Source organism: Niabella yanshanensis (genome assembly GCF_034424215.1).
Lineage (GTDB): Bacteria > Bacteroidota > Bacteroidia > Chitinophagales > Chitinophagaceae > Niabella > Niabella yanshanensis.
Window position 1 is genome coordinate 980,414 of the sequence record NZ_CP139960.1, and the last position, 115,343, is coordinate 1,095,756.

Genomic DNA, 115,343 nt, shown 5'->3' on the forward strand with positions numbered 1-115,343 from the left:
GACTGGATTACATAGGAAGACTTTGCATTCGCTTCGAGGTTATGCCAAAGCTGTTCAGGAATTAACTGACCGGAGCCCTCGCTGTAGCTGCTCCGGAATTTCGACTGCGTCCACGATGTCAACCCTGTAAAAGCGAAGGTATGATCGTTTACTTTTGTCGTATAACTTAGAATATTATCCCAGGTAATAAAAGTCTTATCACTTGCCAAAACAGAAGCTAAGGCGCCTGCAAGTCCATCCTGAGCCCTGTCTATAGATGTAGCATCTTCAAAATCTGAGTTTCGGCGAAAGCTAAAGTTAGTTCCGAGATTAGAGCGCAGGGACAATCCTTTGAGCGGTTTTAGTTCAGCATATCCGTTGGCCAGAATATTAGTGGTTAAACGTTGGTGTTTAGCGGTGTATTCCGTTGCCTCATCGGCAAGAGGGTTTACCTTGGCACTGCGCCCTACGGGCCATAAAACAAGCTGCCCGTTTTCATCAAATACCTTTCCGAGCGGCTCATTGGTTGCGGCGCGCCATAGAACGTTTTCGGCTCTTTCATAACCGGCATAATGTGTAAGGTTCATCGAGGCACCGGCCTTAAAAACATTTGTAAAGCTGTGGTCAACCGCAGTTCTCAGATTATACTTACTTAACAGGTCGTCTTTAAGTGACCCTTTTTCTTTGTAATAACCCGCAGACAATAAAGCGGATGTTTTTTCTCCACCGCCGGATACGCTCACCTGATGATTTTGAACCATTCCATTATGAACTACCTGGTCCACCCAGTCTATCCACTCATTGTTTTGTATTGCCGTCCACTCTTCTGGAGTAAATAGTGTCTGATCATCATCAGGAGAAGACCACTGCCCGGTTGTTTTAGCTGCCTCCCTCCGTAATTTTATATAGTCTTCTCCCATTCGCATCTTGGGGTACTGAGCCCAGCCATTCACCCCTACGTAGCCGTTGTAAGATATCTTGGCTTTGCCGGATTTAGCTCTTTTGGTGGTTACGATAATTACCCCATTGGCTCCCTGCGAACCATAGATAGCAGTTGACGATGCATCTTTCATTACATCAATGGATTCAATCTCCTGGGGTGGAATGTCCGTAATGTTTCCGCCCTGTACTCCATCAATGATCACTAAAGGGTTGTTCGCAATTAAATTACCATATTCATCTTTGGCAGTGGATAAAGATCTTTTACCGCGGATATTCATAGTTACACCAGAGGTTGCTTTCCCCGAATTACGTACAATATCCAATCCCGGCACCTGGCCTTGCAATGCTTCCATAGCATTGTGTGCGGGTGAACGAACAATATCATCTGCTTTTACACTCGACACAGCGCCGGTAAGATCTTTTCTTTTCGCAGTACCATAACCAATCACTACCACCTCATCCATTTTATTTTCAGCGGGGTAAAGTGTTACCTGCGAATAATTGTTATCTTTTACTGAAACATCGATGGCGCTATAACCGACTATAGAAAAAGTTAATACAGCGTTTTCATCTTTTACCGTGATCTTATAGCTACCGTCTTCACCGCTTAATACACCGTTAGTAGTACCCTTTTCTGCAACACTCACTCCAGATAAAGGATTACCTGCCGGATCTGTTATTTTACCTTCAACCGATATACTCATCATTTCTCCCGGTTTACCGATGATAACCACCAACCCTTTATTTATTTTTTTATAAGAAAATGTAGTGGCTTTCAGCATGTTTTGCATCACGTAGTCCAGTGTGGCATTCCGGGCATATAAGTCCAGCTTTACATTGCTGTATTTCAGCTCAGGATTATAAACAAACCGGTACTTGTAATCTTTTTCTATTTTCTCTATGATCTGCGGTATGGAAAGGCTTTTCACATCCAGGTTGATCCTTTGTTGCGAAGCAGCATCAAAAGCTATAGCCTGGAATGAGGAAAGTAAGATAATAAAAACAACCAACTTCATTAATAACAAGTATTTTACAAGCGATCGGGACGGACAAGAAAGTCCCCTGCAAGCATATTTTTTCATATATTGCAAATGGTTTAAGATAAATAAATAGCTGGTTCCAACAGCTTTTTGTCTTTTTCAGGGCGAAAGATGGTTCCAACATTTTTCGCTCTTTATATTATATGTCGGATTTTTATTTGTTCATAATGGCTTTATTTTATTGAAGTGAGCAATGCGTTAGTTTAATAAATCACAACTTTATCTTTCTGGATCGTATAACTAAAATTCCCGATCATTTTTAAAGACTCCAGTACGTCTTCGAGAGAGTCATTCTCAAATTTACCCCGGTATAATACACCGGCATCCTGCTTATTTTTAAGCTCAATGGTTATGTTATACCATCTTTCCAAAACCGGAATAATATCAGTCAATTTCTCCTGTTCAAACACCAGGCGGTTATGCGTCCATTCCGTTTCAACAGACAAAGAGTCTATTTTGCGGGGGGCCAATTTCAACAGCTCTATTTCAGGCAAACCTCCTTCAGGCATTTTTTTCAGATGCGATTGAGCTGCAGTGTTACGCACAATCATTTTTTCGTTGGGAGCCAACAAAAGTGTTTTATTATTATCTTTTAGTAACACTTCTATTGAACCTCTTAACAAGGTTGTTTGTATATTTTTCTCATCATCATAAGCCCGCACATTAAATGCCGTTCCCAGTACCTTCACTTCGATATTATCCGTATGCACAATAAACGGCCTTTTCTTATCTTTCACCACATCGAAATAAGCCTCGCCTGTCAGATATACTTCTCTTCTATTAATGCCGAACTCCTTATCATAAGACAGTCTGGAATCGGCGTTGATCCATACTTTGGTTCCATCCGGCAACACCAGGTTGGTTTTAGAGCCCTTCTTTGTCACTACGATATTAGCAGCATGTCCTGCCGGCACTCCGGACTGCATCCAGTAAAAAAATGTACATCCCAGCACCAAAATAACTGAAGCTGCAACCGCTAAATAAACCCTAACGGGCCTGGATTTCGCTGCTAAAGGAACCGGTTCCGATGTCTTAATTCTTTCCCGGATTTTATCGAGGGCCTTATTAACAGAGCCGCCCCTGGTCTCCGATGGATAACTAAGGGAACTATTCAACACTTCGTTCATTCCCTCAACCAATAACCCGCTGTACTCACTATTCTTTGTAAGATCTGATAACTCAAGCTGCTCTTCCAGCGTTGTTTCACCGGATTGCTTTTTTATCAATAAGTATATAAGCCTTTCATTGTGCACGTGTAGAACCTTGAGTTATTAGTATAGACGCAAACGGGTAAGCAATACCCCCAAGAAAAAATAATATTTTTTTGAAAAAAATAAAAGAGATCAGGAAACGCTTCTTTTATAGCCTTTAAGAACACGATCCAGAATAGCCGATAGTTTTTTGACCGCAATGCTCATTTGATTTTCAACGGTTTTCACAGAAATTTCCAATAGTTGGGCTACCTCTGCGTATTTAAGTCCGTCTTCTTTGATCAGCTTAAAAATAAGCCGGCATCGGTCTGGCAATTCATTAATAGCCGTATTGATTTCCTGTAATGTTTCTTTATTGATGAGCTTCAACTCGTGATTACCCAGTTCATAGGCTAAGGTTTCTCCTACATCACCAAGGGCTGTATTCTTTTGCGATTCTTTATATCCCCTGCTCCTTGTATAGCTGATAGCAGCATGTTTGGCTGATATATATAGATAATGAGAAAGATTCTTTATGGTGGGCAGCGTCTTGCGATTTTGCCAAAGATTGAATAACACATCCCCGCATATTTCTTCTGCAACATAGCTATCTTTTAACAAAGAAGCCGTATACGAAAGCAATGCAGGGTAATATATCCTGAAAAGCTCCTCAAAAGCCTGTTCATCACTGTTATGGGCAATAGCGTGAACCAGATATGGCAATCGTTGATTATGCATTTGCTACAGCAAAGATAGCTATAGTAAAAGGGAAAATGATAACGTTTTCATAATTGGGCGCATAAAATTTTTCCGCACTACAATATTTTTTATCCCGGAAAAGATGCAAAGGGTGCCATGTAATGACAAAAAACTTACAGGCTCCTTATCAATTTTATCAATCATCGAAAAATAAAAAAGCCCGCATTGAACAATCAATACGGACTCAGTTGTCAGAGTAGAAATATGTTAATACCCGTTATTGCCGAAATTATCAGCATTATTGATCTGGTTTAAAAAACCAAACGGAATAGGACGGTTGTAATGTTTTTCTTTTATAAAGTTGACGAAGGCCGTTCTGTTATACTTCTGCAAACGGCTTTCAAAGGCTTTATTACGTTTCAGGATAGCCCAACGGTTATACTCTCCACAAAGCTCCCTTGCATATTCGTCAAACACATCGTCCATAGTGGCAACGCTTAATTGCATACCCGTACCAAAATTAAAATCAGCCGGGTTGCGGCAGGCACGCTGGCGTAGTTTATTTAAGTATGCAGCGGCGGCAGCTCCATCGCCGTTAATATGCATGGCCGCTTCGGCGGCAATCAAATAAACTTCGGCCATCCGCATGATCATAATATTACCAAGCTTCTGCTGGAAGTTACCTCCTAACCAGCCTCCATCGAAATTATGATTAAACTTCATCATAGCCGGAAACAGGTTGGCCAGACTGTTCGGCACCAATCCATTCCCTGACACTACGGCCTTATAGGTACTTCCCGTTGGATCTGAGGGGTCGAAAAGATCGTCAATGTTAACCGTTACATATCTACGTGCTTTTTTCTCTTCAGCCGTTAGCGGATCTTTACTCAGATAAACAAAGAACCTGTCTTCGTCAGCCTCCAGCGGATAAGGGTGTACGTTGGCGTTAGCCGGAACCGTTAATGCGGCGGTAGACCCGGAGTAATCACCTTTGTTCCATATTTTGGCTATATATTGCCATGTTGCATTCTGAGAAGCATTTTTAGCATCTACGTCGGCATAAGGATAGATTTTCTGTCCGATATGCGATGCATCAATACCATATTTTGTACAAATAGCCGCATTGAGTGTTATGGTTGCATCTGCATACTTAACATTAGCCGGCGCGGGCGTTCCGGACCCGCTTCCATTGCTGGCAATAGCCTGTACACCCGAGTAATTGGCATATGCGGTTACAAATGTGTTTTCCCAGCGCTTGTCATATTTTGCATTAAAGCAATTGATCAGGTACTTGGTTGGTCCTATAAACTGTTGGTTTAGCCGGCCATAATAGGCATTACTGGTATTGGAGTTGACACTTCTTCCCAGCAGGTTGTTGTTAGAAATACCCGATCCTACGGCATCATCCAGTTTGGGATAATAGTGCAGGTAGATATTAGGCTTTCCATTACCTGTAAAATAATCATAAGAAGCATTATACGGGTTAAGACCGTAAGCAGTAAATAGTACTTCCGTATTTATGCGGTTATTGGCGGCAGCAAATACTTTTGAAAAATCATCGTACATCGCAGCGCCATATGCTCCCATATTACTGATCAGGCTATCTGCGACTTCTTTAGCGCGTACCCAATAGGTTTTACCACCCTCGCTCAGGCCCTCTCCTGCACCCTGGGCATATACACGGGCCAACAACCCCAATGCAGATTTTTTTGTTACCCTTGCGGCGTTACCATCCAACGGTGTAACGCCCAGATTATTAAAGGCATCTCTCAGATCGGAAACAATCTGTGCATAAATTTCAGATACTTTATTGCGGGTGGGAGTAAGCGTACGCTCAGCACCGGATGAGGTTATCAATGGCAAATCTCCAAACTGAGTAACCAGCACAGAATAATAATAGCCTCTAAGCAGCTTGGTTTCGCCTACCAACACTTTTATATTAGCTTCATTAGCGTTGGCATCGGTAAGCTGACCGGAAAGATCGATTGTCTTATTACAGGCATAAATAGAGCTCCAAGCCAGGTCCCACACATTTTTTACAACACCGGAGCTTGATGTAAATTGTTCGTAAGCCAACAGATCCCTATACTGGTTATGATTGTTGTAGGGGAATGTCCACAGATCGGTACCCGCTTCGGACACGATACCATAAGGCATGCCAATTAATGAGCCCCACAGACCCGAGTAACAGTTCGACTGAAAACCTTTCCAGCCGGCGAAATTTTGTATGGTATCTTCTTCAGTTAAGGAAACAGGATTATATTCTTTCAGGCTACAGGAAATAACTGCCAGCAGTATTCCTGCCATATATAGCGTTCTCTTTATATTGATTTTCATATCTAATCTTTTTAAATTACCCGGTAATTAAAATGTAATATTCAGGCCCAGTACTACTTGCTTGGTTAATGGATACTCCAGGCTACCGTTCATTTCGGGATCGTATTCCTTTAAAAAATGACTTCTGGCAACAATCAGCGGATTAGTAACAGTCCCATAAAAGCGTAGCTTTTCAATGGAGGCTTTCCTGGAAATATTTACGGGGAGGGTATAACCAAGGGTGATATTTTTTATTTTAAGGAAGGAGCCATCAACATAATTAAGGCCTGTAAAACCCAGGAAACGGTTCGTTCCATAATCATAGTTCATTACCGGAAAATCGTTTGAAGGATTGGTGGGTGTCCAATAATTAAAAGAGGCCGGGAATGTCCTGGAAGGACTTGCATTGATGGCAAATGCATTAGGCTGGTACCAGCCCATCAGGTTGTAATTGATCATCTGTCCCCACCTCATATACATATAAATACCGAGGTCGAAATTCTTATATTTAAAGCTGTTCTGCAACCCAAGCGACCATTTGGGTACATTACTTCCCAAAACCTGAAAATCATTATTGCTATAGGTGTATTTAGAATTGGCTGCTGTGAGGGAAGGATCAAACTGTTGTGCATCCGCCAGGTTCGTATAATAATACTTTCTGACTGCATTACTACCGCTCCCTGTTTCTTTCATATATACACCCTCAGCCAACCGGGTCATTCCGGGAACATTTACTTTGAGTGTGCCGGGGATGGCTCCGAATACTGCCGCATCGGCTTCCTCTCCGATTTGCCATACCCCATCCAATTTATAATTCCAAAAGGTCTTAACGGGCTGCCCCAATACCAATGTGTGCACATCAAACGGAATAAAATTAGAAGTACCTCCTATCAGGTTAAGGACTTTTTCTTTATTGGTCGAAAAAGCAATAGCCGAAGTCCACTCAAAATTATTAGTAACAACGTTCTTGGTATTCAATGCCAGTTCAAAACCGGTATTCATAGTTTCACATAGATTGATGTTCCGTGCATAAGAAACCCCCGGAGTATAGGCACCATAGATGATCGGCATATTTACTTTGTAAATGACATCTTTGGTTTTGGTTCTGTAGTAATCGAAAGACAGATCTATACGGCCATTTAAAAAGCTGGCATCCATACCATAGTTGGTATTGTACGATTTTTCCCAACCCAAAACAGGATTGGCAATCAGGGCAGAATTCCGGAAGATAGGCGTAGTGATACCACCGAGAGAAGTATTGGCATTTTCTACCATTGCTACGGAACTGTATGGATCGATCTTAGCCGACCCTGTAATACCCCAACCAATACGAAATTTCAGGTTATCCAGCCAGTCCCGGGTAGCGTCCATAAACTTTTCGTCGGAAATCCTCCAACCCATAGATGCGGCAGGAAAGTTATCCCATTGGTGGTCTTTATCCAAAACTGAAGAACCGTCGCGGCGAACGGAAGCCGAGAACAGGTATTTGCCCAAATAGGAATAATTAATTCTTCCTAAGAGTCCAAATGTCCTTGACATGTTGTATGAAGAGGTAGCAATAGTATTAGTAGGATCATTTTTAATATTGTGCCACTTGAAGTTATTGGAATAAACATTATTCTGCGTGATGTTATTGCTGGAGTTCTGGTTATCATAATAAGAGCTCACTGCCGTTAATGTAAGATCATGATCACTGGCTATCTTTACATTATAGGTCAGTATATTTTCCCATTGATATCCTATGAAGCGATTTTGCTGTATCTGCGCCTTCGTAACGTTGGCATTATTATAAGTATAAGCAACAGAGCCCTTGCCATCAAACCGGTAGTTATTGGAATAGGCCAGTGTGGCTCCGGCACGCGATAAGATACTCAACCCCTTCAATGGTTTAATTTCTACATAGGGATTCAGGAACATCCTGAAATTATTATCCAGGTTTGAATATACTCCCGGCTGATAATCAAGCAACAGGTTATATACGTTATTGCCCAGATCGGGATTCAAAGTTCCGTCTGCCTTATAGGGTTGCGCCAGGGGATCGGTAGTGATCAGGTTTTCCAGCTTGTCCTGTGCTTTATTTCTTATAACATAGGACGATTGCAGGTTGGCACCTACATTGATCCACTTTCTTAGTTTATGATCGATACGCATGCTGGTAGTTAAGAGCTTGTAATCATCGCCTGAATACTGGCTCTGCTCATTGGTATAGTTCACCGACAAGTAAGCTTTTGTTTTTTCGTTACCACCTGAGATACCCACGCTGTAGTTTTGTGTAGCCGCATTTTTGCGAAGCAAAAGACCAGCCCAATCTGTAAATTGTCCTTCCCTGTAAGCATCATATCTGGATCCAAAAATAGCCGAATCATTTACCGGCGACTGCCAAAGCGCATTTGTAGTTTCCCATTTATTGGTGGCAGCATTCCACAGGTAACTATATGCGTCGCGTTTGGTTTGCAGGTAGCTGTCACCATGACGCATGGTTGGGGTGATCGACCAGCCATTATAACCATAGTAAGAATTCACATCGATATTTACCTTGCCGGCTTTCCCACTTTTGGTGGTAATTATGATTACACCATTGGATCCCGCGGAGCCATAAGCAGCGGTAGAGGAAGCGTCTTTCAATACCTCAATCGACTCAATATCGTAGGGATTAAGAGTGGCATAATCTCCTGGTAAGCCATTGATGATGAATAAGGGATTACCACTGGCATTAAAAGACCTCGTGCCACGTAGCTGTATATTTACTCCGGCTCCCGCCTGGCCTGAAGGGCGGGTAATATCCAACCCGGCTACCCTTCCCTGTAATGATTCCATTGGGTTGGGGCCAGGGCGAGCGGTGATCTCTTCGCTCTTCACCGATACTACTGCACCAGTCAAATCCCTCCGTTTAGTTGAACCATAGCCAATCACTACCACTTCATCCATTTTGGATTCGCTGGCCTTCAAAGTTATTTTGAGGTCGCTTGTACCATCTATAGCCACTTCCTGATCGATATAGCCAACGTTCGAAAAAACCAAAATATCGCCCGAATCCGCATCGATAGAGAACTGCCCGGCAGCATTGGTAACAGTTCCTATTTGCCGGCCTTTTACAGTTACGGATACATTTTCAAGAGGACCTCCATTTTGATCTGTAACAATTCCTTTTATTGTTTTCAGCGGGCTTTGCACCGGCTCTCCGGCAGCTGAAAGAACGACTTTATTATTATCAATCACTTTCCAGGCTACTTTTGTTCCCTGGAAAACTTTAGACAATACCGCATCCAGTGAAGCATTGACTGCGCTGATATATACCGGGCGGTTTAACTCTAGCTGATTGCTGCTGTAAAAAAAGGAATACGATGACTGTTTCTCTATTTGTTTAAAAATATTCAATACCGTAGTTTCCTGCGCCCTGATATTGATCACGGACTGGCCATAATTGGCCGCCGAAACATGGAGCGCGAGAACAAGCATGATGCACATTAATTTCATAACAAGCAGGGGTTCCCGGAGGCTATACCGCCCCGAAAGAGTAGATTTTTGCATACCTTTGAATTGGTTTTTTATTTAAAATGGCATTTAAGACGGCAAGTTTGTCTTAAAGCTGTTGAACGGGGAGAATGTTGGCGCATTCTCCTTTTTTTATTTGATTTTTTAACGCTTTTTCTTTTTCATCTGCAATCGTTTTTAAGAATTATTGAATAATCAGTTGGTTTTCTTTCAATTCATAATCGATAGGATTTGATAAATCGAGTATCTCCAGAATTTGCTGCAGGTCATCGTTTTTAAAAGCACCCGTATATCTGTTATTGCCTGACTTATCAGACTTAAAATGAACTGTAACACCAAACTCACGCTCTAATTCTTTAGCAATTTCCTGTAAAGGCTGATCTACAAATACCAATTTATTCTCCATCCAGGCCGTTTCTGCAATATCGTCCTTTAGTGGTTTTATCTTCGTTACTGAAATTTTGAAATCGCCTAAATGCGATCCCGACTGCTCTTCAAGAGCGGACACCGATACTTTCTGGGAGGGCTCGAGTGTTAATTTATTTTTAGGCTTATTGTTTAAATACATTTCAATCTTGCCTTGTAATAAAGTTGCTTCCCATGTAGCATCCGCATAATTCTTTACATTAAACCGGGTGCCCAATACCCTTATCGTGGCTTTTGATGTATGCACAATAAAAGGTTTTCGGGGGTTATGCGCCACATCAAAATAGGCTTCACCAGTAAGTATAACATCGCGCGCAGCCGTATTAAAATCCTGGCCATACTCCAGGTGACTATTGGCGTTCAGATATACCAAGGTGCCATCCGGCAGTGTTAATTTAGATTTTCCGCTTGTAACCGTGTCTTTCTGTGTTGCAGGCTTTTCAGATAAGCTTGCTTGTTCATCAGAAAAAAAATCAGCTTTAAAAAATGTAAAAAGTAATATTATCGACGCGGCAATAGCTGCCGGCTTTAAGAATACCCGTTTTGAGCGCTTCAACCGGGTTGCAGGTCCCTGTGAAACAAGCGGCGCCACCTGATGCTCCTGTTGGGCGTAGAGCATTTTTACATACTGGGTTGCAAATGCCTGGTCGGTTATATCTTTTGTTACCGATTCATCAATTCGCGGAAAATGACCCAGGACATCATCCAATTGTTTGAATTCAGGATACAGTTTCAGCAATTGTTCCAATTCCTGTAACTGCTCAAAATCGGCGCTTCCCGCCATTTTGAGGGCTATTAAACCATATATTTTGTCCTGTAATTCCTTCTTCATGATGAAGTGTCTATTCTTAAAGACAAGAATAAAAGCAATCACCGTGAATGAATCTAAAAATTATTTTTGAGTATTTTGGTATCTGTCTATGGCGGACTTGAGTTTTCTTAAAGCCAGCTTCATATGGGTTTCTATAGTGTTTTGAGAGATCTCCAACACTTCTTTTACCTGTGCATAGCTCAGGCCATATTCTTTAATAAGACGAAAAACCATCTGGCACTTTGGAGGTAATTGGTTGACAGCATCCGCGATTATTTGCTGAATCTCAGAACAACTGTACTCTGATTCTGTGAAATTATGTACAGCATCCTCTTCTCCTATCTGCCCGGTAAGCTGGCTGTTACGATGTGTTGCACTTTTTAAATAATTCAGGCAGGCATTTTTAGTGGCTTTAAAAAGATAGAGTTTGAGATCCTGCACCAGATCCATCTTTCCACGCATGATCCATAGCTTCAGCAAAACATCAGATACAATCTCATCTGCAACTTCCGTATTGCCCAGCAAATTAAAAGCAAACCGGCGCAGCAATGGATGAAAATAGTAAAACAGCTGCTTATAGGCAACTTCATCTGATTCCCGGCTGACGCTGGTTTTGAGCGATGCTATTTGTTGGCTATCTATCAATTTCTTTTCTTTCTGCTAATTATACAGACCTGGAAATCGTCGCTGAAAACAACTATTTGTTCGGGAATATCAATGGCAAACAAACAAAAATGAACTCAGCAAGGTCGTTAAAATACAGGCATTCAACATTGCCTGAAACGCATATCAGAAATTGAAAATAGATTTTTAATTTTTAGCAAACACGACGATAGTAATTTTTTACATTATTATAAGAAATAGTTCCATCAGGAGCAGCGCCCTGTTACTCATCTTATTATTTTTTCAACCACAAGATGGCGCCCTGTTTGGAAAGCGGTATGGTAACAGCTTTTCCTGCCGTAACTGTTTGGGCACCGGGGATTAATTTACCTGAAGCCGGGTCTAAAAAATCAGCTTTGTAATTACCTGTATAAGCTGAGAGATCAACTGTAACAGCTTGTTTATTATCAGACATTAGAATTACACCTTCCTTACCAACCAGTGCATAATCACCTGCTCTATCTGAAGGCTTCATTGTAGCAGCAGCTCTCAAAAATTCCTGATCGGTACCTTCAGGCAATGCAGGCATTGAGCCTCCGGCCATAAAAATAGCCCAGGCAAAGCGATCTGCTCCTTCTGAAGAGTACATTACTGCTTTACCCGGATACTTTAAACGATACTCTTTCACGGCTCTATACACCTGTTCAAAGGAAGTTCCTTTGGATTTCATCTGGCGGGCCCATTGACGCGGCGCCAGGTTCTTACCACCTTCCGGTGCGTAAGGCGTGCCATCTGACTGGTAGTACCAGTAACGTATATCTATCAAATCCACCACCGGTGCATATTTTGGGTTTTTCAAAATAGCATCCTGTACATCTTTAGTAGTGCTTAACCCAATAATTGGTTTTGCCTGGTTTTTCTTTTCCCAGCCTGCAATAGTTTGCAACCAAAACTCTACAAAATGCAGAGGTCCGGTAAACTCTTCGCTCGTTAGCTGAATAACATTGGGCGTATTCTTAAAATTATCCAGGCATTTTTCAATGTACAACTGATGTAGCTTTCTTCTTACCGGGTTGGAAACATCATAAAATTGCTCGGCATAAAAGATTCTTTTATCTCCTGCATAGTTAACGGGTTCGTTAAAACCTGTATTGTTGATATTATTGGCCGAGCGCCATGGAAAATCGGCGTAGTGCGCGCCGGCTTCTATAATGTTATGCTGAAAGTAATTCTGATGAATCAGTACTAACTTATTCAATGAAGCCAGCGAAGCAAAGCCCCGAAGTCTGTCCCAATACCAATCGTTGTATTTAGTGAGATCATATTTGCTCAAACCATCCCAGGCAGAATCCTTTCCACTTCGGGCAAACGGCAATTCGTAAAACGGCGGCCATACTTCACCGGTCATACGGCGTATACGTTCGTGATCATCGCGTCTCCTATCATACCAAAGGCCATAATTATGCTCCAGTGCAACAATATTCTTGTTTTTCATGGTTTGTATCACCTCATCCAACTCATCCGTAAGACCTGCTCCGACCCTGCCCGGGACAAACCTGGTAACGGATAACTTGTCCTTAGCTTGTTGCAGGGCTTTTCCCTCTACACCTCCTGTCCACCAGGGAACGCTTTGCCGTCTTCCAACTGCCACTTCCGGGCCCAGCATTAACCAGCCATTATTTAGTTTCAGCCCCGTAGCTGAAAGCGGTGGGTAAACGGACCAACCATCATGCGTTCTTGCCGTTGCCGTTTCTACACCTTTGGCATCTGTGCTGATAGGGTTTCGTTTTGCAGCCTGGCCAATCCATTCGTACATGGTTCGTTTGGGTTTTGAGGCTTCTGCGGTCAGGTCCTGTGCTACCGCAACCGTAGGACTACTGGACGCTTCTCCTCCAATGTCCAGTATTGCGGCTCTCCGGCTTACATCTTTACCCAATCGTTGAGCCAGCTGGAGGTAATAAAAACTTCTGGGATTAACGTGATTATTTGACTCTGCCCAAAACCCTTTTCCTGCAAATTCGCTCCAGGAGCCGTAGGACCAGTTTTGCGCAGTGGGCGGTTTATCGCATTCGATCAAAGAAGCCGTGCAGTTCCATAAAAAGCTATTGGCGCCTGACCAGCCGGCACCACGCCCGTCCTGTCCGCGATTGCCTAACCGGATGGCATTGCCATCTACCTCCATTACATCAAATAAGATACCCGAAGCCCAGCGTCCAATGGCGCCACTGAAACTGTAAGGCCTTTCGGAAACGCATTGAACAAAGGCATTGGGTCCTGTGGCAGCATGCCCCACACTGTAGTCATGATATCCATTAGCTGCAAAACAGCGCTGGAACAGGGTTTGCTGACCACGTGTGAAAAATGTGTACCGTCTTTGTCCGCCGATTTCTGATACCGGCTGGGTAGAGATACAGTCCTCAACCGTAATACGCCTTGCTGTTTCATTAATGAAAACTGCAGAGCCTGCAAAATGTTTAAAAGATAATTGTCGTACCCAGGCATCTTCTGCATTTGTAAAAGTAACCGCCATCCAGCGATGTTCCTCGTCTTTAGCATTGGTACGATCAAAGTCTGATACTAATGTCAGGTTTTCTATTCCAATATTATTAATGCGCCCGGGCCAACTGTACTTTATTAGGGTTGCTCCGCCATAATTCTGATCAAGCGATGTAGTTAACGGCGCATCGATAGTAATGGTGTTGCCCTCTATCGCCATTATGGTACGATCAAAATAGAGATCTACATCTCCGGGCTTCCAGCCTAGTGCAGAAACACCTCCCCCAAAATCATCCGTACCCAGTGCTGTTATCCATTCCTGTGTAGACGGTCTTTTGATCTGTACCCGATCGCCTACACGAAAATCTCCCGGATCCGCTATCCTGAAAGACAGCGCACCCACCGGTACATATTTCTGAGTAATTGCTTTTTCTACCTCTGTCGTTCTATCATCTTTTCCGAAAAAACGAACCAGCCCATCCCGGTCAACACCTTTGCCTGTAACTACAGTTTGCCCCTGTGCACCAAAGCCACGTAATACGATACCGGAGACAGTGATCTTTAATTGTCCGGCTACCTCGTAATTACCTTTTGAAAGCAGTACAGCACCCCGGAAGCCGTTTGGATCCGGCTGCATGGCAGCCACTTTATCAATCGCAGTTTGAATAGTAGCAGTAGCATCTCCTTTCACCAACGGCACTACCAATTTTACAGGCACCGTGGGTATATCTTCCGCCGATGCTTTATAACCGCAATAGGAGAAGTCGGGTACACGATCGCCCGTAGCTGTATCTGCGTTATAAACAACCCTTCCCCGCTCTACCACAACAGGCAGAACAGGCTTAGGTGGTTTTGGTTTTTGCGCGTGCACCGTACTACCCAGGAGTAGCGTGGTTGCGGCCACTATACTTTTAAAAAAACGGGTAGTTTTAGGAGCAGTATTTACTGCTGCTTTCCTTTCTATGAGATGATTAAGAATAGACTGGGACACTGCGACCTGGTTTACAATTATTAATATTTACTGATGCCTTTTGATGGCTTCACTATTGCAATATCTACTAAACTATTTAAATAATTTTCAATATTACTATATCCGTTCTTCGCAATCTTTACAGCATCGCCGCCATCTTTATGATTTAATTTATGCTTCTTTTCATAGTCATCCGGGATTCCGTCGTTATCGCTATCCACATAAGGAGTGCCTTTATATTCAGGGTATCCGCCTACCTGGGAAGGATGTGTAATGATCCCTTGTTTATAGGAATCTTCAGGCAATCTTCTTTTAATAAATCTACCGCGATAAGGTTGGGCATTAGGCGCTACATACACCTTTCCCGTTTTTACGGTTTCAACAATACGTTTGTCTACTGCATCCCGTACCGGTAACGTAGCGCCCACATTTTTTAACACATAATCGTAAGCGTCTTTTGTTGGAATTACAGTTACCGGCGCCAACTGAATAGGCTTGTCGGTACGAATGGAAGCCAGCAATTCTTTCACGTTTTTTGACTCGGGTTGCACACCACCATCCCAGTTATCTGCAGTTACTTTTGCATTCCCATCTATATAATTACCTGCCACATAGGCTTTACCAAAAGCATTTCTATTTGCAGTGTCGCGACCCGATTCCGGTTTTAAGATCCGATAGCTGATCGGTTCTCCTACAGGAGTAATAGGTCCTGGCTTATAATAATTATTAATAAAGTTATAAAACGAGCGATGATCGCCACCATCTGCAGTCCTGTTCCACCAGTTGAATACTACATTGTTTACAAAGTTGAAATCGCCGTACATGCCTACTGAAGGATTACGGCTGATATTATTGGCCCATAAATTACGGGCAAACATGTTATTCAATCCTCCTATTGTACTTCCAAAAGCGTGGTTATAAGTATCCAGTGCTTCAGAGAAAATAGAATTCTGGATAGTAACGTTTACCGTAGGAAGCTTGTCCGCCTTACCTTCTCTGTCATAAACGTGGCGGTACATACTCATATTCTCATCCAGGCCCCAGCTTGCTGACACGTGATCGATGATAATATTACCAACGCCGTTGCCTCCTAATCCATCGTCTCTGCGGGTTACTTCGGTAGCGCCCCTGCGAAAACGCATAAAGCGGATGATTACGTCATGCGTGTCTATTAGTACGGACTCTCCCGCCACACACACACCATCACCTGGCGCACTTTGTCCGGCAATGGTTATATAAGGCGCCCTTATACTAACCGGGCTTTTGAGCTGTATAATACCCGAAACATTAAATACGATGATCCGCGCTCCGCCTTGCTCGCAGGCCCAGCGAAAGCTACCGGGGCCGCTATCGTTGAGATTCGTTACGACCAGCACTTTACCGCCACGTCCCCCAAAGCTAAATTGACCACCGCCTTCCGCACCAGGAAAAGCAGGTATAGTTGCCTGTGGTAGATCAGAAGGTTTGGCGGCCCATGGAATATAAGGCTTTCCAGCCCTGGCTTCTGCTTCAACTACTTTCAGGGCTGCAGTCCAGCGTTCATTGGAAGCCTTTCTGTCAGCAGCAGATGCTACTTCAGCCGAGTCTTCTACAGACTTTGGAATAACAGGATATTGAGCAAAAGCTTGATTAGAAAACGTAAAAAAGGAAGCCAGTAATACCGGCAAGCAAAAGGATCGTTTCACAAAAATTATTTTTGTAGATTATTTAATGGAAAACAGCATTATCAAAAAACAGGCGCGAAACATTGGTCCGTTTCGCGCCTGTCCGTATTATTTTTTGGCAACAGCCGGTACCACGTTAGCCACGTTCACCAGGCTATTCAGATACTCTTCTATATGGGTATAGCCAGATCCTGATTTCGACAATTTAGAAGCATCCGTTGGGTCATTCGGATTTAAGGCTTTCTTTTTCTCATAATCATCCGGCATACCGTCATTATCACTGTCTTTATAAGGAGTACCTTTATATTCAGGATAACCGCCTACCTGGTTGATGTCTGTAATAATACCCTGCTTGTAAGAATCAATAGGTAAACGCCTGTGTTCAAATTGTGTCTCTGGTAATTTTACGCCGGGAATGGGTTTTACCACACCGGTACGCGCCTGCTCTACAATCCTGGCATCAACGGGGTCACGTTTGGGTAATGTAGCACCTGCATTGCTGAATACATAAGCTTTTGCCGCATCGGCACTCAAAACAGTTAGCTTAGGCATGATCAAGGGCTTGTTCTGTTTCATATAACCCAGGTGCTCGCCTACTCCATCTTCTTCCTCAATCTGTACACCACCGGCCCAATTATCCTTTGTTATTTTTGGATAGCCTTCCATCACATTTCCGTTCACGTAAGCTCTTCCGTACACTTTATAACTCAACTTGCTTCGACCGCTCTCCGGTTTTAAAATCCGATGACCTACATTGTTTTTAGGTGTTGCGGGTCCCGGTTTAAAATAGTTATTAATGATATTAAATTGCGCTCTGTAATCACCGCCATCGATAGAACGGTGCACCCAGTTATATACAACATTGTTTACAAAGTTGAAAACACCATTCCAACCCACTGAAGGATTACGACCGGCATTATTGGCCCAAAGGTTACGCATGAAGCTACAATTTTCGCCGCCCAGCGTACTGCCAAATGCATGGTTCCAGGTATCTAAAGCTTCCGCAAAAATTGAGTTCTGGATTGTGATATTCACTGTACCAAATTTATCTTCAATTTTACCAGTGCTATCATTGTACATGTGCCGGTACATACTCATATTTTCATCGAGCCCCCAGGTGGCCGACACGTGATCGATCATGATATTACCTACGGGATTACCACCAATCGCATCGTCTCTTCTGCCCACCCAGGTATCACCCCGGCGGAAACGCATATAACGTACTATTACATCATGTGTATTAATCCAAACCGTTTCACCTGCGATACAAACACCATCACCCGGAGCGGACTGCCCTGCAATGGTGATGTAAGGAGCCCTGATAATCAGCGGGGATTTTAATTTAATAATACCTGCCACATTAAACACTACTGTTCTGGCGCCTCCCTGCTCACAGGCCCACCGAAAACTACCTGGCCCGTCATCATTCAAGTTAGTCACTACGATCACTTTTCCGCCGCGGCCGCCTCTTACAAATTTACCACCGCCCTCAGCTCCGGGGAATGCAGGAATATCAGCGTAGGGCAACTCGTCGAAACGCGATGCCCAGGGAATATAAGGTCTTCCTTCTGTGGCTTCCTTCTTAATAACCGGGTAGGCTATCGCCCACATGGAATCGGAATGTGCTTCAGCAGCTTTCATAATAGCGGCCGAACGCTCCTGGTCGGCCTTTGGAATTTTCGGATACTGAGCCAGGGCAGCGGAAGTTGCACCGGCCATTAAGATACCTAACAGTACTTTTTTATTCATGTGTTTACTCTCTATTTTTTTAATGGTCACATGCCTGAATAATCATTACAAATGGTTTGATAACAACTCATGGGCATTTCACAATAATAAATCACTTATAATTCAATGATCACCTACACTATGACGATTCCCTGGCTCAATTCCTGCGCCATAAACCGATATTACGTGTAGTTGCGGCGAAGCATCGAAAAACGGAAATAATTGCATAGCAAACGTTTACCCAATAAAATTAGAACGTATGGCCGTCGCCTGCAATGCAATGATTCACTAAGCAACTGTAATATTTTACTGATACCGGAAAGATTTGGGAAAATCGTACAGCATCTAACTGCAACAAGACCCTTGCACCGTCTTCTTCAATAAAAAAGGTCATCACTGTAGTGCGATGACCTTTTAACAATATAAAAGTTAATTTTATTGTTGATAATCGAAGGTTCCCTGTCCTCCGGAATAATCCAACCAGCCAATATTCTGTTTTAACCATGGATTATTGCTTAACGGCGCAGCTGCCAGGCCGGACAAGTAATAATGAGGTCGGAACAAAATACTTACCGGGGTTCCATTTACTCTATCCCAGGCCTGATCGAGGGGAGTCATAACAAATCTACTCTGATATAATGCCTTCAGCTTCGCAATTTCTGTATTGAAATTCTCTGCATCCGGATCAATAAGAATATCCTTTTCAGCTGCAGGTATCGGATCTACTTTAGGTTCAGAGAATGTTTTAGACTGCCAGTAATAACCATTACGGCTGGTTCCATTAATGGGCTGTAAGCCTAGCTTCGACACCGAATTGCCGCTATTGGAGACGTTATCATATAACATCCAACGCTGTACATCCCAAAAGCGTTTTCCTTCATATGCTAATTCAATACGCCTTTCGTACAAACAAGCTTCGATAGCTTTGTATTTATCAGCCAGATTGCCGATACCATAATTATTAGCAGAAGGAATACCTACACGAGCTCTTATTTTAGATAAATAACTAATAGTGTTTTGTACATCACCTTTTGCAGCGTAGCACTCGGCAATATTTAAAAGCAACTCAGCATAGCGATATTCAAAAATGCTGGTATTGGAAAATGCATAGGTGCCACTTGCAGCAGCCGGGTTGGACATTTTATAAACAACAGCCGGACTGTTGGTTTGGTTATTTCCATAAGAAGTAGCGGTAGTAGCATCGGCACTTGCTTTCCATCTGTAGAACCAGGTATTTTTGTTGGCATCAGAACTCATGCCCCATTTCAGACCCGAGAATGCAAAAGTTCGATAAAAACGAGGTTCCCGGTTTTCAAAGAAAAATGTATCTACATAATTCACACCATTTACAGGGCGTTCACCATTGGCTAGAGGAAATAAATCCAACATTTCTTTTGGCGGTGCAATACCCCCGTTTCCACCGTAATCCGGAAGACGTACTGCATTCTCCCATCCATTATTGTAGCCAGCTGAAGAAACCTGTGTATTGCTAAAAAGGAACACCATAATCGCCTCTTTGTTGAATGTTCCTGTTTGTGCATACGTCATTCGTGCCCATTCTTTGGCAGTGCTTCCGTACAAGCCATAACCTCCTGCTGTTAGCTTTGTTTCGGCGTCAAGACCGGCCTGTAAAGCTACCTGCCATTTTTCACTACCTGAATTATCCCAGTCTTTATTAAATAAGGGACTGGCCGCCGTTAATAACACACGGCTTTTCATTGCCAACGCACCGGCTGCCGTCAACCTGCCATAATTGACTGCAGGATTCTCCCATTGCATCGGAAGTAAGGCAGCAGCGGAGTCCAGATCCTTTACAATTTGAGCAAATGATTCTGAAGAAGTAGCTCTGGGCAACTGGATACTTTCATCAGTGGTACTGCTATTTTGTACGGTTAGTACAATAGGCACACCCCCATAAACTCTGACAAGGTCGAAATATTGTAACGCTCTCAAAAAATACATCTGACCTTTGGCTCTCTGACGGAAGGTTGCCGATAGATTGGCGGTTTCGGGCTGATCCATCTTGGTCAAAATTTCGTTGGTAAATCGGAGTCGTGTATATGGATTATTGTTTACGCTTGAATTGGTTGTACCATAATAGCCATCTGCGTCTGTAGGTAACTGCAAGGTTTTTGTAGGGTCAATGAAGTTAACTACAGTTCCTGCTATTTCCTCCGTCATTCTTGACCGGTTATCGTTGTAACTACCCACCAATTGTTTAAGAGGACTGTTGTAGGCTACAAAATAATAATTATAAACCCTGTCAATATACCATCCGGCCAGCGTTTCGTTTGAAAAAACCTGCTCCTCACCATATTGATTATAAGGTTTCATCTCTTCCAGGAATTTTTGGCTACAGCTGGCCAAAACCAAAATCGAAAGTGATGCAAACAGGTATAATATTTTATTTTTCATAATAATAAATATTCTTTTTGTTTGAAATTTTTAAAACCCAACACTCAGACCCAGAGCCCAGGTACGTAATGTGGGATAAGAGACTCTCGGATCATCGTACATATTGCGATACTTTTTAGGATAAGGATTGTAAAAGTCCCACAGGTTCTGACCTGACAGATAAATCCTCGCATTTTCCAGATTAATGGACTGCACCCAACTTTTAGGCAGCGTATATCCAACACTCAAACTTCTTACGAACATTCTGAAAGTAGGCATCAAAAAGAAATCAGAACGAGTTCCGCCAAATGAATCAAAGTAAGCAAGATTAGGGGACTTCCCGTTAGGATTGCTCTCAGCATCATACATATCGGTCAGATATACCGGATGAGACCACATAGCGTTGTTACTGGAAGTTCCTTGTTTAATATAATCAAGATAGTTAGCACCACCCCAGGAAGTAGCTATTTGAGTCAGCAGGGATATTCCCTTCCAACCCATACTTATATTGGTTGTAAGGCCGTAAGTTCTATTCGATTTTTTTAGTTTCACATAATCTTCGTCAGCCATGATGCGTCCATTTTGTCCGCCGATAGTTTTACCAGCTACATCTAAATTACCCGCAACATCTTCATAAACCAGCATACCTTTTCTCAGGCCGGACTTCTCGGTAATACCCAAAAAGTTAGGCGCTGCGCCCTCAATACCCGAATTGCTAGCAAGGTTGGTAAGATAGTTCCAGTAGTTATCAATGTCAGCATCAGTACGTAACATACCGTCTCCACTTGAGGTTTCTTTCCAGGTGGTGAAGCCGTATACCGGAAAAATGCCATAGTTTCCTTCGGCTCTGCGAGTGGAAGCTATTGAGGGATAATTAAACGGCAGGTCGAAATATTTGACTGTTTTATAATTATTCATTCCGCCATTCACTCCTATAGAGTAGCTAAAGTCTCCAATATTATCCTTCCAATTAATCGACAACTCTGATCCCCACGAATTAACTCCGGCAAAGTTTTGCTCCGCGAAAGCTCCTCCCACAGAGATTGGTGAGTTGATCGCAGCTGACATATCAGTCAACATGTCTCTGGTTGAATTAAAGTATTGGTCGAATGTAACAGACAGGCGTCTGTTGAGAAACGCGAGATCCAAACCAAAATTTCGTTGCAATGTCTTATCCCAGGTTAATGCCCTGTTAGGCGTTACACCAGGTGTGAAGCCTGTTGTATATATCCCGCCATTACTACCAAAGCCAAAACCTTTATCGGTAGCTGCAGTATACAATTGCAACCATTTCCAGGGATTGACATTATTATTACCTGTATTCGCAAGCGAAGCTCTTATTTTAAGGAAATTTACCCAAGAAATATTGTTCTTGAAGAATTTCTCGTCAGACATCACCCAACCTGCCGATACACCAGGGAACTGTCCCCAGTAATTTTCGGGGGCAAAGTTGGTTGATGCATCGGTACGATAGACAAACTGAAATAAATATTTCCCCTTGTAATTATAGTTAAGACGCCCTAAATAAGATAATGTGCCACCCTGATATCTATAGGTAATTGAATTACCTGTATTTAGCGACCCCGCAGATACAGAAGTCCCGTTGTAAATATCGGCATTAGGATTATCATACAACATTCTTCTGTCTTCCAGTTCGGTAGTGGCCCTTTCAACAGAAGCCATAGCCGATATATTATGATCACCAAATTTTCTATCATAATTGATAAAGAAGTTTGACTGCTCATTCTTTGATGTGGTACCTAAATAACTTACCCGTGCACCAGACCTGTTAACCAATGGCGCACTCCATACAGTCGACTCGTTATATAAATGCTGGCCTGCTTTATTCCCCAAAGAATCTCTTACGAGTGTGATAGGAAACTGATTCTGCTCTGTTTTAACAGATGCCTGTGATATACCATAATTTAGCTTAAACGATAAACCTTTTATAAATGGCAGGTCATACTGCAGGTTAAAATTAGCGTTGTAATTAAATTGCTGGTCTGTTGTCTTCGATCCATTATTTAAAAACGCATAATAGTTCCAGTTACTTAGAGAGTTGTTGCCAGACATATTTCCCAATTTGTTAGGGCCTAATGCGGGGGAAATATACTGATCTACTCCATTAATGTTGTATACCCATGGAATATACTTAGGCATATGCAACAACACACTATAGTCATTTTGCTCTCCACCTACCGCAAAACCATCACTAAAGTTTATTTTAGTAAAAGACTTTTCGGAGTTGGTGTTAGAAGCAGCGATTGTAGCGCCAAATTTCAGACCGCTGAGTACTTTTACATCAGTACCTGCACGATAAGTCCATCTGCTAAAATCCTGGTTTCCGAGATTAGCACCCTGTGTAAAATAAGAAGCGCCTGTAAAATAAGTTGCTCTCTCTGACCCACCACTAAGATCCAGGGAATGTTGCATGGCATTGGCCGATCGCCAATCGTTCATTAACCAATCATAATTAGTAGTTCCCATCTCGGCCAATTCTGCATCTGAAAAGAAGTGGTCAGCAGTCCATGTTCCTAATGCTCTTCCAAAACTGTTGGCAAACTCACCGTACTGGCGCGCGTTCATCACTTTTCCATGACTAATGGCATCATTGGTTTGAAATTTAGCATTGTAGGAAACCCGTGGCGGCCCTGTTTTCCCTCTCTTTGTTTTTACTATGATAGCACCTTGCGATGCCCTCGATCCATAAATAGCAGCAGCCGCATCACGAAGCACGGTGATGCTCTCTATTTCTGATAAATCTAACTGGTTAAAACGATCCAAAGAAGATTTACCGCTTTGTGGATCCAGTTGAATTACATCGTCAATAACTACTAAAGGCAGGTCGCTACCGCCATCTTTTCCCCAGTTAAATTGTTGCCTGATACTTAGAGTAGCCATATTCCCCGGCCGGTTGGAACCTCCACTAACATTTAAACCTGGGATTTGACCTCTTAAAGCCTCTGTGACCGATGCAACGGGCATTTCAGTCAATTTCTTCAGGTCCACCGTCGCCACTGATCCGGTGATGTCCCTTCTACTTTGCGTGCCGTATCCCACTACCACTACATCGTCCAGGCTATTCTCCACACGTTTCAAAGAAATATTCATTGGCCCATCCAGCTTCACCGAAACTTCACCAAACTCGTAATTTACATGCGAGTATTGTATCACCGCGCCATTTGCAGGAGCATTTAAAGTGAAGTTCCCCTGATCATTTGTAATAGCGGTTTGCGGGCCATCCTTCACCTTAATGGTAACACCGGCAATCGGAGCTTTGGTAGAATCATCTACCACTGTTCCTGTAACAGTCCTGGTTTGCGCTACGGCAGTCATCGTTATCAACAACGGCAGGACAAACAGGAAAGCAAATCGTAAAACATGCTTCGCGTTCATATCAATTTTCGTTTAATAAGAAATGTATAGAGTAACAGAGATTATTTTTTTTGGGCTTTTGTTCTTTCATACCAGGCTTCACGCTCCTTTTTCAAATCGTAGCCTCTGGCAGCGAGATAATTATTGATACGTCCTTTGTATTTTCCGAACCAGCCATGCTTGGCATCGCTCGATCCTGCAGCCATCGCATGCTCGCGGGCTTCATACAAAGCATCGTAAATATATTTTTTTTCGTCTTCTTTTAAGGAAGGGATCATATCCAGGTGTGCCTTATAGGTTATTGGCAATACGTTGTAGGTGAGCCCATCTTTTACTTTTTCTATTTGCTGTGCATCCAGATCTCTGGCAAGAGATTGAACAAATTTTTTATTCAGCCCTGTTCGCTTCTCTTCAGTTGCATCGTTTACCTTTTTCAACTCCGATTCGGCAGCTGATTTCTCCAAATTTTTAGCTTTTACAGCAGCCGTTGCTGCCGCTTTTTCCTCGTCAATTTTTTTGATATCCACATACTCCTGCGCAATCTGATCGCGCACCCTGTAAAATTTTACTGAATCGCCGATCTCAAGCGGGGCTACAATTTTATAGGCCCTTTCTTTTACTACCTTTAGGTAGTCGTCATTATTAGCCGTTTGAGAATGGGCGTTTAACGCTAAAACCAGCGTCAACAGGGACAGAACAGATACTTTTGAAACTTTAGCCATTGCAATCGTTTTATTCGGCGATAAAATTAGAATGCTGCACTATGGCTAACAATGCAAGGTTTCACTAAGAAAATGGAAAATTTTACTAAACAAAAAAAGCCACCCCTGTTTGGGGCAGCTTTAACAATCTGTTTTAAAATGTTATCGGTTACAATTCGTATTTAATACTGACGTCCATAAAGGGCGTGTTCCCATCAAGACTTATTTGATTGATTAGTATCAATCCATATCTACCATCGGGAAAAACGAATGGCACACCTTGTCCTACACTTAGGTTTGAAGTGTGTGCCAGAAGATTGGGATTTCTTCCCTTAACGTAATTTACAAGAGCCTCTCTCGTATAATAGTTGCGAAGAAACGGTGTAGCCTGGCCATTTTGCCCGGCTGCGAATTTGGTTGCTTTTTTTGTCCAGGATGAAATATCATTGGGCATATATGGAACGGAGTTGGCGCTTAAAGAATACATTCTTGGGCCCCATGTAATCGCGCCGGTGGTGGCGTTCACCGTCTTCGTTCTGTAAATACCGAGGTCGATATTGGCCGAATTGGCGGCACCTGTCTGGTAATTATAAGTTTCACCCGTTGTTAAATTCAGGTAACTGTTGGCACTTCCATTGGTGCTATCCACATCAGGAAAATATATTTTGCGATTGACAATATGGGTAATTTCATTCACTACATTTATATTAATTTTTTTATACCCATCGCCCAGATAAACACCCTGCGCATCAAAGGCCCATATTCTAAAAGTATTAGCACCATTTTTTAAATTACCAATGGACCCGCCGTTAGCGCCAGGTATCGTTGCATTTGTTATTGCTCCATTAGCCCCCACTACTCCCTTAATAATGCCGGTATAGGATCTGCGCTGCCCATCATCCAGGGTGATCCGTAGGTTGCCCAACCCGGTCCCACCGGCTTGTAGCACTACCTGGTGCATATCTTTGTTCGGAGAGGCAATAGTAAAATCAAAGTAAATGCTATCACCTTCATTCAGCGTTTGATTCTCTGCTAAACTGTATGGACTGGTCTGATGCAATTCCAAAGTAACCTCGAACATGTTAAAAATATTAGGCGCTGTTTTTTTGCAAGATGTCGCTGCAGTAATAACTACAAAAAACAACATCAGCGAAATACTATTTTTGAATTGCTTATTCATTTGTAAAAATTGATTCGGTTTTCAATAATAATTTGAGGTTATTTCAGCGGATCAAACAACCCGCCATTCCATCCAATGGTTTGTTCCAGCAACGGACTTGATTTGATAAAAAAGTCAGAAAGAGGATAAAAATAATTTTCCTGGGGCACACTAAAGCCGCCATTACCGCTGGGAAGAACAAACTGGTAGGTGAAATATTTGCTTACAGTATCCATGTTATTCATATCCAGGCCATCGCGATAAGTGGTTCCGGTAATTCGATTAGTGGTGTCTTCCAGTATGGCTTTATAAGCTGATTCTTTTAAAACCACCTGCAAACCGGTTAAAGTGCCATTCATCAAATGATACCGCCGGGTACGCCTCAGATCTTCCACACGCTTACCCTCGAAGGCAAATTCAACAAAGCGCTCATTTAATATCAGGTCACGCATCTGGTCTACCGATACAGCCAGGTTAAGACCATAATCGTTTGCACCAGCAATAATACCGGCCCGCTGTCTTAGTTTTTTTACCATTTCCTTCGCCACATCTATGTTACCCACTTCGTTAGCAGCTTCAGCATAGTTCAGCATTACATCGGCCAGGCGTAGTTCGATCCAGTCCATGCCACTTCCGCCAAAATCGTTTTGGTTTCGAACGGCGCCGTTTGCAAGAGCTGGCGTGGTAAACCTTTTACAATACACGCCCCGGTCACCAGTTTCGCCTATGGCAGTCTTATAGGTCCACTGCTTTCTGTTAGTAGAACCTCCCAGGTTCCAGGTGCTGCCGTTATAAGCGATGGTAGCTTCAAAACGAGGATCGCGATCCTTCCAGAAAAGGAGAGCATTGTACCCGCTTCCACTAGCGTTAATAGGTGTACCATCTTTCATAGTATAGGCATCCAGCAACCTGGTGCTGGCATAATAAATATCACTGGGAGAACCTCCGGCAGACATGGGCCGGCTACGATATTCTACGTTATGACCTCGTTTAGCAACTGTAGGAGAATAGGAACGGATAATAATAGCCTCCGTATTAGCGTCGCCTTCTGTTCTGAAAATACTCTCATAAGTAGGCATCAACGCTTTGCCGTTGTCAATGGCTATAGTATACGCTGCTTTGCAGGCTTCAAAAGCTGTCTGCCAGCGGCTGGCATCATAAGGATGGGCAGCAGCATCTCTTGGATTAAACTGCGGGCTCGCCCAACATAGCAGCGCTTCAGCTTTTAATGCAGCTGCGGCAGTTTTTGTCAGCTTTCCGATTTGTCCATCACCAACCCATGTTACTCCCTCCAGGTTCACCATTGCTGAATCACAATCCTTCACAATCTGCTCAAACATCTGCCGGGCGCTGGCCCTGCCTGACAGGGTTAGATTACTAGGATTTTGTGGTTCTAAAACCAGGGGCATACCACCATAAATTTTCGCCAGGTCTAAATATGCCATAGCACGAAGCGCATAGTATTGCCCCAGAAATCTTCTTTTGGTTTCAGCAGGTAAATTCCCTTCCGGTATATACTTAATTCCATTATTAGTTCGCGCGATATCAAAATACCGGTTATCGCCATAGTTCGCTCCCTGGTACTTAAAGCCTATATATCTGATATCATTGGCAGCCAGGCTTCCTTGTAAACCCAGCGTCCGGCGTGCCCTGTCGGTGTTTGCCGCCCAATAATTTTCATCGCTGGCATAATGGATTTCGAGGTTGGCGCCTGATGGAAATGCCTCGTATGCAAAATGGGGCATGATCACATCGTAAGCCTCATTGAGGTGATATTGAATGGCACCCTCATTACTCCAGATTGCAGCATCTATCCCCCCCCTGTCTCTCAACTGAAAGAACTTATCGCTTTTTTTGCTACATGCGGACAACATTAGACATCCCATTGAAGCAATCAAAATTTTGTTATATAACTTATTGTTCATTAGTTCAATATTTATCATTTAAAAACTATAACCCGAGTCTTAACCCCACAGAAATGGTTCGAATAGTTGGATAGTCAAAAATATAATTCTGATAAGGGTCTTTGTACTTTAAAGGATTTTTAAGTACCCAAAGATTGTTACCCGTTAAAAGCAGGCTGGCATCACTCATTCTGATCCTTGACAGAAAGGCTTTTGGTAATGTATAACTGAGGGTCATATCATTTACCCTGATCATGGTTCCGTCAACCGCCCATATATCAGCATCCTGGTTAAAAAGCCTTGAATCAAATCTTGGAAATCTTCCGTTTGGATTTTCAGGCGACCACCGGTCGGTCATAAACGCCGGCAAGTTAGATGCGTTACCCGCCATTTCTCTTGCTTTAGAATCAACAAATTCCTTACCACCAAAACGACCTATTATATTAACTCTTAGCTGAATCGATTTATAGGTAAGGCCCAGCTGTGTATTCAGAACCAGTTTGGGATCGATCCTGTCGAACATCAGCACTTTATCCCTTTCGGTAATCACACCGTCGCCGTTGGCATCATCAAAATACATCCAACCCAATTGAGGTGCCTGATTGTCGATCAGATAATTAGGGTTTTCAGCCATGAAAGCATCCAACTGTTCCTGCGTTCTGAAAATACCCTTCACCCTGTAGCCCCAGTTTCCACTGGTATATCTTCTGGGATCAGTTCCAAAGCCAACCTGCCAGTCTTCCGGTGTGGTTTCAAACAATTTAAACGGATCGTACAGCATGCGCGTGGTAACCGAATTACCAAAGCCAAAGTTTGTACTTACATTCAGCCTTAAGTCTTTAGCCAGGTTAGCCTTATAACCAATGGTAAATTCTGTGCCCCAGTTATAGCGTTCCATATAATTAACAACAGGAGCTGCAAAACCTGCAAAAGCCGGGAATGATGCATCTGCGCCCTTATCAAACATGTCGTAACCACGGTTTTGAAATACATCAATACCCAATGTGATCTTATCACGCCACATAGCCATTTCCAAACCAGCATTGAAAGTTCTTTTACTCTCCCAGGAAATATCCGGGTTAGGAATACGCTCAGGATTCAAACCGCCCTGCAAACTGTTGCCGTACAAATAACCGGAAACGTCTGCGCGGAACCGCTCTTTCCACAACCAGGCGTCAATAGAGCTATTACCTACTATACCGTAACTCGCCCGTAATTTCAGAAAGTTTATAAATGTTATGTTATCTTTAAAGAAGTTCTCCCTACTTACAACCCAACCAGCTCCGATACTTGGAAACACGCCCCAAACTTTACCCAACGCAAAATTTGAAGAAGCGTCAGCACGTATTACTCCCTCTAAAGAGTATTTACCCATATAGTCGTAGTTTAAACGGCCGAAGAAGGATCTTTTTACGCCTACCGTAATACCCCTTGATGGAGAGGTGGTAGACTGATCAAAAGCCCAAAAGTCATCCAAACCTGGTAATATTTGGGTGAGCCAACGAACACCCACTGACTCGCTGTTGCTTTCAGACTGCTCCGCTCCTCCTAAAACAGTCAGATTGTGATTATTCGCAATGGTCTTTTTATACTGTAGTGTGAAAAAGCCCTGGTAACTGTTCGATCTGCTAAGGCCTGGCTCGTATAATGAGTTATTACCCTGATTCACAATTATCGGCTCCGTTATTTGCGTAGGTATAGCGTTGCGGGGCCCGATACCGGTATAATTGTAAAGTGTGTACGGTGGCTGGTAGGTGGTGGTACCGTCGCTGCCAGACGATTGTGAAATCTGGAACCTAGCTGTTAAGCCTTTCAGGACTCCGGAAAAATCATAAGTTAATGCTGTATTAATACGGTAGCTCGCGGATTTGCTTTCCCGGTAATAACCCGATCCAATTGACCCAAAAGGGTTGTCTCCTCCAAAATTCAAATACTGACCATCAATTTGGTAAGGAACCCATTCGGGAACCTGTGCCAGTCTCTCTATGAACTGCTGATCTTCGTTGGCCGTTGGGTTGCCGCTATAGCGGATCCGGTGATCTACATTAAAATTCACATCGGCTTTTAATCCTTTTACGATGGTGGCCACTACTCCTGCACGAAATCCGAATTTATCCTGTTTGATACCGGCATAGTTTCCGTTCTCATTTTGATAGTTTCCTCCAACAAAATAAGTTACATTTTCGCTACCACCGGAAATAGACAGGTTATGCCGGTTCATCTGCGAAGGCTTCCATAGCGCGTCAAGCCAGGTTCCATCGGGCAAAGTTTTGAGATAGTTTAAAACAGAATCAGAGTAATAGTCGGAAGCCTGCGCATAACCTACCCTATTATTATCGTTTAATGCTTTTGCCAGTTCATAGGAGGACATCATATCAGGCAACCTCGTAGCGTCGGAAATACCTATATAGCCATTGTACGAGAAACGGGGCTTACCTGCTCTACCTCTTTTAGTGGTTAGCAATACCACGCCGTTCGCACCGGAAGCACCATAGATAGCCGCAGAACCGGCATCCTTTAACACCGTAATATCTTCAACCATCGATGGGTCAATATTATCAAAGGCATCCTTGGTTACGGTAATACCATCAATAATGTACAGCGGTTCATCAGTTACTCCCAGCCGTTCTGCTTCTGCCGAAGTGGCTGAATTTCGAATATTTAAAGTAATGCCTGCACCGGGCCTGCCCGAAGCCTGGCTTACGCTTAATCCGGCAATACGCCCTCTCAAGGCACCGGCAATATTAGGAGCCGGCACATCCTGGATTTCTTCCCCTTTTATGTTAGCTACAGCACCCGTAAGTTGTGAACGCTTTTGGGTGCCATAACCAATTACCACCACGTCATCCATACTTACATTCAGTTTTTTTGTCCTGATAATCAAAGGACCTTCAGCAGGTATCGCTACTGATCCTACTTCATAGCCTACATGAGAGTATTCTAATTCTCCACCTGTTGTAGGTACATTTAATGTAAAGCTCCCCTTAGCATCCGTAACGGCGCTCTGGGGCCCGCCTTTCACGCGGATCGTTACTCCGGCTACTGGCTCGTCGGAAGCGTCATCCAAAACGCTGCCGGTAATCGATCTGGTTTGTGCGTGTACAGTACCATTGAAGAGCGCTAACAACACAAGCAGACACGTAAATTTCAAAATGTGCTTGAAATACATATGGCTTTTAGTTTAAAAAATAAAACAGTTAATAAGTTATTTATTGGCATAATCGTTTTACCAGGCAATACATTTCCATCATGATATGTCAATGCTTTTTGAAACATCCTGTTCCCGTTCGCATACGACATATCACCTTACATAACCACCCGAACATATGACCCCTAGATCATCAACCCAGTGATAAAAATTATAATGGTAAAATTTTTGTTTGACAAAAGCAGTTTATTAAAAAGCAGAAGTCAATCGTTTACATTTCAAAAGTAGCCCGTTAAGAAAGCATTAACAATGTAAGCTTTCACTAAGAAAATGGAAGATTTTACTATTCATGTAAACGATTTCAATTGTCCCCGGATTTATCCTGTTTTTGTTATTAGGAGACCGGCGTCATCAATGATTCAATATATCTGTCCTTTAAGATACAATTTAAATATCCTTCTATCCTTTCAAACAAAAATCCCCTGTAGAAACAGGGGACGCTTGTAAACGATTGACTTTATAAGAAGTCGAATCAAAAAATTAGAATACTATAGGAATGAATAAATCATAGTTATCACAGTTATTTGTTATTCCTGTATCCTCCATGTTAATTGCAAATAGTTTTTTGAACGATAGTCGCTGTTGACTGACTGAACCAGTATGACGCCATATTTACCTTCTGGAGTTTTAAAATAAATGTACTGTCCTGCAGCTAAAGGTGTTTTTAATCCGTCGGCCGCTGTAGCAGGCACCCTTGTAAGGTTAAGGGTTTGCTTCCTGGCCTCCGTCTCAATTTTCAAGCTGGTATTGAATTTCTTCAGCATGTCATTAATATTCCCCCCTGTATTTTGTTTTGAAAACAAAGTCCCTCTTTTGGTCCAGCTACTGATATCGTACCCCACGAAGGGTAATGGATTAGCAGAAAGGGAGTATAGATAGTTAACCCTGGTTGCTGACCAGGCAGTGTCGGGTGTTCCATCGCCGTTCATATCAATAAGCTGATAGGTACCGGTTCTTTCATATTTAGCGTACATTCCCAGGTCAATACTTGCAGAATGAGCCGCACCGGTTGTATAGCTATATAACCGGCCGTCAGAAAGAGAAACATACGAGTTTTCCTTCTGTTCCAGTGTATCATGGGCGAATAGCCAACGATTCGTATAAAACCGCATATCAGAAGATACGTTGATGGTAAGCTTGCGTCCACCGTCACCTAAATACACCCCATTTCTGTCGTTGGCCCATATACGATAAGTGGTGGCGCTGCCTTCGCCCAAATCTTTGGCATAGAACGTAATCTTCCCGGAGTAAGTTCTTCGGTTCATTCCATCTGTAATAGCTATTCTTTGCTGGGGAAGACCGCCGCCTGTTTTATATAATGCTACCTGGTACATATCTTCCTCGGGAGATTCGATAGTATAGTCAATTAAGACAGAATCGGCTGGGCCTAAATTCACCACATCATCATCGCCCATTGCATGAGGCTGACTTTTGTGCAGGGTTAGTTTTACCTTGAACATATTGAGTACATTGGGTACATGCGGCACATTGACTGGCATTCTCTTAGGTTCGCCTAATTCACCTTTTTTACAGCCGTAACCAACAACTACTATAACCAGTAGTACAAAAAGTATATTGCTAAATTTCATTGCTTATATTTTAACTCATTAAAATAAAAAATACAGAACAGTCCGCTATAGCGGGTCAAAAATGCCCCCGCTCCAACCGATCGTTTGCTCTAACAATGGTGTTGAATTCAGGAATTGATTACTGAGCGGGAAAAAATAATATTCTTCGGGCATAGCAAAAGCACCATTTCCCGATGGTGGATTATATACATATGGATATCGAAACCACTTAATAACAGAAGCTGGGTTATAAAAATCAAGCGTATCTCTTCTTAAACTTGTCGGTGAGATACCTAAATCATTTTCGCCGATGGGGGCTTCAATCGAATCTTTATTCAAACCCAGTTGAAACTGCATTTGAACCATTTGTCCTAAAGTACCTTCGAGTTGGTGCATACGTCGTGTCCGACGCAAATCGTCATTTCTTTTACCTTCGAAGGCAAATTCTACCATACGCTCGTTCATAATTAATTCCCGCATTTGCTCTTTATTAGTAGCCAAAGTCAAACCGTAATCCATGTCTCCTTGTACAACACCTGCCCTTTTCCTGATTTGCCTTACCATATCTTTCGCAGTAGTAATATCACCAGTTTCATTAGCAGTTTCGGCATAATCCATCATTACTTCTGCCAAACGAATTTCTATCCAGTCCATCCCGCTGCCACCTACATCATTAGCCGCCGCTACGCTTGTTCTTGCCAGGTTGGGCATGGTAAAACGCTTTACATAAAAGGGTTTCGCAGACTCATTTTGTCCGTCTACCCTGGCGCCCGCATAGGTCCATTGCCTGCGGTTAGTTTTGGCGCTTAAAGGCCAAACTGAGCCATTAAATGCAATAGTAGCGTCAAACCGGGGATCGCGATTGGCCCAGAATATGGTATCATTATAAGGATATTCGGAGCTGGCATTGGTTCTGGGGCGTCCATCCTTCATTAAGTAGGCGTTAATCATTTGCTGGCTGGGATTATAGACATCATTAGGCGACCCACCCTCAGAACCAGGCCGGCTGCGGGATTCTACCGCATGGAATTTCCGGTATTGGGTAGAAGAATAGGATCTAACTAAAATTGCTTCTTTATTAGCGGCACCCTCCACCTGGAAAATAGCGGAGTAGTTGCTCATCAAACCATATCCCGCGGCCAAAGCTATATTGTAAGCTTCCTGCGCGGCTTTATGAGCAGCCTGCCATCTTTCAGGATGAGCGCCTTCGCCCGGATTAAACAAAGGGCTTGCCCACCATAACAATGCTTTTGCCTTTAAAGCGGCTACTGCTGTCGGATTAAATTTACCGCGATGAATGTCCTGATCGCCCCAGCTTCCTTCCGGGCCGGTCCAAACAACATCCTTCAGATTAGCCATTGCTGAATCGTAATCTCTTACAATAGATTCAAACATTACGCTGGCTTTTTCACGACCTTTCAGGGTTAAAACACCCGGACTTTGTGGCTCCAGGACCAGGGGCATACCCCCGTATATTTTTGTAAGCCCCATATAAGCCATTCCTCTCAATGCGTAGAACTGTCCCAACAAGCTCTTTTTATCAGCGTCGGGTATTATGCTGCCCGGTAGATTTTTAATACCGAGGTTTACTTTTGCGATATCAAAATACCGGTTTTCTCCATAGTTGGCGCCGGCATACTTGTTAGCAACGTACCTGCACTCATCTGGTTGCAAAAAGCCGTTGAAATTGAAATACTTCTTACCCCAGTTGTCATTGGCCGAATAATAATTTTCGTCGCTTACCAGGTGCATACCATAATTGTTGCCCGTATACTCATAAATGAAATTGGGCATAATAAACTGGTAAGAATCATTCAACAGATATTGTATCGATGCTTCATCATCCCATATACCCGCGTCGATAGCCAAGGGATCCCTGATCATTACCAGGTCTTCTATTTTTTTACATGCCGATATGCCAAACACTACCAGCATAGCTAACAATAAATAATTTTTCTTAACGATTAAATATTTCATATCAAATATTTTTATTGTACTTAAATGCTTCAAATTTTTTATTAAAGTCCGAGATTCAACCCAACAGAAATAGTTCTGAGCGTAGGATAATCGTAGATATATGAGTTCTCCGGATCTTTATATTTCAACGGATTTTTAATCAGCCATAGATTGTTAGCCGAAATCAGGAACCGGGCGCTGCTTAACCCAACTCTATTTACGACTTGCTTTGGCGCTGCATAACTTAAAGTCATATCATTTACGCGTATGGTCGTACCATCTACCGCCCAAAAATCAGACTCCATAGATATTCCCGGATCATCAAAACGGGGAAATTGAGCGTCGGGATTCTCTACCGACCAGGTATCATTCCAAAAATTGGCAATATTTTTTGTTGGAGTAGCAATACTCCTTCTGGCTTTAGTATCATAAAATACCTTTCCACCTATACGGGCACCAATATTTACTCTCCAATCAAAAGATTTATAAGTAAGCCCTAGTTGAAGCCCGGTAGATAGTGCAGGATCAGTACCCTTTTTAAACATCAGCGTTAAATCGCGATCTGTAACAATGCCATTGCCATCGATATCTTTATATTTAAGCCAACCTGCCTCCGGAATTGCGCCAAACATGGTATACCCAGGGTGAGCAGACATAAACTCATCTACTTCCTGCTGGCTGCGGAACATACCTTCTACGATCATACCATAGTTTCCTCCATTGTAAATAGTAGGATCTGTTCCAAATTGAGCTAAATTGCCCCAGTCCTCTGTATAAGGATCTTCCCATAATTGAAAACGGTTATAGAACATTTTCGCCAGGATAGACCTGCCAAAACCAAAATTGGTACTTGCTCTAAACCTGAGATCTTTAGCCAGATTGGCATTGTAACCTATAGAAAACTCCGTTCCCCAGCGATAGATGGTACGATAGTTAACAACCGGCGCAGCAAACCCTGCGTACATCGGGAAGTTTTGGTCATTACCCTTATCAAACACTTCGAAGTTCTTGGTTTGAAAGGTCTCAAAACCAAGGTTCAGTTTATTGTTAAACAGGCTTAAATCCACACCAAAGTTGAAAGTACGATTACGTTCCCAGGTAATGTCTGGATTAGGGTATACATCAGGCCTCAGGCCGGCCATACTGGTATTGTTATATAAATATGAGCCAACATTAATTTTGTAACGTTCCCTCCAATAGGTAGCACCTACACGGTCGTCACCTGTTAAACCGATATTAGCGCGTAATTTCAGGTAACTGATAAAGGACGGTGCATGATCCTTAAAGAAGGTCTCCTGGCTTACTACCCAACCTGCACCAAGTCTCGGGAAAAAACCCCAGATGTTTTCTACAGCAAAGTTGGAAGAGGCATCCAAACGGGCTGTTCCTTCTAAGGTATATTTACCTGCATACGTATAATTAAAATTACCAAAGAAAGAGCGTTTGCCACCCAAAGAAGCTGAAGGCGTATTGACGGTAGGAATCGGATTAAATGCCCAATAGTAGTTCTGTTCGGGAATCTGCTGACCGGAATAATAATACCCCATGCCAGACCCACTGTTCTCACTTTGTTCACCGCCCACCATAATACTGAAATCATGCGCACCAATGGTTCGGGCATAACTAATATTTAAGAAAACCCTGTAGTTACTACTTTCGCTTTTTCCCTGGCTTAAGCGAGCATTATCACCACCGTTAACTATAACTGGATTTCCGATAATTGAGTCCCGGTAAAAAAGGTTATTATTTCCCCACCTCGCAAAATTGTACTGGAGATACTCAGGCCTGTACTCTTCCGATTTTCCAGAGCTGGCAGTTGTAGATGCCTGGAATCGAATATTTAATCCTTTCAATGGTCCTTTTTCAGGCGCATATACCAGTCCTGCATTTAAACCGTAGCTCTTATTTTTGCTCTCATTGTACATGCCGGAATTATCCAATGCAAAAGGATTAAAATTCGCAGTTGCTCCTCCTATATAATTCACGTATTTATCGCCAAATTGAATAGGCGTCCAGCGTGGCACCTGTATTAACGTTTCTAAAAAGTTTTGGTCATTTTCGCTCCAGCCGTTTCTACTATACCGAACATTATTATCAATGTTGAAATTAACCTCCATTCTCAGGTTACTGATGAGTTTAGCGGTTAATCCTCCACGAAAATTATACTTATCAGACTTTTGGCCGGCATAGTTGGCATTCTGGTTCTGGTAGCCCCCTCCCACAAAAAAAGTCATTTTATCACTACCACCTGAAAGATTCAGGCTATGGCGTTGCATTAGCGCTGGTTGCCAAATCTGGTCAAACCAGCTCTCATATTGATTATTTTTGAGGTACTCCAGGTCTTCATCAGAAAAGTGATCTTCTTCTTTCACCCCTTTGATGCGGTAAGTTTCGTTTAATAACTTAGCATGGTCATACGCCGACAGCATGGTAGCTTTTCTTACAGCATCCTCAATGCCAACAAAACCACTGTAGCTTAAGCGAGGGGGGCCTGGTTTTCCTTTTTTAGTAGTGACTAAGATAACGCCCTTGGCTCCTGAAGCCCCATAGATGGCTGCCGACGCGTCTTTCAAAATGCTGATATCTTCGATCATAGAAGGATCGAGGTTATCAAAAGTGGATTTACCTACGATCATATTGTCGATAACATACAGTGGCTCGGCAGAGGCTCCTCCTACGCCCTCTGAAGAACTGGCGCCTCTTACATTTAAGGTAATACTGGCGCCCGGACGGCCTGAAGCAGAACTCACACCTAACCCGGCAACACGACCGCGTAAGGCAGCTGCTATATTTTGCACGGGAAGATCTACAATGTCCTCAGATTTTACAGTGGCCACGGCGCCGGTTAGTTTCGAACGTTTCTGCGTTCCGTAGCCCACCACCACTATTTCATCCATGCTCAAATCCAGCTTTTTCATAGTAATGTTCATGGCTCCCGACTCAGGTACCAGGTCTTCCCCATTTTCATAACCTATATACGACCACTCGAGTATAACTTTTCCATCAGGAATTTTTAGAGAAAAGTTACCCGTTTTATCGGTGGATGTGGATTGCCGCCCTCCTTTTATGCTAATAGTTACCCCAGCAAGAGGCGTACTTGCCGAGTCTGACACCACGGTGCCAACAACTGTTTTGGTTTGCGCCATAGCCTGCGTTTGTAGCAATACAATAGCTATTAACAGGCACGCAAATTTTAAAATGTGCTTGAAATACATATGGCTTTTGTTTTAAAGTGACAGTTTGGTTATTAAACTTCTGATTGACATTCAGATCATGAAAACGATTTCATTTTATCTCCAGCATACCGCTTCAAATTAATTGTCATTTAAACACTTAATAAACAAGCGTGGAGGCTGGAGCAGTAGAAAATAAGCAGCAAAACTTCCTTGCATGGAGCTGATCGCTTTTCCTATTATTGCAACCGTTTACATGTCACAAACATAATTTTCGAAGCAAAAAGCGAGGTTTAAATTTTATCGGAATAGGTTCATTTTTTGACACTTTCTCCTAAGTAACTGGTAATCAAAAGTAAACGTTTACATTTTGGAAAATATTATCGTGTATGCTTTGGTTCTTCTTACCTTGTAGCTTTTTTTCCGGTGGTTTAATAACCCTTATCCGGGCTATTATTCTACAAAAATGCCCTCCATAAAAATAGAGGGCGTACTTGTAACGATTAACTAGACTTTTGATTTTAATGAGCTGCCCATATATTAAAAAATTAGCAGTTAGTTGTGGACGGCGTATCTATATTTTCTAAGCTTTTACTTATGCAAACTTATAGATCACGCGGAAAAAGAAAGTTCAGTTTTTGACTTATCGGGGTTCAATTATTGATACAAGGGCGTCTGAAATCTATTTAAGATGCAGCCATTGAAAAATGAGCCCTGTCCCCTACCAAAGTTCTTATAGCATAGGGGCTATTGCTGATTCATGTATATGATTCCCCCCAAGTGGTTATTTTCTATTTTTCAAGTAGTCGGTTGGTGATACGCCAAAACGCTCTTTAAAACAGGTGCTGAAATATTTAGGGTTGTTGAAACCACTGTTATAAGCGGCCTCAGATATGTTAACGGCGCCGGCATCCAGATAGGTTTTGGCTTTATCTAAACGCCGGTCTTTCACAAACTCAACCGGTGTGATGCCTGTCAGGCTTTTAAACTTTTTATAAAATGTGGTTCGTCCCATATTCATAGATCCGGCTACTAATTCTATATTAAAGTTGTAATCCCCCATTTTATCTTCTACCACTTTAATCACTTCTTCCAGAAACTGCTCATCCTTTTCCGTTACAACCGGTTTTTCCATTCGGGCTACAGGTTCAGTTTCTACGTTCTCATTAACTGGTTGGCTGGTTGCCATTTCGGGAGTTAATGATATACGGCTGCGACCTTCCAGCAAACCAAACAACCGGGCTCTTTGCTTTAATAAGCTATTAACAGAGGCAAAAAGCAAATTGCTGTTGAACGGTTTGGTGATGTAAAAATCAGCTCCGTATTGTATTCCCTCAATCTGGCTTTCTACAGATGATCTTGCGGTTAAAAGTACAACAGGAATATGGCTGGTAGTTATACTATTCTTCAACCGGTCCAGCATCTCAATACCATCCATTTCCGGCATCATTACGTCGCTGATGATCAGGTCGGGTTGCAGTTTTTGCGCAGTATGATACCCTTCCACCCCGTTGGTGGCTGTGGTTACATGATAATATTCTTTCAGTTGTTGTGCTAAAAACACCCGCAACTCCTCATTATCTTCTACCAATAATACCTGTGGCAACAGGCGCTTCTCACCTGTCCCCTGCCCGGCTTCAAGATCCGGCTCTGCAGACATTACCATATTCAATGTAGATGGATCAGGTTGTCTATCGTTGGCCGGAACTCCAAAACCTGTGATATTTTTATCAGGAACGGCAAACTGCACGGTAAGACCCCCATGCCGGTTATTAAAGGCTTCAATATGACCACCGTGCAATTCTACCAGTTCTTTAGCCAGGGCCAGTCCAATTCCAACTCCCTTCATTTGCCGGTTATCGCTGTAGGTTCCACTATGAAAAAGTTTGAATATATTCTTCAACTGGTCTTTGCTTATACCTGGCCCCTGATCTTCCACAGTTACAGTAATGTTTTCCTGCTCTGAAGCAATATTCAGCAGGATAGCTTTACCCGGAGGGGTAAATTTAAAAGCATTGGCCAAAAGATTGTAGATCACCGTAGCAATCTTTTCACTATCGATATAAACCATGATGTTGGGCCTAACACTTGTTATTTGAAAATCAATTTCTTTCTCTGATTGCTCTGCTTCGAAATGTGCGGCGATACCATAAGCCAGTTGAACGATGTCCATGCCTGAAGCATGAAGCGTTAGTTTACCCGACTGTACTTTCCTGAAGTCCAATAGCTGATTTATAAAATGCACCATCCGGTTAGCATTTTTGCTGATCACGGATAAATAGCCTTGTCCTTGCGGAGAAAGCTTTTCTTTTTTAGATAATTGCTCCAAAGGATTAACAATAAGGGTAAGGGGTGTACGAAGCTCATGAGAAATATTAGTAAAGAAATTCAGCTTCATTTCTGATAGCTGCTGTTCGATAACCACCTTGTTTCTTAACCTTATCATGGTGGTAACAGTGCGGCGTATGAGTTCGATAATGACAATGGCGAATATCCCATAAATACAGTAAGCCCACCAGGTACCCCAGAAAGGCGGCTTTATAATAATAGAAAGTTTTCTATATGTGCTCTTATTGTAATCTTCTCCATCCCCTTTTACCTCGAATGTATACTTGCCCGGAGAAAGGTTGGTAAAAACCGCCCTGCCTGACACATCCCGGCTCCAGTTATTATTAAACCCGGTCAGCCGGAAACTATATTCATGTACATTCCGCCTGTAGTCGGGTATCACATAATTGATCGCTATAGTATTCTGGTTATGCTGAAGTGTTAATGCATTTATATAATTAATATCACTGTCGGCCACTTTATTTTCTCCTCCCGGGGTTATTTCTACATTGTTAACCTGCAGCGAAGTAAGCAACATGCCTGAAGGCTTGAGAACTCTTTGCAAATTAGCGGGATTAAATGTCATTAGTCCCTGCGAAGTGCCCCATACCAGATTACCCTGCACATCCTTAGAGCAGGCGCCTTCAGAAAATCCAATGGAGGGTAAGCCATCGTAGGAATCGTAATTAACAATGTGCTTGTTTTTTGAGTGCAGGCACGAAAGTCCCCCTTCCGTAGCTAACCAAATATTACCCCATTTGTCTTCCACCCCGTTGAGCACATAATCGTTTGCCAATCCCTGCCGCGTACCCCACGACTCAAAAGACAAGCCACCACCGGCGGTTTTGGTAGCCAGTGAAATTCCGCCTCCTGCAGTGGTGATCCACATCTTACTTTCAACAGTCGGGATCAGGTACAGCACATCATTATCCGGCAGGCCTTTATTTGCCTGCACCTGTTTCCTGTATATCCTTACTTTGTAGCGGCCCGAGCCGTGCCGGTCAGCTGATTGTAAAGTAAGTAGCCCTCCTGTAGTTGCTGCCCAGACCATACCGTTACGGTCCATAGACAAATGCCGGACCTGCTCAAAAGTATTCGCAGGATATTTAGGGAGGCTTACCGGAACCCGGTAAAAACGACAGACACCCTGGTCGTCATTTACGCGAATTAAACCTGCATCATAAGAACCGATCCAGATATTGTGTAACCGGTCCTCCAGTATGGAGTAAATACGAAAACCTTTCTTCTCATTAGCAACGGTTGGATAGTGTTGCAATTGGTAAGAATTGCGTTCCAGGTCGGTTGGTATTGCTTTATAAAGGCCATCATTCTTTGTACCGATCCATATATTTCCCCTGCTATCCTCCATGATGGCGTAAGCAACTATTGAGTATTCGCTCAACGGTTTGTTATTAAACCTGAGCAACTTATTTGTCCCATTTTGATGAACGGTCAGCTGTCCTCCCTGTGTCGATGCCCACCTCCTGTTTTGTTTATCGAAATATACGGCTCTCACTTCAAGATCAGGAAAGTGAGCCGTCTCGCTTATATTCTCCAGCTGGAATATATTTCTCTGTATGATCAGCTTGGTAACACCTCTGAATTCGGAACCCACCCACAACACGCCGCTATCGTAGAAAATACGATACACCGAATTGAACAATTTATTGGAAGAACCTTCCAGGGGTAAAGCAGCCACCATCTCGTCATCCCGCTCATTATAATAAACCAGTTCTCCGTTGGAGTAGGTGATCCATACCGTTTTATTAAAATCCTGTAATGCTGTAAACCGGTTACTAACATTGCGTTTACCGGCTATACCCGAAGCATAAAATTTAAAGCCGTCAAGTCCCTTCTTCAACAGTAATACTCCTTTATCTACTGCCTCTATCCACAAATTCCCGTTTGAATCTTCAAACATATTTCCCATTCTATAGGAAGATTGCTTCTTAACATAGCTCAGTCCGTTTTCCCTGTATTCAGCGGTAATCAGTTTACCTGACGCTGTAGTCATATAAACCAGGCCTGAGAATTTTGAGCAATGCACTGACTCTATCGTTTCCCGGGGGAAGGCGGTAAGGTAAAGCTTGTTCTTCTTTTTTACATACACGCCCACTGCGCCATTATGAGAGGTAAAATAAATATAGTGTGCATTTTCTGAGGCCTTTGTAAAATTTCTGCGTCCTTCGCCTATCTGAACAGGTTCTTCTCTCCTATAAATCCCGGAGCCAGCCCGTTTAAACCTGGAAATACCTCCTGTATTACTGATCCAGACATTGTCTTCCTCATCTTTATGAATGAAGAAAATATGATTAGAATCCAACCTGTTTGCTTTTGGTGAATCGGCACTGTATCTTATGATACTACCGGGCGTTATACCTCGCAGCGGTAAACAGAGTGCGCCTCCGTTTACCGTTATCAGCCATATCCGGTCACCTGTGATAGCAGAAATACCGTGCACCTGTACAATTTTCCCAGCTGCTTTGTTAATAATATCACTTACCGGGAGGAAAATTTCTTTATGCTTATCAAAACAGTACAGGTATTTATCGTAGGTAATGATCCATAAAAAACCTTTGTGATCGTCTACAACCTGCCGCACCCTGTCATTATGAATTCGCTGGCTGCCTAATGCAGAAGTTTTGAAAGACTTAAAGTTTTTACCATCAAAACGGTTAATACCGTTCCAGGTCCCGAACCACATAAAACCATCGTCATCTTTAAGCATGGTGGATACCATCCGGTGCGAAAGGCCATCTTCTGAAGTAAAATATTCGGTTTTATATTTTACCTGCGCAAAGACGACGCATGTCTGCATACAACAGATGACAAGCAAAACGTATTTTCTAAAAAGCAATGGCATTAGTCGGTTTATTCCTTGTCTTGCGGCCAGGTTAAACACTATGGTTTCAGGGTTGTTCTATTTTTCAGTGCTCACAACAAGTGGTATCTTATCCGAAGGCCACTTGCCGTTTTTAATAGGATAAGTCACCAGTTTATCGGGATCCACAACAACATGTTTGATTCTTTCCCGGTGCCAGGTATAAACAATGTGTACCAAGCCGTCGGAAGTTTGAATAATAGAAGGATAAGAATATTGTTTTTCCTTACCATCAATATAATCCAATACCAAAGCCGCATCCCAGTTTTTCCCATCCTTACTTACAGCCAGGTTGATGACACCCCTGCCCTTATGTCCCATCTTAGGTTCGTTGCGGGTTGCATGATTATAAATCAGTAATTGACGCCCATCTTTTAAAGTCACCGCATCCAACCCCGAATTATTATTGGGCAATCCCAGTGGCTTCATTTCAGACCAGGTCAGTCCTTTGTCTTTTGACCAGCCTTCGGCAATATATCCATTATCATTATACCTGGTGCGCGCCAGCATTTGCAAACGGCCATCAGGATACGTAAGAATAGTGGGTTGTATGGCTCCTACCTTCTTGGGGTCTGTTAAAGGCCCGATATAAGTCCAGCTCTTCCCTCCATCGGTACTACGCTCCACGTGAGGAATCCAGCCGTTCTTTTCAGTGCTTGATCCGGACAAAATGGTTCCGTCATTTAATTGTACCGGTTTATTCTTTATTGGACCTACAATTTTGCCTTCCAGCTTTTTTGCTTCACTCCAGGTATGACCATTGTCTTTGGAAGTCTTCACTTCTCCCCACCAATCGCGCGGATTAGGTCCAACTTTATAAAACAACATGATATCACCGCCTTTGGGTTGAAAAAGTACCGGATTCCAGGTAGGCATGCGCTCACCCACTGGTTGTATGCCGTTTGCCACGCTAACAGGTGCAGACCAGGAACCTCCGGGCTTTTTACGGGATAACCGGATTTCTACATCGGGATGCCGCTCATAAGTTCCTCCGAAAAAAGTGCAAAGCAGATCGCCATTTGATAGTTCTAATATAGTAGCCGAATGACAGGAGGGAAAGTCGGCTTTTGTATAAATAAATTCTTCTAAAACAATGCCGGCACGATGCTTAGGCGGTTGCGGTTCTTCAAGTACGAACCTATTGTTGGCCGAACTGCTGGAGCCAGCAGTTAAAGTAGCAATTATAAATAGTCCTCTAAGAATCCTTTTCATAAATGAAATTTAGTATGATCGTTAAACTTATTTTACAGTTATCAAAGTCGTTGCAGGAGGCAGTCCTTCTACATTTAGCGTAACTTTTAACTGTCCTGGCTTTACCCCTTTGATCATAGAAAGTAACAGCCCTTTGTATATATGATGTTGCGCATCTTTCAAAGAGTTAACATCGGCAGGATTACCATTATCCATTCCTGCTACATTACCTGCCCCTTCGATATTAACTTTTACCAGCTGATCGGCATCAGGAACGAGGTTCCCCTCTTTGTCTACTACTCTGGCAGTAATAAAAGCCAGCTCATTTTTTTTGCTATTAATTATTTTGTTTTCAACAGAAAGCTCCAACCTGTAATCGGCTCCGGCAGTTTTAATAATTTTCGACAATACCTGTTTATTATTTTTATAGGACACAGCTTTCAATTCTCCGGCTTCGTAAGGCACCCGCCACATTACGTGAAAAGCTGTATCTATTTTGGTTTTTCTTCCCAGCGATTTTCCATTTACAAAAAGCTCCACTTCATCAGCGTTGTTATAATACGTTTTTACATCCACCAATTGCCCTTCCTTCCAGTTCCAATGTGGGTACAGGTGTAAAACCGGTTTAGTAGTCCATTCGCTTTGGTACATATAATAGACATCTTTAGGGAAGCCTGCCATATCGATAATACCATAATAAGAACTACGGGCAGGATAAGGATAAGGAACGGGTTCTCCCAGGAAATCAAATCCACTCCATACAAAGAGGCCAGACATATATTTATAACGTTTTACCTGCCACCAGTTGTTTTCATGGGTGACGCCCCAATACGCCGCTACATTATCATAAGCAGAAACAGTAAAGTCCGGATTACCATTTTCTACATATTTAAACTTTGAAGACGATGGCCATAAGCGTAAAGAGTCTGACGGCATATCATAATGTCCGCGGCTCGCCAATCCTGATACATTTTCGGATGCAATAACTTTTACGCCGGGGAAATTTTTCTGGAAATCTTTGTAGGAATCTATTTTATAGTTTAAACCAATTATATCCAGCGCACCAGATTGATAAATATAATTTTTTTCAGGATCAGTTTCTGTTAAGGCAGAAAGAACAGGTCGCGTGGTATCAATATCTTTCACTATTTTAACCAGGTCCCTGGTTATTGTAATGCCAGTAGAATCAAACTGCTCCCGTATTTCGTTCCCGATACTCCATATGATAACGGATGGATGATTACGGTCGCGTTTTATCATGTGCTCCAGGTCTCTTTGATGCCATTCAGGAAAATCAATGGAATAATCAAACTTGTTCTTCTTTTTGGCCCACATATCAAAGCTCTCATCCATCACCAGGAAACCCATTTCATCACAAAGGTCCAACAACCTCGCCGCTGGCGGGTTATGCGCCATTCTAATAGCATTGACACCCATCTCTCTTAATATCTTTAATTGTCGTCTTGCAGCCGACTCATTATAAGCAGCGCCCAATGCTCCCAGATCGTGGTGCTGACAAACACCCAGTATTTTAAGATATTGACCGTTTAAAGAAAATCCGTTATCGACATCAAAATTGAAATAGCGGATACCGAATGTAGAGCTATACTCATCTACCCATTTATTATCCTGGAACACTTTTGTAACCATCTTATACAAATACGGGTGACTGATTGACCATAACTGGGGCTGATTCACGGCCAGGGTCTGATAATACTTACCATTCTTCGAAGTTGTAGCATTTACTTCGCTTATTTTTTTTCCCTGTGCGTCGTAAACAGTTGAAATAAATTTCAGAACACCTTTACCGTCCCGTTGCACATCATGTTCAACGGATACGATAGCACTTTGGCTATTTACCTGAGGCGTGGTGATAAAAGATCCCCAGTGTTTTATTGCAGTCTTATTGGTTACCACCAGCTTTACATCCCTGTAGATACCCGATCCGGTGTACCATCGTGAATTAGGTTGTTGTGAGTTGTCAACGCGCACCGCAACCGTATTTATCTGGCCGGCCGGTTTTAACCAGCGGCTCAGTTCATAGCGAAAGGCGGTATAACCATAAGGCCATTTACCGAGGTAATGGCCGTTAATCCATACTTCGCTATTTCGATGAACACCGTCAAACTCTATATATACTTTTCTACCAGTACTGTTGGTGGTGAAGGTTTTCCTATACCAGCCAATGCCCCCGGGTAAAGCGCCTCCGGCATTTCTGGCAGGATGCGTAGAATCAAACCGCCCTTCTATACTCCAGTCGTGCGGAAGATCGAGCATTCTCCATTCTTTTGAATCAAAGCCAGGTTTAACATAATTACTATCGTCACCCAATATGAACGACCACCCCTTGTTAAAGTCGATTATTTGCCTGGGTGACTGCGCCATGCCAACCAACGGAATCAGGCTTATCAGCATTAAAAAATGTCGAACTGTCATTATACCTTTAATCATAGTTACAAATGAGTTATTTGATGCGTCTGTTATATCGTTATCAGATATGTAATACCTTTTCTATATGCAGTTTCCCCACCGAACAGTGGCTGATTTAATATAATCAGAACCTGATATTGCTATTACCTTTATCTACCGAGGTAGCAACTGCTATTCCCCGGTTGTCCTTTGTATCCACGGCACAATAAAAATGATACACCACACCCTTATGCTTTAGGACAAAGGATTTATGTGCGTACTTTTTATCAATATCTATTGTCGAATTAACCAGGTCAGCTCCGTTCCAATCGGTCCAGTTAACAAGATCATAGGAACAGGCAAACCGGTTAAAAGTTTCAGCTTCCCTCCCTTTCCAAAAAGCGCCGAAATAAAACATCACCCATACATTACCAATCTTCTGTATTTGAGGATCTCCTGTAATACCTCTTGAATGGTGTACCACGGGCTCACGCTGGTATCTCTTCCAGTTCACCATATCGTTGGACACAGCCATCCCAATGCGTTCATACCAACGGGTTGGTTTGTTATTGGGCAAAGAATCTCCTACCGCATTATAATACATGATAAACTTATGACCCGTTTTTCCTACTTTATCTTCTACCACATAGCTCTTGAATAACTTATTCCGGTTCTCCCACCAACGTACATCAGGGTCAGATGATGCAAGTACCGGATGATCGAGTCGTTGCCACTCAAATGCCTGCGTAGGCTTTTTAGAAGTGCAGGCCATGCCAATTGACAGCGGCTCCGGCTCATACCCGGATGAAGAGCCTCCGAAATATGACATCCAGTATTTACCATCGTATTTACCTAATTGATAATTTCCACCCCATTTGGTATCTACTAATGCATTGTAACCCGCCTTCTGATTTTGATCCCAGCCATCTTTAGTAAATGACATTTGACGCCCCAGGTTTTTCCAATGTAAAAGGTCCTTGCTGCTGGCCAGCCAGGTTTCATACCCCTTGCCATCAAAAGCAATATAACTCATGTACCAGGTATTGCCGGATTTGTAAACAGTAGGACAATCAATTTTCTTACCGGTATCAGGAGGTAATAGCACCAGACCATATTTATAGGGCGTTTTTACTTCCTCGTATACTTTTTGCATTTCTATTTGCGGCACAACAGCAGGCTGCTGAGCCTGTAGGAAACCAGCAGTAGCCATGCAAATCAAAATCATTATACAATACTTCATTTTTATTTTTTTATGGAGAATTCATAGGCACCCGAGCCAATCTTTACAGGCTGCTTTTTATATCCGGCTGGGAAATAAATAGTGGCTTTACTATTAGGTGGAATGGCTACACCCAAATTAAAACTGTCTCCTTCTATTTTCCAGTTCACCGATATCAAACCATTTACCGAATGATAAGTAGCTTTTGCTTCCTTAATATCTCCAACCGGCTGAGGTTTTATCTCAATGTCCTTAAAGCCGATCGAACCCGGGGCCTGACCAATTCCGCATAGGCCTGTATAAAACCATTCCATCAAATGTCCCAGCATAAAATGATTATTGGAAACATTAGGCAAAGCCTGCCAGGACTCTGTTAACGCTGTAGCCCCCTTTGCCAACTGATATCCATAACCCGGCACATCGCTTCGGCTGTTCATATCATAAATAACATCAGACCTACCGGCGGCTTCCAGCGCTTTTAATACATATCGATAACCAATATCGCCCGCTGTTAACCGGTTATCCTTACTACGAATGTCCTCAATCAAATGAGCCAGTACCGCTTCATAATCCTGCGGCTCGACCAGCTTCATAAACAATGGGATTGCATTGGAGGTCTGGCTACCCGATCCGTATTGTTTAGTTGATGGGTTAAAGTATTTTTTATTAAACGCAGTTTTGATATCAGATGCAATTTTCTGATACATGACAGCATCTTCCCTTTTACCCAATATATTGGCTATCTGTTCTAATAAATGAGCGTCATAATAGTAATAGGCTGTAGCTGTTAACCCCATTGGTGTTAATTGCGAAAAGCCCGGCCTGTTCGGCCCCAGGTCATACCAATCGCCTAATCCATACATGAGGATAAAACTGCTATCTTTCGACTGCAGGTATTTAAAGTAACGCTGCATGGTACTGTAATTCTCAGTGAGCAGGCGTTTGTCTCCGGTCCATTGATACACATACCAGGGGAAAATAATGGCGGTACTTCCCCACTCCGGAGAATCTCTAAAATAGCCGTCGGCAAAGTGCATCTCCGTGAACTCGGGTATGGTAGCAGGCACTAATCCGTTGGCTAGTTGTTGCGTACGTATATCGCGCATTATTTTATGTGCAAAAGAAACAATATCGTAATTGTGTTGTATGGCATTGCCCATCAAATGCACCTGCTCCTGCCATCCCAGCTTTTCCCTATGCGGGCAATCAGTAAACACACTGGTAAAATTACTGTTCAACGCCCATTGAATCAGTTGGTGCGTTTTATTAAATAAATCACTGGAACTTCGGAAACTTCCATTTACAGGAGCGCTGTTACGTAAATGCCAGCCTTCTATTTTTTGAATAGCAGGATACTCTTTATAGGCTGATCCCTTAGGTTCTGCACCTGCAACCTGTAAATATCTGAAGCCATAATAGGAAAAACGGGGATTCCATTTTTCAACGCCGTCCCCCTTTAAAACATAGGTATATACATGTGGAGCACCTGTATGCTTCTGATTGGCAGTGCCGCTATCTGTTAAAAGTTCAGCAGGCATGATGCGTATGGTATCTCCTTTTTTCCCATGCACTTCTATATATGGAACACCTGAAAAATTCTGGCCCAGATCGTAAACCCATACACCAGGGCTCAACTTCTTTTGCGCAACAGGTGTAAAGCGCTGCATGAGTTTTACAGGCATGCCCAACTGCGCCACCAACTCAGGGCCGGTGGTAGTTACCACGTTCTGCCAGGCAGCATCATTGAAACCCATTTTATCCCATCCCTTCTTTTCCAGGTTAGCATTATAATCTTCCCCACCATAGATACTTGAAAAATAGATAGGTGATGGCGCTGTTTTCCAGGATGCATCGGAAACAATATTATCTGTGGTCCCATCTGTATATTCTACTAATACGCGTGCGATCATTTTAGGATAGCCATAAGCCCCGGTCATTTTGCGATATCGCTCTCCAGGGATATAATAAAACCCATTCCCCAAGATAACGCCTAACGCATTCGTTCCGATACGTAATTGATCAGTAATATCAAATGTTACATATTGCGCCTGCCTGGCATACTGCGTCCATCCAGGATCTAAAAAATGATCTCCAACTTTACTTCCATTAATGCTCATTTCAAAATGACCCAGGCCCGAAATGAATACGGTAGCAGCTTTAATGCCTTTCTTTACAATAATATCTTTCCTGAATAACGGCAATACGTCAGGCCGTTTACCCCATTCCTTTTTACCGCTTCCATGCATTAAAGGAACATATTTATTGCTATCCGGTAATTCATTATAAGCGATCCAACGGGCGCCTTTCCAATCACCGGCACTCCAAAGACCTGTTCTCCAGGAAGCGGGCTTGCTAAAGGATGATTCCTGTCCCTTCTGATCCCAAACCATCACCTTCCAATAATACTTTGTAGCAGGTTTTATAGAAAGACTTTTGGGTAATACCTGTTGATTATCGCTGCCGCTTACTTTTTTCGAATCCCAGATATTAGCCTTGTCGTTTATCAATAGCACGCTGTCATCTGCCACCAATATCCGGTATGCAACCTGCATGGTATTTTTCTCAAAAGCCTGTATTTCCCAGCTTAAAAGAGGTTGAGCCGTTTCAATTCCTATCGGGTTCACGGTATACTCGCAGCGGGGATCCAACACACGCAAAAAAGCTAACTGGGCATTCACCTGACCAATGCTCCAAACAAAAAATAGAACTAAACCAAATTGCTTCATGTACGTTTCATTAATTGTTTATTGTATATCTATATTGGAAACAATTAACCCATTTGCATTTCGGGTGATCAGTTTTACTTTATAGCTTCCTGCATTGATCATCCCTCCTGTATTAATGGTAATATAATTCCATTTACCCGGCCTGGTTGTCTTAAACACTACAGCTTCATCCACCATTTTATTATTTCCTACATCAAATAATTGTAGTGTTCCCGTTACATCCTGCTCCAGCGGACTGTTATACTTAACGGTTATCGAATACACATCAGCTACACCGGTGGCTATCGGCCAGGTTATTTCTGCGGGTTCGTTATTCTTCACCACCGTACGCTCACCGCCGGCCACAACTTGTTTAACCACACTACTATTCAACACGGCCACATCAGCCTTATAAGATGTAGTCGGTTTCAGGTCGTATGCAGGTTGCATGTTAGTAGCTGGTAAAATACCCATCAGCCCAATATCTTTCGAATCTATTATAACTGTTTTGCCTGTTTCAAAACGTTTACGGTATACATCATATTTTTTACCCCCCTCCTCATCACTTACTATCGAATCGCTCAGCCGCTCAAAATCTTTTAATACTGATGCATTTTCTTTTGCAACACCCACATATACATCAATAGTCTCATTAGCGACAAATTGCAGCTTTGTACTATTATTTCGAGACACGCGGATCCAGTCAGCCCCAAACAATGCCGGGTCCAGCTTATATACGCGGGTGGCCTGATTGGTAAATAATTGATCTCCCTCATCCAGCCAGGCATTGTAAACACACCCATTACATTTCAGTTCCCGGATCATTTCAGAAGCAGGTGCTGCTTTTATATTCCTGCTATTGGATGCTATGGCGATAGCAGAAATAATCGCCTGCCCGGCTCTGGTATCAGGAAATGATATCCTCAACAAGCCGTTTGAGACTTTTGCCGTTACCGTCTTTTTTAATGCCTTATTTGCCCCTGCTTCCTTCCAGATATCTAAATCTTTTATTACAGTCTGACCGTTAACGGCCACATCAAACAAACGCATAGCCCCCGCTTCCATAGATCCGCCCACACCCAGCCAAGGTTCAACAAAATATAATTCAATTTCGTAACTGCCATTAGGTAAAGGAAACTGGTAATAGAGTTGATTGAGCCCGTACCTGAATGATTGAAATAACGCCCAATCTTTTGTGCCTTTTATAGCGGCATTGGTTCGTCTCTGGCTGGCAAAAAAAGCAGGCATATTATCAAAAGCACTGGTCCAGGAAGAAGAACCCCAATACTTATTCGCGGCATTGGGATGCAAAGCTCTGTCAGCACTCCATTTATTTCCCCATTCATCAACGTAATCAGCACCGCCACTATTAACCCGGTATACATAATTCAAACCAGGTTTTGGTTTTAACAGGGAGGTTCCAGAAGGTCTTAAGGCTGCTACTCCCGGTGCTTCGGGCAGATGGTCCAGGAAAACGGTATCCCTCGCCACTGATTTGCCATTTACGTAGCCTACTGCATATAAAACATTATATTGAATATTGGCTTTATTAAAAATGAAATGCGTTCCAAATCCACCGTGTTTTTGCTTACCCAAAGAAACTTGTCCCAAATCATTAAAGAGTTCTACCTCGTCACAATTTGAATAAACCATTATAGAATCTTTTAAACCGGGCTTCGTCCATCGGTTGGGCCAGGTATGGGAGGCTATATATACCATGGGTTCTTTTTGCGCCGAGACGTAATTACTGCGGAACATATAGAAAATGTCCGTTGGCTCCTCCCAGGGTGTTAGCATTCCCTTGTAGTTTACTGGTCCGATACGATCTAGCTCTCTCAAGCCTTCTCCACCCTGTATCCTGCCCGGGTTATCATGTGAAGTCAGCAACCAGAAGAAATGCCCCGCCACACTATCTTTTACTGATTCCGCCAAACGCAGTTTCTTTTCCATTAACTGGGTAAAACGATCTTCACTAACCGGAGCATTCTGTTTATATCCGCCTTCGGTATGAAGGTCCAGCGTACGCCAGGCACCATACTCGCCTACCAGCACCTGCTTCTTTAAATCTTCACCGTAAGTATCCGGATTACCTCCATAAGTGCCCGTCCAGTTTTGCGGCACATCCCAGTCGGTACCTTCGCCACCATTACAGGTAGTTACTAATCTTTGCGAAGCTGAGGTAGGATCAAGATCCCTTATCAGTTGTGTACACTCTTTAGCAAATGCTTCAGGTATCTTACTTTCATTTTGTAAACCCCACAATACTACTGAAGGATCGTTTCTCCTTTCGATAACCCACTCTTTAAGTAGCTGCTTAAAGTTCGCCTTAAATTCAGGCGTATCGTACCAAACATGCGCAGATAGTTGTGTCCACCACAGTATACCTTTCTGGTTGAACAGCTTTCCATATAATAGGTTGTGGGGTTGATGCCCATCCCGGAAAGCATTAAACCCTGCTGCTTCCATCCATTTTATTCTTGCAACAACCTGCTCTTTTGAAAAAGCGTGGCTTTGTCCTATTAAATGCTCATATTCGGCTACCCCGTTGATGAATACAGGTTTACCATTGAGATAAAACTGGTTGGTCGCGGTTTTCCAGTTAACCGTTCTGAATCCGAAATCTGTTTCCAGCCGGTCAATCTCCCTGCTTCCTTCTTTGATGACAGATACGATCTTATACAAATAAGGGTCTTCTACCGACCAAAGATTTACTTTTTTAATATCGATATTCTTTGTTGAAAGTTCAAGGTTGCTGTTCGCTTTGAGAGATCCCTTCTCAGTCACCGTTTTTACGATGGCTCCCTTTTTATCAACAAGGTTATGAACAACGGTAAATAACTTTTGCTGCGCACCATAATTTTTAATAAGCGTATTAATGTTCAATACCGCGGCATTACCTTTAAGGGTCGCCCAGGCATGTACGCCGAATGGTTCAATCCGCAAGTCGTTGGTTATAATAAGTTGCACCGGTCTGAATATCCCCATGGGTTGTGAACCCTCGCTAAAACCGCGTTCGTCACTACAACCACCACATACCCAGGGAAGATCTTTGATAAACGGGGGATGCCATGCCCGAACAGCCAGCTGGTTATTGGTACCGTCTGTTTTGATATGATTGGTTACGTCAATGGTAAAAGTAGTCCGCCCTCCTGCATGTGCCCCAACCTCCTGTCCGTTTAAATAAACCGTTGCATAAGAGCCTACTCCTTCAAAAAAAAGGAAAAAGCGCTTGCCGGCTTTCGACTGTTTCAGTTTAACGGTTCTGCGGTACCATGCATCACCATGTTTGTTGCCATGCAGCAAACGGCGATAGCCGTGATAGTCATCCCAATTGTGCGGGACGGTTACCTGCTTCCATTTACTATCATCGAACTTAATCTGAAAAGCAGGTGCCAGAGGGCTTTCATCGTTGCCGGCAATTGTACGCCAGTTACTGTTCAAGTCTATTGCGATCCGTCCAGTCGAAGGTTGCCCGATGGCAGCGCTACCCGATAAAAAAATCAGAACGGTCACCAGCGTTGTCACAGCTGAGACCATTAGTTTGCTTTTGTAAGCCTTAATCCCGCTTACATCAATGATAGTAAATTCTTTCAATACGTTTTTATTGTTGCTGCAATGATCCATTAAATTGATAGGTTCTGTTTTTTTCTGTTGACATATTGACCGCATGATCTTTATAGCGAAGCTGCAAGGGCCGGCCTGCTAAAGATTTGACACTAACCGCCTGCAATACCCCTCTGCTCCATTTTATAGAAAGTTCAAAACCACCACGGGCTTTTAATCCTTTTACTTCTCCATCGGGCAATGCCGAAGGCAAAGCAGGTAATATATCTATATATCTTGTGTGACTTTGTAACAACATTTCTCCAATACCGGCAGCGCCTCCAAAGTTCCCGTCAATCTGGAAGGGCGGATGCGCATCAAACAAATTGGGATAACTTCCCGCACCACCTTTAACAGGGCTTAACAACATTTGTATGAGCTTATAAGTGTGATCGCCATCTAAAAAACGCGCCCATAGATTGATCTTCCAGCCCAGACTCCAGCCGGTGGCAGCGTCTCCCCTGTAAAGTAAAGATTGTCGTGCTGCTTTTATCATATCAGGAGTTTGCTCCCAATTAATTTCACTACCCGGATATACCGCCCATAGATGAGACACATGGCGATGCTTATCGGTTGTATCGTCTACATCCTGCATCCACTCCTGTAACTGGCCATAGCGACCAATAGTGTTCGGAGCGATCTGGCTGTATTGGACTTCCAGTTTTTTTCTGAAAGCTTCATCAGTCTTTAAAATAGAGCTGGCTTCAATAGTGCTTTTAAACAAATTGCGGATAATCTGGTGATCCATAGTGGGACCAGCAACCAGACCTCCATGCTCGGGCGAATTAGAAGGCGTGCTGATTAAATAACCGGTTTTAGGATCTTTAACCAGGAAGGCGCTAAAGAATTCCGCAGCGCCTTTCATTAACGGATATGCAGTATCTTTTAAAAACCTGTTATTCTGTGTATATAAATAATGCTGCCATAAATGATCACAGAGCCAGGCACCACCCGTGATCCAGATACCATGATTAGAAGCGTTGATAGCTGCAGTACCTCTCCATAGATCTGTGTTATGATGTAATACCCATCCTGGTGCGTCGTAATATTGTTTGGCCGTTTCAGTTCCCGAAACAGAGAGTTCTCGGATCATTTCAAACAAAGGTTGCTGGGTTGCTGATACATTCAAAAGATCAGAAGGCCAGTAATTCATTTCAGCGTTGATATTGGTAGTATACTTGCTGCCCCAGGGCGGAGAGAGCAGGTCGTTCCATATGCCCTGCAGATTAGCCGGACGTGTGCCCGGACGTGAACTACTGATGAGTAGGTAGCGACCGTATTGCAGATACAAGGCCACAAAATCCGGATCATTATTGTTTAATGCAAATTCATTCAGGCGTCGGTCAGTCGTAAGGGTTGAACGGCTGGCGTTGTTATGGCCCAGGCGGATTGAAAACGTATTGAAATAACTTTGATACTCTTTAACATGCGCATCGTTAACCTGCTGCCAGCTTTTACTTTTCAGCTTGTTAAGACTGGCCAATGCCAATTGCGAAGGATTGGCGGTCACGTCTTTAAAGTTTCTATAATTAGTATTAGCGCTAAGCCAGGCGGCAACTTCATCTGCGCCGGTTACAACTATTTTATTTTCCTTAACCAATACCAAGCCGCCTGTTGCACGTATACTTAAATAACTAACACCGTTTAATGCTCCGTCCTTCACCTTTACTTCAAGACTCACCGTACTGCCATTAACCCTCTTTACGTTGTTTGATTTGTGAGGACTGCTTAGTTCAGCCGTAAAGCTGATGCTCTTATTCCTGCTGGCGGTGAAATGAACACCCAGCGCCTGGTTGGGGGCACTCACAATATATTCCCTTAAAAAAGTGGTACCTTTGTAGGTATAAGCCGTTGTTGCTCTGGCATTAGCTATATCTAATGTGCGTCTGTAATCTGCAACTGCTGACTCATCTACATCAAATACAAAATTCAGATCACCAAAGGGCTGGTAAGCAGCCTGGTACTGACCTACAGCCGGTACATCGGTATCCTGGATAAAATATTTCCATTGACCATTGAGTGACAACTTCTGTGATACAGCTTCATTTACCGGGTACACGCCGATGTGATTAGACACATCTTTATAGCCCATTACCCCTCCTTTACCGGTAAAATTGATCACTAATATCGCTATGCTATTTTTACCAACTTTAAGAGCCGAAGCGGGGATTACATAATTGCGTGCATCTGCATTCGCTTGCGACCCCACCAGGACACCGTTAATATAAGTAAAGTCCTGATCTGCTATTTTATTAATATCAAGTTTCAGGTCTTTACCATTCCATTTTGGAGGTAAATCGAATTGATAACGAAACCATACGGCTCCATCCATTCCCTCAAAACCCTGTGTTTCCCAGCCCTCATAGTGTGGTACCGCCATTGTTTTCCAGGACGCATCATTATATCCCGGTTGCGAAGGATTGCTTTTCAATTGAAGAATCGCCTGCACTTTTTTCAGCCATGCATCCCTGTTTCCTTCATTCGATTTAAGGCCCATGAACTCTTTGCCTGCCAGTTCTTCCGCCTGCTTCTGCTTTCCGGCAAACAGCAATCCCCTTATGGTATCAAGGTATTTATAAGCTCCCTGCTTATTATAATTACGCGGGTAACCCGTCCACAATGTTTCTTCATTAAACTGTACTCTATCGTTTTTTATGCCGCCGAATACCATGGCACCTATCCTACCATTACCTATTGGCAATGCTTCAACCCATTTGGTGGCAGGCTTATCATACCATAGTGTCAGGTGATCCTGGGCATAAATGGTTGTGACGCTCATTGAAAGGGCCAGACCAACAGATAACTTTAAAAAAGATATTTTAGCGGGCATACTGTTCTATTAATTACGTTTAACTTCTTTTGTGTTTACTTCTTTTCCTACCAGTATCAGCTCATCTGTAAAAATGTTATTTCTTAAATTGATATCCCTGCTGTTGGCACCGGTTATTTCAAGATACTTTTTGGTATCATAAAAAGGCCAGCTATTTTGCAGCAACACTCCTTTGGTATTATTCAGTACAATCACAGGCTTATCCTGAAGCGGTTTAGCTGTTTCAACCCCATTCACTAATAAGCGCTCCACATTATCGGCTTTCAAAGAACTTCCTACAGTAGCATTAACTCTTACATTATGTAATTGAATGTCTTTTGCATTTCTGATAGTAATACCGCGCTGTGCCTCAAATACTACATCATGCAAGCTAATTTCACTCACCGGCATTTCTTCAATACCATTGATATACATAGCCTCATTGGTATAAGCAGTGATATTGCTTAAGCGTATGTTACGGAACTTTGGCGTGCGTTCTGTAACGGGCTCGGGAGCAGACTTTCCATATTCCATGTCCATCACAATAGCCTGGTCCTTTATATTTTTCATGATGATATTATCAACGCGGATGTCCTCTACCACGCCACCGCGGCCTCTCATTGTTTTAAGTCGTATACCTCTATCGGTGCCATCAAATACACAGTTGCTGATGGTGATCTTTTTAACATCGCCACTCATTTCACTACCAATCACCACACCGCCATGGCCACTCAACATCGTACAATTAGTAATAGAATAGTTTTCTGCAGGTTTAGCCTTAGCCCGGCCTGGTTGATCCTTACCGGATTTGATAGTGATACAATCATCTCCCACACTAATAAAACAATCGCTGATACGTACGTTGCTGCAACTCTCCGGATTAATACCGTCGGTGTTAGGCGCCAAACGCTGCGGGTTCAACACCGTTACCGCATGAATCGTTACGTTATCGCAAAACTCGGGGTTAATGGTCCAGAAGGGAGAATTGCGGAAAGTAACACCTTGTATCAGGATATTTTTGCTGTGCATAAACTGAACCAGCGGAGGGCGCAGAAAGCCTCTCTTCATTTGCTTGGGTTCATCAGGTAATAAGATATCCTTATTCAGGCGATCAAATTCGTATTGCCATTTAGACCTGGGTTGATCAGCTTTGTATCCCTCTACAAAATCCCACCATTTTTTCCCGTGCCCATCAATAATGCCCCTTCCGGTAATGGCGATGTTCTCTACATTGTTGGCATAAAACAACGGGGAAAAGCTGGTTACATCCACCCCTTCGTAGCGACTTTCCACCATGGGCAGGTAATCATCAAAATCATTGCTGAAATGAAGTTCAGCGCCGGCATCAACCAAAAGGGTAATATTGCTCTTAAAATGAATTGGGCCGGTAAGATATTTTCCTGCAGGGAAATATACCGTACCACCACCTGCTTTTGCAGCAGCATCGATGGCTTTTTTTATTGCCTGTGTGGCTTTGGCGCTGCTATCTTTTTTTGCACCAAACTTTGTAACATCGTAATACTGTTGACCTGATGCGCTAAAACCAACACAACAAACTATCAAAAACAAAAAATAACGGATTACACCGGGGCAAGACCTCTTCATATTGTAGAATCGTTTAACTAAATTTCTTTTAATTTAATTACGCTAACAACGTATAATAATGTTAGGTTCAAAACGTTGTGCGAAACGCAATAAAGATACCAGCCATTCCTTTAAAATTAATGGCGATATTTATTTTCAGCTTGTACATTTTTACTATTTGATGTTACCAGCCTGTAACGCTTTAGCGAATGAATAATATATCGCTCCCACGGAGCTCAATTTGCTAATTGATAATTTCGTCTACCAATATTTCAGTCCCGACGGACTTAACATTTACGAATATATGCTCCCAACAAAGGCTTCTATGTAACTGTAGGACAACGATGCTTTTTCAATATCCATTAAGATTCGGACGAGGCCGCATACTGAATAATCAAAACATGCTACTTTTTGCGATTTGCGATTGGGGCGCGGCTAACTTTACGTGTGGTAATTATATATCACGGAGCTTTATATACCAATTGATAATTTTCATCCAACAGGATTTAAGTCCTGACGGACTTAAAATTCTCGAGCATCCCCCAACAAAGGCTTCAGTATAACTGTAAAGGCATAAGGCTTCTTGCGTTCTGTTAATCACACGCCATTTCTATGGAGTTAAAAAAAAGAACGCAGCTTATTCTCCCAGGTTGCCGTTCCTGTGATACGATGCTAGTAATTACATAACTGTCATACATCTTTTTTAAATCGATATATGAAAATAAGGTAGAGCTGAATAACGCATTCGGAAGATCGATGTAAATTATACGAACCGTGTTTTCAATAACATTCAGTCCCGGAGGGACCTGGCATTGGTAACACAGCTCTTAAGTGTCCGGTAACGAGTCCTGTAAGGATGACATATTAACACAGCAGTGCAGCGCCCAGGTATGTTTACTCAAATAGCCAGTCTACCTGCTTCCTGTTGCCGCTTTCATACAAACCAGCGTCGTAGATACGTAAAGGTGGTTCTCCATCTACAAAACCCAGTATCAATGCTACGCCTTTCGCCAGCTTCAGTGTGTTAGTACCCGGTTTAAATTCATAGTTATGTATATGCAATTGAGGCATTCCCGGTATGATCATGGCGTTTGCAATTTTTGTATCTGCCTGCCCGTACTCGTTTGCCGTGGCATTGGTTTCCAGCTCTGGTTGCTTCAGGTAAGTGGTATCCACCGTAAATGCGGCTTTCTGTGGTTTTAAGAAACCTACCAATACCTTTACCGGACGATCATTGGTAAAAGTTATTTGAGTTCCCTTTTCTATTTGCTGTTTAAAAGATGTCTTCAGCCCCTTTAGTCCTTTTAGCTCACCGGCAAAAGATCTGATAGCAAAGCTGGTATCTGTAAAAGGTTGAGCCAGGCTATCGATTGTGTAATAATAACCTGCTGTTGCTAATTGAACCTTAGCATTTCTTAATGAAGCCACGTACTGCGCTGCGCCAGGCTTTACCTGTTTCAATGAATCAATTTTATGTTGAAATACAGTCAATTCTTTTTCGAAAACAGGTAATACATCGTACCAGTTCTTATACTTTCCTCCCTGCCCGGTTAAAGGAATTTTCCTGGCACCCGTCTGCATACTGTTGGCATAGAGGTAACTACCTTTCGTTAATTCAGTAAGCGCTTTGTACCATTTCACACTTTCTTTGAGAAGGGGTAAAGCTTTATCCAGATCCTTTATATCGTTGGAATATTTATAACGCAATACCTGTAAAGCTGCTTCAGCTTTAAAAGCAAAATGATAAGCCATCGCCCTATAGCTATAAGCATCCTTTTTTAAGCGCTCAAATTCTGCTTTATCTTTCTTTACCAGCTTTACTGCATCGATGGCGGCTACGGCTTTATCTCCATGCGCTTTAACGTCGTTGATAATTTTAACGGGCGTTTCCCCTGTATGTTGTTTGCCGTTCCACTCTTTATCGGCATATTCGGCTAATGATTCGCCTTCCGGGCTTTCCGCTTCATACAACAGGGTAAAAAGGCCGAAACGATAAGGGTTGATTAATTGCGTCATCAACATACCGAGGTTCAGCGTTTGCCGGTTGCCATCTGTAATTCCAAAGCGTCTTAGGAGCTTCGGCGATATCTCCCCCATTTCTTCGTAGGCTTTCAGAATATTGCCTCCATCCGACTCAGATACGCCAAATTGGTCAGCCAGGTTTCGATTCCAATAAATAATTTCCGCAGAGCGGTCTCTCTTCGCTTTCCAGGCATAACGGCTCCAGGCTTTGTACCAAAGCCAGTCTCTCTCAATCTGCAATAGTCTTGCCCCACCCTTTACACTATCAGCGGCATAAGGCCAGTCCCAATAAGAAGCCTGCGGGTATAAATGAAGACCATTGCCCCCCATCACTTCGTGCATGCCAATTACCGAACGTTGAATAAAATCAGCCGAACCATAACGGAATGGTTCCAGGTTGGCCAGGATATGCACGTTCTCTATCTGTACCGAGCCCAGTTTGCTTAGCTTTTGATGCAACTCAGCCCAGGCGCCACGTGGCCGGTCATAAGTAAGCGCTTCTCCATTAAACTTAGCTTCCGTATATAAGTTTTTATACAACGGCAGTGCGGCATCCATTACTGCAGGTGCGTCAGTATCGTGAGCACGCAATACAATTGGTGGTTCTTCCGTTTTACCCAATGCTTTTAAGCCATCTTTTACACCCGGGATGATCGTCTTCGTAAACCAATTGATATCATCTTGTCCAACACCTTCCATGGCTTCACCTAAACACACCATCAATCCTACATTCGGATATTTCTCTACGAAAGCTGCGATAGATTTTTGTGTATAATCTGCAATAACAGGTATAATGGGTCTTTCCCTCTCCTGTGTTTTAATACCATGTTTCTCAGCAAAAGGTTTAGATACGATGATATTATAAAACATCTGAATTACCCAGATACCTCTTTTATCTGCTTCGGTAGTAAGGAAACGAAAAATGTCTTCGTTTTTTTTAAAAGTCACATCATCAACCTCAACAGCATAGGGATAATCTTTTAATTTAACCAATGATGCAAAAGGATGGCCATTCCAGAGATAGAGCGAGTTCATCCGGTTGCTGACCATTGAATCCAGCACCTGTATCCACAGTTTTTTATCATATAGCCAGGGAAAGGTTTGCGGTGTATAAGGATACTCGTAAACGGTGCGCCCGGGCAAGTAGTAAGGCTTTTGCAGCCCGATACATTCACCACGCAATACCATTTCCGGCGCATCCTGCAGGTTAACAGATGCCGGTAACTTTTTCAATTCAGCGGATTGTTCGGCCAGCTCTAAGCAGCCATATAATAAACCTGAAGCGTCAGCTCCCGATATACGGGTTATTTTTTTTGAAGACTGAATGTAAAAACCTTCTTTTTTGAGATTGCTATTGAAGTTCCCCTCAATGATGATCAGCTTTTGGTTAGCCGGATTATTTTTACCGGTGGTTGTTACAACGGACACCATGTACCCGATTTTCTGCAATTTGCTTTTTAACAACTCCACTCCATATACAACCCTTTGCTGCTTCGGAAGCGGATTCACTATTATCACTTTTTCTACAGCCGCTGCTAAAGCGGTATTGGTCCAGATAACAAATACCAATAATCCTATTATTCTGTTCATTCGACTCATTCGTTATTATGTTCAAAAAAAATCATCTGTTATTACTCCGCCTTTCTTATTGCTGGTATAAGCTGCTTCAACGCAAATCATGGTTTCCAGGGCGTCATCAATACTGTTCTCAGGTTGATCAATAATACCTGCTTTTGCCAGCTGCATCTGCTGCATCGTTCCTATAAAAGCATGTGGGAACCAGGTTCCATCTATTGCTTTTGCCTGCCATTGTGCCTTCGTCCCTTCCTCAACAACGATATATTCAAAACTATCCGGCACTCCATGGGGATAATTGATCAGGGCGCCAAAGGTTATTTTAATCGCACCTTTCGTCCCTTCAATTTTTACATAGGACTCTTGTTTTTGATAACTGAAATTGTGGTTGTGGTTCGTATGAATAACAGCGCGCACCATATCACCGTAGTCCATTATAATATTAGACTTTACAGAAGCCAGTTGCGTTGCTTCAGGATGCTTAAAGGTTCTGGCATATACTTTAGAGGGGGTGCCTAAGAATGAGCGGATCAGATCGACATAATGGATGCTATGGTAATTAATTTCCATTCTTTCTTTTGAAAACAGGAACTCCCACAAGTTCCAGGGTGTATGCACATTTACATATACCTCCAGGTCTGTTATGGTTCCTATTTTTCCATCAGCAATTATTTTCCTGGCTTCCAGTATATAAGGTGCAAAACGCATCTGGAAATTAACCCCTGCCAGTAATTGCTTCTTTTTAGCAATAGCATGAATGGCTTTAGCTTCTTCGAGACTTTCTCCGTAGGGTTTCTGAATCAATATCGTTGCACCATCAGGCAGTTGCTTTAATACCGGTATAATCTCTGACGCAGGCAATGCAAAATCATAGATAGCATTGGTACCATGTGCTGCCACCATCTCTTCCAGGCTATCATAAACTTTTTCAATGCCAAATTTTTCAGCCAGGGATATTGCTTTCTGTTTATTCCGGTTCACAATGCCTGCAACCTCAAACCCGGCTATCCGGTAAGCGGGCAAATGAGCATCAGCTACTATACCGCCGGCTCCAATAATACAAACAGGCGCGGCCTCATTATTATTTGTCATATCAGGTTCCTCCCAGGTAATTACCGTAAGTGAGTACCACTACGGCTAATAAAAGAATAAATAATGCAAATCCCAATGCACGACGCGTTATAACTCTGGTAGCTTTCCACTCCTTCAAAATAACACCTACCAATGAGCTAAAAAACACCAGCATGATCATATGTATAGCCCAGCTGGAAAACTCATATTTTCCGAGCCGCACATGTCCCAATCCGTAAAAGAAAAATTGCCCGTACCAGAGCATACCCGTAATCAAAGCCATCAGATAATTGATCCCAAGACCACCAGCTTGTCCGTTCGACGCATATTCAGATAAGGTTTTATTTTTAAGATGTAACCACAATGTATATACCAGCGTTGTTACAAATGCGCCCGTATTGGAGAACAGGTATACTACATTTACCTGGAAATCGCCGGCGCCATAATTGGCTGCAATATCTGATATTGGTTTACCCGCATTGATCGCAAAGCCATAAAATGCAGATAATACTCCGGCTAACAGACATAACGGCAGCCCTTTTTTAAAAGAAAAACCTGACTGATTTTGCGAAACATCTTTTTCTTTTAATCGCCCGGCTACTCCACAAAATGCAATTCCGGCAGCACCTAAGATTACACCTGTTAAAATCCATTGCCCTCCCGTTCCGCTCAATGCTTCACCTAATGTACCCGCCAGCATGGGAGGAACCAGGGTTCCTAAAACGCAGGAGATCCCTACCGATATGGCATAAGTCAGAGAGAAACCGATATGTTTGATAGCCATACCAAAAGCTGTTCCACCGACACCGTAAGCCATTCCCAGCAGGAAAGAATTACGCATCGCTTCTCCCGGTGCTTCTGATAACACTTTACCTAAAGAGGGGATGGTGAGCCAGGCCACCAGGATCGGCAACAATAACCAACAAACCGACGCCTGGGCCAGCCAATAAGTTTGCCAGCTCCAGCCCTTAACCTCTTTTTCGGGAGTATAGCATAAGGATGCTGAAGCAGCTCCAACTCCATGAAAAAATATACCGCCGAATAATTGCATATCTGAGGCTAATTTGTAGAACCGAAGCTCTCGTTTAAAGGTTAAGATTATAAAACGCTATCGCATTTTCACTGAATATCCTGTTTCTGGTGTGCTCATCTGATACAAGATCTTCAATTACCTGTTGATAAACCGTCCAGGTATGAACATAGGAGCCCCCTAGTATTGATACCGGCCAGTCACCTCCGAGGAAACAACGATCGGAGCCAAATTCAGCCAATATAAAATCAACATAAGGTTTAATGTTTTCGGCTGTGAAGTTTTCTTTTCCTGCAGTAGTGCCCATGCCCGATATTTTAGCATAAAACTGTGGATGTGCCGCCGCTATCTTCATTAACTTCCCCCATTCCCCAAATTTTTCCCCGGACTGTATGGGCGGCTGATTAAGATGGTCGAATACCATCCTGAGCCCCGGAACTTTCTCTGCAACTTGGAGGGCTGTTTGAATATGGGTTGTTTTCACCCCTACTACATCATAAGGTAGCTGGCGTGCCGACAATAACTTTAAGCTTTCAATAACTGCATCCTGCAATAACCATCGATCATCAGGCTCATCATGAATTAAGTGCCTCACCCCTTTAAAATATTTTTCTTCTGATAACACAGATTGCAGCAATTGCTCCGTCTTCGGGGGATTTAAAAGCGGCAACCAGCCCACGATACCTTTTATCCAATCATGCTGTTCCGCGGCCTCTATCATCAATGCTGTATCGTCTAAAGTATTGTCTGCCTGTACTATTATTCCGGCATCTACCGAAGCAGTCAGGCGCAGGTCTTCAAGATCTTCGAGATTATAATTTTTATGGAGTACATCCGGGGCGGCTTTCAACCAATCATAGGCAGATCGTTCCAGATTCCAGATATGTACATGCGTATCGATTATCATAATGGACGTTCAATCATATCGATACCAAGCTATTATAGCCTATTTGGCATCAATAATTTCGGGCTTTACCCCGACTTCAAATTTAAGATCAATTTCGTTATTATGTTCTCCCAAACCCGGGGCGCCTATATGGCCCGAAAGATGCTGACCATCTATTGTGATGGGCGACCTCGTCGTTTTTATGGAAATCCCGTTGGTTGTTTTCACCACCACTTCCATATTTAATACCTGGTACCCTTCTTCCTTTGTCAACTGCTCATAATCAAATACCCTGGAACACCAGATACCTGCCGGTTCGAGACAATCTAACCAATAAGACGTCGTATTGTTCAGAAGATGGCGCGCTAATACTGATTTTATTTCATCTCTTTTACCGAACCAATCCTTTTTGTCGGTGTAACCGGCTAATTCAACACATCCCGTCAACGCTCCGAGCTCTATAATGTCTGCCATAGCCAGGGCTATATAATCATCATTGGTTTTATAAATACCATAAGGTGCTGCAACATAGGCATGCCCGCTATTAACAGCGCTACGCGCCGGCAGCTGTCCCCCGTCATTGTAGTAGCAGGTTAATACCTCGAACTGGAAATCCAGTGCACTTTCCAGCATACTTACCTCTATGCTTCCGCCCTCACCTGTAACTGCCTTTTGATACAAAAGAGATAATATGCCCTGAGCCAGATGTGCGCCCGCTAGCATATCTACTACAGAAACACCCATCGGGGTAGGGTTAGCATTGCTGCTATTATTTAGCCATGCGAGCCCCGAAACAGATTGTAACAACAAATCCTGTCCTGGCAATTTTCTCCACTCTCCTTCATCTCCATAACCAGTTATACTGGCATAAATCACCGAAGGATTTATTTCTTTCACGCTCTCATAATCAAACCCCAGCCGTTCCATAACACCGGGACGAAAATTATGCATCACTACATCAGCCTTTTTGATCAGTTCTATAATCCTGATTACGTCATCAGGGCTTTTCAAATCGGCTGTATAACTTTTTTTATTGCGATTGATAGCATGAAATATAGACGACTCTCCATCAATCACCACATCAGAAACATACAGCTCCCTGCAAATGTCCCCGGTACCGGGCTTTTCAATCTTTATGACTTCAGCGCCAAAATCTGCCAGGCATAAAGATGCCGAGGGACCAGACAAAAACTGGCTGAAGTCAATAACCAATATATCCTGTAGCAGTTTCATGATTTACAAAAGTTCTTCCTTTATTTTTTGTGTATGCTGTCCTAATAACGGAGCCGGCTTGTCTGAAAATAAACGTTCGCCGTTAATCCTTATAGGACAACGCGTAGTCAAATACGCTTCCCTCCCGTTTATTGACACTGTATTCTCCATTTGTACACTCTTGTAGAGGTCCGTTTTTCGCAATACATTCCAGTCGTTCACTTCAGATGCCCACAATCCGGCGTCTTTCAAACGATCCAGCCAGTAAGCATTATTTTGAGTAAGTAATTTTTCGGAAATGATAGCCTTTATTTCATCCCGCTTTGCAAAAACATCCGCCTGTGTGTATCGCGCCAGTTCTTCTATAGCCAGCGCTTTTGTTAATTCGGGAATGTTCATCATTGCCAACGCAATATGCCCTTCTGCCGTTTTGTAAATACCATAGGGTGCTCCCAACAAAGGGTTCCCGTTACTAACGGCGCTTCTTTTAATACCGGCTTTACTATGATAATGTGTAGTAAACAGCTCAAACTGCAGACTGATCGCGGATTCCAGCAAGCTCAGCTCAACATACGCGCCCATACCGGTTTTCTGTCGCCTGATCAAAGCAGCTAATATACCCTGCACCGTGTGAATGCCGCAAATGCTATCAACAATAGACAGGCCGAAGGGCATGGGGCCATCGCCATCATCCCCTGTTGTGTAAGCAAGGCCTGAAAGAGATTGCAGCAGCAAATCCTGTCCTGGTTTATTTTTCCAGGGTCCCTTCCTGCCGTAGCCCGTTATCTCGGCATATACGATACGCTTGTTTATTTTTTGAACATCAGTATAAGCAAGCCCGATTTTCTCCATTACCCCGGGCCTGAAATTATGGGTGATCACATCCGCTTTCCCGATCAGCTTTTTTACCAATTCAAGATCAGCCGGATTTTTCAGATCTGCAGTAAAACTTTCTTTATTGCGATTGATCGCATGGAAGTTTAAAGCATCCTCCCCTACCCAAAGATTTTTTATGGATAGTTTCCTGCACGGATCACCACCACCCGGTCGCTCTATTTTAATTACCCGCGCACCCAGATCAGCCAAACGCAAACCTGCCGATGGTCCGGACAGGTACTGGCTAAACTCCAAAACAATTAAACCTTTTAAGGGTAGAAACATCAGGCAAATACTTTTGATAAATTTTTCTCTAAAGACGTTATATACATTTCGTTAAGCTTTGCTAAAACAGCTTCAGCATTATTTTGCTTTCCCGACATAAATTCCTGTATATACAGCCCGGCTTCATCCTGGAAATGAAGATATCCGTGATAACGGGGGCGTAAATATCCATTCTCCATCACCGGTAATACGTTCCTGAAAAAGTTATTGGTCAGTTCATTATTCCGGTCATTCTTCCAGGCGGCCAAATAACCAGGCTGTCCTTCATTCAGGGTATAACCGTTGGTTTGAAATTGTGGAGAGCAAACCATCTCAGCAAAAGCTACAGCTTCCTGTTTGTGTTTCGAAAAGTTAGACACAGATAACCCTGTACCACCTATAGTCGTCCTTAATTTTTCACCATTATAGTCGACCACATCGGTATAATGTAATAAACTCTTTGCGTAACCTTCACGCGAGTAGTTGGTATATCCATAAGCAAAAGGGCAATACCAGTAATCATCGGTTGCGGACATTGCTTCGGCTACCCGAATCGGGTTCTTACTAAACATGCTACGGTCTATCAGCGAGTATAATTCATACATCGTATTTAGTGCAGCTATGCCGGTTGCAGTATCAATCACTTCTTCTGTTGTAGCAAAAGGAGTCTTCCCCTGTGCGATGCAAAAGGTATAGAAATTCATCAACAGGTCTATGGGGATTGCAGGAACGGCTACCTTTCCCTGTTTTGCTAAAGCAACTACTTCCTGCCAGGTTTGTGGCGCTGGTACACCAGCTGCATCAAAAAGATCTTTACGGTAACTGGCAGCAGGAGTGGCAGCATCTATAGCTAATGCCCATTGATGACCTCCATAAAAATAACTGGGATGGGATGCGCCCACACTATTTTCTGCCTGATCCTGTAAATAGGCTTCAGGCAAATACGCGTCTAAAGCCAATACACAGCCGGTAGCTGCTGCAGTTCCCACCCAGGGATGATCAATGATCAACAGATCATATTCCTCTGTCAGTTTCTCTATGGGAAAATCTGCAAACTGCTGAAGGCTCCGTTTATGCCATTGCACCTCAACACCGGGATGTAATTCGGTAAACCGTTGAGATGCCGCCTGCAAAGGCGTTATCCCCCTGCTATGATTCCAGGTAATTCCTTTTAAAACAATATCAGCCATTCACTTCCTTTTTTTCAACCAATAATAAATGCTCACAAACCATCACTAACTCATCGTTTTGATTGAATACTTCCAACGCCTCGGACACAATACCATAGCCAGGCTTCTTGTGATCTCTTTTATCTTTTATGACTACTTTTGCTTTGATGGTATCGTTAATAAAAACGGGACGAATAAACCGAAGCTTTTCATAACCATAAGTCATAGCCACTTCATTAATTAAGCCAGCAGATAAACCTACGCCTATACTGAAAATTAAAGTTCCATGGGCAATCCGCCTTTTAAAAGGTTGTGTTTTACACCATTCTTCATCCATGTGATGGGGGTAAAAATCTCCTGACTGGCCGGCATGCAACACTATATCTGCATCGGTAATGGTTCTGCCTGTAGTGGATCTGGAATCTCCTAATACAAATTCCTCATAATATATTTTAACGCTCATATTGCAAGCCTTTTATCGCTGATCGAAAATAGATCAAGGCCTGAGGTTAAAAAATGGGTTGTTTGACTAATATGATGGAAGATTTTCCTAGTAACTTTAAAGAAATTTTACTGTATTTCGGAGGTAAAATAGCGGATATTCTCTTTTATGAGAAAAAACTATTCCGGAAAAAATTGATAATTTTACTACGCTTGTTATGGAAACTTATGGTAAAATATTACTGATTGCAATGCCTGCTTTTCTGGCACTTGTATTATTCGAAAAGTGGTATGCCTGGCGAAAGGGAAACGATAACGTAAAAACGGCAGATATGATCAGCAGTCTGCTAAGCGGTATAACAAATGTCACGAAAGATGTATTGGGCTTAAGCATTGCCATTTATGGTTATGGCTGGATGGTTGAAAACCTGGCAATCTATCAGGTGAAGGCCACCTGGCTTACTTACCTTATCGCATTCATCGCGCTCGATTTTTCGGGATATATCGTACACCGCATACAGCACACTTACAATTTTTTCTGGAATGGCCACCTGGTTCATCATAGTAGTGAAGAATTCAACCTGGCCTGTGCCTTGAGACAAAGTATTTCCGGCGTCGTTAAAATATTTGCTATTTTCCTGCTTCCGGCCGCATTGCTGGGTGTTCCTGAAAAAGTGATCGCAGTAGTTGCCCCCCTGCACCTGTTTGCACAATTCTGGTATCATACTATTCATATCAATAAAATGGGGTTGCTGGAAAAAATTATCGTAACGCCTTCTCACCACCGTGTTCATCATGCCATTAACCCCGAATACCTTGATAAGAATTATTCGCAGATCTTTATCTTCTGGGACAAATGGTTCGGAACCTTCCAGGAAGAACTACCCGATCAACCACCGGTATATGGCATCACCCGGCCGGTACAAACCTGGAACCCGGTCAAAATCAATTTTCAGCATTTGTGGCTGTTGCTAAAAGATGCCTGGTACACGAAAAGCTGGAAGGATAAATGGAGAATATGGCTGATGCCAACAGGCTGGCGACCTGCAGATGTAGCAGATAAATACCCCGTTTATAAAATAGAAGACGTGTATCAATTTAATAAATATGAAACGCATATTTTCCCTTTAATGAAGCTATGGCTATGGATTCAATTAATGGTGCTTTTGCTTTTCCTTTCTTATTTGTTTGGCAACATCGCTGCCATAGGTATACCGGGCATTTTCATTTACGGACTATTCATATTCCTCTATGTGTATGCTTTTGCCGAATTGATGGATAATCATTTGAATGCCTGGGTTTGGGAATTATTCAAACTGCTTTGTGGCTCTTTAATCATTTTTTATACCGGAGATTGGTTTGGGTTAAATGCTGTAGCTGCTTATCTGACTTATATTATAGTTGCCTACCTGCTACTGTCTGCAGTTGTTCACTATTATTTTTGTTTACAATCTAAAAAAGCAGGGATTCCAATAAATTACTAATATTGTTATTATAAATTATTAAAGTGAAACCAAGAAAAACAATCACCGCTATCCTAACCCTAGTACTATTTGCAGGCTTAATTAATGATGCGCTGGCTCAATCTTTTCCTAATCCTGTTCAGGGGAACTTAAGTATTACGGCCGGAGCTGCGTATCAGAAAACGGATTTCAGATGGTCAATTGCCGGCACGCCGGAAGGTACAGATCCCAATATTTACTCTGAACTTATTTACAACCCAATACATTCGGCCGGCTTTCATGTTGCTGCGGCTTATAATCCTTACCGCAGGTTTTCATTAACCGCCAGCTTCAGTCGCCTGCAAACTTTCAAAGGCAGTGCCACAGATATAGATTATAATGGTGACGATCGAACAGACTATATACCTCCTGACATAGGTGACACTCTTTTCAACAGCCATAAAGGGAATATGCAACAGTATGATATCGCCTTAAGTTATTCAATATTCGAAAATAACATTTTTGAAGTCAGGGCCGGAGCCGGATTCAACTATTCAAAAGAATTGTTTTATTTACGCGACGATGCGCTGCCCAACCTAAATACAACTTACGAGGCTAAATGGCAATCCGCCAGGATCTTTTTAAACGGAACAGTATGGCTGACAAAGCAATTGTATATAACCCCCGATGTATCTTTTCAGCCGGGAACCTATGATGGAGTTGCTAATTGGAATATAAAGGAAGAGTTTAAACAACCTGTAAGCTTCATTCAACAAGCCAATAGCAGTGGCTGGAACTATAGAGCTCAACTGGGCTACCTGTTTAATAATCATATTGCGATTAATGCAACCTGGTCATATTCCGACTGGAGAACAGGTAAGGGAGTTGATCGCCTGTTCCTTAAAAATGGAACAGTACCTGAAACACAAATGAACGGTGCTTTTAAGAAAAGCAGCGGCTGGGGATTGAGCGCCACTTACACCTTTTAAACTTACAAAGGATCAGCTTTCCGGCCCGTCCTGTTTTCCCAGGGAATGAATGCGCCCAAAGTGCCCCGGAATCTTTTCAGTTTATTTTCCCGATCAACTATAGACCTGAATTTAGCTTCATAGGCAGATGACGGGTTAATTTCAAGTTCTACCCCATTAAGTTTTCTAAGCGTATCAACAATAAATGGCACATGCCAGATGGAAGTAGCAAAGCGGCGCCGTGTAAACCCTTTCATCATCAAAGATTGAAAAGGGTCGGTGACCAGGGCAATGGTTTTAAAACCTTGCTTCCGGGCCATTTCATAAGAATAATAAATATTCTCAGTACTGTGCTCTGCCTGTGTTTCAAAAAAGATATTGGCTGCGGGTATCCCCAGCTCCTCTGCATATAAGCCCATAATGCGGGCTTCATAATAAGGAGAGTAAACAGCGCTCCCCGAAAAAATAACGTTTCGTATAATTCCCTTCTTATAGAGGAAATCGGCCCAGAGAACCCGGCCTTTCATCACAGAGTCCCATTGGTTGTTGTAAAACGGCACACCCGGAACAATAGCCACATCAAAGGTCTTATTACTATCGGTTACTTCCCGGTAAAGTTTGGCCGGACGCTCGCGATATATATAGGTTTTGCAACCTAAAAGAAAAGCAGTAACAAGAATGACCAAAAATGCAGACCGATACATAGCAATGTAAAATAGTACATTTACAGGTATCAGTCGAATTAGAAAAATTCTAATACCATTAGTGCATAGCGGCACTCATGTCTATTGCTTCTTTATCCTTCCGGTTTCTAACCATCAATATAAAAGGTATACAGATCAGGAAAAGCACTCCCAGGTATAAAAATACATCCATATAAGAAAGTACTGCAGCCTGTTTGGTAACAGTGAAGTCCAGCGCTTTATATGCAGAATTCAAAGCCATATCCGGAGACATTCCCTTAGCTATAAAACCCTGTTTTAATGCCATTACCCTTTGCTGTACATCCAGGTTATTAACATCGAGTTTTGAGATCAGATCGTTCCGGTAGGACATATTCTTATTGCTCATAAACGTAGTGATAGCTGCTACTCCAAAAGACCCTCCCAACTGCCGCATCATGCCGGTAAAGGCCGCACCCTGCCCAATCTGCTGCCCCTTTAGGGTTGACAGAGCCATCGTTGTAATAGGTATAAAAAGTAAACTCAATCCTATACCGCGAACGATCAGCATCCAGAAGAAGTTATCCTTTGCGGTATCAGGTGTAATAATCTTATATCCCCAGAAACTATATACAAAGAAAAGGAACAGACCTACGGCTACCATATACTGCTGCGATACCCCTTTTGATATCAAACGCCCTACTACAGGCATCATGAAAGCAGTAGCCAGCGTTGCCGGTATCATCAGTAAGCCCGATTGCAATGCTGTCCAGCCTAATAAACTCTGGGTATACAACGGTATGACAAATGTAGACCCATACAAGCCAAAACCGAGGATAAATGACATTCCTGTTCCAATACGGAGATTACCGTTTTTCAATACTCTTAGTTCCACAATAGGATTCTTGTAAGTAAGTTCCCGCCATATAAAAAAGAAAAGACCAAATACTGCCAATGCTGTAAAAATTGAGATAACAGGGCTGGTAAACCAATCTTCCTCATGTCCACGCTCCAGTATAAACTGTAAAGATCCTACCGTTACAGTTAACAAAAATATACCCAGCCAATCTATTGCCTTTGTTGAAGTTTTAGCCGCATATTTCGGACTTTTTATGAACTGTAACGTTAGCAGAACTGCTATTATCCCCAAAGGAATATTGATATAGAAAATATATGGCCAGCTAAAATTATCTACGATATAGCCTCCCAGGGGCGGCCCTAATGTTGGTCCCACAATTACACCTAACCCGTAAATGGCTTGCGCCATACCTCTTTTTTCGGCGGGGTACGATTCGGTGATAATGGTTTGGGATGTAACCAGCAAGGCCCCACCTCCTACGCCCTGCAGAAATCTAAACGCCACCAACTCCCATATATTGGTAGCATTACCACAAAGAAATGAACAGACGGTAAACAATGCTATGGAAAAAGCGAAATAGTTTCGCCGTCCAAACTGTTGCGACAACCAACTGGTCATCGGAACAATGATCACATTACCTATCGCATAAGCTGTTATTACCCAACCTACCTCCGACAAGGTGGCGCCCATATTCCCCTTCATATCATTGAGCGCCACGTTCACAATTGTTGTATCCACAATTTCCAGTAACGCACACACGATGGCTGTCAGGGTTACTATAAACCGGCGGAAACCGTATTCCACCAGTGAATTTTGATCTTCCATTTTTATTATTATTTCAGCAGCTACCAATCAGGCCTTAACATGCGCCCACCTGTTCTCTAAACGGCGTTTACCTGACTCCCATGCTCTCTTCGCCCCTGATCCATCTGAGCTATCATCCGCACCCACTTTACCAGATTACGGCCTCAATGATACTGCGCCGGACCACTTTATTAACACGCTGCCATTAACCATTATCACTCCCTATTCTCTATTCTCTATTCCCTATTCTCTATTCACTATCAGTCACCTCACTAATTCAGATGCACATCCACTACTACATTCAAACCCGGACGTAATTTTTGAATTAAAGAATCCTTCTTATCAGTGAATTCAATTTTCACAGGCAAACGTTGTACTACTTTTACGAAATTTCCGCTGGCGTTATCCGGAGGTAATAATGCAAAGCGCGCACCTGTAGCCGGAGAAAATGAAGTTAGTTTGGCATCAAACTCATGCTTTGGAAATGCATCTACTGTTAAAGACACTTTCTGCCCTTCTACCATTTTAGCTATCTGGGTTTCTTTAAAATTAGCTACTACCCATTTATCATTGTTTAAAACTACATTAAACAGCTGTGCACCCGCCTGAATAAACTGACCTACCTGCACCGGCACCTTGGATACCACGCCACTTTCTGCAGCTACAATTGCAGTGTAACTGAGGTTCAATTTCGCATTTTCAATTTCCACTTCTTTCTGCCTGATGCTGGAACGCGCTATAACAGACTGCTCTGAACTAGCAAATACCTGGCTCTTTACAACGCTGGTTTGAGCAGCAGCCTGGTTTCGCTGGGCTATCAATATTTCCAATTGCTTATCTGCCGATTGCTTGGCAGCCAATGCCTGCTCGTATTGCTGCTGGGTAATGGAATGATCTTTTATCAGGTTTTCGTACCTTTTCAGATCTTCCGTAGTACGCCAGATATTTACTTTAGCGGCTTCAATTTGTGCGTTAGCAGTAGCAACCGCCGCATTAGCTGTACCCATATTTTTGTTGGTAGCCGAAGTACTGGCTTCAGCAGAAGAAAGGTTGCTCCTGGCTGTTCCTAAAGCAGCCTCCGCCTGTTGAAGTGCCATTGTTAAATCTCTTTTGTCCAATACCAGCAATGTGTCTCCCTTATTCACAAATTGGTTATCCCGAACACGAACCTCACTTATATACCCTGAAATCTTTGAGATAACGGGGCTCAGATTAGCTTCCACCTGTGCGTCATCAGTTTCCTCATGGCTTTGACCATGTATATAGCCGGATATACCAAAATAAGCCCCCAGCACAACCATGATTGCGAGAATAATAAAAAATATCGGACTTCTTTTTTTTGCTGCAGGCGCATTAGCCGGTGCCTGTTCATTTGCTTCTGTAACTGTATTATTTGCCATCTTTAATGAATTAATATTTATTGATAAAGTACCCCGGTTGTTTCTAATAGTTTTCTATAGGCCAGTGCTGCATCTGCCTTCGCGTTTAAAACATTGATTTTAGTGGATAATAATGCCACATTGGCGTCTAACAGTTCTGTAATGGTCACCAGGCTATTATCAAATTTATTTTTGGTAATCCTGTAATTTTCTTCGGCCTGTCGCTCAGACTTCTCGTAAACCTCTATTTTCTTTTTAGCTACAAATGCATTTTGGTAATCCCTGTTGATCTCCAGTTTGATATCATCCATTAATAACTCTTTGGAAGCCGTAAGCTGTGTTTCCCTCGCCCTGGACTGTTTTAACACCGCATTGCTCTTCCACAGGTTAGCGAGGTTATATTGAATACCAACGCCTGCATTCACCGCATTGGTAACGGTTAAAAAACTGGGAATGTTGGCTGCTACATAGCCGCCTGTAAGCGCCAGTGTAGGTAAGTTTTCTGCTTTAGCAGATTTAGTAGCCAACTCGGCAGCTCTTTGCTGAAAACCTAAAGCCTGCATGTCCTTCCTGTGTTGCAGCGCTTCCTGCTGGTAATCAGTAAAGGTTTTTATATCCACCTGTTGATTCACAAAAGAAGCATCTACCTGGAGAACAGTCTGTTCCGGCAAACCCAGTAACAGGTTCATATTTACATTAGCAATATTATAATTATTTTCCGCCTCCAGTAATTGCAGCTCAATATCTGAAGTTTGCAGCTGCGCTTTCAACCGGTCGTTACGGGCAATAATGCCGTTATTTTCCTTATTTAAAAAGTCTGCATCTCTTTTTTGAGAGGTGGTGAGGTTTTCTTTAAGCACACCTACAACCTGCGAGGCTTTAAAGAGATTTACATAGGCCTGGCTGATGTTGTAAGCTATTACATTTTTATCGCTACCTGCATTCAGCTTTGCAGCTTCCAATAAATATTTTGCTGATTCTATACCGTATTTAATACGGCCGCCCGCAAATAACGGCAATGAGAAATTGGCCATGCCATACATCGCCTGGTTTACTTTGGGAGCTGCAGACGCGCCTTGAGCTTCACCTTCTCCGCCGGATGATTGCTGGCCTGTTTTGAGACTAATATTAGCATTGGTTAATCGCAGATAACTGCCGCTGAGCTTGAGATCGGGTAATTGACAGTTTTTTGCTTCGTCAATAGCTGCCGTAGCTTCCACAATCTTAGCGTCATCGATCTTTAAATTCTTGCTGTTGGCGATACCCAGTTCGAGGGCCTCCCGGAGTGTTAAACTCCTTGCGTCCTGTGCATTCATATCTGCATAAGACAATAGCGCCATTGAAAAAAACAATAGCGCTTTAGCTGTTCGATTCATATCCTAAAATATTTCTTGTAATTGATTTTAAATGTTCCTTTATTTTATCGAAATAAACATCCCTGATCCACTCTTCGGTAACTTTCACCCCATGGTGCGTAGCATACAACTGTTTATTCAACAGCGATTGCATAATAGTTCCGGTAATAGTGGTCATAAATAAAACGGGATCAACTTTATGCTTAAATGATCCCGATTCATATCCTTCAGCCAGCACGGTCTCAAAAAACTGCGCATAAGATTCCTTGGACTTACCCAGAAACCTGATCACACTCTTATTTTTATTGGTTGCCTGCTCAGCCAGAATTACTCTATAAAATGATTTATGAGTCTTTACCCGCTCAATATAGCCTGTAAGCGCTTTTTCAATCTTCTCAACTGTAGTAAGATCTGTATTTTCCGCAATCTCTTTAACCGATACAAGCCCCGCACTCATGCGCATTTTAAACAGCTCTTCCATCAACTTTTCCTTCGAACCGAAGTAATAAGAGATCATCGCTATATTAATCCCAGCAGCCTTAGAAATATCCCTGACCGACGTAGCATCAAATCCTTTTTCTGAAAACAGTTCCTCCGCCTTCTCCAGTATATGTTCTTTCTTTGTCATTTCGAACACAAAGTTAAACAAACGTTTAAACTAATCAAACATTTGTTTAACTTTATTTTCATTAAGAAAGGAAATGTTGATAATAATCAACATTTCCTTTCCTGCTAATTAATGCCATACCGGTGCTTATATCTTTCATACAACTGCTGCTGCTTATTGTCGAGGTTAATCTTACGCCCCTGTATAAAAGCGTCGGTTACAATACTGGTACGCATGTCCAGCACATCGCCTTCGCAAATAATAATATTGGCGTCTTTTCCTTTTTCGATGGAGCCGGTTTGCTGATCAATACCCAGTATTCTGGCCGGATTGATCGTGATAGCTGCAAGCGCCTGTTCTTTGGTAAGACCGAAACCGGCGGCGGTTCCTGCGTTGAAATCGAGGTTGCGATAGCGCGCATTATCTGAATTATCATTGATGGCGAACAACACCCCTGCTTTTTGCAAAATAGACGGTGTTTTGTACGGCTGGTCAATATCATCATCCTGCATGGTAGGCAGGCTGTGCATGGAGTTTAAAATAACAGCAATATTATTTTGCTTTAAAAGGTCTGCGAACAGGTAACTGTCAGAGCCGCCCACCAACACCACATCAATATTAAACTTCTTTGCAAAATCGACTGCTACCAATATCTGGCGGGCAATATCGGCATGTACAAAAAGTTTCTGCTTTTTCTCAAATAATGGTCTTAAAGACTCGAACTTCAAATTATGATCTTCTTTTTTAGATTGCTGCAAATATGCCTGCGCCTGCTGGAAAAAGGATTCGACTTCTTCAATGGTTTGTATGCCCGCTTTTATGGGGTCTGAAGCTTCCGTATTTCTCAAAGATCTGCGCGGCGAACGCATTAACGCCGGCATATTGATATGCAAACCGTTATCAGCCTTATAAATCGCATCCTGCCAGGTCCAGGCATCAAGTTGTACTACCGAGGATGAGCCTGTTACCAACCGGCCCTGGGGCACCACACATGCCAGCAAAATGCCGTTTGCCCTTAGGGTATTAATGATCTTCGAATCTGTATTATAAGCAACAACAGATCGCACGGAAGGGTTGTACTCTCCCAGTTCAAAATAATCATTACTCCCCCGGACGCCGCTTCCTATTTCACTAATCCCCAAATCTGTGTTTGGTAATATCAGGCCGGGATAAATGTTTTTCCCTTTTGCATCAATGACAATTGCGCCCGCCTCCTCCGGCGCCATTGCACCCACTTCAGCAATCTTTCCATTCTTTATTACAAGAACACCATTGTTGATCACATTACCGGTAGCTGTATAAATATTGCCGTTTTTTATGACCAGGGTTTCTTTTTGCGGACCTGCCGGATAAACGTTGTCCTGTGCCTGTAAACCACTACCAACGGCAATAAACAAAGCAAGTTTTATAAATTTCTTTAGCATAGCTTACAGTTTTTCTTCGTAAGAATCAATTTCCAGGATGCCCGTATGTTGTTCATTATCCTCGCAATGCAAAATAACCTGGGCCGTAGGTTTTGCCGGAACTGCAGGCGCCCCTCCTTTTGCATCAGCTAACATTTTCTGCACCAGCCTGTTTCTTTCTGCGCCTATATATTTCCTTTGTTCCAGGTCTTTTTCACGATCAAAATATACCGCGCCATCTACAATTGTATACAAAGCCTTCGCATATACACTTAGTGGATTTTGATCCCACAATACCACATCTGCATCTTTGCCCACTTTAATACTTCCAACACGGCTATCGATATGAAGCGCTTTTGCCGGATTTAATGTTACCATTTTAAAAGCATCTTCTTCACTCACCCCTCCATATTTTACCACTTTGGCTGCCTCCTGGTTTAAACGGCGGGCCATTTCTGCATCATCACTATTGATACAAACATTTAAACCCATTTTATGCATGATGGCAGCATTAAACGGTATGGCATCCTGCACTTCTGTTTTATAGGCCCACCAGTCGGAGAAAGTAGAAACATGCGCCCCATGTTTTTTAATGGCATCTGCCACTTTGTATCCTTCCAGGATATGCGTCAGTGTATTTACCCTGAAACCATATTCATCTGCAGTAGATAACAAGGCCAGAATTTCACTTTGCACATAACTGTGACAGGTAATGAATCGCTTATTATTTAATATCTCTACCAGGGCGTCCAGCTCAAGGTCCCTGCGAACAGTTTTATCACCGGCTTTTATTTTAGCCTCATAATCTTTTGCCCGTTGAAAAGCATCGGCCAATACAGACTGCACCCCCATGCGGGTATCCGGAAAACGGATATTGCCCTGCGACTGCGCCGTTCTCTTTACGTTTTCACCCAACGCAAACTTAATAAAAGGATCAGCTCCTTTAAACTTTAATCCCTCATCATCTGCACCCCACCTTAGTTTGATCAATTGCGTTTGACCACCAATGGTATTAGCAGACCCGTGTAGTATGTGAGAGGTAGTAACACCACCACTTAACTGCCGGTATATATTGACATCATCGGGATTTAAATTATCTCCTACCCTAACTTCGGAAGTTACCGACTGTGCTCCCTCATTTATAGAAAAAGCAGCTATATGCGAATGTTCATCAATAATACCAGGCGTTAAAAATTTACCGGTTCCATCAATAGTTTTGGTACCTACTGCTGCAATATTTTTTCCAACGGCGGCTATCTTTCCATCTCTCAATAATACATCAGCATTTTCCAGCCTGCCTTCTTTTTCATTTGTCCATACAGTGGCATTTTTGATCAGTATATTTTCAGCAACCGGAACCTGCCCGCTCCCATAAGGTGAAAAAGGAAAATTTACTTTAGCCAGCCCTTTGTCCGTTTTTGCTTTTGTGGTATCTTTCTTTGCGGCACTCTCCTTTGCTAATGTAGCGGTCCAGGTAACCGGTTGCCCATTATTGTCGCGGCCAACCCCCTGCCAGGTTTTACCATAATCCACCCCGCTTAGCCTGTACAGGAACCCCGCCTGGGCTGCAGAAAATGTGGAGTCCTTTTTCTCAGCTGTCGATGGTTTGCCGGAAGGCTTTAGAGAGAAATTGATAGAAACCAAAGTACCATCCGATTTAAATCTTGTAGTAAGCGTATCCTTTCCAACCAGGTTGGCCTGGCTATTGTTTTTAACATCCAGGACATAATCAGTGACACCGGCAGCCCCTGTTACAGATAATTTATATTGCCCCGCCTGTTCTTTGCTGGCTTTAGCCTTTACATTATAACGTTCGCCGTTCACCCAGTTCTCTACTATGCTGGTCTTTTCAGAAAAAAGTTCTCCGGTTGTAATTAAAAAATTAGCTACTTTTCCTACTTCAATACTGCCCACTTTATCATCTATTTTCATCAGTGAAGCCGGTACAGTTGTCAAAGCCGCCAATGCAGCCCTGGGTGTTAAACCGTAAGCGATTGCTTTCCTGAGCGAAGGCCAGAAGCTTTTGATATCTTTCAGATCGGATGGGGTAATTACAAAAGGAATACCTGCTTTTTCAAAAGCAGCGGCATTGCCGGGCGCCAGTTCCCAGTGAGCCATATCACTTACCGAAACAAACCGCGCATCCATTGGATCTTCAATATTCTGTGTTTCCGGATAATTCAGCGACAGTATGTAAGCGGCTTTGGTAGCCGCAATTTCTTTTATTCGCTGGTATTCATTGTCGCCTGCCTTGATAATAAACTGCACGCCAAATTCATCTCCAATCCTGTCGGCACGTAAATCTCCCCACTTATCACCAGCTTCAAATACCTGTGGTAATACCTTGTTGGCATTCCAGGCTTCCAATGATTTATTTATACCTTCCTTTGCCGGCTTATTCTTTGCATACCAGTCTGCATCTATAAAGGTTTGCCTGAGCAGTGCCACACTCCCCATCATGGAAGTAGGATAGGATTGTGTTGAAGTTCCTTTATTAAACGAGTAAAACGCTGCAGTTCTGTCCTTTAAAATATTCATATTTTCCTTCCGGTCAGATAATACTGCTGCTACGCCGGTCCCCCTGGCTATGCCATCTTTTTGATGAGATACTACCGCACCAAATCCCTGTTCTCTTAAAGCTTCTGCCTTTTTTGCATCTGTAGTAAAAAGATCATATCCATTTACCTCGCTTCTGATCGCCTGGTTCCAGCTAAACGGTCCTTTGGTATTGGTAGATAACTGCTGGGGCCCGAAAAAAGAGCTTTCGCCACCTGCCCGTTGTGGCATAGCAATACCATAGTCGCTGTAAATATCCACGAATGAGGGATAGATATACTGCCCTTTGCAATCTATAACAACGGCTCCTTCGGGAATCGAAACGGCACCTAAAGAGACTATTTTACCATCCCTTATAATTAAAGTTGCATTGGATAAGGAACTGCTGCTGTTCTTAATAATAGTGGCATTAGTGAAGGCATAAGAGCGGCCGCGTTCATCAGCAATACCATTTACAGGATAGGTAACCTGGGCACTCAGCTCGGACCAACCCCATAAGAGCCAAACCCCTAAAAGCCATTTCTTCATTAGCATTAATTTTTATGAAAAATAATAAAATAAACCCAAAAGACCAGTTACCGGAAAAAGAAACAGCAGGCGACTGTTTCAGGTGGTCACGAACAAAAAAGTGCAAACGGTTTTACCCGTTTGCACTCTTAATATGTAACCTCAAAAAATACTTACAAAGTTTCTCCCAGTTGGCTTATATCCAAACCTTCAGCTTCCTCTTCTTCACTAACACGTAAAGGAGTAACCAGATCTGTTACTTTTAATATAATCATCGACATGATAAATACACCTACCAAAACAGCTAACGCTACCAGGACGTGAGTGGTAAATAATTTTGTTTCTCCAAAGAACAGGCCTTTATCAACTACAGCCGCGTTGATACCGGGACTTGCGAATACACCGGTGAGTATCATACCAACCAAACCTCCTACTCCATGACAAGGGAAAACATCCAATGTATCATCAATGCTGGTTCTTGTTCTCCATTCTACCATTAAATTACTCACCAAAGAAGCAACAACACCAATCACCAAAGCATGCGGCAGACTTACGAAGCCAGCTGCGGGAGTAATGGCAACCAAGCCAACCACTGCACCAATACTGGTACCCATTGCTGAAGGTTTCTTTCCTCTTAATGCATCGAAAATGATCCAGGCAAAAGCAGCGGCACCCGAAGCTACAGCTGTTGTGGCCAATGCTATAGCGGCCAGATTATTGGCTCCCATTGCAGATCCACCGTTAAAGCCGAACCAACCAAACCAAAGTAAACCTGTACCTAATAATACATAAGTAATACGGGCAGGCTTCATTTCCTGATCACTTCTCTTACGTAAATAGATCGCACTAGCCAAAGCAGCTACACCAGCACTCATGTGAACTACGGTCCCGCCCGCAAAATCCAATACACCCAGGTTAAATAAAATACCCTTAGGATGCCAGGTCATATGTGCCAAAGGGGCATAGATGAAAATGAAAAACAAGCAAATAAATAAAATATAAGAAGTAAAACGCACTCTTTCAGAAAAAGCGCCTGTTACAAGAGCCGGAGTAATGATCGCAAATTTCAATTGAAAAAATGCAAAAACAGCTAACGGAACTGTTGGGGCGAGCTCCCACGGCTTACCATCCAATACACCGTTCATAAACATAAAGGTGGAAGGGTTACCAATAAATCCACCAACGTCTTCGCCAAAAGCCAGGCTAAAGCCAAAAACCACCCATATCACCGACACTATTGCCATACAAATAAAACTTTGTAACATTGTCGAAATCACATTTTTCTTTCTTACCATGCCACCATAGAAAAAGGCCAGACCGGGTGTCATTATCAATACTAATGCCGCCGAAGTAAGAAGCCAAGCTGTGTCCCCGGTATCTATTGCAGGATCAGTTGGACTTTCCACAGGATTATGCCCCAGGAAAAGACTCAGAACAGTAACTAACACGAGCAGAAGAAAAGGAACAATAGCTAGTTTTTTGGTCATGTGCATAATGAAAAAATTTAATGTGATAAAAAATAATAATAAATAAACAAATAGTTAATATTGGTCGATATGGACCCAAAAATATATATTTAATATCAAAATAAATTGCATTATTGACAATTATTTTCAAATATAATTATTAGTAATATGAATATTGGAATAGCTCATCCTGCTCAGGCAGGTGGCATCAGGGATATTTATGCTCCTTTTGTACGTGATGGATTTGTAACTTTTGAAACACAAGTACCTGATAAAGACAATTTTGCAGAACGCATTGCACAGTACACCCAAAAATACCCCTGGCTGGTAATGGAAGAGAATGGAATGGTATTAGGTTATGCCTATGCATCGGCCTACCGGGAGCGAATCGCATACCAATGGGTGGTTGAATGTTCGGTTTACATACATGCCAGCCACCGAAAAAGAGGTATAGCGGCAAAACTATATGAAGCGCTGTTTGAAATACTGCGTTTGCAGGGACTATATAAAGTATACGCCGTAATTACAGTCCCCAACCCACAAAGTGTTGGTTTTCATGAAAAAATGGGATTCAAATGGTTTGCTACCTATGAAAATGTTGGCTATAAAGCCGGAAAATGGTGCCATGTAGGTTGGTGGCAACTGACGCTAACAGAACCTGATGACTCGATTCCGTCAGCGCCAACTCCATTCCCGCAGCTTGATCAATTAACTGTAGATAAAATATTAGAAAAATATTCTAATTAATAGTTCTACCCGGATATACTTTTAATGCAGCTTCAAGACAATCCATTGCATTATGAATTGCCTCGAGGTTGATGACATAGGCCAATCTCACTTCGTTGATACCAAGGCCGGGGGTTACATAAAACCCTGTTGCCGGGGCCAGCATCACCGACTGGCCATTATAAGAAAATTCTTCTAACAACCACTGGCAAAATTTATTGCAATCGTCAATAGGCAGTTGGGCAATTGCGTAAAATGCCCCGCCCGGGTTAGGACAATACACTCCATCCATTTGATTAAGCCGAGTTACCAGCAAATCCCTGCGCCGCAAATATTCAGCCCTGGGTTCATCAAAAAAATTGTCCGGCAGGTCAACTGCAGCTTCTCCTAAAACCTGCTCCAGGCCAGGTGGACTTAGCCTGGTTTGCGCCAGTTTGATGGCCAGGTCGTACACTTTTTTATTTTTTGTTACCATTGCACCAATGCGGGCGCCGCAGGCACTGTATCTTTTGCTGATGGTGTCGATTAAAATGGCATTATCTTCCAAACCCGGCAGGTGCATTACACTGGTATGCGGCTCCTCGCTATAGCAAAATTCACGGTAAGCCTCATCACTAAACAGGTAAAGGTTATTTTTTTTGCAGATTTCACCGATTGCCAGCATTTCATCCCTGCTATACAAATAACCGGTGGGATTATTAGGGTTACATATTAAAATGGCCTTTGTGCGGGAAGTAATAGCTTTTTCAAATTCGCTCAGTGGCGGCAATTCAAACCCGGTTTCGATAGCCGACCTAATCGGCACTACCTTAACGCTTGTCTGGCAGGCAAAACCCAGGTAATTCGCATAGAGCGGTTCGGGGATGATTACTTCATCGCCGGCATCCAGACATGCAAAAAATGCAAACATTATCGCCTCGCTGCCACCTGCTGTAACCAGTATTTCGTCCTTATTAACCTGTATGCCTGCTTTCGCATAATATTCAGTCAGCTTTTTCCTGTAGCTTTCGTTACCCGCACTATGGCTATACTCCAAAATCGGCATCTTTACTTTCCTTACCGCATCCATAATGGCCGGAGGTGTCTCCACATCGGGCTGCCCTATGTTAAGATGATACACTTTTATTCCCCGCTTTTTTGCTGCATCAGCGTAAGGAACCAGCTTCCTGATGGGCGAAGCCGGCATTTCAACACCACGTTTCGATACTGTAAGCATACTACTATTTGTTAGTTTATATTTAAAAGTAAACCCCTTCAATGTTGAAGGGGTTTAAAAAAATCGGATGAAATCTTTTTATTTTTTTGCAACCACTTCGCCCGTGAAGTACACGATTTTAGGCTCGTTGTAACCGGCCAGGTAAATCTCTACATCTTTATTAACAGGTCCAGCGCTGGGCGCAGTATAAGAAACTTTTATTTTTCCTGTTTTACCAGGCATAATGGGCTCAGTTGGCTTCTCGGGCACTGTACAACCACAGCCGGCCATTACATTTTTTACTACCAGCGGCTTTTTAGTTTGATTTACAAACTCCATATAAAAAGTAACAGGGCTGCCCTGTGTAACTTTTCCGATATCATACTTCTCTTTCACCATAGTGATAGCTGCATCGGCCCCTGTTGACGCAGTCTTGACACTGGCCGACTGCGCACCCGCCCAATTAACAGACATTACAAATAGTAAGGAAAGGATCAAACTGATTTTCTTCATACAAAAATTTTCTTAATTACTAATTTGGATTACAAAAGTATTTAAAAAGATGCAATTAGCTATGCTAAAGTTGCATTAAAACATTTTTCAGCGCTTCAATCCTATTATATAACTATAAACTACTTGCTTATGCATATTTTGTACACATAACCACCACACTAAAATGCATATTAATTCGTTATATTGAGATATTAAAGCTTCTCACCTATTTTTGTCGAATGGATATACTTAACTCCGGATTTGCAGAGCAAAACGAAATGCTGTCTTTTGAGAAATTTAAAGACGGAGTTTTGCACGATTACTATATCGCATGTTTAAGCAGGGAAACCAGTTTACTTTCCCGAAAAGAAGTGCTTACAGGAAAGGCCAAGTTTGGAATTTTTGGAGATGGAAAGGAAGTAGCCCAGGTGGCTGCAGCTAAATTTTTTCAGCCTGGCGACTGGAGAAGCGGTTATTACCGCGACCAAACGATGATGTTTGCTATTGGCGAATCGAACCCGAATCAATATTTTGCGCAGTTATATGCTGATCCCGACCCTCAACGTGAGCCGTTTAGTCATGGTCGTCAAATGAACTGCCACTACACCAGCCGTAATACGCTGCCCAATGGCGAATGGGCCAACCTGGTGGAGATCAAGAATACAGGAACAGATATGTCGTCAACGGCGTCTCAAATGCCCCGCGCTGTTGGTTTGGCACTGGCTTCAAAATTATTCAGGGATGTTGATGAGTTAAAGCAATTTAAACACTTATCTGATAATGGTAGTGAGGTTTGCTTTTGTACCATCGGTGATGCATCTACCAGTGAAGGGCATTTTTGGGAAGCGGTAAATGCGGCGGGTGTTTTACAGGTACCATTGGTCATTTTTGTCTGGGATGATGGTTATGGCATTTCAGTACCGAGAGAATATCAGACCACTAAAGGATCTATATCAAAAGCGCTGAAAGGTTTTGAAAAGGAAGAAGGTACGAATGGATTTTATATTGCCGCATTAAAAGGCTGGGACTACATGAGCATGGTAGAAGTATTTAATGAAGGAATCAGCCTGGCCAGGGAAACTCATACCCCCGTCATCTTCCATATTGAAGAGCTGACACAACCCCAGGGACACAGTACATCGGGCAGCCACGAACGTTATAAAACCCGTGACCGGCTGCAGTGGGAAAAAGAAAGAGACTGTCTGGTAAAAATGAAAGCGTGGATATTGGAAAACGCGCTGGCGGATGAAGCCACTTTGCGAAGAATTGAAACAGATGCCAGAAATAATGTAAAAGAGGCTAAGGATAAAGCGTGGAAGGAATACCAGATGCCGTTGAAAGAGCTTACACAAAAAAGCAGCGAGGTAGTAGATGCGCTTATACCCGACAATCCTGAGCACGAGGAAGAACTCAGGAAAATATCTAAAGACCTGCGATCATTACGCGAACCGCTTCGTAAGAATAACCTGCAAAGCGTATATAAAGCATTATTGCTTTGCGGAGATAAATCCACTAATGAGGCGCTGGACTATTATAAAGAACTTCAAAATGACAGCGCGGCTATTTATAATAGTTTATTGTACGACGACGGTCCTAAAAGCGCTTTAAAAGTAGAACCTGTTGCCCCTGTTTACGGTGAGTCGTCCCCCAGCCTTAACGGGTACCAGATCATTAACCGGTATTTTGATAGCGTTTTTGAGAGTAACCCGAAAGTAATTGCTTTTGGAGAAGACCTTGGCCAGATAGGCGATGTAAACCAGGGCTTTGCCGGGTTGCAAAAAAAGTATGGCAATGAAAGGATCTTCGACACCGGGATCAGGGAATTAACGATCATGGGTAAAGGCGTAGGCCTTGCCTTACGCGGACTTCGGCCTATTGCAGAGATACAGTACTTAGATTACCTTGTTTATGGGCTCCAGCCTCTTACTGATGATGTAGCATCTTTATTTTACAGAAGTGGCGGTAAACAAAGCTGCCCTATCATCGTCAGAACCAGGGGACACCGGCTTGAAGGTATCTGGCATAGCGGTTCGCCTATGGGCATGATCATTAATGCCGTACGGGGCATGTTTGTTTGTGTACCGAGGAACTTCGTACAAGCAGCCGGCATGTATAATACGTTACTAAAAAGTAATAGCCCGGCTATTGTTATTGAAAGTCTGAACGGTTATCGTTTAAAAGAAAAGTTGCCTGAAAACCTTAGCGATATTACGATCCCGTTAGGCATTCCGGAGATTCTTAAGGAAGGAACAGATATTACTATAGTAAGTTATGGATCTACGATACGTATTGTACAGCAGGCTATGAAACTGGTGGAACCGCTTGGCGTAAGTTGCGAACTGATAGATGTACAAACGCTATTGCCCTTCGATCTGAATCACATGATTCTCGAATCGTTGAAAAAAACGAATCGCATTTTATTTGTAGATGAAGATGTTCCTGGAGGAGCCGCAGGTTTTATGTTCAATAAAGTAATGGAAGAACAGGGAGGCTACCGATACCTGGACGTAGCACCAAGAACCATTACTGCCAAGGAGCACCGGCCTGCCTATGGAAGTGATGGCGACTATTTCAGCAAACCTAATGCTGAAGAAGTGGCAGCGGCTTTAATTGAAATGATGAAGGAATAATATATTTCCCTGCTTCGATACATTATAAAAGCCAGGCAATTGCCTGGCTTTATCGTTGAGTTTAGTTATCAAACCAATTAGTTCTGAGGAGTTCCAACAGATTTATTCTTGTCTTCTGTCACAAAAATATCCTCGTTTTCCCTTTTCATCAGATACTTCTCCCGTGCGAGTTTTTCAATAATGACCGGGTCATTCTCCAGATCAGTCTTTACTTTTCGTAACTCAGACAGTTCCTGCAAATAGTGCTCCTTACTTTGATTGAGATTTTGCAACTCTTCTCTCCTGCCCATGGTAGTGATGAGATCATTTTTATCCAAAAACAACATCACCCCTAAAAAACCAACTGAAGCAATAAAGTACTTGTTAGTAAGAAAACGCGAAATCCGGTTTAACGCCCGTCTTTTCCTGGGGGCTTTTGGCAAAACCGGTTCCTTTTCTGTTACAAAATCTACAAACTCTTCCATGCAAATATTTGAAGCTTTTGGGGTTCAGGGTCAAAGTTCGTAGTTAAACGCCAAACCTGAGCCTCCAACCAAATTATTTACCAAATTTGATTTTCCCTTTTGGATAGATGGCACTATCACCGAGTAATTCTTCAATTCTGATCAGCTGGTTGTACTTCGCAATCCTGTCGGTACGGCTTGCAGAACCTGTTTTAATTTGCCCACAGTTTAATGCTACCGCTAAATCAGCAATAGTTGTGTCTTCTGTTTCCCCACTACGATGGCTCATGATAGTATTATAACCGTTGTGTTGCGCCAGGGTTACCGCATTAATCGTTTCAGTAATAGTACCAATCTGGTTTACTTTTACCAACAGGCCATTAGCGGTATTTTTATCAATACCTTGTTGCAGACGCTCTACGTTCGTCACAAACAGATCATCGCCTACCAACTGGCATTTGCTGCCGATTGTCTCCGTCAATAATTTCCAACCTTTCCAGTCATCTTCAGCCATACCATCTTCTATGCTCGCGATCGGATATTTTTTAACCCAGCTTTCCCAGTATTTAACCAACTCTTCGCTGGTCATTTCTTTGCCAGAACTTTTATGGAAAACATATTTTTTCTTTTTTGCGTCCCACAGTTCACTGTTAGCAGCATCCATTGCAATAACAATTTGCGAACCTGCTTTGTAACCAGCTGCACCTATTGCATCTAATACGGTTTCAATAGCTTCCTCATTGCTTTGAATATTGGGAGCAAAGCCACCCTCGTCACCCACGTTAGTGCTATATCCTTTTTTCTTTAATACCGATTTTAAGGCGTGGAATATTTCAACACCCCAACGAAGGCCTTCGCTGAAAGTAGTTGCACCCACCGGCATGATCATAAATTCCTGGAAATCGATTTTATTATCAGCATGCGCACCACCATTCAAAATGTTCATCATCGGAATAGGCAATGTTTTTGCGTTGGTACCGCCTATATAACGAAATAGAGGCAGGCCCGCTTCTTCAGCAGCAGCTTTTGCAGCAGCCATACTTACCGCCAACAATGAGTTAGCGCCTAATTTACCTTTGTTAGGTGTACCATCTAATTGAATCATTAACTGGTCAATTCCTGTCTGATCAGCTACATCGTATCCCAATAAAGCAGGAGCAATTACAGTATTTACGTTTTTAACGGCTTTCAAAGTTCCTTTACCCAGGTATTTTTTTTTGTCGCCGTCACGCAACTCAACAGCTTCGTGTATACCGGTGCTGGCTCCACTTGGCACAGCAGCACGCCCTAAAGCGCCTTCGTCTGTAATTACATCCACCTCAATGGTTGGATTACCACGACTGTCTAATATTTGTCTTGCGAAGACTTCTGAAATGTAACTCATGAATTATCTGTTTAAGATGTATTTTATTCAATTTGTGGCGCAATTTAATTAATACTTTGCGTATCTAATACACAAATATTGGAAAAAGTAAATCACAAGTGTGGAAAACCCAGAAAAATTTGCCCCTTATATTGAACGGGTTAACTGCGCCTAATTGTCCGGTAACATTACCAATCCTCCTTACTACAGAAGAGTACAAACACCCGTTTTAAACATCGCCCGCCTGCAAAATCAAAAGGTAGCAACAAAAAAGCACAGCCCGAAGGCTATGCTTTTTAAAATGCGATCTACTTTCAATTAGATATTGTCGTAAACATAAATCGGGTCAATTACGGTTTCACCGGGTTTGATGTTGATGATCTCTTTTAATAAACCATCTTTCAGACCGTATACCCAACCGTGAATTTCCGGTCCCTCCCGTAGTTTCCAGGCCTTTTGGATAATAGAAGTTTTGCACAGCTTTTCAGCCTGCTCTCTTACGTTTAGTTCAACAAGCCGGTCCGCCCTTTCGTTAATGTCTGTAATAGCTTCGAGCTCTCCCCTGTTATGCCTGTACACATCCTTGATCACACGGAGCCACATATTGAGTATCTGGTTAAAATCGTTATTGCCCATTGCAGCTTTAACACCACCACAACCGTAGTGACCGCAAACTATAACATGTTTTACTTTCAGGTGCATTACCGCATACTCTAATACGCTTAGCATATTAACATCGGTATGTACTACCAGGTTGGCTATATTGCGATGCACAAAAATTTCACCAGGGGTTGTGCCGGTAATTTCATTTGCAGGCACCCGGCTGTCGCTACACCCAATCCATAAAAATTCAGGAGTTTGCGTTTCCGCAAGATTTGAAAAAAACGCAGGGTCTACAGACAACTGTTGTGCTGCCCACTCTTTATTTGCCTCTAACAATTCAGTGTACGATTTCATTTTGCTTTCAATCTTTTAGGTTAATTAATTTTTATTCTTAGCATTATTATTATTTCCGTTTCCTTGAATTACCGACTCAATAACTTCTTCGTAATTACGCTGAAGCGATGCATCATCATTATTATTGGCCAGTACTTTATAAGAAAATCCATGATCTACAAATCCGCTTGTATATAAATCTACTTTTATATTTTTCAACGGCGCATGCAGCGTAAAATCTTCTATTGTTTCCACAACATCCCTGTCAATGTAATCGGCTCTTTTGGTGTCTATAATTACATGAGCGTTCTCCGGTACTTCCTCCAGCTTCCGTTTAATAATTGCTTTGTTAAGGAACGACACATCTTTGCGCAGTCTAAACAAAAAGCGGGTATTATCATTCACCACAAAAACGGCTTTTCTGAAATTAGATCTGAAAGAGAAGAACAAACCAACAATTATACCCAATATCACGCCTTTTAACAAATCTGTAGCCAGTATTGCAGTTATGGTGATTATAAAAGGCAAAAATACGTCCCATCCTTTTTTGTAAAAGGCTTTAAAAAGAGAAGGCTTTGCCAGCTTGTAGCCCGTAAAGATTAAGATAGCTGCCAAAGCGGCCTTAGGTATCAGATTTAAAATAGTTGGGATAAACGCTACCAATAACAGCAAGAAGATACCATGAAAAATAGTGGACATTTTTGTTTTTGCACCGGCGTTCACATTGGCAGAAGACCGTACAATTACACTTGTTACAGGTATACCACCAATCAGGCCCGACACAATATTACCAATACCCTGGGCTTTTAGCTCCCTATTAGTTGGTGTCACCCTTTGGTAAGGATCCAGGTCATCAACGGCCTCAATACACAAAAGACTTTCTAAACTGGCTACCAATGCCACCGTCACCGCCAGTGTCCATACCTTGCTATCAGTTATAAAATTCCAGTCGGGCATTGTAAAAAATGACAGGAACTCGTTAGCGGAAGAGGCAACCGGAATAGCCACCAGATGTCCGCCTTCTAATACCGGCAATGCCTGAGTAGAGCTAAAAAGATAATTAATACCTACTCCCAGAAATACAATTAATAACGGAGCGGGAACAAGCCTGATAAAGCCTTTCTTGTTGGCTACCCACGCTTCCCATGCAAAATAAAAGGCCAGGCAAACGCCGCCTATTACTATTGCAGACGTATTTATGTTTGCAAATGCGGTAAAAAAGTTAACAAAAATATTACCCTTTACCGGGGTATTTTCATCTAATTCAAAAGAGGAGTCGTCGCCTAACAAGTGAGGTACCTGGTTTAAAATCAATATTAAACCAATGGCAGCTAACATGCCTTTTATTACACTATTGGGTACATAGTCACCTATTATACCAGCTTTGCAAAATCCTAACACTAATTGTATGACACCGGCTAAAACTACTACTACCAAAAATGCTTCAAAGGAGGCAAGAGAAGTGATGGCCGCGGCAACAATTGCCGTTAAACCGGCTGCCGGCCCACTCACACTTAAATGAGAACGGCTTATCAGCCCTACTACGATGCCGCCGCAAACGCCGGCAATAATACCACTAAACAATGGTGCGTTGGACGCCAGCGCTACGCCTAAACATAAGGGAAGCGCTACGAGAAATACTACAATGGATGAGGGCAAATCACTGCCAAGCGACTTTATATAACCTGTCGATCTGGGTTTGTTTGTCATAAAAAATATTAAATATTGTAAGCCTATCCAGTTTACCGGGTAAACGGACATAGCAATATAAACACAAGAAGAATAACGGGAAGTTAAGCTACTGCGTTGGGAGGGGGACAGTGTTGCTCTCCATGATAAGCTACATAGGTTGCTTCATGGGCGTGGATATAAGCGATGCTTATCTGGTGAGGTGGTAAATGTAGGTCGTGTCGCGTTTCATGAACATATTCTTCACTAATGCTTACGGTGCCCGATGGCGTTTTTTCTTCGGTAGAATTGGAGTATGGGTTCTTATCACAGGCATTCCCCTGAGTAACATTATTTTTAGCGGCTTTTACCGAGCTATAGGTTACCGGTAAACCAATCGTCAGCAGGAATAATAAACCCACTAAAAAAACGGCTGATATGTAACCTGATAACTTACCCATATACACTGGCGAAGATATAAGAAATTCTTATTTGAAATTAGATTGAGATTAAAATCCTGTTAATTAATTATTACTCAAAATTTAAATGATCCGAATCTTCAGGTAAATGCTCATACTCATTTTTAATGGCGTACCAACCGAAGATCATCAACCCTATTGCTATCGGGACAAAGATGGCAATAATAATTACCCATATAACAGGATTATTGATGTCTTTGTTGCCTGAACTGTCAATATTTTTTACAGCGCCCGCGATTAAAAAAAAGGTAACGGCAGGACCAAGTAAAAACCAGATTACGCCTAATATTCTCTTTATTACATTCATAGTATTTGTTTAAAGTATGGAATGATTCTGTTGTATTAAAAAACCCAATCAATCATTCACCTCGTCATCTATTTTATTATTGAGATAGATGGCTCCTATTATAAAGCACAAAGCTGCAACTGCTATGGGATACCACAGGCCAACCAATGGATCGCTGGTAAAAGTAGTTTGCAGCAATACCCCAATAAAAGGTACCAGCCCGCCAAACACTCCGTTACCAATGTGATAGGGCAATGACATGGAGGTATAGCGTATCCTTATCGGAAAGAGTTCTACCAAAAATGCTGCTATTGGCCCGTATACCATCGTTACATATAAAATAAGCAGGAATACCAGTCCTATGAATTTCCAATACAGATCAGCAGGTAATACTTTATCCTTAATAATTGCCTTACCCATCTGAACCTGGTGTGTGGCTCCAATAAGCGTATCTACCCGCTCCTGTTTATATCCTGCACCAGTAGCATACTGCATGCTTTGAACAGTGGTAATCAGCGTATCACCTGTATGGCCAACCGGCGTCCTTTTAACTATATCTACAGTGCCCGAAGTTACGGCCTGTCCCTGCCAGGCTGTTGTATCTGATTTTTCAAGGAGATAGCTAAAAATAGGGCGATACGTTAAAATAGCAATCAGCATACCTAAAAGCATAATCCATTTACGGCCAATTTTATCGCTGAGCCATCCAAAGAAAATAAAGAAGGGCGTTGCAAAAAGGATGGCCCAAAGCATGATGGTACGGCTCTGTTCAAAATCTAACATCGCTTTGGTCTCCAGAAAACTCTGTGCATAAAATTGTCCTGTATACCATACTACCCCCTGCCCCATTACTGCCCCGAAAAGTGCCAGTAATACCATTTTAAAATTGGCTTTATGGCTGAAACTTTCTTTTAGTGGATTTTTGGCTGTTTTTCCCTCTGATTTCAACTTGGAAAACAAGGGAGATTCTTCCATTTTCATTCTTATATAAACCGATACACCTACCAGCAAAATAGAGAACCAGAAAGGATAACGCCAGCCCCCCCATTCAGAATTGAAAGCGGCATCATTCATATTCATCTTCACGAGCATAATAACGCCCAATGCAAGAAAAAGTCCTAATGTGGCCGTAGTTTGGATCCAGCTGGTAAAGTACCCCCGCCGGTTGGCAGGAGCATGCTCCGCCACATATGTTGCCGCACCACCATACTCGCCTCCCAATGCCAAGCCCTGTATCAACCTCAACAAGAGAACCAGCAAAGGAGCTGCTATTCCAATAGTTTTATAACCAGGCACCAGGCCTATTAAAAAAGTAGAGCCTCCCATTAACACCAGTGTTAAAAGGAATGTTGATTTCCTCCCGAAAATATCACCCAGCCTTCCAAATACCAATGCACCAAACGGCCGCACAATAAATCCCGCGGCAAATATGGCCAGTGTGCTCAGTAAAGCCGCAGTAGCATTACCTTCAGGAAAAAACTCTGTCGAAATGGTTTTGGCAAGCATACCAAAAATGTAAAAGTCGTACCATTCTATCATGGTACCTAAGGAAGACGCTGCAATTACCCTCGTTATAACATTTCCTTCTCCTTTGTTGCTCATACAATCGTTATTATGGTTTTATGGGCTTAAAAATATAGATCACCCGCTCCCATCTGGTTCTTATGGCATCCCAAATGGCATTGAATGCTTTAGCCTATAAATATAGGGCAAGTTTGTTTAGTTTCACACTATGAGGCCATCTTTCATTTGCAATACCCTGTCACTAAGGCGGGCAAGATCATCATTATGGGTCACAATCAGGAATGTTTGTGAAAATTTAGTGCGTAAATCAAAAATAAGCTCATGCAATTCCCTGGCATTGGCTGTATCCAAATTGCCGGTAGGCTCATCTGCAAAAACAATAGAGGGTTGATTAATCAACGCCCTTGCCACTGCTACACGCTGCTGCTCTCCTCCGCTTAACTCGCCGGGTTTATTATTCAACCGGTGAGCTACACCCAGTATTTGCAATAGTTCCTTTGCCTGCGCTTCAACCTCTTTTTTTTTCCGGCCGGCAATCCAGGCGGGAATTGATACATTTTCAAGAGCCGAAAATTCAGGTAATAAATGATGAAATTGAAAAACGAAGCCGATATTACTATTTCGAAAGGCGGCTAACTTCTTCGATGTCAGGCTTTCTATCCGGGTGCTATTCATGGTCACTTCGCCACGGTCGGGCTTATCCAGCGTTCCTAAAATATGGAGTAAGGTGCTTTTACCACTGCCCGATGGCCCCACAATCGATACCACTTCTCCTTTTTTTATCTCTACATTTACTCCTTTCAATACCTGTATAGCTCCGTAAGCCTTATGAATATCTTTTCCGTATATCATTAAAGAAGAGTTGTGCTGATAAAAATAATAGTTCCAAATGTAAAAGTTTTGCTTTTGAAATAACGTCAAAAATGTTTAAAAAGGGTTTAAAAAAAGCAATTTGGAAAATTCAGTAATACAGTTACTTTTGCACAAATTTTTTTGAATCAGTTTGCAACCCTTTGTTGCTTATTAACGTTAATTATAGAAAACCGATTATACTATGTTTTGGACACTTGAATTAGCTTCTTACCTTGAGGATGCCCCCTGGCCGGCTACCAAAGACGAGTTGATTGATTATGCAATCCGTAGCGGCGCACCGCTGGAGGTTGTAGAAAACCTGCAGGAACTGGAAGATGAAGGAGATGTTTATGAAACAATTGAAGACATCTGGCCTGATTATCCTACGCAGGAGGATTTTCTCTTCAACGAGGATGAATATTAAACTACTTACAATATAACAGGTAAGCCACTATTTTAGTGGCTTTTTTCATTTGGAGATCCTACCAGCCAGGTTTTCAATAAACCTTTGCGCATAAAAGTCTTTGTGTTTCCAATTGTGTCCCATCCTTACTATAATCAGTTTTTTTCCCGGGTTTACATAAATAAATTGCCCTAACATTCCCTGGGCAAATATTGCCGGCAGGTTATTGTAAGCGCTAAAATAGGTTTTACCATTTCTAACACCCCGCCCCAGATACCAATTCCCCCTTTGTTCGGCAATAAATTGAGTCGCCTGCAGCGAATCTCCGAACCTTTTTATATTTCTACTGCTCCACCAATGGTTTTTATATCCCTGGTAAACCCGCATAGTATCTGCATCCCAAATGGTTTGCACCCAGTCTTTTGATAAAATTTGATTGCCATCCCAGTTCCCATCATTTAAGTAAAGCCGTCCCAGTTTTGCAAAATCCTTTACTGTAGCATTCAGACAACAAAAAGCCCGGGCAGTTCCTTTAGCATCCGTTTGCCAGGTAGCGTCACTCTCCATACCCATAGGCAGCCATAATTTTTGCTGTAAATATCTGGCCAGCTTTTCTCCTGTAGCAGATTCTATGATAGCGCCCAGCAACTGCGTGTTGACACTTTTATAGACGAAGTCTTTTGAGTGGGATGCTATTTTTATCTTCCTTAACCGGCCCATCAGATTCCGCGTAAAACCTAATTGAATGACATCGCTAAAAGGACTGTTATAGGTTTCATCGCTCTTTACCCCTGTTCTCATATCCAGTACGTTTTGTACCGTAACATTTTTCCAGGCCTTATCGCTTTTAGACAGCCAGGGCAGGTATTGCGTTACCGGATCGTTTAAGGATTTAATTTTTCCTTCCTGATGGGCAATTTGTGCCAAAGTGCCTACAAAGGATTTAGCCACCGAAAAAGAAGGGAAAATATCTGACGAGTCAATATCCCCGAAATACTTTTCATATAAAATGCTGTCATTCCTTATCACCACGAACCCATAGGTGAAAGTATGCTGTAAATTGGAATCGAGATAGGATTTAAGAGGGAAGCGGGATCCATCTGTATGATAAAACTGAAATACCTGATCGCTCTTTTGTAAAGTTTCCGCTTTGAATTTCCCCAAATCCTTCAACTCAAATTTTCTAAAACGATAAGCGCTCACCACATAGCAGGAAGAGAAGACAAAAGAAACCAATAATATATATGCAAGTTTCCGCGATTTCATAGGCTACTCTTAACCAAAATTTATAGCTGAAAGATCTTTTTCATCAGCACCCATTTCTCACCAGGCCTGGCAAACGGCAGGGCCTGCTGGTATTTCCACATAAGCGTTTCCCATTCCTGCACCTTACTATTTGCCTCATCTGAAGCTTGCTTTTTCTCAAAGGAAAAATCGTCATTAACCTCCATCATCATAAACAACCGGTTCTCCACCCTGTAGATCTCCATGTTTTCTATTCCTGCGGCCCTGATACTCAATATTATTTCAGGCCATATCTCCTGATGTTGTTGCTCATAAGCTGCTATTAAATCTGCGTCATTTTTCAGATCAACAGTAAGACAATGCTTTTTCATCGTTACTACATTTTTTTAGGATGATTTAACCATTTTCCTGTTCAAAACCAATATCAACCTTCAGATTCTTCCCGTCTGCCGCTGCTGTAGCCAGGGCATCACAACGGTTATTAAATGGATTATCAGCATGCCCGCGTACCCAATGCATCCTGATATTTAAATTTTTCGCCAGCTGGTTGTACTGCAACCACAAATCCTTGTTTTTTTTCCCTCCCTTAAAATCTGTTCGAATCCAGTTACGTAACCAACCTTTTGAAATGGAATTAACAACATATTGACTGTCAGAATAAATCGCAACCGGTATCTGGCTGGTTTTAAGTGCCTTTAACCCTTCTATTACCGCCATCAATTCCATTCTGTTATTAGTTGTACGCTTAAACCCGCCCGAAAGCTCTTTGCCATGCCCTTTGTACATCAGAATAACGCCATAACCACCTGGGCCCGGGTTCCCCCTTGATGCGCCATCTGTATAAATAATTATTTCCTCCACTAAAGCAAATATAAAGCACAGATGCTCAAACCTGTTGGATGGAAATAAAAGAAAGAATCTAAAATACGACAAAAAGCATGTATATTTGTGACAAATGACATGATATGAAAAAGAATATTAAAAAATATATTCCCAATATATCTTCCAGCCAGGTAGAAGAACCTGCGGCTATTTATCATATTACACCCAAATCCAGCCGGGTCGAAACACTGGTTAAAGATTTCACCTATAAAGATTTCAAAAAAATACTCACCAAAGGTCCGTTTACTTTAGGAGAATGGTCTGATATGCTTTTCATGAGTGAGCGAACCTTACATCGTTACGCAAAAGACGACGGCGGGTTTAATGGCCTGCAAATAGAACGTATTTTATTGTTGGAAACTTTAATTGATGTAGGAAACGAAATGTTTGGCCAGGAAGGCTTTAAAAGCTGGTTGCCAACTAAACCTTTCTCATTAAACGGAGAAGTAGTTAAAAGCAAATTAAATACTCACAATGGTATCCAGGAAGTTATTGACACCCTGGGAAGAATGCAACACGGTATATCTGCATAATGATTATTTACAGACTTGTTCGCTCGGAATACCATGACGACCTTTCGGGTTATGGCGCCTTTTTATATGGGGGCCGCTGGAATAATAAAGGCCAGTACGCACTTTATGGAGCCGAGCATATTTCACTTGCCGTTCTGGAGATTGTTGTAAACTATGATAGAACGATCACTTCGCTATTACCCTCCTACCACCTGGTAGAACTTTCGGTGCCTGATGATGAAATTATTGAAATAGACCGTTCGGCCCTGAAAAAAAAATGGAGCGAGGATACGGAGTATACCAGGTATATTGGTGACGAGTTTTTGCAATCCAGATCTGACCTGGTACTAAAGATCCCTTCGGCTGTTATACCCGAAGAAAACAACTATTTGCTCAACCCTGGTCATAAGGATTTCAAAAAGATAATTATAGACAGCAGCAAACACTATGACCTGGATAACCGTTTATTTTAAAGCCTACTTTGCGTCGAACCAAACTGCTTTAGTCGCATCCCAGGAACCGCTATAATTGATAAACAATTCTTCTCCGGCTTTTATTTTTCTTACTGTTTTGATAGTTATGGTATTTTGGTCATAGTCCATTTCATAATCGCAGTTACTCTTGTAGGAATGGTTATAAACAGGTACCCAGCCCAAAGCCATACAACATTGATCGGTGCCATCGCCCCATTCAAAAATATAATCATGTAGCAGGGTTTTATCCAGCAACACCCTTTCGTCGGCAGACATCACCAAAACCGGGGCGATCTCTACAACAGATCCTTTTGAAATATCTTCGGTAGTAAAAACACCTTTTCCCATTTCAGCTGTTTCTGCTATATATAAACAATGCGCTATCAAGTCAATTGATTTTCGAACAAAAATAATTGTTCGATCGCTTTATCGCAAGCGAACCATGTATTGCCTGTTAAAAAAAATACGCAGCCTGCGTAATGCCCGGGCAGTTCTTCTATATTAATTTATCAAAAAATACGTATGAGGAGTTTCCTGCATAATTGAAGTTCGTAAATTTGGCGCATGCAATTGGAAGAAGACGAAATATCCATACCAGCACAATTCGAAAAAATACTGGAGTCAGGCAAGAGAGCAGAAATAAAAGAATTTCTTGACGACCAGAATATCAGCGATGTGGTAGACCTGGTATATGAATTTCCGGAGCATGAGGCGCTCATTATCGCCAACATGTCGGTTCACCGTGCGGTGAATGTCTTCAAATTGCTGGAAGTCCTGGAACAAAAAAGCATTATACAGGAACTGCCGCCCAGTTACACTGCGGCCCTCTTGAATGAGCTGCCGGCAGATGACCGAACCGATTTTCTGGAAGAGCTTCCATCCAATGCAGTAAGAGAGCTCATTAAATTGCTGGATCCTGAAGAAAGACGTGTTACGCTGTCTTTACTGGGCTATCCCGAAAATAGCATTGGCCGTTTGATGAACCCCGACTACGTTTATGTTTATTCCCATAACACGGTGGAGGAGGTTTTTGGTATTATCAGGAAATACGGCAAAAACAGTGAGGCGATCAATGTTATTTATGTAATTAACCAGGCAGGCGAATTACTGGATGATATCCGGATTGGTGAGTTTATATTGAGCTCCCCCAGCACGAAAGTGGCAGAATTAATGGACGAAAGAGTGATTTCACTGAAAGCTTATGACGACCAGGAGTCGGCCAGTGAAATCTTTAAAATGAACAACAGGGTGGCGTTGCCGGTGGTAAGCGAAAGCAATAAACTACTGGGCATTGTTACCATTGATGATATACTTTGGGTAGCCACCGAGGAATATAGTGAGGATATGCAGAAAATGGGAGGAACCCAGGCATTTGAAGAGCCCTATCTTGATATTCCTTTATTAAGACTTTTCAGAAAACGTATTCCCTGGCTGGTGGTCTTATTTCTGGGAGAAATGCTGACGGCTACCGCCATGGCTTTTTTTGAGGACGAAATTGCCCGCGCTGTGGTTTTAGCATTGTTTATCCCGCTAATTATAAGCAGTGGTGGCAATAGCGGATCGCAGGCATCCACGCTGATCATCCAGGCAATGGCTGTTGGTGAAGTGTATATCAGCGACTGGTGGCGGGTGATGCGCCGGGAGATCATTTCCGGAATTTTATTAGGTACTGTTTTAGGTATCATTGGGTTTTTACGCATTTTTGTTTTTCATGTAGTCACCCCTTCTTTATATGGAGAGCATTGGCTTCCCTTGGCTTTCACGCTGGGCCTAACCTTGCTGGGTGTTGTGCTATGGGGCACGTTATCGGGAAGCATGCTGCCGATATTACTAAAAAAGATGGGAGCTGATCCCGCCGTGAGCTCAGCCCCTTTTGTAGCTACCCTCGTGGACGTAACCGGATTAATTATTTACTTTTCGTTTGCTTTCATGCTATTAAAGGGCACATTACTTTAATATATTTCCAAAATTGGCACACATAATGCAGGAATAAGGATCGTTTCTGCGCAACCGGTTGCGCAGAAATTTAAAAACCTTATTTTCGTCCTTCCTAAAAACTTTATACTATGTGTGGCATTGTAGGCTATACGGGCACCAGACAGGCATACCCCGTTATTATTAAAGGACTGAAGAGATTGGAATACCGCGGGTATGACAGCGCGGGTGTGGCTCTTCAGCAAAAAGACGACGTTACCATTTACAAGAAAAAAGGCAAGGTTGCCGATCTGGAAGAAAGCATTGGAACGAGCAATGTGGCAGGAACCACAGGTATCGGTCATACGCGTTGGGCTACTCACGGCGAACCTAATGACAAAAATGCACACCCGCATTATTCGGCCAGTGGCAAAATAGCCATGATACATAATGGCATTATTGAGAACTATGCTCAGTTAAAATCTGAACTTTCTAAAAAGGGATACACTTTTAAAAGCGATACAGACACCGAAGTACTTTTAAATTTCATCGAAGAAATAAAAACCAACAACGATTGTGGTTTGGAAGAAGCTATCCGTATTGCCTTAAAGCGTGTTACGGGAGCTTACGTTATTTTATTAATTGACGATGAAAATCCGGATACCATTATTGCGGCCCGTAAAGGCAGTCCCCTTGTTATTGGTGTGGGTAAAGGAGAACATTTTTTGGGTTCGGATGCCTCCCCCATGCTGGAATATACTAAAGAGGTAGTGTATGTGAATGATTACGAATTGGCTATCGTAAAGCCCGATGAACTTATTTTAAAGAACCTGGGCAACGAAAAGATCACTCCTTATGTGCAAAAACTCGACCTGGAACTGGCTGCAATAGAAAAAGGAGGTTACGATCATTTCATGTTGAAAGAAATTTTTGAGCAGCCTACTACTATTTATGACTGCCTGCGTGGACGCCTGGACGCAGCGGCTGGAACCATCACAATGTCCGGTATACAACAATATGCGGATCAGATCATCAATGCTAACCGAATTGTTATTATTGCCTGCGGCACCAGCTGGCATGCGGGCTTGGTAGCTGAATATATTATTGAAGATTTATGCCGTATCAATGTTGAGGTGGAGTATGCATCTGAATTCAGGTATCGCAATCCTGTAATTAATAAAGGAGATGTTATTATAGCCATTAGCCAGAGTGGAGAAACAGCCGACACTTTGGTAGCTATAGAAAGCGCGAAGGAAAAAGGTGCAATTATATTGGGTGTGGTTAACGTTGTAGGCTCTTCCATTGCCAGGGCTTCGCATGCCGGGGCCTATACCCATGCCGGTCCTGAAATAGGTGTAGCATCAACTAAAGCTTTCACCGCTCAGTTAACAGTGCTAATGATGATTGCCTTAAAAGTAGGCTATATGAAAGGTTCTTTATCGAACGAACGGTATAGAAGATTATTAAATGAACTGGATGCCGTTCCCGAAAAAGCAGCCTGGGTATTAAACCACCACGAGCATATCAAAGCAATAGCTGAAAAGTACAAAGATGCCAGAGACTTTTTATACCTGGGACGTGGCTATAATTTTGCCATTGCTTTGGAGGGTGCGTTGAAACTTAAAGAAATTTCTTATATACATGCCGAAGGATACCCGGCTGCAGAAATGAAGCACGGCCCAATCGCATTAGTTGATGAAAATTTACCCGTGGTATTCGTAGCAACAAAAGATGTTTACCATGAAAAAGTGGTAAGCAATATGCAGGAAATTAAAGCGAGAAAAGGGAAACTTCTGGCCGTTATCACTGAGGGCGATGAATTATCAAAAACCATCTGTGATGATGTGATGATCGTACCTGAAACGGATGAGGTTATTGCACCACTGATTAATGTTATTCCCTTACAGCTGCTTTCTTACTACATAGGTGTGGCAAAGGATTGCAATGTAGACATGCCGCGTAACCTGGCTAAAAGCGTTACTGTAGAATAGCTATCTGCAAACTTTCTCAAACAAATATTTCATTATCAAATACAACCTTCTGCCGTATATAAATGAATCAGATAAAAAAGCACAAAGCCGATCAACTGGGATATAACTTTATACCTGCAACATTTTTACCGGAAGGAGAAAATGAATATTATTTAAGATTTCAGCAAAATCCGGCCAATGATTACAGGCCACTCACCAAACAGGAAATCACCATACTTCAATCAAACCGTAACAGGTCGGGCAATTGGGACGATGTGCTGGTCAGGGATGGTATAGATATACATCTTATTGAGGAATGTACTTTTTACGGATTGGTTCGTATAGGAAAACTGGAGCAGTTTTTCCTGGAATTCAGCGAAGTGAAATTCCCTGTGGGCTTATACCACAGCCAGATTGTAAGCTGCGATATCGGAGACAATGTATCTATTAGCAATGTAAAATTCCTGGGACATTATATCATAGATGATGATGTCATTATTGCTAATGTGAATGAAATGAGTTGCACCTCGCACGCTAAATTCGGAAATGGAATACTGAAGGAGGGTGAACATGAAAACGTTCGTATATGGATGGAGTTGTGCAATGAAAATGGCGGCAGAAAAGTATTACCCTTTGATGGCATGTTAGCAGGCGATGCCTGGCTATGGACAAAATACCGGGGTGACCAAAAGCTAATGCAGGCGTTTCAACAATTCACCGAAAAGAAATTTGACGCGACACATGGATATTATGGTACGGTAGGTAAAAGAACGGTGATTAAGAATACCCATATTATTAAGGATGTAAAAATTGGTACAGATGCTTATGTAAAAGGAGCAAACAAACTGAAAAACCTTACGATCAACTCCAACGAAAAAGCTAAATCACAAATTGGTGAAGGATGTGAAATGGTAAATGGTATCATGGGGGTTGGAAGCCGTGCGTTCTATGGCGTAAAAGCGGTACGATTCATCTTATCCCCTTTCTCTCAGGTAAAATATGGAGCAAGATTGATCAACTCTTACCTGGGTGAAAATGCGACCGTTTCCTGTTGTGAGGTTTTAAACTCATTAATATTTCCGGCCCACGAGCAACATCATAACAATTCCTTTTTATGCGCAGCCCTGGTAATGGGCCAAAGCAATATGGCGGCGGGCGCCACCATTGGATCTAATCATAATTCAAGAGGCGCTGATGGCGAACTGCAGGCCGGACGTGGTTTTTGGCCGGGCCTTTGTGTAAGCCTTAAACATAATTCGAGGTTTGCATCGTTTGCCATGATAGCAAAAGGTAATTATCCCGCTGAATTAGATATTCCTTTTCCTTTTGCCCTTATCAGCAACGAAGAAAGTTCGAATAAGCTGGTTATCATGCCTGCATACTGGTTTTTATATAATATGTATGCTATTCAGAGAAACGAAAGAAAATTCGAAGAAAGAGATAAGAGAATCAATAAAGAACAACAACTGGAGTTCAATTGCCTGGCACCGGACACTGCAAACGAAATCTATAAATCATTAGAGCTATTGGAGCTCTTCACTGGAAAAGCATTCTACCGTGACCATGAAATGATCGGCAGCGATACCGAATTTATGATCAAAGGGAAGTCTTTGCTGGAACATAATTCGCCGATAGTAACTAAACTAAATGTCGTTGCCTCCGGTTTTGAAAACTCTAAAAGAGAAGTACAAATCACTAAGGTTCAGCAAGCTTATAATGTTTATAAACGCATGCTTTTGTTTTATGCCGGAAGTGAAATGATCAAATACATTAGTGAAAACAACTACGATAGCTTTTTCGAACAACTCCACAATAACAGGCTCACAGGCTATTTACAGGAGTGGGTTAATGTAGGAGGACAACTTATTGCTAAAGATCAGCTAGATAACCTTCTTGATGGTATAAGAACCGGAAATATTACCGGGTGGGATCATATTCATCAGTTTTACAAAGAACAAGGAAAACAGTACCGTATTCAGAGAATGTTACATGCTTTTTCCCTGTTGATGAAAATTGAAACTGTACCATACGAAAAAATAGATATCAACTATCTTAAAAATCTTTTCCATCAAACTTTAGAAACCAAGAAATGGATTACTCAAAGCGTTTACAGTTCGAAAGAGAAAGACTACAAAAACACTTTCAAGAATATGGTGTATGATACAAAAGAAGAGATGGAAAGCGTATTAGGATCTTTCGAAAACAATACTTTTATTATTCAGCAAAACGAGGAACTAAGTGTGTTTACAGAGCAGGTAAAGACGCTGCTTTAACATCCGTGTAACTATCGATAAACAGCTTTGGCTTTGAACGACCAGGTAATGGTAAATCGGGCTACAAGTTCGCCTGCAAGATTTTTCCCTTCGGAATAAGCGGTCAGAACCTGTGGCTGACCAGTTTCGACAGCTGCTTGAATCATATCCCTGAATGCTTTACCGTCTGTGCAGGTAAATATTGTTACACCCGTAGCTTTCTTAAAATACTCGGCTTCCATCTTTACAACAAGCATCGATACAGCAGGCTTTCTTTTATACACATGCGCCATTGCTAACGCGCCAGTGCTCAATTCGGCTGCCATAGCCAGGCATGCAAAATAAGTGGAACGAAATGGATTTTGACTGAACCATTGAAACGGAACTGTAACCTCGCAGATGTCTTGCGTCAAAGCTCTAAGCCGCACGCCGCTAAAATACGCGGAGGGCAGTTTCCGCAACAGAAAAAATTGAAACCTGGAAGAATTGGCTAACAGAATAAATTCATTTGCGGTTTCCATAGCTTTATCGATTCTTATAAAGTTAATACATAAAGCATAAAAAAACGCCACCGGCACATCCGGTGACGTTTTTTATTTCACTTCAACAATATTATAATTTCCATTCAAACGGTATGATCAAACGGGCTGTAAAATTTCTGCCCATATTAAATACACCCATTCTTCCTGTAACCGGGTTTGCATCTGTATATTTTAACCGGCTCAGGTGACTTTGGTATCCCACATCACCTATATTCTGCAACCCTATATTAAAAGTAAATCGCTTTTTGTTTGCAATTTTAACATCCGCGCCCAAACCGGCGTTGAATAAAACATAACCTTTTGTAGCCGTCTCAGTTTCATAGCCGGCAAAAAAATCGTTCTGCGCCGCAACAGCATTCATTTCTACCTTTACATATAAGCTGGAAAATAGCTTTAAAATATCAGTAAACTCTCCCCTCAGTTCGGTTAATACACTTGCCGGGGCAATAAGCGGCAAATTATCAGATCCGTCCACCGGTTCAACAAATTTTCCTCTTACAAAGCTGAACGTGTTCTCAAAATGAAGCCAATCCAACGGATGCGGATGTACATCAAAACGGGCTTCAATGCCCATCAGCCTTGCGTTCTGCTGGTTGAACTGAAAAGTTGGGATTCCATTGGTTAATGAATCTGTTTCGTCAGCCCCCAATAACCGGTTATAAAAAATATAATTACTAATATGATTAAAGTAGGGCGATACACTTATATCGATGTGATTGGTAGTGATCTCGATCCCTGCATCTACAGCAGTTGATATTTCACTTTTAAGATCCCGCTCGCCTATTTCATAGCGATTCGTTCCCTCATGGGCACCGTTAGCTGCCAGTTCTGATAAATTGGGCGCTCTGAATCCCCTGGCTATATTAGCTTTCAGAGAAACGTGATCGCTAATAGCGTGTGTGGCGCCCAGGCTGGCCGAAATATTGGAAAAGGTTTTAGAAAATGCCCCGAACTTTTCAGTGCCTTCTTCATCATTCATCGCTTTACTATTAATACTTCTGGTATCATAACGCAGCCCTCCGCTAAGGGTGGTTTGATTCCAGGTTTTAGAAGCAACGCCATATATACCGAAATCAAACAAACCATAGTCCGGAATGATTGCTTCAGCTGCCTTATTTTGATTTTGCTGCCTCATTCCATTTACACCCAAACTACTCTTCCAGTTATTCCATTCCGGAATATGATACGCGATATTATAATTGATCGTCTTTAAATCGAAATAAGCGGACGGTCCCCCCGGTTCCTCATGGTCATGTTCATGTTCATGATCCTGCTCGTCTTCATGTTCTTCCTCACCGTGATGTTCCTCACCATGATCATGGCCAAACTCCCTGCGTTGATTGCGCTGAAAACCAGCCAACGCTGTAATTCTCCCGCCATTTGCCAGTGAAAAACTATTATCTAACGCAATCTTGAAATGTTGCACCCGCTGGTTAGGATCCAAAGGAGTTCGGCCTTTTGCAGTATTATTGTCTGGCACCGCATCATCATAAACAAACTGACCGGCTTCATTGCGCTCCCCTTCTACCATTCCCATGTGTTGATCAAAACGAGAAATAATAAGGTGCGAAAATCCCCAACGCTTATTGATGCCAATATAACCGCCAAAATTCTTTTCGTTAAACCGGCTGTTTAATACATTGCCGTCAAATTTGTTATGATAGTCGCCGGCTGTTTTAATGCTACCATAAGCATTCCAGTTCAAACCGTTGACATTGCCTGCTACATTTGCATATTGACCAAACATACGATTATTGGCATTTACAGTTGACTGTACGTTCGCCTGTATCGTGCTATTAGCGATGGGGGTATTGGTCAGTATATTAATCACGCCTCCAATGGCATCACTACCATACATCAGCGAAGCAGGTCCCCGTAAAATTTCAATCTTTTGTACACTGTACTCGTCTACTTCAAGTCCATGTTCATCACCCCATTGCTGGCCTTCCTGTCTTATACCGTCATTTATGGTTACCACACGATTATAACCAAGCCCCCGGATAAAGGGCTTTGCTATTGCAGGCCCTGTAGTGACAACAGAAACGCCCGCCTCCTTCGCCACTATATCCAGAAGATTATTACCTACAGACTGTTGAATCTCTTTTTTAGATAGAATAGATACCTGTACAGGTGTATACTTTAAACGCGTTGCAGCAGAAACCCCGGTAACAGTAACATTTTCGTTTTCAACCACCGAACGGGAAAGAGAAAAGTTTTGAGTGGTTTGACTCTGCACCGTTATAGTCTCAACTTTGGACTTATAGCCTACATAAGATACCTGTATTGTTAATCGTCCTCTGGGGAGGCTGTTGAATTCATACCGGCCTTCTGCATCGGTTGTCGTGGTCAACCGGAGATCGGGTATAGAAATAGTGGCGCCGGCCAATGGCGTCTGCGAGGTAACATCTGTTACAACACCTGACAAACCGGCTTTCTCGTCGTTTGCCCACAAAACATGAGTTGACAGTAAAAAAAGTATAGAAAGAAAACATTTGAATTGCATAACCTGAAATATTTGGATACATGTAAACAGGAGGTCTACACATTAATGTACGGAGCTGAAACAGCCCACTCTTTGAAGTTGATGGAAAGAAAAAATAAACCGACGTTACAATCAGGTTAAAGCAGGAGGGCCGCGGTGTTGTTTGTGTTCAGGTTGCAGCTGCACCCAATCAGTTACAGGAATCTCAATATAGCAGGGAAGAAAAATATCAGGACTTACAGAATAGCTTTCCCGGGGTTCTAAAAAAGGTGAAAGTACCTCTACGTTTACAAATCCACAATTAAACTTATAAGTGGTAAGCTGAACTTTTCCGGTGTGATGGTTTAAGCAGGAATAATCGGTATGATTAGTAAAAAGTTCATGAAAGTATAGCTTAGGGGTAACGCCTGTTGCGAAAGCCAGCAACAAGGCTACAGCTAAAACCTGTTTTATACGGAATACTCTTTGCAAAATTGAAACTATGTTGCAAAGATAGTGCTTTCAGGAAAATAAATAGTGCAAGTAAAAGCTACTGTAGTGAGTCGAAGGCACTACTCAACTTTCAGGTTCAGCACAATATTGTCTTCTAATATACCTTCGAGTTCATCGCCGGGAAGTGTTTCTCCAACACCTGATGGTGTACCGGTGAAAATGACGTCTCCAATATTCAGAGAAAAATATTTGGAAATATTGACTAATAGGGTATTGAAGCTGTAGATCATATTACCCGAATTGCCCTGTTGCACTAACTCGTTGTTTTTATAGAATCCAAAATTAATATCCTTTAGATTGGCAAAGTCGGTAATCGGTTTCCAATCGCCTAAAACAGCTGAATTATCCCATGCCTTTGCCTTCTCCCAGGGAAGTCCTTTCTGCTTCAGATCATTTTGAATGTCCCTGGCTGTAAAATCGATCCCCAGAGTAATGGCATCATAGTATTGATGCGCATATCGTTTATTGATATAACGACCATTTTTACATACCCGTAAAACCAGTTCGCATTCATAATGCAGTTCGTTCGTAAACTCAGGATAGTAAAAGGGCAAATGAGGTTTTAAGAGGGCGCTTTTGGGTTTCAGAAATATGACGGGCTCTTCAGGTACTTCGTTACCGAGCTCCTTAGCATGTGCCACATAATTTCTTCCGATACAAAAAATTTTCATGATATAAGGGTTTTTCTACAAGATCAAAATCTTACTCAAACTCCAGGTTGTTAATAGTGTTCATTGCGGCATTGATTCCCTGTGTAGCAAATATTTCGATGGCTTCCACTGACCTGTCTATTTTTAATTTGACTATGGGATCTTCCTGCTTCGTCCACTTTCCTAATACAAAATCTGCCTGCATGCCTTTGGAAAAATTACTTCCTATTCCAAATCGAAGTTTAGGATAACCTCCAGAACCTACCGACTCCTGTATGCTTCTCAAACCGTTATGTCCACCATCGCTGCCGCTGCCCCTGATTCTTAGCTTACTTATTGGTAACGATAGATCATCTAAAATCGTAAAAGTATTTTCCAGAGGTATTTTTTCTTTATCGATCCAATATTTGAAGGCTTTACCGCTAAGGTTCATATATGTTGTTGGACAAATACATATAAATATACGTCCTTTCCATTTTATATCGGCTACAAAAGCCAACCGGTCCTGCCTGAAAATACCGCCATGTTTTTGCACGAATGCGGCAACTACATCAAATCCTATATTATGCCTGGTATGCGCGTACTCGTTGCCTATATTACCCAGCCCTACGATCAAAAATTTCATGTTACACCATCAAATTTATAAAATAACTGTAAAATAGCAACTTACGTCAAAAATACGATACATACTCGCAAACCAAAATTTCTTTATAGAAATTTTAATCAATTTTCAAGCCGATTAGGGTTTTTAGCAGATGCATGGTGTTAGCTAAGTGATTAGTAAGCCCGGCAAAGAATTGTTTTGTTTTTGATTGTATGCAAAGTTAATTAGTTGCCTGGTTGCTCGGTTTACAGGGCAAAGATCCTTCAGGTGAGCAGAGCGCTGCCTGGGCACTCTTGTTGCGTTAGGGCAGGTGCATAAAAAAAGCCTCACAAAAAATGTGAGGCTCTTTCAAAAAGAATGGCAGCTACCTACTCTCCCGCATTGTGGTGCAGTACCATCGGCCTTAAGGGGCTTAACTTCTCTGTTCGGTATGGGAAGAGGTGAACACCCTTGGTATAACCACCATAAAAAGGTAATTAGTTGAACTAGTTGATATGTTTACAAGGAACGATCCTTTTCAACATGTCAACATTTAAACTTGTCAACCAACAATAAAATAACATATTGGAAAATCAAAAAAATTAGAAGAGTACCTAACAAATAAAATTAAAGCGTACGGGCAATTAGTACTACTCGGCTTTGATGTTACCACCTTTACACCTGTAGCCTATCAACGTAATAGTCTCTTACGGCCCTTAAAAGTAAACTCATCTTGAGATAGGTTTCACGCTTAGATGCTTTCAGCGTTTATCCTGTCCGTACTTAGCTACTCAGCATTGCACCTGGCGGCACAACTGATACACCAGCGGTACGTACGACCCGGTCCTCTCGTACTAAGGTCATGTTCTCTCAATTTACTAACGCCCACCACAGATAGGGACCGAACTGTCTTGCGACGTTCTGAACCCAGTTCACGTGCCACTTTAATCGGCGAACAGCCGAACCCTTGGGACCTTCTCCAGCCCCAGGATGTGACGAACCGACATCGAGGTGCCAAACCTCCCCGTCGATATGAGCTCTTGGGGGAGATCAGCCTGTTATCCCCGGAGTACCTTTTATCCTTTGAGCGACGGCCCTTCCATACAGAACCGCCGGATCACTTTAGCCGACTTTCGTCCCTGCTCGGCCTGTTTGCCTCACAGTCAAGCTCCCTTATACTAATGCGCTCTGCGTACGATTACCAACCGTACTGAGGGAACCTTTGCAAGCCTCCGTTACTCTTTAGGAGGCGACCACCCCAGTCAAACTACCCACCATGCACTGTTTCCCGCTAGGGATTAGATTCTAAATCAAAGAAGGTTGGTATTTCAACGACCGCTCCACAATGGCTGGCGCCACCGCTTCATAGCGTCCCAACTATGCTACACATCCGTAATTCAAAATCAATGCAAAGTTGTAGTGAAGGTTCACGGGGTCTTTCCGTCCCGTGGCGGGTAACCGGCATCTTCACCGATACTACAATTTCACCGGGCTCGTGGAGGAGACAGCGTTCAACTCATTAGACCATTCGTGCAGGTCGGAACTTACCCGACAAGGAATTTCGCTACCTTAGGACCGTTATAGTTACGGCCGCCGTTTACTGGGGCTTCAGTCAGAAGCTTTGGATTACTCCGAACATCCTTCCTTAACCTTCCAGCACCGGGCAGGTATCAGGCTCTATACGTCATCTTTCGATTTTGCAGGGCCCTATGTTTTTGTTAAACAGTTGGTTGAACCATTTTACTGAGACCTACCGAAGTAGGTATGCTTTATCCCGAAGTTACAGCATCAATTTGCCTAGTTCCTTCTCCACGGCTCACCCGAGCGCCTTAGAATACTCATCCCGTCTACCTGTGTCGGTTTGCGGTACCGGCCGCTATGCTCGCTTTTCTTGGAAGAACTTTCACACTTACGCTTCACCCGAAGGATCCACTCAGCTAATCCGTCAGCCTGTAGTGCTAGCATTCTCCGTCACTTTTAATGCATAGTGGGCGCAGGAATATTAACCTGCTTTCCATCGTCTACCCCTTTCGGGTTTGACTAAGGACCGGGCTAACCCTGATCCGATTAACGTTGATCAGGAACCCTTAGACTTTCGGCGATAAGGTTTTTCACCTTATTTATCGTTACTTATGCCTACATTTTCTTTTCTAACCGCTCCAGCATACGTCGCCGTACACCTTCGATGCAGTCAGAATGCTCCCCTACCGATATACCACCTGGTGGCAATCATAGAGCTTCGGTTCATAGTTTAATACCCGATTATTTTCCGCGCAGAGCCTCTCGACCAGTGAGCTGTTACGCACTCTTTAAATGAATTGCTGCTTCCAAGCAAACATCCTGGCTGTTATAGAAGCTCTACATCGTTTGATTAACTTAACTATGCATTGGGGACCTTAGCTGCTATTCTGGGTTATTTCCCTCTCGGCCACGGACCTTAGCGCCCGCAGCCTCACTCCCGGTAAACATCTGTTAGCATTCGGAGTTTGTCAGGGTTTGGTAGGCGGTGAAGCCCCCTAGCCCAATCAGTAGCTCTACCTCTAACAGACTTTATAAACCGAGGCTGTTCCTAAAAACATTTCGGGGAGAACGAGCTATCTCTCAGTTTGATTGGCCTTTCACCCCTATCCACAGGTCATCCCAAGACTTTTCAACGTCAACGGGTTCGGTCCTCCAGTGTGTGTTACCACACCTTCAACCTGCCCATGGATAGATCACAAAGTTTCGCGTCTAGCCCCACTGACTAAGCGCCCTATTGGGACTCGCTTTCGCTACGGCTCCGTTGTTTAAAACTTAACCTCGCCAGTGAGGACTAACTCGTAGGCTCATTATGCAAAAGGCACGCCGTCACACCATAAAGATGCTCCGACCGCTTGTAGGCGTACGGTTTCAGGTACTATTTCACTCCCTTATTTAGGGTGCTTTTCACCTTTCCCTTACGGTACTGGTTCACTATCGGTGTCTGAGGAGTATTTAGCCTTACCAGATGGTGCTGGCAGATTCAAGCAGGATTCCTCCGGTCCCGCCCTACTCAGGATACCACTCGTCCACATCAATTTCTGCTTACGCGGCTCTCACGCTCTATGGCTTAATTTTCCAAAAAATTCAGCTTGATGATGCTTTCTAAATGTGGTCCTACAACCCCGGCTCCGCACGCGAAGCCGGTTTAGGCTCTTCCCTGTTCGCTCGCCACTACTTAGGGAATCATTGACTTATTTTCTTTTCCTCCGGGTACTTAGATGTTTCAGTTCTCCGGGTTGGCTCTCTTTCGAGTGATACGTCTTCAACGTAACAGGTTGTCCCATTCGGAAATCCAGGGATATAATACTCGTGTGCAGTTCCCCCTGGCTTATCGCAGCTTACCACGTCCTTCATCGCCTCTCAGACCCAAGGCATCCACCATACGCCCTTAATTGCTTTAAAAAAGTTTATAAAACTTAATTAATATGAGGCCAGATTCTCATCTGGACTTTTTATTTAGTTTGTTGTAGTTGTTACCCGACCACATTGCTTCAGACCAACCAAAATATTTGGTGATATTTTTACAATTATGATCGATAAACTATGTTAGGTACTCTCCTAACAATATTTTTTCCAATATGTCAAAGAACTTTTGCCCCTAACCCCTAAAGGGGTATCAAAGCATAGTTGATAATATGGTTACGAACCATCAGACCTTAAAATATCTTTAAGTCATTATCATCTTATGTAAAGAACTATTCTGTGAGGCTTAACGCCTTACCTTCTACTTTGTGGAGGATATCGGAGTCGAACCGATGACCCTCTGCGTGCAAGGCAGATGCTCTAGCCAACTGAGCTAACCCCCCAGAGTTTTTTGGTAGACCCGACCAGATTTGAACTGGTGACCCCTACATTATCAGTGTAGTGCTCTAACCAGGCTGAGCTACGGATCTGTTTACTAATGTGCCAATTTGATAATTAGCTAATATGCTAATGATAAATGATAATTATCAGCTGGCTTTAGATTGCCGTACTCAAATTTGGCCATCAGGTCTTATGTAAAGAACTTACCCTAAATCCCTAAAGGGACTTTTAATTACTTTAATATACTCCCCTTTAGGGGTGGGGGATATATTTGAAAGAAGAGGAAACAACAGCACGGTAAGTGCTTGCTCTAAAAAGGAGGTATTCCAGCCGCACCTTCCGATACGGCTACCTTGTTACGACTTAGCCCCAATTACCAGTTTTACCCTAGGCAGCTCCTTACGGTTACCGACTTTAGGTACACCCGGCTTTCATGGCTTGACGGGCGGTGTGTGCAAGGTCCGGGAACGTATTCACCGTATCATTGCTGATATACGATTACTAGCGATTCCAGCTTCACGTAGTCGAGTTGCAGACTACGATCTGAACTGAGAGTAGGTTTTTGAGATTAGCTTCACGTCACCGTGTTGCAACTCTTTGTCCTACCCATTGTAGCACGTGTGTAGCCCTGGGCATAAAGGCCATGATGACTTGACATCATCCCCTCCTTCCTCGCGTCTTACGACGGCAGTTTCACTAGAGTTCCCAGCGTTACCTGATGGCAACTAGTGATGGGGGTTGCGCTCGTTGCGGGACTTAACCCAACACCTCACGGCACGAGCTGACGACAGCCATGCAGCACCTTGCTTTGTGTCTATTGCTAGAAATACCGCTTTCACGGTACGGCACTCGCATTCTAGCCCAGGTAAGGTTCCTCGCGTATCATCGAATTAAACCACATGCTCCACCGCTTGTGCGGACCCCCGCCAATTCCTTTGAGTTTCAACCTTGCGGTCGTACTTCCCAGGTGGGATACTTAATGCTTTCGCTCAGACACACACTGTTTATCGCGTATGTCGAGTATCCATAGTTTAGGGCGTGGACTACCAGGGTATCTAATCCTGTTTGATCCCCACGCTTTCGAGCCTCAGTGTCAATATATGTGTAGCCAGCTGCCTTCGCAATTGGTGTTCTATGTCATATCTAAGCATTTCACCGCTACATGACATATTCCGCTAACCTCCACAATATTCAAGACTGATAGTATCAAAGGCAGTTTCCGAGTTAAGCTCGGAGATTTCACCTCTGACTTACCAACCCACCTACGCTCCCTTTAAACCCAGTGAATCCGGATAACGCTTGCACCCTCCGTATTACCGCGGCTGCTGGCACGGAGTTAGCCGGTGCTTATTCATATGGTACCGTCAGTTGAACTAGAAAGTCCCTTTTTCGTCCCATATAAAAGAAGTTTACAATCCAGAGGACCTTCATCCTCCACGCGGCA

72 protein-coding genes, 2 tRNA genes and 3 rRNA genes (2 of these 77 running past the window's edge) are annotated in these 115,343 nt (G+C 42.6%); 10 read left to right on the forward strand and 67 right to left on the reverse strand.

Going from position 1 to position 115,343, the window contains the following annotated elements; genetic code table 11:
- The 35 genes from U0035_RS03680 to U0035_RS03850 all read right to left on the reverse strand — a co-directional run.
- Positions 1 to 1,937: the 5' portion of a SusC/RagA family TonB-linked outer membrane protein gene (locus tag U0035_RS03680; RefSeq protein WP_211316539.1), read on the reverse strand. Its footprint begins 1,381 nt before the window's first position; the window shows 1,937 of its 3,318 coding nt (coding positions 1–1,937); the start codon lies at positions 1,935 to 1,937; its stop codon lies beyond the left edge, outside the window.
- Between the two features lie 227 nt (positions 1,938 to 2,164).
- Complete coding sequence (locus tag U0035_RS03685) at positions 2,165 to 3,187, reverse strand: FecR family protein (protein WP_114792789.1); 1,023 nt, start codon at positions 3,185 to 3,187, stop codon at positions 2,165 to 2,167.
- Between the two features lie 117 nt (positions 3,188 to 3,304).
- Complete coding sequence (locus U0035_RS03690) at positions 3,305 to 3,874, reverse strand: RNA polymerase sigma-70 factor (RefSeq protein ID WP_162818000.1); 570 nt, start codon at positions 3,872 to 3,874, stop codon at positions 3,305 to 3,307.
- A gap of 243 nt (positions 3,875 to 4,117) precedes the next feature.
- Entirely contained in the window at positions 4,118 to 6,187 is a 2,070-nt protein-coding gene (locus tag U0035_RS03695; RefSeq protein ID WP_114792791.1) for a RagB/SusD family nutrient uptake outer membrane protein, read from the reverse strand.
- 27 nt (positions 6,188 to 6,214) lie between these two features.
- A complete protein-coding gene (locus U0035_RS03700) occupies positions 6,215 to 9,697 on the reverse strand; it encodes a SusC/RagA family TonB-linked outer membrane protein (RefSeq protein ID WP_245957824.1) in 3,483 nt (1,160 codons plus the stop codon).
- Positions 9,698 to 9,845: 148 nt separating this feature from the next.
- Positions 9,846 to 10,919: a FecR family protein gene (locus tag U0035_RS03705; RefSeq protein ID WP_114792792.1), complete on the reverse strand. Its 1,074-nt coding sequence runs from the start codon at positions 10,917 to 10,919 to the stop codon at positions 9,846 to 9,848.
- Positions 10,920 to 10,979: 60 nt separating this feature from the next.
- Complete coding sequence (locus U0035_RS03710) at positions 10,980 to 11,543, reverse strand: RNA polymerase sigma-70 factor (protein ID WP_114792793.1); 564 nt, start codon at positions 11,541 to 11,543, stop codon at positions 10,980 to 10,982.
- A gap of 253 nt (positions 11,544 to 11,796) precedes the next feature.
- A complete protein-coding gene (locus tag U0035_RS03715) occupies positions 11,797 to 14,988 on the reverse strand; it encodes a DUF6298 domain-containing protein (protein ID WP_114792794.1) in 3,192 nt (1,063 codons plus the stop codon).
- A gap of 20 nt (positions 14,989 to 15,008) precedes the next feature.
- On the reverse strand, positions 15,009 to 16,652 hold the full coding sequence (locus U0035_RS03720; RefSeq protein WP_211316540.1) for a pectate lyase family protein: 1,644 nt from the start codon (positions 16,650 to 16,652) through the stop codon (positions 15,009 to 15,011).
- Positions 16,653 to 16,739: 87 nt separating this feature from the next.
- A complete protein-coding gene (locus U0035_RS03725) occupies positions 16,740 to 18,380 on the reverse strand; it encodes a pectate lyase family protein (protein ID WP_114792796.1) in 1,641 nt (546 codons plus the stop codon).
- A gap of 414 nt (positions 18,381 to 18,794) precedes the next feature.
- Positions 18,795 to 20,774 (reverse strand): RagB/SusD family nutrient uptake outer membrane protein, encoded by a 1,980-nt coding sequence (locus U0035_RS03730; protein WP_114792797.1) that lies wholly within the window; start codon positions 20,772 to 20,774, stop codon positions 18,795 to 18,797.
- Positions 20,775 to 20,804: 30 nt separating this feature from the next.
- Complete coding sequence (locus tag U0035_RS03735; protein WP_114792798.1) at positions 20,805 to 24,149, reverse strand: SusC/RagA family TonB-linked outer membrane protein; 3,345 nt, start codon at positions 24,147 to 24,149, stop codon at positions 20,805 to 20,807.
- 41 nt (positions 24,150 to 24,190) lie between these two features.
- Positions 24,191 to 24,850: a DUF3826 domain-containing protein gene (locus tag U0035_RS03740; protein WP_114792799.1), complete on the reverse strand. Its 660-nt coding sequence runs from the start codon at positions 24,848 to 24,850 to the stop codon at positions 24,191 to 24,193.
- A 148-nt stretch (positions 24,851 to 24,998) separates the two neighbouring features.
- Positions 24,999 to 26,009, reverse strand: coding sequence for a hypothetical protein (locus tag U0035_RS03745; RefSeq protein ID WP_114792800.1), 1,011 nt, complete (start codon positions 26,007 to 26,009; stop codon positions 24,999 to 25,001).
- A gap of 38 nt (positions 26,010 to 26,047) precedes the next feature.
- Positions 26,048 to 27,913 carry a RagB/SusD family nutrient uptake outer membrane protein gene (locus U0035_RS03750; protein WP_162818001.1) on the reverse strand — a complete coding sequence of 622 codons (1,866 nt, stop codon included), beginning with the start codon at positions 27,911 to 27,913 and terminating at the stop codon, positions 26,048 to 26,050.
- 25 nt (positions 27,914 to 27,938) lie between these two features.
- Positions 27,939 to 31,043 (reverse strand): SusC/RagA family TonB-linked outer membrane protein, encoded by a 3,105-nt coding sequence (locus tag U0035_RS03755; protein ID WP_211316541.1) that lies wholly within the window; start codon positions 31,041 to 31,043, stop codon positions 27,939 to 27,941.
- 584 nt (positions 31,044 to 31,627) lie between these two features.
- On the reverse strand, positions 31,628 to 32,689 hold the full coding sequence (locus U0035_RS03760; protein WP_114792803.1) for a hypothetical protein: 1,062 nt from the start codon (positions 32,687 to 32,689) through the stop codon (positions 31,628 to 31,630).
- Positions 32,690 to 32,734: 45 nt separating this feature from the next.
- Positions 32,735 to 34,645: a RagB/SusD family nutrient uptake outer membrane protein gene (locus U0035_RS03765; RefSeq protein WP_114792804.1), complete on the reverse strand. Its 1,911-nt coding sequence runs from the start codon at positions 34,643 to 34,645 to the stop codon at positions 32,735 to 32,737.
- 41 nt (positions 34,646 to 34,686) lie between these two features.
- Positions 34,687 to 37,839 (reverse strand): SusC/RagA family TonB-linked outer membrane protein, encoded by a 3,153-nt coding sequence (locus tag U0035_RS03770; RefSeq protein WP_114792805.1) that lies wholly within the window; start codon positions 37,837 to 37,839, stop codon positions 34,687 to 34,689.
- 742 nt (positions 37,840 to 38,581) lie between these two features.
- On the reverse strand, positions 38,582 to 42,943 hold the full coding sequence (locus tag U0035_RS03775; RefSeq protein WP_162818002.1) for a hybrid sensor histidine kinase/response regulator transcription factor: 4,362 nt from the start codon (positions 42,941 to 42,943) through the stop codon (positions 38,582 to 38,584).
- Between the two features lie 102 nt (positions 42,944 to 43,045).
- Positions 43,046 to 44,218, reverse strand: coding sequence for a sialidase family protein (locus U0035_RS03780; RefSeq protein WP_114792807.1), 1,173 nt, complete (start codon positions 44,216 to 44,218; stop codon positions 43,046 to 43,048).
- Positions 44,219 to 44,245: 27 nt separating this feature from the next.
- A complete protein-coding gene (locus U0035_RS03785) occupies positions 44,246 to 46,648 on the reverse strand; it encodes a glycoside hydrolase family 2 TIM barrel-domain containing protein (protein ID WP_211316542.1) in 2,403 nt (800 codons plus the stop codon).
- Positions 46,649 to 46,751: 103 nt separating this feature from the next.
- Positions 46,752 to 47,846 (reverse strand): glycoside hydrolase family protein, encoded by a 1,095-nt coding sequence (locus U0035_RS03790; RefSeq protein WP_245957825.1) that lies wholly within the window; start codon positions 47,844 to 47,846, stop codon positions 46,752 to 46,754.
- A gap of 2 nt (positions 47,847 to 47,848) precedes the next feature.
- Positions 47,849 to 50,551, reverse strand: a complete 2,703-nt coding sequence (locus tag U0035_RS03795; protein ID WP_114792808.1) for a family 78 glycoside hydrolase catalytic domain — start codon at positions 50,549 to 50,551, stop codon at positions 47,849 to 47,851.
- 18 nt (positions 50,552 to 50,569) lie between these two features.
- Entirely contained in the window at positions 50,570 to 54,199 is a 3,630-nt protein-coding gene (locus U0035_RS03800) for a malectin domain-containing carbohydrate-binding protein (protein WP_211316543.1), read from the reverse strand.
- On the reverse strand, positions 54,132 to 56,963 hold the full coding sequence (locus tag U0035_RS03805; protein ID WP_114792810.1) for a glycoside hydrolase family 95 protein: 2,832 nt from the start codon (positions 56,961 to 56,963) through the stop codon (positions 54,132 to 54,134). Before U0035_RS03805 ends, U0035_RS03800 begins: the two co-directional genes overlap by 68 nt.
- 9 nt (positions 56,964 to 56,972) lie before the next feature.
- Complete coding sequence (locus U0035_RS03810; RefSeq protein ID WP_114792811.1) at positions 56,973 to 58,547, reverse strand: glycoside hydrolase family 28 protein; 1,575 nt, start codon at positions 58,545 to 58,547, stop codon at positions 56,973 to 56,975.
- A gap of 873 nt (positions 58,548 to 59,420) precedes the next feature.
- Entirely contained in the window at positions 59,421 to 62,138 is a 2,718-nt protein-coding gene (locus U0035_RS03815) for an alpha-d-galacturonidase (RefSeq protein ID WP_211316544.1), read from the reverse strand.
- A gap of 21 nt (positions 62,139 to 62,159) precedes the next feature.
- A complete protein-coding gene (locus U0035_RS03820) occupies positions 62,160 to 63,215 on the reverse strand; it encodes a Gfo/Idh/MocA family protein (RefSeq protein WP_114792813.1) in 1,056 nt (351 codons plus the stop codon).
- A gap of 1 nt (position 63,216) precedes the next feature.
- Positions 63,217 to 64,245 (reverse strand): L-rhamnose/proton symporter RhaT, encoded by a 1,029-nt coding sequence (locus U0035_RS03825; RefSeq protein WP_114792814.1) that lies wholly within the window; start codon positions 64,243 to 64,245, stop codon positions 63,217 to 63,219.
- 34 nt (positions 64,246 to 64,279) lie between these two features.
- The gene (locus tag U0035_RS03830) at positions 64,280 to 65,131 is read right to left on the reverse strand and encodes an amidohydrolase family protein (protein WP_114792815.1); all 852 of its coding nucleotides are present in this window, start codon (positions 65,129 to 65,131) and stop codon (positions 64,280 to 64,282) included.
- Between the two features lie 39 nt (positions 65,132 to 65,170).
- Positions 65,171 to 66,343: a CaiB/BaiF CoA transferase family protein gene (locus U0035_RS03835; protein WP_114792816.1), complete on the reverse strand. Its 1,173-nt coding sequence runs from the start codon at positions 66,341 to 66,343 to the stop codon at positions 65,171 to 65,173.
- 3 nt (positions 66,344 to 66,346) lie between these two features.
- Positions 66,347 to 67,483 carry a CaiB/BaiF CoA transferase family protein gene (locus U0035_RS03840; protein ID WP_170138318.1) on the reverse strand — a complete coding sequence of 379 codons (1,137 nt, stop codon included), beginning with the start codon at positions 67,481 to 67,483 and terminating at the stop codon, positions 66,347 to 66,349.
- The gene (locus U0035_RS03845) at positions 67,483 to 68,652 is read right to left on the reverse strand and encodes an ABC transporter substrate-binding protein (RefSeq protein WP_114792818.1); all 1,170 of its coding nucleotides are present in this window, start codon (positions 68,650 to 68,652) and stop codon (positions 67,483 to 67,485) included. Before U0035_RS03845 ends, U0035_RS03840 begins: the two co-directional genes overlap by 1 nt.
- Positions 68,645 to 69,094 (reverse strand): MaoC family dehydratase, encoded by a 450-nt coding sequence (locus U0035_RS03850; protein ID WP_114792819.1) that lies wholly within the window; start codon positions 69,092 to 69,094, stop codon positions 68,645 to 68,647. Before U0035_RS03850 ends, U0035_RS03845 begins: the two co-directional genes overlap by 8 nt.
- Positions 69,095 to 69,290: 196 nt before the next feature.
- Between U0035_RS03850 and U0035_RS03855 the strand changes: the two genes are divergently transcribed.
- Positions 69,291 to 70,556: a sterol desaturase family protein gene (locus tag U0035_RS03855; RefSeq protein ID WP_114792820.1), complete on the forward strand. Its 1,266-nt coding sequence runs from the start codon at positions 69,291 to 69,293 to the stop codon at positions 70,554 to 70,556.
- Positions 70,557 to 70,579: 23 nt separating this feature from the next.
- Positions 70,580 to 71,503 (forward strand): TonB-dependent receptor, encoded by a 924-nt coding sequence (locus U0035_RS03860; protein WP_114792821.1) that lies wholly within the window; start codon positions 70,580 to 70,582, stop codon positions 71,501 to 71,503.
- A 2-nt stretch (positions 71,504 to 71,505) separates the two neighbouring features.
- Here the strand turns inward: U0035_RS03860 and U0035_RS03865 are convergent, their stop codons facing one another.
- The 8 genes from U0035_RS03865 to U0035_RS03900 form a co-directional block, all read right to left on the reverse strand.
- Positions 71,506 to 72,186: a YdcF family protein gene (locus U0035_RS03865; RefSeq protein ID WP_114792822.1), complete on the reverse strand. Its 681-nt coding sequence runs from the start codon at positions 72,184 to 72,186 to the stop codon at positions 71,506 to 71,508.
- Between the two features lie 58 nt (positions 72,187 to 72,244).
- A complete protein-coding gene (locus U0035_RS03870) occupies positions 72,245 to 73,828 on the reverse strand; it encodes a DHA2 family efflux MFS transporter permease subunit (protein ID WP_114792823.1) in 1,584 nt (527 codons plus the stop codon).
- Positions 73,829 to 74,079: 251 nt separating this feature from the next.
- On the reverse strand, positions 74,080 to 75,207 hold the full coding sequence (locus U0035_RS03875) for an HlyD family secretion protein (protein ID WP_114792824.1): 1,128 nt from the start codon (positions 75,205 to 75,207) through the stop codon (positions 74,080 to 74,082).
- Positions 75,208 to 75,224: 17 nt separating this feature from the next.
- Positions 75,225 to 76,562, reverse strand: a complete 1,338-nt coding sequence (locus U0035_RS03880) for a TolC family protein (protein WP_114792825.1) — start codon at positions 76,560 to 76,562, stop codon at positions 75,225 to 75,227.
- Positions 76,546 to 77,169 (reverse strand): TetR/AcrR family transcriptional regulator, encoded by a 624-nt coding sequence (locus tag U0035_RS03885; RefSeq protein WP_114792826.1) that lies wholly within the window; start codon positions 77,167 to 77,169, stop codon positions 76,546 to 76,548. Before U0035_RS03885 ends, U0035_RS03880 begins: the two co-directional genes overlap by 17 nt.
- A 104-nt stretch (positions 77,170 to 77,273) precedes the next feature.
- Positions 77,274 to 78,572 carry an amidohydrolase family protein gene (locus U0035_RS03890; RefSeq protein ID WP_114792827.1) on the reverse strand — a complete coding sequence of 433 codons (1,299 nt, stop codon included), beginning with the start codon at positions 78,570 to 78,572 and terminating at the stop codon, positions 77,274 to 77,276.
- Positions 78,573 to 78,575: 3 nt separating this feature from the next.
- Complete coding sequence (locus tag U0035_RS03895) at positions 78,576 to 81,635, reverse strand: amidohydrolase family protein (protein WP_114792828.1); 3,060 nt, start codon at positions 81,633 to 81,635, stop codon at positions 78,576 to 78,578.
- Positions 81,636 to 81,787: 152 nt separating this feature from the next.
- A complete protein-coding gene (locus tag U0035_RS03900; protein ID WP_114792829.1) occupies positions 81,788 to 83,101 on the reverse strand; it encodes an ammonium transporter in 1,314 nt (437 codons plus the stop codon).
- Between the two features lie 147 nt (positions 83,102 to 83,248).
- Here U0035_RS03900 and U0035_RS03905 point away from each other — a divergent pair, with 147 nt between their 5' ends.
- Positions 83,249 to 83,827 (forward strand): GNAT family N-acetyltransferase, encoded by a 579-nt coding sequence (locus U0035_RS03905; protein WP_114792830.1) that lies wholly within the window; start codon positions 83,249 to 83,251, stop codon positions 83,825 to 83,827.
- Here U0035_RS03905 and U0035_RS03910 read toward each other — a convergent pair.
- Both U0035_RS03910 and U0035_RS03915 read right to left on the reverse strand, forming a co-directional pair.
- Complete coding sequence (locus tag U0035_RS03910) at positions 83,820 to 85,022, reverse strand: pyridoxal phosphate-dependent aminotransferase (protein WP_114792831.1); 1,203 nt, start codon at positions 85,020 to 85,022, stop codon at positions 83,820 to 83,822. The two genes, U0035_RS03905 and U0035_RS03910, sit on opposite strands and share 8 nt — an antisense overlap.
- 78 nt (positions 85,023 to 85,100) lie before the next feature.
- A complete protein-coding gene (locus tag U0035_RS03915; protein WP_114792832.1) occupies positions 85,101 to 85,514 on the reverse strand; it encodes a DUF1573 domain-containing protein in 414 nt (137 codons plus the stop codon).
- A gap of 218 nt (positions 85,515 to 85,732) precedes the next feature.
- Between U0035_RS03915 and U0035_RS03920 the strand changes: the two genes are divergently transcribed.
- On the forward strand, positions 85,733 to 88,123 hold the full coding sequence (locus U0035_RS03920; RefSeq protein ID WP_114792833.1) for a thiamine pyrophosphate-dependent enzyme: 2,391 nt from the start codon (positions 85,733 to 85,735) through the stop codon (positions 88,121 to 88,123).
- A gap of 77 nt (positions 88,124 to 88,200) precedes the next feature.
- Here the strand turns inward: U0035_RS03920 and U0035_RS03925 are convergent, their stop codons facing one another.
- The 8 genes from U0035_RS03925 to U0035_RS03960 form a co-directional block, all read right to left on the reverse strand.
- A complete protein-coding gene (locus U0035_RS03925; RefSeq protein WP_114792834.1) occupies positions 88,201 to 88,587 on the reverse strand; it encodes an FtsB family cell division protein in 387 nt (128 codons plus the stop codon).
- Between the two features lie 73 nt (positions 88,588 to 88,660).
- On the reverse strand, positions 88,661 to 89,950 hold the full coding sequence (gene eno, locus U0035_RS03930; RefSeq protein ID WP_114792835.1) for a phosphopyruvate hydratase: 1,290 nt from the start codon (positions 89,948 to 89,950) through the stop codon (positions 88,661 to 88,663).
- Between the two features lie 297 nt (positions 89,951 to 90,247).
- Positions 90,248 to 90,886, reverse strand: a complete 639-nt coding sequence (locus tag U0035_RS03935) for a carbonic anhydrase (protein WP_114792836.1) — start codon at positions 90,884 to 90,886, stop codon at positions 90,248 to 90,250.
- 24 nt (positions 90,887 to 90,910) lie between these two features.
- Positions 90,911 to 92,575: a SulP family inorganic anion transporter gene (locus U0035_RS03940; protein ID WP_114792861.1), complete on the reverse strand. Its 1,665-nt coding sequence runs from the start codon at positions 92,573 to 92,575 to the stop codon at positions 90,911 to 90,913.
- Between the two features lie 83 nt (positions 92,576 to 92,658).
- The gene (locus U0035_RS03945) at positions 92,659 to 92,994 is read right to left on the reverse strand and encodes a hypothetical protein (RefSeq protein WP_114792837.1); all 336 of its coding nucleotides are present in this window, start codon (positions 92,992 to 92,994) and stop codon (positions 92,659 to 92,661) included.
- Positions 92,995 to 93,064: 70 nt separating this feature from the next.
- Positions 93,065 to 93,319: a DUF6814 family protein gene (locus U0035_RS03950; RefSeq protein WP_114792838.1), complete on the reverse strand. Its 255-nt coding sequence runs from the start codon at positions 93,317 to 93,319 to the stop codon at positions 93,065 to 93,067.
- Between the two features lie 48 nt (positions 93,320 to 93,367).
- On the reverse strand, positions 93,368 to 94,900 hold the full coding sequence (locus U0035_RS03955) for an MFS transporter (protein WP_170138319.1): 1,533 nt from the start codon (positions 94,898 to 94,900) through the stop codon (positions 93,368 to 93,370).
- A 123-nt stretch (positions 94,901 to 95,023) separates the two neighbouring features.
- Complete coding sequence (locus U0035_RS03960; protein WP_114792863.1) at positions 95,024 to 95,674, reverse strand: ABC transporter ATP-binding protein; 651 nt, start codon at positions 95,672 to 95,674, stop codon at positions 95,024 to 95,026.
- Between the two features lie 202 nt (positions 95,675 to 95,876).
- On the opposite strand from U0035_RS03960, the gene U0035_RS03965 reads away from it, so the two are divergent.
- Positions 95,877 to 96,098 carry a DUF2795 domain-containing protein gene (locus U0035_RS03965; RefSeq protein WP_114792839.1) on the forward strand — a complete coding sequence of 74 codons (222 nt, stop codon included), beginning with the start codon at positions 95,877 to 95,879 and terminating at the stop codon, positions 96,096 to 96,098.
- Between the two features lie 45 nt (positions 96,099 to 96,143).
- Here the strand turns inward: U0035_RS03965 and U0035_RS03970 are convergent, their stop codons facing one another.
- The 3 genes from U0035_RS03970 to rnhA are packed head-to-tail and all read right to left on the reverse strand — an operon-like array spanning position 96,144 to position 98,183.
- Positions 96,144 to 97,343: a serine hydrolase domain-containing protein gene (locus U0035_RS03970; RefSeq protein ID WP_114792840.1), complete on the reverse strand. Its 1,200-nt coding sequence runs from the start codon at positions 97,341 to 97,343 to the stop codon at positions 96,144 to 96,146.
- Positions 97,344 to 97,363: 20 nt separating this feature from the next.
- A complete protein-coding gene (locus U0035_RS03975; protein ID WP_114792841.1) occupies positions 97,364 to 97,693 on the reverse strand; it encodes an L-rhamnose mutarotase in 330 nt (109 codons plus the stop codon).
- 25 nt (positions 97,694 to 97,718) lie between these two features.
- On the reverse strand, positions 97,719 to 98,183 hold the full coding sequence (gene rnhA / locus U0035_RS03980) for a ribonuclease HI (protein ID WP_114792842.1): 465 nt from the start codon (positions 98,181 to 98,183) through the stop codon (positions 97,719 to 97,721).
- A gap of 104 nt (positions 98,184 to 98,287) precedes the next feature.
- Here rnhA and U0035_RS03985 point away from each other — a divergent pair, with 104 nt between their 5' ends.
- Both U0035_RS03985 and U0035_RS03990 read left to right on the forward strand, forming a co-directional pair.
- Complete coding sequence (locus U0035_RS03985; protein ID WP_114792843.1) at positions 98,288 to 98,737, forward strand: Xre family toxin-antitoxin system antitoxin; 450 nt, start codon at positions 98,288 to 98,290, stop codon at positions 98,735 to 98,737.
- Positions 98,737 to 99,189 (forward strand): RES family NAD+ phosphorylase, encoded by a 453-nt coding sequence (locus tag U0035_RS03990; RefSeq protein WP_114792844.1) that lies wholly within the window; start codon positions 98,737 to 98,739, stop codon positions 99,187 to 99,189. The genes U0035_RS03985 and U0035_RS03990 overlap by 1 nt, the downstream gene beginning before the upstream one ends.
- Before the next feature lie 3 nt (positions 99,190 to 99,192).
- On the opposite strand, the gene U0035_RS03995 is transcribed toward U0035_RS03990, so the two are convergent.
- Positions 99,193 to 99,537, reverse strand: a complete 345-nt coding sequence (locus U0035_RS03995) for an SET domain-containing protein-lysine N-methyltransferase (protein ID WP_245957826.1) — start codon at positions 99,535 to 99,537, stop codon at positions 99,193 to 99,195.
- 216 nt (positions 99,538 to 99,753) lie between these two features.
- Here U0035_RS03995 and mgtE point away from each other — a divergent pair, with 216 nt between their 5' ends.
- The 3 genes from mgtE to U0035_RS04010 all read left to right on the forward strand — a co-directional run bounded on the left by mgtE (position 99,754) and on the right by U0035_RS04010 (position 105,346).
- Positions 99,754 to 101,145, forward strand: coding sequence for a magnesium transporter (mgtE, locus tag U0035_RS04000; protein ID WP_114792846.1), 1,392 nt, complete (start codon positions 99,754 to 99,756; stop codon positions 101,143 to 101,145).
- 110 nt (positions 101,146 to 101,255) lie between these two features.
- Positions 101,256 to 103,094 carry a glutamine--fructose-6-phosphate transaminase (isomerizing) gene (glmS, locus tag U0035_RS04005; protein ID WP_114792847.1) on the forward strand — a complete coding sequence of 613 codons (1,839 nt, stop codon included), beginning with the start codon at positions 101,256 to 101,258 and terminating at the stop codon, positions 103,092 to 103,094.
- A gap of 62 nt (positions 103,095 to 103,156) precedes the next feature.
- The gene (locus U0035_RS04010) at positions 103,157 to 105,346 is read left to right on the forward strand and encodes a DUF4954 family protein (RefSeq protein WP_114792848.1); all 2,190 of its coding nucleotides are present in this window, start codon (positions 103,157 to 103,159) and stop codon (positions 105,344 to 105,346) included.
- 11 nt (positions 105,347 to 105,357) lie between these two features.
- Here the strand turns inward: U0035_RS04010 and U0035_RS04015 are convergent, their stop codons facing one another.
- From U0035_RS04015 to U0035_RS04060, 10 genes are all read right to left on the reverse strand, one after another.
- Positions 105,358 to 105,846 (reverse strand): DUF4442 domain-containing protein, encoded by a 489-nt coding sequence (locus U0035_RS04015; protein WP_114792864.1) that lies wholly within the window; start codon positions 105,844 to 105,846, stop codon positions 105,358 to 105,360.
- A gap of 91 nt (positions 105,847 to 105,937) precedes the next feature.
- Positions 105,938 to 108,370, reverse strand: coding sequence for a TonB-dependent receptor (locus U0035_RS04020; protein WP_114792849.1), 2,433 nt, complete (start codon positions 108,368 to 108,370; stop codon positions 105,938 to 105,940).
- A gap of 111 nt (positions 108,371 to 108,481) precedes the next feature.
- Positions 108,482 to 108,820, reverse strand: coding sequence for a hypothetical protein (locus tag U0035_RS04025; protein WP_114792850.1), 339 nt, complete (start codon positions 108,818 to 108,820; stop codon positions 108,482 to 108,484).
- Positions 108,821 to 108,900: 80 nt separating this feature from the next.
- A complete protein-coding gene (locus U0035_RS04030) occupies positions 108,901 to 109,512 on the reverse strand; it encodes a fumarylacetoacetate hydrolase family protein (protein ID WP_114792851.1) in 612 nt (203 codons plus the stop codon).
- Between the two features lie 31 nt (positions 109,513 to 109,543).
- Positions 109,544 to 110,116 carry an aminoacyl-tRNA hydrolase gene (gene pth, locus U0035_RS04035; RefSeq protein ID WP_114792852.1) on the reverse strand — a complete coding sequence of 191 codons (573 nt, stop codon included), beginning with the start codon at positions 110,114 to 110,116 and terminating at the stop codon, positions 109,544 to 109,546.
- A gap of 334 nt (positions 110,117 to 110,450) precedes the next feature.
- Positions 110,451 to 110,562: ribosomal RNA gene (rrf, locus tag U0035_RS04040) — 5S ribosomal RNA — on the reverse strand.
- 136 nt (positions 110,563 to 110,698) lie between these two features.
- A 23S ribosomal RNA gene (locus tag U0035_RS04045) occupies positions 110,699 to 113,497 on the reverse strand.
- Positions 113,498 to 113,827: 330 nt separating this feature from the next.
- Positions 113,828 to 113,901, reverse strand: a tRNA-Ala gene (locus tag U0035_RS04050).
- A gap of 9 nt (positions 113,902 to 113,910) precedes the next feature.
- Positions 113,911 to 113,988, reverse strand: a tRNA-Ile gene (locus tag U0035_RS04055).
- A 225-nt stretch (positions 113,989 to 114,213) separates the two neighbouring features.
- Positions 114,214 to 115,343, reverse strand: a 16S ribosomal RNA gene (locus U0035_RS04060); it runs 396 nt beyond the window's last position.
- The 16S, 23S and 5S rRNA genes sit together here with 2 tRNA genes alongside, the layout of an rRNA operon.

Excerpts from the sequence above, each read along its gene's own strand:
- U0035_RS03695 (WP_114792791.1), bottom strand. The coding sequence starts at position 6,187 with ATGAAAATCAATATAAAGAGAACGCTATATATGGCAGGAATACTGCTG.
- U0035_RS03700 (WP_245957824.1), bottom strand. The coding sequence starts at position 9,697 with ATGCAAAAATCTACTCTTTCGGGGCGGTATAGCCTCCGGGAACCCCTG.
- U0035_RS03705 (WP_114792792.1), bottom strand. The coding sequence starts at position 10,919 with ATGAAGAAGGAATTACAGGACAAAATATATGGTTTAATAGCCCTCAAA.
- U0035_RS03725 (WP_114792796.1), bottom strand. The coding sequence starts at position 18,380 with ATGAATAAAAAAGTACTGTTAGGTATCTTAATGGCCGGTGCAACTTCC.
- U0035_RS03730 (WP_114792797.1), bottom strand. The coding sequence starts at position 20,774 with ATGAAAAATAAAATATTATACCTGTTTGCATCACTTTCGATTTTGGTT.
- U0035_RS03735 (WP_114792798.1), bottom strand. The coding sequence starts at position 24,149 with ATGAACGCGAAGCATGTTTTACGATTTGCTTTCCTGTTTGTCCTGCCG.
- U0035_RS03740 (WP_114792799.1), bottom strand. The coding sequence starts at position 24,850 with ATGGCTAAAGTTTCAAAAGTATCTGTTCTGTCCCTGTTGACGCTGGTT.
- U0035_RS03745 (WP_114792800.1), bottom strand. The coding sequence starts at position 26,009 with ATGAATAAGCAATTCAAAAATAGTATTTCGCTGATGTTGTTTTTTGTA.
- U0035_RS03750 (WP_162818001.1), bottom strand. The coding sequence starts at position 27,913 with ATGAACAATAAGTTATATAACAAAATTTTGATTGCTTCAATGGGATGT.
- U0035_RS03760 (WP_114792803.1), bottom strand. The coding sequence starts at position 32,689 with ATGAAATTTAGCAATATACTTTTTGTACTACTGGTTATAGTAGTTGTT.
- U0035_RS03765 (WP_114792804.1), bottom strand. The coding sequence starts at position 34,645 with ATGAAATATTTAATCGTTAAGAAAAATTATTTATTGTTAGCTATGCTG.
- U0035_RS03770 (WP_114792805.1), bottom strand. The coding sequence starts at position 37,839 with ATGTATTTCAAGCACATTTTAAAATTTGCGTGCCTGTTAATAGCTATT.
- U0035_RS03775 (WP_162818002.1), bottom strand. The coding sequence starts at position 42,943 with ATGCAGACATGCGTCGTCTTTGCGCAGGTAAAATATAAAACCGAATAT.
- U0035_RS03780 (WP_114792807.1), bottom strand. The coding sequence starts at position 44,218 with ATGAAAAGGATTCTTAGAGGACTATTTATAATTGCTACTTTAACTGCT.
- U0035_RS03785 (WP_211316542.1), bottom strand. The coding sequence starts at position 46,648 with ATGATTAAAGGTATAATGACAGTTCGACATTTTTTAATGCTGATAAGC.
- U0035_RS03790 (WP_245957825.1), bottom strand. The coding sequence starts at position 47,846 with ATGAAGTATTGTATAATGATTTTGATTTGCATGGCTACTGCTGGTTTC.
- U0035_RS03795 (WP_114792808.1), bottom strand. The coding sequence starts at position 50,551 with ATGAAGCAATTTGGTTTAGTTCTATTTTTTGTTTGGAGCATTGGTCAG.
- U0035_RS03800 (WP_211316543.1), bottom strand. The coding sequence starts at position 54,199 with ATGCGGTCAATATGTCAACAGAAAAAAACAGAACCTATCAATTTAATG.
- U0035_RS03805 (WP_114792810.1), bottom strand. The coding sequence starts at position 56,963 with ATGCCCGCTAAAATATCTTTTTTAAAGTTATCTGTTGGTCTGGCCCTT.
- U0035_RS03810 (WP_114792811.1), bottom strand. The coding sequence starts at position 58,547 with ATGAAGAGGTCTTGCCCCGGTGTAATCCGTTATTTTTTGTTTTTGATA.
- U0035_RS03815 (WP_211316544.1), bottom strand. The coding sequence starts at position 62,138 with ATGAACAGAATAATAGGATTATTGGTATTTGTTATCTGGACCAATACC.
- U0035_RS03820 (WP_114792813.1), bottom strand. The coding sequence starts at position 63,215 with ATGACAAATAATAATGAGGCCGCGCCTGTTTGTATTATTGGAGCCGGC.
- U0035_RS03825 (WP_114792814.1), bottom strand. The coding sequence starts at position 64,245 with ATGCAATTATTCGGCGGTATATTTTTTCATGGAGTTGGAGCTGCTTCA.
- U0035_RS03830 (WP_114792815.1), bottom strand. The coding sequence starts at position 65,131 with ATGATAATCGATACGCATGTACATATCTGGAATCTGGAACGATCTGCC.
- U0035_RS03835 (WP_114792816.1), bottom strand. The coding sequence starts at position 66,343 with ATGAAACTGCTACAGGATATATTGGTTATTGACTTCAGCCAGTTTTTG.
- U0035_RS03840 (WP_170138318.1), bottom strand. The coding sequence starts at position 67,483 with ATGTTTCTACCCTTAAAAGGTTTAATTGTTTTGGAGTTTAGCCAGTAC.
- U0035_RS03845 (WP_114792818.1), bottom strand. The coding sequence starts at position 68,652 with ATGGCTGATATTGTTTTAAAAGGAATTACCTGGAATCATAGCAGGGGG.
- U0035_RS03850 (WP_114792819.1), bottom strand. The coding sequence starts at position 69,094 with ATGAGCGTTAAAATATATTATGAGGAATTTGTATTAGGAGATTCCAGA.
- U0035_RS03855 (WP_114792820.1), top strand. The coding sequence starts at position 69,291 with ATGGAAACTTATGGTAAAATATTACTGATTGCAATGCCTGCTTTTCTG.
- U0035_RS03865 (WP_114792822.1), bottom strand. The coding sequence starts at position 72,186 with ATGTATCGGTCTGCATTTTTGGTCATTCTTGTTACTGCTTTTCTTTTA.
- U0035_RS03870 (WP_114792823.1), bottom strand. The coding sequence starts at position 73,828 with ATGGAAGATCAAAATTCACTGGTGGAATACGGTTTCCGCCGGTTTATA.
- U0035_RS03875 (WP_114792824.1), bottom strand. The coding sequence starts at position 75,207 with ATGGCAAATAATACAGTTACAGAAGCAAATGAACAGGCACCGGCTAAT.
- U0035_RS03880 (WP_114792825.1), bottom strand. The coding sequence starts at position 76,562 with ATGAATCGAACAGCTAAAGCGCTATTGTTTTTTTCAATGGCGCTATTG.
- U0035_RS03885 (WP_114792826.1), bottom strand. The coding sequence starts at position 77,169 with ATGACAAAGAAAGAACATATACTGGAGAAGGCGGAGGAACTGTTTTCA.
- U0035_RS03890 (WP_114792827.1), bottom strand. The coding sequence starts at position 78,572 with ATGCTAAAGAAATTTATAAAACTTGCTTTGTTTATTGCCGTTGGTAGT.
- U0035_RS03895 (WP_114792828.1), bottom strand. The coding sequence starts at position 81,635 with ATGAAGAAATGGCTTTTAGGGGTTTGGCTCTTATGGGGTTGGTCCGAG.
- U0035_RS03900 (WP_114792829.1), bottom strand. The coding sequence starts at position 83,101 with ATGACCAAAAAACTAGCTATTGTTCCTTTTCTTCTGCTCGTGTTAGTT.
- U0035_RS03905 (WP_114792830.1), top strand. The coding sequence starts at position 83,249 with ATGAATATTGGAATAGCTCATCCTGCTCAGGCAGGTGGCATCAGGGAT.
- U0035_RS03910 (WP_114792831.1), bottom strand. The coding sequence starts at position 85,022 with ATGCTTACAGTATCGAAACGTGGTGTTGAAATGCCGGCTTCGCCCATC.
- U0035_RS03915 (WP_114792832.1), bottom strand. The coding sequence starts at position 85,514 with ATGAAGAAAATCAGTTTGATCCTTTCCTTACTATTTGTAATGTCTGTT.
- U0035_RS03920 (WP_114792833.1), top strand. The coding sequence starts at position 85,733 with ATGGATATACTTAACTCCGGATTTGCAGAGCAAAACGAAATGCTGTCT.
- U0035_RS03925 (WP_114792834.1), bottom strand. The coding sequence starts at position 88,587 with ATGGAAGAGTTTGTAGATTTTGTAACAGAAAAGGAACCGGTTTTGCCA.
- eno (WP_114792835.1), bottom strand. The coding sequence starts at position 89,950 with ATGAGTTACATTTCAGAAGTCTTCGCAAGACAAATATTAGACAGTCGT.
- U0035_RS03935 (WP_114792836.1), bottom strand. The coding sequence starts at position 90,886 with ATGAAATCGTACACTGAATTGTTAGAGGCAAATAAAGAGTGGGCAGCA.
- U0035_RS03940 (WP_114792861.1), bottom strand. The coding sequence starts at position 92,575 with ATGACAAACAAACCCAGATCGACAGGTTATATAAAGTCGCTTGGCAGT.
- U0035_RS03945 (WP_114792837.1), bottom strand. The coding sequence starts at position 92,994 with ATGGGTAAGTTATCAGGTTACATATCAGCCGTTTTTTTAGTGGGTTTA.
- U0035_RS03950 (WP_114792838.1), bottom strand. The coding sequence starts at position 93,319 with ATGAATGTAATAAAGAGAATATTAGGCGTAATCTGGTTTTTACTTGGT.
- U0035_RS03955 (WP_170138319.1), bottom strand. The coding sequence starts at position 94,900 with ATGAGCAACAAAGGAGAAGGAAATGTTATAACGAGGGTAATTGCAGCG.
- U0035_RS03960 (WP_114792863.1), bottom strand. The coding sequence starts at position 95,674 with ATGATATACGGAAAAGATATTCATAAGGCTTACGGAGCTATACAGGTA.
- U0035_RS03965 (WP_114792839.1), top strand. The coding sequence starts at position 95,877 with ATGTTTTGGACACTTGAATTAGCTTCTTACCTTGAGGATGCCCCCTGG.
- U0035_RS03970 (WP_114792840.1), bottom strand. The coding sequence starts at position 97,343 with ATGAAATCGCGGAAACTTGCATATATATTATTGGTTTCTTTTGTCTTC.
- U0035_RS03975 (WP_114792841.1), bottom strand. The coding sequence starts at position 97,693 with ATGAAAAAGCATTGTCTTACTGTTGATCTGAAAAATGACGCAGATTTA.
- U0035_RS03985 (WP_114792843.1), top strand. The coding sequence starts at position 98,288 with ATGAAAAAGAATATTAAAAAATATATTCCCAATATATCTTCCAGCCAG.
- U0035_RS03990 (WP_114792844.1), top strand. The coding sequence starts at position 98,737 with ATGATTATTTACAGACTTGTTCGCTCGGAATACCATGACGACCTTTCG.
- U0035_RS03995 (WP_245957826.1), bottom strand. The coding sequence starts at position 99,537 with ATGGGAAAAGGTGTTTTTACTACCGAAGATATTTCAAAAGGATCTGTT.
- mgtE (WP_114792846.1), top strand. The coding sequence starts at position 99,754 with ATGCAATTGGAAGAAGACGAAATATCCATACCAGCACAATTCGAAAAA.
- glmS (WP_114792847.1), top strand. The coding sequence starts at position 101,256 with ATGTGTGGCATTGTAGGCTATACGGGCACCAGACAGGCATACCCCGTT.
- U0035_RS04010 (WP_114792848.1), top strand. The coding sequence starts at position 103,157 with ATGAATCAGATAAAAAAGCACAAAGCCGATCAACTGGGATATAACTTT.
- U0035_RS04015 (WP_114792864.1), bottom strand. The coding sequence starts at position 105,846 with ATGGAAACCGCAAATGAATTTATTCTGTTAGCCAATTCTTCCAGGTTT.
- U0035_RS04020 (WP_114792849.1), bottom strand. The coding sequence starts at position 108,370 with ATGCAATTCAAATGTTTTCTTTCTATACTTTTTTTACTGTCAACTCAT.
- U0035_RS04030 (WP_114792851.1), bottom strand. The coding sequence starts at position 109,512 with ATGAAAATTTTTTGTATCGGAAGAAATTATGTGGCACATGCTAAGGAG.
- pth (WP_114792852.1), bottom strand. The coding sequence starts at position 110,116 with ATGAAATTTTTGATCGTAGGGCTGGGTAATATAGGCAACGAGTACGCG.